General features: G+C 43.2%; 91 protein-coding genes and 1 tRNA gene (1 of these 92 cut by a window edge). 23 read left to right on the forward strand and 69 right to left on the reverse strand.

The window, feature by feature from the left end; genetic code table 11:
- From BLV86_RS05010 to BLV86_RS05020, 3 genes are all read right to left on the reverse strand, one after another.
- A protein-coding gene (locus tag BLV86_RS05010; RefSeq protein ID WP_090815331.1) for an efflux RND transporter permease subunit crosses the window boundary here: on the reverse strand, window positions 1-2243 show its 5' portion. Its footprint begins 973 nt before the window's first position; the window shows 2243 of its 3216 coding nt (coding positions 1-2243); its start codon is at window positions 2241-2243; its stop codon lies off the left edge, out of view.
- A gap of 20 nt (window positions 2244-2263) precedes the next feature.
- Complete coding sequence (locus tag BLV86_RS05015; RefSeq protein WP_090815332.1) at window positions 2264-3385, reverse strand: efflux RND transporter periplasmic adaptor subunit; 1122 nt, start codon at window positions 3383-3385, stop codon at window positions 2264-2266.
- Window positions 3386-3472: 87 nt separating this feature from the next.
- On the reverse strand, window positions 3473-4126 hold the full coding sequence (locus BLV86_RS05020) for a TetR/AcrR family transcriptional regulator (RefSeq protein ID WP_090815333.1): 654 nt from the start codon (window positions 4124-4126) through the stop codon (window positions 3473-3475).
- Window positions 4127-4491: 365 nt separating this feature from the next.
- Between BLV86_RS05020 and ispE the strand changes: the two genes are divergently transcribed.
- Together ispE and BLV86_RS05030 are read left to right on the forward strand one after the other, a co-directional pair.
- On the forward strand, window positions 4492-5370 hold the full coding sequence (gene ispE / locus BLV86_RS05025) for a 4-(cytidine 5'-diphospho)-2-C-methyl-D-erythritol kinase (protein WP_090815335.1): 879 nt from the start codon (window positions 4492-4494) through the stop codon (window positions 5368-5370).
- A gap of 61 nt (window positions 5371-5431) precedes the next feature.
- Complete coding sequence (locus tag BLV86_RS05030; protein WP_330373112.1) at window positions 5432-6136, forward strand: GntR family transcriptional regulator; 705 nt, start codon at window positions 5432-5434, stop codon at window positions 6134-6136.
- 258 nt (window positions 6137-6394) lie between these two features.
- Here BLV86_RS05030 and BLV86_RS05035 read toward each other — a convergent pair whose 3' ends face one another.
- From BLV86_RS05035 to BLV86_RS05065, 7 genes are all read right to left on the reverse strand, one after another.
- The gene (locus BLV86_RS05035; RefSeq protein ID WP_090815337.1) at window positions 6395-8542 is read right to left on the reverse strand and encodes an ATP-binding protein; all 2148 of its coding nucleotides are present in this window, start codon (window positions 8540-8542) and stop codon (window positions 6395-6397) included.
- Window positions 8543-8545: 3 nt separating this feature from the next.
- Window positions 8546-9748, reverse strand: a complete 1203-nt coding sequence (locus BLV86_RS05040) for a metallophosphoesterase family protein (protein WP_090815339.1) — start codon at window positions 9746-9748, stop codon at window positions 8546-8548.
- A gap of 169 nt (window positions 9749-9917) precedes the next feature.
- Window positions 9918-11396, reverse strand: a complete 1479-nt coding sequence (locus BLV86_RS05045; RefSeq protein WP_090815342.1) for a low temperature requirement protein A — start codon at window positions 11394-11396, stop codon at window positions 9918-9920.
- Window positions 11397-11678: 282 nt separating this feature from the next.
- Complete coding sequence (locus tag BLV86_RS05050; protein ID WP_031552033.1) at window positions 11679-12548, reverse strand: phosphoribosylaminoimidazolesuccinocarboxamide synthase; 870 nt, start codon at window positions 12546-12548, stop codon at window positions 11679-11681.
- 294 nt (window positions 12549-12842) lie between these two features.
- The gene (locus BLV86_RS05055; RefSeq protein WP_031552030.1) at window positions 12843-13940 is read right to left on the reverse strand and encodes a sugar kinase; all 1098 of its coding nucleotides are present in this window, start codon (window positions 13938-13940) and stop codon (window positions 12843-12845) included.
- A gap of 163 nt (window positions 13941-14103) precedes the next feature.
- The gene (locus BLV86_RS05060) at window positions 14104-15909 is read right to left on the reverse strand and encodes a methyl-accepting chemotaxis protein (protein WP_090815344.1); all 1806 of its coding nucleotides are present in this window, start codon (window positions 15907-15909) and stop codon (window positions 14104-14106) included.
- 16 nt (window positions 15910-15925) lie between these two features.
- Window positions 15926-17287, reverse strand: coding sequence for an ABC transporter substrate-binding protein (locus BLV86_RS05065; protein ID WP_242873237.1), 1362 nt, complete (start codon window positions 17285-17287; stop codon window positions 15926-15928).
- Between the two features lie 489 nt (window positions 17288-17776).
- Between BLV86_RS05065 and BLV86_RS05070 the strand changes: the two genes are divergently transcribed.
- Window positions 17777-18718, forward strand: a complete 942-nt coding sequence (locus tag BLV86_RS05070; protein ID WP_090815346.1) for an AraC family transcriptional regulator — start codon at window positions 17777-17779, stop codon at window positions 18716-18718.
- A gap of 518 nt (window positions 18719-19236) precedes the next feature.
- Here the strand turns inward: BLV86_RS05070 and BLV86_RS05075 are convergent.
- Entirely contained in the window at window positions 19237-20004 is a 768-nt protein-coding gene (locus BLV86_RS05075) for a YesL family protein (RefSeq protein ID WP_090815348.1), read from the reverse strand.
- Window positions 20005-20193: 189 nt separating this feature from the next.
- Complete coding sequence (locus BLV86_RS05080; RefSeq protein WP_090815350.1) at window positions 20194-21864, reverse strand: BCCT family transporter; 1671 nt, start codon at window positions 21862-21864, stop codon at window positions 20194-20196.
- 144 nt (window positions 21865-22008) lie between these two features.
- Here BLV86_RS05080 and BLV86_RS05085 point away from each other — a divergent pair, with 144 nt between their 5' ends.
- On the forward strand, window positions 22009-22716 hold the full coding sequence (locus BLV86_RS05085; RefSeq protein ID WP_090815352.1) for a DUF6553 family protein: 708 nt from the start codon (window positions 22009-22011) through the stop codon (window positions 22714-22716).
- Between the two features lie 15 nt (window positions 22717-22731).
- Here the strand turns inward: BLV86_RS05085 and BLV86_RS05090 are convergent, their stop codons facing one another.
- The 22 genes from BLV86_RS05090 to clpB form a co-directional block, all read right to left on the reverse strand.
- A complete protein-coding gene (locus BLV86_RS05090) occupies window positions 22732-23760 on the reverse strand; it encodes a galactose ABC transporter substrate-binding protein (protein WP_242873238.1) in 1029 nt (342 codons plus the stop codon).
- A gap of 45 nt (window positions 23761-23805) precedes the next feature.
- Window positions 23806-24789: a sugar ABC transporter substrate-binding protein gene (locus BLV86_RS05095; RefSeq protein ID WP_090815354.1), complete on the reverse strand. Its 984-nt coding sequence runs from the start codon at window positions 24787-24789 to the stop codon at window positions 23806-23808.
- Between the two features lie 45 nt (window positions 24790-24834).
- Entirely contained in the window at window positions 24835-26922 is a 2088-nt protein-coding gene (locus BLV86_RS05100; protein ID WP_090815356.1) for a cache domain-containing sensor histidine kinase, read from the reverse strand.
- Window positions 26915-28528, reverse strand: a complete 1614-nt coding sequence (locus tag BLV86_RS05105) for a response regulator (RefSeq protein WP_090815358.1) — start codon at window positions 28526-28528, stop codon at window positions 26915-26917. The genes BLV86_RS05100 and BLV86_RS05105 overlap by 8 nt, the downstream gene beginning before the upstream one ends.
- Window positions 28529-28612: 84 nt before the next feature.
- Window positions 28613-28996, reverse strand: a complete 384-nt coding sequence (locus BLV86_RS05110) for a hypothetical protein (protein ID WP_090815360.1) — start codon at window positions 28994-28996, stop codon at window positions 28613-28615.
- Between the two features lie 172 nt (window positions 28997-29168).
- Complete coding sequence (locus tag BLV86_RS05115) at window positions 29169-30173, reverse strand: ABC transporter permease subunit (protein WP_031552003.1); 1005 nt, start codon at window positions 30171-30173, stop codon at window positions 29169-29171.
- Between the two features lie 29 nt (window positions 30174-30202).
- The gene (locus BLV86_RS05120; protein ID WP_090815361.1) at window positions 30203-31711 is read right to left on the reverse strand and encodes a sugar ABC transporter ATP-binding protein; all 1509 of its coding nucleotides are present in this window, start codon (window positions 31709-31711) and stop codon (window positions 30203-30205) included.
- Between the two features lie 188 nt (window positions 31712-31899).
- Window positions 31900-33051, reverse strand: a complete 1152-nt coding sequence (locus BLV86_RS05125; RefSeq protein ID WP_090815363.1) for a galactose ABC transporter substrate-binding protein — start codon at window positions 33049-33051, stop codon at window positions 31900-31902.
- 111 nt (window positions 33052-33162) lie between these two features.
- On the reverse strand, window positions 33163-34095 hold the full coding sequence (locus BLV86_RS05130) for a glycosyltransferase family 2 protein (protein ID WP_090815365.1): 933 nt from the start codon (window positions 34093-34095) through the stop codon (window positions 33163-33165).
- Window positions 34092-34973: a LicD family protein gene (locus tag BLV86_RS05135; protein WP_090815367.1), complete on the reverse strand. Its 882-nt coding sequence runs from the start codon at window positions 34971-34973 to the stop codon at window positions 34092-34094. Before BLV86_RS05135 ends, BLV86_RS05130 begins: the two co-directional genes overlap by 4 nt.
- Before the next feature lie 86 nt (window positions 34974-35059).
- Window positions 35060-36397 carry a lipopolysaccharide biosynthesis protein RfbH gene (gene rfbH, locus BLV86_RS05140; protein ID WP_090815369.1) on the reverse strand — a complete coding sequence of 446 codons (1338 nt, stop codon included), beginning with the start codon at window positions 36395-36397 and terminating at the stop codon, window positions 35060-35062.
- Window positions 36398-36546: 149 nt separating this feature from the next.
- Window positions 36547-37638: a CDP-glucose 4,6-dehydratase gene (gene rfbG, locus BLV86_RS05145; protein WP_090815371.1), complete on the reverse strand. Its 1092-nt coding sequence runs from the start codon at window positions 37636-37638 to the stop codon at window positions 36547-36549.
- A 7-nt stretch (window positions 37639-37645) separates the two neighbouring features.
- Window positions 37646-38416, reverse strand: coding sequence for a glucose-1-phosphate cytidylyltransferase (gene rfbF / locus BLV86_RS05150; RefSeq protein ID WP_031551983.1), 771 nt, complete (start codon window positions 38414-38416; stop codon window positions 37646-37648).
- Window positions 38417-38419: 3 nt separating this feature from the next.
- Entirely contained in the window at window positions 38420-39973 is a 1554-nt protein-coding gene (locus BLV86_RS05155) for a hypothetical protein (protein WP_049962376.1), read from the reverse strand.
- Window positions 39954-41699 carry a hypothetical protein gene (locus BLV86_RS05160; RefSeq protein ID WP_139297880.1) on the reverse strand — a complete coding sequence of 582 codons (1746 nt, stop codon included), beginning with the start codon at window positions 41697-41699 and terminating at the stop codon, window positions 39954-39956. The genes BLV86_RS05155 and BLV86_RS05160 overlap by 20 nt, the downstream gene beginning before the upstream one ends.
- Window positions 41677-42486 (reverse strand): glycosyltransferase family 2 protein, encoded by an 810-nt coding sequence (locus BLV86_RS05165; RefSeq protein ID WP_031551974.1) that lies wholly within the window; start codon window positions 42484-42486, stop codon window positions 41677-41679. Before BLV86_RS05165 ends, BLV86_RS05160 begins: the two co-directional genes overlap by 23 nt.
- Before the next feature lie 77 nt (window positions 42487-42563).
- Window positions 42564-46265 (reverse strand): glycosyltransferase, encoded by a 3702-nt coding sequence (locus BLV86_RS05170; protein WP_090815375.1) that lies wholly within the window; start codon window positions 46263-46265, stop codon window positions 42564-42566.
- Window positions 46262-47725, reverse strand: coding sequence for an ABC transporter ATP-binding protein (locus BLV86_RS05175; protein ID WP_081828124.1), 1464 nt, complete (start codon window positions 47723-47725; stop codon window positions 46262-46264). The genes BLV86_RS05170 and BLV86_RS05175 overlap by 4 nt, the downstream gene beginning before the upstream one ends.
- A gap of 92 nt (window positions 47726-47817) precedes the next feature.
- Window positions 47818-48630: a hypothetical protein gene (locus BLV86_RS05180; protein ID WP_090815377.1), complete on the reverse strand. Its 813-nt coding sequence runs from the start codon at window positions 48628-48630 to the stop codon at window positions 47818-47820.
- 49 nt (window positions 48631-48679) lie between these two features.
- Window positions 48680-48979: an STAS domain-containing protein gene (locus tag BLV86_RS05185; protein WP_031551964.1), complete on the reverse strand. Its 300-nt coding sequence runs from the start codon at window positions 48977-48979 to the stop codon at window positions 48680-48682.
- Window positions 48980-49009: 30 nt separating this feature from the next.
- A complete protein-coding gene (locus tag BLV86_RS05190; protein WP_139297881.1) occupies window positions 49010-49627 on the reverse strand; it encodes a hypothetical protein in 618 nt (205 codons plus the stop codon).
- Window positions 49628-49812: 185 nt separating this feature from the next.
- Entirely contained in the window at window positions 49813-52407 is a 2595-nt protein-coding gene (gene clpB / locus BLV86_RS05195; protein ID WP_090815381.1) for an ATP-dependent chaperone ClpB, read from the reverse strand.
- Window positions 52408-52808: 401 nt separating this feature from the next.
- Between clpB and BLV86_RS05200 the strand changes: the two genes are divergently transcribed.
- The 11 genes from BLV86_RS05200 (at window position 52809) to BLV86_RS05250 (ending at window position 63404) form a co-directional block, all read left to right on the forward strand.
- The gene (locus tag BLV86_RS05200; protein WP_090815382.1) at window positions 52809-53444 is read left to right on the forward strand and encodes a prepilin peptidase; all 636 of its coding nucleotides are present in this window, start codon (window positions 52809-52811) and stop codon (window positions 53442-53444) included.
- A gap of 36 nt (window positions 53445-53480) precedes the next feature.
- Window positions 53481-54635: a P-loop NTPase family protein gene (locus tag BLV86_RS05205; RefSeq protein WP_090815385.1), complete on the forward strand. Its 1155-nt coding sequence runs from the start codon at window positions 53481-53483 to the stop codon at window positions 54633-54635.
- A gap of 2 nt (window positions 54636-54637) precedes the next feature.
- Entirely contained in the window at window positions 54638-55813 is a 1176-nt protein-coding gene (locus BLV86_RS05210; RefSeq protein ID WP_090815386.1) for a CpaF family protein, read from the forward strand.
- 64 nt (window positions 55814-55877) lie between these two features.
- Entirely contained in the window at window positions 55878-56537 is a 660-nt protein-coding gene (locus tag BLV86_RS05215) for a type II secretion system F family protein (protein ID WP_242873239.1), read from the forward strand.
- 4 nt (window positions 56538-56541) lie between these two features.
- On the forward strand, window positions 56542-57939 hold the full coding sequence (locus tag BLV86_RS05220) for a type II secretion system F family protein (RefSeq protein WP_090815390.1): 1398 nt from the start codon (window positions 56542-56544) through the stop codon (window positions 57937-57939).
- A 195-nt stretch (window positions 57940-58134) separates the two neighbouring features.
- Window positions 58135-58464, forward strand: a complete 330-nt coding sequence (locus BLV86_RS18745; RefSeq protein WP_330386199.1) for a Flp1 family type IVb pilin — start codon at window positions 58135-58137, stop codon at window positions 58462-58464.
- Entirely contained in the window at window positions 58464-60488 is a 2025-nt protein-coding gene (locus BLV86_RS05230) for a DUF5702 domain-containing protein (RefSeq protein WP_090815392.1), read from the forward strand. Before BLV86_RS18745 ends, BLV86_RS05230 begins: the two co-directional genes overlap by 1 nt.
- Before the next feature lie 11 nt (window positions 60489-60499).
- Window positions 60500-61408 carry a hypothetical protein gene (locus tag BLV86_RS05235; RefSeq protein WP_090815394.1) on the forward strand — a complete coding sequence of 303 codons (909 nt, stop codon included), beginning with the start codon at window positions 60500-60502 and terminating at the stop codon, window positions 61406-61408.
- Window positions 61409-61415: 7 nt separating this feature from the next.
- A complete protein-coding gene (locus BLV86_RS05240) occupies window positions 61416-61901 on the forward strand; it encodes a prepilin peptidase (protein WP_175456443.1) in 486 nt (161 codons plus the stop codon).
- Between the two features lie 19 nt (window positions 61902-61920).
- A complete protein-coding gene (locus BLV86_RS05245) occupies window positions 61921-62157 on the forward strand; it encodes a hypothetical protein (RefSeq protein ID WP_031551929.1) in 237 nt (78 codons plus the stop codon).
- 2 nt (window positions 62158-62159) lie between these two features.
- Window positions 62160-63404, forward strand: a complete 1245-nt coding sequence (locus BLV86_RS05250) for a DUF6382 domain-containing protein (RefSeq protein WP_090815397.1) — start codon at window positions 62160-62162, stop codon at window positions 63402-63404.
- A gap of 80 nt (window positions 63405-63484) precedes the next feature.
- On the opposite strand, the gene BLV86_RS05255 is transcribed toward BLV86_RS05250, so the two are convergent.
- The 16 genes from BLV86_RS05255 to BLV86_RS05330 all read right to left on the reverse strand — a co-directional run bounded on the left by BLV86_RS05255 (window position 63485) and on the right by BLV86_RS05330 (window position 80043).
- Window positions 63485-64117: a hypothetical protein gene (locus BLV86_RS05255; protein ID WP_090815399.1), complete on the reverse strand. Its 633-nt coding sequence runs from the start codon at window positions 64115-64117 to the stop codon at window positions 63485-63487.
- 141 nt (window positions 64118-64258) lie between these two features.
- Window positions 64259-65014 carry a tRNA threonylcarbamoyladenosine dehydratase gene (locus BLV86_RS05260; protein ID WP_090815401.1) on the reverse strand — a complete coding sequence of 252 codons (756 nt, stop codon included), beginning with the start codon at window positions 65012-65014 and terminating at the stop codon, window positions 64259-64261.
- Window positions 65015-65169: 155 nt separating this feature from the next.
- The gene (locus tag BLV86_RS05265; protein WP_031551919.1) at window positions 65170-65919 is read right to left on the reverse strand and encodes a phosphotransferase; all 750 of its coding nucleotides are present in this window, start codon (window positions 65917-65919) and stop codon (window positions 65170-65172) included.
- A 142-nt stretch (window positions 65920-66061) separates the two neighbouring features.
- Entirely contained in the window at window positions 66062-67960 is a 1899-nt protein-coding gene (glgB, locus tag BLV86_RS05270; RefSeq protein ID WP_090815440.1) for a 1,4-alpha-glucan branching protein GlgB, read from the reverse strand.
- Between the two features lie 159 nt (window positions 67961-68119).
- Entirely contained in the window at window positions 68120-69445 is a 1326-nt protein-coding gene (locus BLV86_RS05275; protein ID WP_090815403.1) for an alpha-amylase family glycosyl hydrolase, read from the reverse strand.
- Window positions 69446-69577: 132 nt separating this feature from the next.
- On the reverse strand, window positions 69578-70738 hold the full coding sequence (locus tag BLV86_RS05280; RefSeq protein ID WP_031551904.1) for a pyridoxal phosphate-dependent aminotransferase: 1161 nt from the start codon (window positions 70736-70738) through the stop codon (window positions 69578-69580).
- Complete coding sequence (locus BLV86_RS05285) at window positions 70735-71217, reverse strand: Lrp/AsnC family transcriptional regulator (protein ID WP_031551901.1); 483 nt, start codon at window positions 71215-71217, stop codon at window positions 70735-70737. Before BLV86_RS05285 ends, BLV86_RS05280 begins: the two co-directional genes overlap by 4 nt.
- Before the next feature lie 189 nt (window positions 71218-71406).
- Window positions 71407-72150 carry an AIR synthase family protein gene (locus BLV86_RS05290; RefSeq protein WP_090815405.1) on the reverse strand — a complete coding sequence of 248 codons (744 nt, stop codon included), beginning with the start codon at window positions 72148-72150 and terminating at the stop codon, window positions 71407-71409.
- A gap of 358 nt (window positions 72151-72508) precedes the next feature.
- Entirely contained in the window at window positions 72509-73315 is an 807-nt protein-coding gene (proC, locus tag BLV86_RS05295; RefSeq protein WP_242873240.1) for a pyrroline-5-carboxylate reductase, read from the reverse strand.
- 161 nt (window positions 73316-73476) lie between these two features.
- Window positions 73477-73905: an ATP synthase F1 subunit epsilon gene (gene atpC / locus BLV86_RS05300; RefSeq protein ID WP_031551893.1), complete on the reverse strand. Its 429-nt coding sequence runs from the start codon at window positions 73903-73905 to the stop codon at window positions 73477-73479.
- A gap of 93 nt (window positions 73906-73998) precedes the next feature.
- The gene (atpD, locus tag BLV86_RS05305; RefSeq protein ID WP_090815409.1) at window positions 73999-75414 is read right to left on the reverse strand and encodes a F0F1 ATP synthase subunit beta; all 1416 of its coding nucleotides are present in this window, start codon (window positions 75412-75414) and stop codon (window positions 73999-74001) included.
- A 51-nt stretch (window positions 75415-75465) separates the two neighbouring features.
- Window positions 75466-76377 (reverse strand): ATP synthase F1 subunit gamma, encoded by a 912-nt coding sequence (atpG, locus tag BLV86_RS05310; protein ID WP_090815411.1) that lies wholly within the window; start codon window positions 76375-76377, stop codon window positions 75466-75468.
- A 43-nt stretch (window positions 76378-76420) separates the two neighbouring features.
- A complete protein-coding gene (gene atpA / locus BLV86_RS05315) occupies window positions 76421-78472 on the reverse strand; it encodes a F0F1 ATP synthase subunit alpha (RefSeq protein WP_031551884.1) in 2052 nt (683 codons plus the stop codon).
- Between the two features lie 2 nt (window positions 78473-78474).
- Window positions 78475-78981: a F0F1 ATP synthase subunit B gene (gene atpF, locus BLV86_RS05320; protein WP_031551881.1), complete on the reverse strand. Its 507-nt coding sequence runs from the start codon at window positions 78979-78981 to the stop codon at window positions 78475-78477.
- Between the two features lie 49 nt (window positions 78982-79030).
- On the reverse strand, window positions 79031-79246 hold the full coding sequence (gene atpE, locus BLV86_RS05325) for an ATP synthase F0 subunit C (protein ID WP_029199782.1): 216 nt from the start codon (window positions 79244-79246) through the stop codon (window positions 79031-79033).
- 119 nt (window positions 79247-79365) lie between these two features.
- Window positions 79366-80043 (reverse strand): F0F1 ATP synthase subunit A, encoded by a 678-nt coding sequence (locus BLV86_RS05330; protein ID WP_090815413.1) that lies wholly within the window; start codon window positions 80041-80043, stop codon window positions 79366-79368.
- A 348-nt stretch (window positions 80044-80391) separates the two neighbouring features.
- On the opposite strand from BLV86_RS05330, the gene BLV86_RS05335 reads away from it, so the two are divergent.
- Window positions 80392-81321: a LysR family transcriptional regulator gene (locus BLV86_RS05335; RefSeq protein WP_044916707.1), complete on the forward strand. Its 930-nt coding sequence runs from the start codon at window positions 80392-80394 to the stop codon at window positions 81319-81321.
- Window positions 81322-81496: 175 nt separating this feature from the next.
- Here BLV86_RS05335 and BLV86_RS05340 read toward each other — a convergent pair whose 3' ends face one another.
- The 3 genes from BLV86_RS05340 to trmB form a co-directional block, all read right to left on the reverse strand.
- Window positions 81497-83116: a C40 family peptidase gene (locus BLV86_RS05340; RefSeq protein WP_031551871.1), complete on the reverse strand. Its 1620-nt coding sequence runs from the start codon at window positions 83114-83116 to the stop codon at window positions 81497-81499.
- A 266-nt stretch (window positions 83117-83382) separates the two neighbouring features.
- Window positions 83383-83455 (reverse strand) — tRNA-Lys (locus BLV86_RS05345).
- Window positions 83456-83609: 154 nt separating this feature from the next.
- Entirely contained in the window at window positions 83610-84263 is a 654-nt protein-coding gene (trmB, locus tag BLV86_RS05350) for a tRNA (guanosine(46)-N7)-methyltransferase TrmB (protein ID WP_031555183.1), read from the reverse strand.
- Between the two features lie 140 nt (window positions 84264-84403).
- Between trmB and BLV86_RS05355 the strand changes: the two genes are divergently transcribed.
- From BLV86_RS05355 to BLV86_RS05370, 4 genes are all read left to right on the forward strand, one after another.
- Window positions 84404-85537 carry an SH3 domain-containing protein gene (locus tag BLV86_RS05355; protein WP_031555185.1) on the forward strand — a complete coding sequence of 378 codons (1134 nt, stop codon included), beginning with the start codon at window positions 84404-84406 and terminating at the stop codon, window positions 85535-85537.
- Window positions 85538-85743: 206 nt separating this feature from the next.
- The gene (locus BLV86_RS05360; RefSeq protein WP_031555187.1) at window positions 85744-86454 is read left to right on the forward strand and encodes a response regulator transcription factor; all 711 of its coding nucleotides are present in this window, start codon (window positions 85744-85746) and stop codon (window positions 86452-86454) included.
- Window positions 86451-88631 (forward strand): sensor histidine kinase, encoded by a 2181-nt coding sequence (locus tag BLV86_RS05365; RefSeq protein ID WP_090815415.1) that lies wholly within the window; start codon window positions 86451-86453, stop codon window positions 88629-88631. Before BLV86_RS05360 ends, BLV86_RS05365 begins: the two co-directional genes overlap by 4 nt.
- The gene (locus BLV86_RS05370) at window positions 88615-90210 is read left to right on the forward strand and encodes a D-alanyl-D-alanine carboxypeptidase family protein (RefSeq protein ID WP_090815417.1); all 1596 of its coding nucleotides are present in this window, start codon (window positions 88615-88617) and stop codon (window positions 90208-90210) included. Before BLV86_RS05365 ends, BLV86_RS05370 begins: the two co-directional genes overlap by 17 nt.
- Window positions 90211-90289: 79 nt before the next feature.
- On the opposite strand, the gene BLV86_RS05375 is transcribed toward BLV86_RS05370, so the two are convergent.
- Complete coding sequence (locus BLV86_RS05375) at window positions 90290-90841, reverse strand: M48 family metallopeptidase (protein WP_090815420.1); 552 nt, start codon at window positions 90839-90841, stop codon at window positions 90290-90292.
- Between the two features lie 100 nt (window positions 90842-90941).
- On the reverse strand, window positions 90942-91172 hold the full coding sequence (locus BLV86_RS05380) for an HPr family phosphocarrier protein (protein ID WP_031555197.1): 231 nt from the start codon (window positions 91170-91172) through the stop codon (window positions 90942-90944).
- 410 nt (window positions 91173-91582) lie between these two features.
- On the opposite strand from BLV86_RS05380, the gene BLV86_RS05385 reads away from it, so the two are divergent.
- Entirely contained in the window at window positions 91583-91789 is a 207-nt protein-coding gene (locus BLV86_RS05385; protein WP_031555199.1) for a hypothetical protein, read from the forward strand.
- A 166-nt stretch (window positions 91790-91955) separates the two neighbouring features.
- Here the strand turns inward: BLV86_RS05385 and BLV86_RS05390 are convergent, their stop codons facing one another.
- The 12 genes from BLV86_RS05390 to acpP form a co-directional block, all read right to left on the reverse strand.
- Window positions 91956-93446: a UxaA family hydrolase gene (locus BLV86_RS05390; RefSeq protein ID WP_090815422.1), complete on the reverse strand. Its 1491-nt coding sequence runs from the start codon at window positions 93444-93446 to the stop codon at window positions 91956-91958.
- A gap of 141 nt (window positions 93447-93587) precedes the next feature.
- Window positions 93588-95081: a tagaturonate reductase gene (locus tag BLV86_RS05395; protein ID WP_090815424.1), complete on the reverse strand. Its 1494-nt coding sequence runs from the start codon at window positions 95079-95081 to the stop codon at window positions 93588-93590.
- A 305-nt stretch (window positions 95082-95386) separates the two neighbouring features.
- Window positions 95387-95851 (reverse strand): MarR family winged helix-turn-helix transcriptional regulator, encoded by a 465-nt coding sequence (locus BLV86_RS05400; protein WP_031555207.1) that lies wholly within the window; start codon window positions 95849-95851, stop codon window positions 95387-95389.
- A 17-nt stretch (window positions 95852-95868) separates the two neighbouring features.
- Entirely contained in the window at window positions 95869-96330 is a 462-nt protein-coding gene (fabZ, locus tag BLV86_RS05405) for a 3-hydroxyacyl-ACP dehydratase FabZ (RefSeq protein ID WP_044917314.1), read from the reverse strand.
- Between the two features lie 29 nt (window positions 96331-96359).
- Entirely contained in the window at window positions 96360-97601 is a 1242-nt protein-coding gene (fabF, locus tag BLV86_RS05410; RefSeq protein ID WP_031555213.1) for a beta-ketoacyl-ACP synthase II, read from the reverse strand.
- Window positions 97602-97769: 168 nt separating this feature from the next.
- Complete coding sequence (gene fabG / locus BLV86_RS05415; RefSeq protein ID WP_330373146.1) at window positions 97770-98519, reverse strand: 3-oxoacyl-[acyl-carrier-protein] reductase; 750 nt, start codon at window positions 98517-98519, stop codon at window positions 97770-97772.
- Window positions 98516-99544: an ACP S-malonyltransferase gene (locus tag BLV86_RS05420; protein WP_090815426.1), complete on the reverse strand. Its 1029-nt coding sequence runs from the start codon at window positions 99542-99544 to the stop codon at window positions 98516-98518. Before BLV86_RS05420 ends, fabG begins: the two co-directional genes overlap by 4 nt.
- A 98-nt stretch (window positions 99545-99642) precedes the next feature.
- Window positions 99643-100566 (reverse strand): nitronate monooxygenase, encoded by a 924-nt coding sequence (locus BLV86_RS05425; protein ID WP_031555219.1) that lies wholly within the window; start codon window positions 100564-100566, stop codon window positions 99643-99645.
- Window positions 100567-100608: 42 nt separating this feature from the next.
- Window positions 100609-101670 (reverse strand): 3-oxoacyl-ACP synthase III family protein, encoded by a 1062-nt coding sequence (locus BLV86_RS05430; protein ID WP_090815428.1) that lies wholly within the window; start codon window positions 101668-101670, stop codon window positions 100609-100611.
- 41 nt (window positions 101671-101711) lie between these two features.
- The gene (locus tag BLV86_RS05435; protein ID WP_031555223.1) at window positions 101712-102638 is read right to left on the reverse strand and encodes an acetyl-CoA carboxylase carboxyltransferase subunit alpha; all 927 of its coding nucleotides are present in this window, start codon (window positions 102636-102638) and stop codon (window positions 101712-101714) included.
- 2 nt (window positions 102639-102640) lie between these two features.
- A complete protein-coding gene (gene accD, locus BLV86_RS05440; RefSeq protein ID WP_242873241.1) occupies window positions 102641-103675 on the reverse strand; it encodes an acetyl-CoA carboxylase, carboxyltransferase subunit beta in 1035 nt (344 codons plus the stop codon).
- A 143-nt stretch (window positions 103676-103818) separates the two neighbouring features.
- Entirely contained in the window at window positions 103819-104040 is a 222-nt protein-coding gene (gene acpP, locus BLV86_RS05445; RefSeq protein ID WP_029199801.1) for an acyl carrier protein, read from the reverse strand.
- A 435-nt stretch (window positions 104041-104475) separates the two neighbouring features.
- On the opposite strand from acpP, the gene BLV86_RS05450 reads away from it, so the two are divergent.
- Entirely contained in the window at window positions 104476-104910 is a 435-nt protein-coding gene (locus BLV86_RS05450) for a hypothetical protein (protein WP_090815430.1), read from the forward strand.
- Between the two features lie 232 nt (window positions 104911-105142).
- Here BLV86_RS05450 and BLV86_RS05455 read toward each other — a convergent pair whose 3' ends face one another.
- Complete coding sequence (locus BLV86_RS05455; protein WP_090815432.1) at window positions 105143-106639, reverse strand: 4Fe-4S dicluster domain-containing protein; 1497 nt, start codon at window positions 106637-106639, stop codon at window positions 105143-105145.
- Between the two features lie 152 nt (window positions 106640-106791).
- On the reverse strand, window positions 106792-107832 hold the full coding sequence (locus tag BLV86_RS05460) for a protease-associated domain-containing protein (protein WP_090815434.1): 1041 nt from the start codon (window positions 107830-107832) through the stop codon (window positions 106792-106794).
- Window positions 107833-108132: 300 nt separating this feature from the next.
- On the opposite strand from BLV86_RS05460, the gene BLV86_RS05465 reads away from it, so the two are divergent.
- On the forward strand, window positions 108133-108966 hold the full coding sequence (locus tag BLV86_RS05465) for a class I SAM-dependent methyltransferase (RefSeq protein WP_242873242.1): 834 nt from the start codon (window positions 108133-108135) through the stop codon (window positions 108964-108966).
- Window positions 108967-109227: the final 261 nt, after the last annotated feature.

Below are 109227 nucleotides of genomic sequence, written 5' to 3' on the forward strand. Positions count from 1 at the left end.
ACATCGGTATTCTGTCCGTCTATACGCATGGTCATGGCTTTCTTACCGGAGATCATGTTGTAAAGCTGATTTCCGACACCCTGAGGTGTAAGACCTTCTGCATTAGCCTTTATAGGATCCACGTGGATCTTGATAAGGGGTGCTGCATTCTCCAGTGAAGAGTGAACAGCTGTAATATCTTCCCTTTTCTGAAGCTCTTCCACTATTTCCTTGGAGGCCTGTTTCAGATCATTATAATTTGAAGACTTAAGTATAGTCTCATACGTCTCCTTTGCCGTTGACATACCGGACATGGAGTTATTGGCCTTTACGGAAACCACCGCATCGGGGAAACCATCGAAAAGCTTACGATAGTAGGTGGCTTTATCCTTTGTCTTCATGCTCCTTTCTTTAATAAGCTCCACGGTGACGGTAGAAGTACTTCCGTAATACATGGTCTGGATACCCGAACCGCCAGAAGACACTCTGTAGTTTTTTGTATCGGGATCCTGAGAGACTACATCCTCTATCTTGAGAAGCATCTTATCAATTTCATCCACCTTGAGACCCGATCTTGTATTCAGGGTAATGGTCAGCTTACCGTTATCGGTTGCCGGCATCATCTCCACCTTGATAGCTTTCAATAATCCAAGTGAGCTAATGAAAAGGGCAATTGAAATGATAAGCACCAGAGCTTTGTGGTTAAGGAACTTATCGATTATTACGCGATAGGCTACCTGCATTCTCTGTATAATATTATGAACCGGAGCATGATTGTTCTCCTTAGGTTTATACATAACAAAGCAGAGAGGCACTATGGAAACCGCAGAAATAAGAGATGACAGCATACAGAACACGATGGTAAATCCAAGTGGTCCGAAGAACTGTCCCATAAGTCCCTTCATGAAACCAAGCGGCAGGAATACTACGCAGGTGGTAAGGGTCGAACCAAGAACCGACTCACCGACTGTCTGTATGGACTCGAGAGCTGCTGACTGTCTTGTTTTCAAACCAACCGTACTGTACTTATCCATGGCTCTGAAACAGGCTTCAAGTACAACGATGGAGTTATCAACCATCATACCAACGCCGAGAACCAGGGCTGACATGGTAACCATGTTAAGGGAATATCCCATTGCCCACATGGCTACAAGTGCTGTAAGGATAGACAGCGGGATTGAGGTACCAACTATGAGAGATGCCTTCAGATCACCGAAGAACAATATGATTATGATCATGGAAATGATAACGGCCGCGATCATTGTCTCAAACACTGATGTCAGAGAGCTCTTAATGCTGTCTGCATCATCATCGATTATACGGATCTTCAGATTATCATCTCTTGCTTCCAGCTCCTTGATAAGCTTTTTAGCCTGATTTGACATGGAAACCGCCGACTCACTCTGTTTCTTGGTGAGATCCAGCATGATGGTATCCTGTCCGTTGTATCTTCCTATGGCCTCCCTGTCTTTGAGAGCCAGATTTACGCGTGCTATATCACTGAGATATACAGTATTTCCGTTTCCTGTAGTGATAGGGATGCTTTCAAGAGCTTTTACCTTGTCATAGGTATTACCTGTGGATACGGACAGCTTCTGTGTGCCTACATTGGTGGTTCCCGCAGGGAGGGAGAAATCCGCCGCTGCCACTGTGGAAGCCACTGTTGCCATGGTAAGGTTATACTGCTTAAGCTTATCCGGCTTTATCTCAATGCTTACATACTGCTTTTGTCCGCCGGCAAGTGATACACTGGCAACTGTTCCAAGGCTTTCAAACTCAGGGGAAATGTCATTTTCAACATAGTTATACATATTATCCTGAGCCGAATTCTCTATGGACAGGCTGAGTGACGGCTGCTCGTTGACATTCATGGTAAGGACATCCGGATCCTTGGCACCCTCCGGAAACTCTGTCTTTACCCGGTCTATCTTCTTTTTCAGCTCGTCGTAAGCCTTGTCCATGTCAGTACCATACTCATACTGAACCATGGTGAAGCCATAGTTTTCAGAGGATTTTGAAGTTACTGTTTTTACATCCGAAAGTACCGCAACACCCTCTTCTATAGGCGTTGTAATAAGCTCATCAATATCTTCCGGAGACGCACCGTTGTAGGTTGTGGTAATGATGATTACCGGAAAATCGATGTTTGACATAAGCTCCATCTTCTGATTAAGAAGGGACATTATGCCAAAGAATATGAGACTGATAATTACCAGGAGTGTGGTAACCGGTCTTCTGATGACAAATTCGGTTATTTTTTGCATTATAATGCTCCTTCCTGATATCAGTCAGCTGATATATTTCCATTTTCATCTATGATACGAACGCTGGCTCCATCATAGATGTCCTGTGTCCAGCTCGAAACGATCTTATCGGAGGTTGTGATGCCGTCCAGTACCTGGTACTCTGATTCATTTGTGATTCCCAAAGTAATGAAGGCTCTCTTGGCGATGCCGTCCTCGTATACATATACATAAGGATTTCCTGCTGAATAGTAAACATAGTCCGCAGGTATGATCATGGTATTATCAGCTGTTGCCGCAGTAAGCTCAACCTTCGCTGCAACACCGTCAGCCAGGGCTTCGGCATTAAAAAGATCAGCCTCTACCGCAAAAAGTCCTGTGGAGTTATCTACCAGTCTGCTTAATTTAGTTATGGCTCCCTCATATTCGGAACTGTTTTTTTCAACAGTCACCTTCTGCCCGATGGACAGGTTGTTAAGGATTTCCTCAGTCACACTGAAGGTAACCTTTCTCTGACCGGAACCCGTGATGACACAAAGCACCGAGGACTGTGAAACAGTTCCGTTTAATGTCATATTCTGGTTCTGTATGGTTCCGTCGGAAGGGGCTGTGACTGTTGCGTATTCAATCTGGGTATCGTAATTCAGTTTTGCAGACTCTGCCTGGGCCTTTGCCGAAGCAACCTGAGCCTGGGCGGCATTGGCAGAATTCTGTGTGGACGTAAAGGTCTGAGGAGCCACATCACCTGCCTGGAAGAGCGGTGTCATACGATTTAATGCATCCGCCGCAGTAGCAGCCTGCTGCTGAGATGCCCGGACGGAAGCATTAGCTGCATCAAGGCTTGCCTTTGCAGAATCTATGGCCTTCTGGTTATCTATCTTTGCGATGGGATCTCCCTGCTTTACGGTGTCACCGTTCTGTACGTAGATCTCAATGATCTCGCCGGAAACCTTCGGGGATACATTGTAAGTATCTGAAGGCTGGATCTTTCCCATTATGGAGGTATCATGTTTGATAGATCCAAGGGTGGCGTTTGATATGGTAACTGCAGGAAGCTCCTTGGTCTGTATCTCATCCTTCGGCTTCATGATCCTGGCTGCGATTGCCCAGCCAATAACGCCTATTATTCCAACAACGATTAATATTGCTACCGGTTTTTTCATACAACTCTCCAATCTTTTCTATGGAAATATTTTTTCAGTCAAATGTCACTCTGTCTGGTTATTCTCTGTTTTTTATGCTCTCTTCTTTTATGAAGCCTCGATAAGTTTCCGGGCCTCCCTGCCTGCTCCGTATCTCAAAAGCTCAAGCTGCATATTAAATTCCCGAAGGATCAGGTTTTCATCTTTATCAGGATGGAGTAGCATGTTAAAAAGCGCTGTTACGGAAAGCATATGTGCGGATTTCAGTATCAACCCAAGTCTTTCTTTACTTCCTCTTACATCCATAAGGCTGAGATCAAGATGTTCCATCATCCATTCCAACTGTTCCTTCTCGGTCTCTTCCCTGATCTTAATATCCGTTTCCACCCAGTCCACCACTCGTCTCATCATATTTGTCTGAGTAAGAATGTTGATACTCTGCTGTATGGTTCCTTTTTTCATGTACCCGGCCACTCTTCGAGTGTATTCTGTAATGGCTTTCCAGAAATCACCTCTGTTTTCCAATACTATCTCCTTCAGAAAGTGACTGTTTTTTTCTCCTTCTTCCTTGAATATGTATTGGAGAATATCTCTCTTATCCTCAAAATAGGTATAGAAACTGCCTCTGGAGATACCTGCATTTTTGATTATCTGATTAATGGATGCTTCCTCATAGGGAACTCTGGCGAATTCTTCTCTGGCCGCATTCAGGATTCGTTGCCGTTTGTCCTTCGACAACTTTTCGAACCTTTCCGTTGACACTTATAGCCTCCGATTCTTATATATCCCTGCATAAACTCAGATGCAGGGTGCATTATACTGCTGTTAACTGTCTCCTGCCTTGTGTGGAATACCTGTTATAAGGCAGTGTTATGACATTTTGTCATTTTTAGTGACAGATTGTCACCTCGTGATATCTGAGTATAGTGACAAGGTGTCATTCTGTCAATTATTTCTTCTGCATTATTTTACTTTTTCATAAACAATATATTTCTTTTTTATATTTTTTTTAGAATATTGTATAAATCCAAGTACACAACTCCTTGCTTAAACAGAATATTTGCATTACAATAACGGAGTATTGTATACAAAGAACGATTTATATATGAATTTCGGAGATTTAATTTATGGACAGTGTTAAACTGCAGGCCTACGGAAAGATCAACTTGTCTTTGGACGTTTTACGACAAAGAGAGGATGGTTATCACGACGTAAGAATGATCATGCAGACCGTAAAGCTCCATGACAATATCGACATGCAGAAAACAAAGGATCCGGAAATAAAGCTTACAACCAACCTTTCGTTTCTGCCTGTCAATGAGAACAATCTTATGTACCGCGCAGCCAGGATGCTCATTGATGAGTTCGATATCAAAGAGGGCGTTTCAATGCAGTTAAAAAAGGTGATCCCCGTTTCTGCCGGAATGGCAGGAGGATCAACCGATGCGGCTTCTGTTCTTTACGGAATGAATAAGCTCTTTAATCTGAGATTATCCACAGAAGATCTTAAGTTACGTGGAGTTAAGCTTGGAGCGGATGTGCCATTCTGCCTTACGAGGGGTACTGCCTTATCTGAAGGAATCGGCGAAGTACTCACACCTCTTAAGAAGCTGCCGTCCTGTCCCATAGTGCTTGCAAAGCCGGCGATTTCCGTATCAACTAAGTTTGTATATCAGAATCTTCATGTTAATGACCTGCCGGCAGAAGCTCATCCGGACGTTGATGCCGTGATAGCTGCCCTTGAAAAGCAGGATGTTACTGAAGTTGCCGTAAATATGGGAAATATCCTGGAGACAGTTACATGCAAAAAATATCCGGAAATAGAGCTTATAAAAGATGCCATGAAGAAGCTTGGAGCCGTAAATGCAATCATGTCCGGCTCAGGTCCTACGGTATTCGGTATTTTCAGTGATGTTGCCGAAGCCAAAAAATGCTATGAAGCTTTGCGATTCGGAAAATACAGGAATCTCGCCAAGCAGGTCTATCTTACAGAGCCCTGGCGCTGATATGACGATTTTTTATTCCGGAGATAATCTAACCTATAAAATTTTGGAGGACAAAACCTTGATGAGTGAATTCACAGTTAACATGAACGAGTATCTTCCTCTCAGAGATCTCGTTTTCAATACTTTGAGACAGGCAATCCTTAAGGGGGAGCTGAAACCCGGTGAGCGTCTCATGGAGATTCAGCTTGCTGAAAAGCTTGGGGTTTCCCGCACGCCTATAAGAGAGGCTATCCGTAAGCTGGAGCTTGAGGGTCTTGTTATCATGATTCCGAGGCGTGGTGCCGAGGTTGCCAAGATTTCCCACAAGAGTTTACAGGATGTTCTTGAGGTTCGCGGCGCACTCGAGGAGCTTGCTACAGATTTGGCCTGTCAGCGTATCAATGATGAGGAGTTAAAGGAGCTTGCAGATGCGGAAGACCATTTCAAAAAGGTTGTTGAGAATAATGGCTCTGAAATGGAGATTGCGGAAGCTGATGAAGCCTATCATGACATTATTTACAAGGCTACCCGCAATGATAAGCTTGTTCAGATGATCAATAATCTTCGTGAGCAGATGTACAGATATCGTCTGGAGTATATTAAGGATGAGGCTCAGAGGGGTACTCTTATCAATGAGCATGAGAAGATTCTTGAGGCTATCAAGATCCGTGATATCATTCGTGCCAAGACTCTCATGAAGGAGCATATCGACAATCAGGAGTCAACGGTTTCCCAGAATCTGGAGTGGGAAGCAGAGGCTGAAAGCAAAAAGCAGCGGAAGAAGTAACCGGCCGAGCCGGAAGGCATCTATTAAAAAACGAATCGCTGCGGCGGAAAAATCTAAAATCGAACCCCTAAGAGGCTCTAGACCCTCGCCAATGTCAGATATTTTCTTTATGAAAAATCCGACTTGGCGAGGGAGCTAAGGAAAATGGATCAAGAGCCTCTAAGGGGTTCGATTTTGATTTTTCTCGTCCTCGCTCAACGTTTTTTAATAGATGCCTTCCGGCTCTTACTCTATCTATACCTGTTGAGTTTTTGCTTTTTATTGTCTGCTTTCATGACAAGTGAAATAAATTACCTGGTAGGACCGGGCGATTTCGTCGAGGAATTGCATTGCGCCGGGGATTTTGTAATCGTCCAGGTTTACGAAGGGGTCATCCAGTAGGATGAAGGGTTTTTCTTTTTGATACATGGCTACAATGAAGGCCATTCTACGGGCAAGTTCCACCATGTTGCGGAAGCCTGCGGAGAGGAGCTGGGTGCTGTGCTCACGACCTTCTGCTATGAAATTCACGTTAAAATGAGCATCCATGCGATAAGGTATTTCTCTGAGACCGTTGGTATTGATGAGGATACGGTAAAACTTTTCAAAGGCAGACATAAGGGGCGCCATATATTCTTTTGTGAAATTGTTATGGGCTTCTTCTATATGGTCTCTTGTCAGTATCAGAAGGTTGTATCTTTGTTCCAGCTCCCGGAGCTCATCCAGGCCGAGAACATACTGTCTTTCCTTTTCATAAATCTTTTCAAGTTCTTTTTCTATGTTCTGTGAATGCAGTTTTAATCTGTTGATGGTTTCAACTGCTTCATTGTATTCCTCTGTGGTTTCCTGAAGCTTACGGCTAAGGGTTTCAAAGCTTTCACCATCTTCTCCGGGTCTCATGGCATTTCTTAATTTCTCTATATCATGGGTCTGTTCAAACTCTGCCTTCTCCCGTCTCTTTAGAGCCAGTTCTTCGGCAAAGCCTTTTATATCACATAGTCTGTTGTATCTCAGGATATCGTTTCCCAGACTTCTGAAGGCTTCGAAATCAACATTGTCGGGATCCGAAAAGTCAGCTTTTGGGTAATATCTCATCAGATACATAACTACTTCAGAAGTCAGTTTATCTATCTCTTCGTAAACTTCGTCTATAGTCTGGCGGTGTCTCTCTTTTCCACCTGAGCTTTTATGACCATGGTTTCCGGAGACTGCCTGAGAGATAAGCATTATGATGAGCATGGATAATCCTGCTGCCAGTATGCATACTCCTATCACGAGGCTGAGATCCGTGAATATCATGTAGGCTCCGATGATGATCAGGATCACCGAAAGGATACATACCATGATTCCGGTCAGATTTGAAAATTCTCCGCCATAGCCTTTTCCACGAGTCCGGAGGCCGGCCTGCTCCATAAGGTCAAGCTTTTCATGGAGGAACTGTATACGTGATATCCTTTTTTCGATACCTCTTAGCTCAGTTTCTCCCGGTACACCATTACGGAAGCGAACATCCAGCTCCCTCATGTCGTGATTAAGCCGGGAACTTCTTTCCTCCGGAGTAAGGGTGTCGGCTTCAGCTCCGAAATGTCTTCTCTGTATCTCCATCAGTCTCTTTTCACACTCTGAAATATCCTCTATAAGGTCTTCATATTTCATTTTGTCTTTAAGTGTATCCTGATACTGACTGAGAGCCATGGCACGGCTGTTTAGTATCTCTATGTTTTTTGCTCTGGTTCTCTGTTCATCTCCGAGATTTTTTAACCGCTCCGCACTGCCGGTAAGTTCTTTCTCCAGGGCTTCCTTGTTTTTAAATTCAGACTGAAGGATCTCCAGCTCCATGCGTTTTTTGAATATGCTTCCGGTTCTTCTGTTGGGGGACAGGTTATTTATCTCATCCTTTATGTTTTCCATGACCGTTTCGTAGCGGTTCATGTCTTCGGGGTCTTCGGAAACATTGCCAATCTTGGCATTGATCTGAGAGGTCATACCTGTTTCCAGTTCCTGCTGCCCTATAAAAACAGTTCTCCTGAAGGATCTTTCGTCTATCTTCAGGATCTCTTCACCTATGTTCTCACTGAAATCCGTTGAAATAAGGTTTGTTTCGGCGTCATACAACGAAAAGGTATCCTGAGCCTTTCTTTCTCCGAAGGAACGTACTATACGGTAGGTTCTTCCTCCGGTAAGCTGAATCACCAGCTCTCCTCCGAAGCTGCCTCCCTGCCAGGGTCTGTATTTCTTCCGGTCACTATCCCCGTCCTGGGATTTTCTGTCCCCTGAGAGTCCGTAAAACATAACTCTTATGAAGGATGCCAATGTTGTCTTCCCGAAGCCATTCTCCCTCAGGAAAACATTGAGACCTTCACTAAAATCTATACTCCGGTTCCGGAGCTTTCCGAAATTTTCTATTTTTGCACTGATAAGTTTCATTTATTAGCTTCCTATAAGCAGCTTTATGCCGCATTCTATGATCTCGGCCTTTAACTCATCACCGATTTCCATATCTTCACGGACTGATCTTATGAATTCTCCCTTCAGGGATCTGTCATTCTCAAAGATCCGGTAGTCAACAGTCCGGCGGGTATCATCAACTACTTCTGTATAGTAGAACATGGAATCAAGCTGACTTCTTATGAATGTCATATTTTTTTCGGCCGTGATATCAAGCTCTCCCTTAAGGATAACTCTTACCATATCTTCCGGTTTCAGCCGACCGCCCCCTGACTCCTCAAGGATTTCTTTTATGGCATCGCTGTCTAAATTTTTTATCTCCTCTGAGGAAGCAGGCACTCCGCCAAGCAGCGACAGCTCTGCCTTAGTTCTGTTTACTATATCAATAGAGGTTTCCAGACCTGTTATGTCCACGGGCACCAGCCAGAGATGTCTCGTACTGAAATCGATCATCTGACGCTTCACTTCATGGGTCTCTTCATTTATGTCAAGCATTATGAAGCCATGCCTTGAACACTCATCAAAACCTCTTCCTTCAAGGCATCCCGGATAACACCACATACCTCTCCCGTCTATCCGGCCTTCACTGTACTTGTGAATATGTCCGAGAGCCATGTAATCTATATTATGCTCCGCGTAGTCGGAAATATATATATCTTCGTCCGTTTCCGCCGGTTTTTCAGTACTGTATCCTGTTATAACCTGACCGTGGAGCATAACGATATTGAAGTCTTCTTCTTTAAGCTTCAGGGTTCTCGCCGCCCAGTTCTCCGGAAGCTGTGCTCCCGCAAAGCTTGTACTCAGTTCTCTTCCTGATACAACTATGTTCCCTGACAGTCTGAACATCCTCCATGAATCATTAAAGGTATACATGTTCTCCGGTAATGCTTCTGCCCTGTTCAAAAAGGTATCCGTGTCATGATTTCCTTTTAAATAGAAGAAAACAATTTCCGGATGGTTTCTTATGCTGCCGATGACAGCATTGGCAGTTGTCCCGCTGACTGCTGCCGTATCGAACATATCGCCGGATATAAGAATTGCTGAAACCTGCTGCTTTGAAGCATATTCCAGAAGCCTTAGCCAGGTGCCCAGAAGCTCCTGCCTGCGTTCCTTTGCTCTCTTCTCATCCAGGTGTGTATTTAATCTGCTGTCAAGATGCAGATCTGCGCAATGTATAATCTTCATTTATCAAAACCAAACCTTAAATTTCAAACAAATGTACGTTGTTATTTTATCATTTAAATCCTTACAACTCAACTGTTTTATTTTTAGAGTTATCCACCGGGGATAACTCCATAAATAAACATCGACAGCGGAGATCCTCTGCTGTCGATGATAGGGTTATCTATAGTATTTATTCGATATATCCGCCGACCTTCATTTCTTTGAGACGTATATGGTGTCTTCTCAGGAACAGGAAGAAGATGCCGAATACAAATACCACTGTTATAAGTGCACCTACAGCCTGATTATATCCGAATATAAGCATCAGACCGGTGTATGCCGCAAGAATCAGGAATATCTTCGCCATAGAATCAAATCCAAACTTAAAATGTTCCTTTGCATACCTCTCTATGGAAAGAATGCAGATATAGTAGATGGTCATGGTGATGACCATCCATATGGTCTTCGGAAACAGGGGCACCAGAGGTCTTGACATCAGTTCAAGGGCAATGGTGGTGGAGTTGATGGCCAGGATCATGATAACATGTATCACCAGGAAACCGAGGCCCGAGGTCCTTTTATGATGGTCAAGTACGTTGTCATAAAAGAATCCGTAGCTCAGGAACATGCCTATGACTACAAGGAATGAGGAAACATTGAGCCAGATGCCTGTTTCTTCCTTAAAGAAGCCGGAGATACCGATGATCATTTCTCCGAAGGTCAGGATGACCAGCAGCAGGTTTCTTTCCGCAAAATGAGGGAAATCACAGGGTCTTTTGTCATAAGCCGTGTGCTCCTTTAGCTTTCCGATGTATCCTACTATCAGCGCAACCGGTGAAATCACTATTCCCGTCAAATGATAAACCGGGATTGAAATAACGATCAACGCAAACTCGAAGGTCAGGATGGTTACGTTATTCCTTAGGATTTCCTTATCGATTTCATCCAGTCTCGTAGCAAATCGCAGCTTATCCCAGCTTCTGTAGGCAATATTCAGCATTATCAGTGCCCAGGCAATGTGGTAGCGATTATAATGATCAAGAAAGTGAAGGTTGGAACCGCTGGCCATGTAGTACAAAAGGTACATGTTGATCAAAATGCTGATGTAATCTCTCAGTGCCTTCCTTCCGTATCTGTTGAAAAACATGGTGGTGAACATCCAGACCTGCATGACTACCGCGGTAAGGAATATAAATGTCAGTATGGCTTCCGCAGGCGGGAAGGATTCTTCATAGCTATGGAAAATGGCGTTGATAGTTCTCAGGCTGTACACAAAAATCAGATCATAGAAAAGCTCAATGTACTCAACCTTTTTCTCAACGTGATCTTCCGGTGCGGGACTCTCCTTATTTACTCTGGACCAGATTCGATAGAGGATTGAGCCTTCCGCTTCCTTTACCGGTCTGTCCTCATCTATTTTTGTTTCTCCCGCAGCCTTTTCAACTATTTTGTTGAAATACTCTCTCTTCTTATGCTCTTCTTCGTCTATGTCCTTTCCTTCGGTACGGACATGTATTTCCATTAATTCCTGTATCATGGGCTTAACGGTGTAGTCTTCCTTTTTAAGACTGCTTCCGTCGGAATCCAGGCCGGGAATGTCTACATCTTCCGTATATCCACTGTGCTCAGAGCCTTTTTTCTTTAAATCGATATCATCTTTTGAATTCATGGTATCTCTCCTTTAAAACCCCGGTCTTTTATCCATGCCATACTATGCCCTTGTGACCGACCTCTTTATAAATCATTCCCCTTAACCCATATCTTGTATACAAAAGTGCACAAAAAGTCGGAGAACACTGTAAAATTAATATTCAAACTAACTATATTTACGTGATTTTACCATACAAAAAAAGAACGGCACAAGACATCTCTTGTGCCGCTCTTTGTTTTTATTTAGATACTTTACAGCAGTTCAGCCCATGGTCCACCGGCTGTACTTGTTACAATACTTTTACAGTGTCTTGCCTGTAAGCATGGTATATGCTTCCTTATAGAGGTCAACTGTCTTATCAACAATATCCTGAGGGAGGGTAGCATTGTTATCAGGATTTGCTTTCAACCAGTTACGAACAAACTGCTTATCGAAGGAGGACTGACCCTGGCCTTCCTTATACTGATCGAGTCTCCAGAATCTGGAGCTGTCAGGTGTGAGAACCTCATCAGCGAGAACTACTTCGCCGTTCTCATCGAGACCAAACTCAAACTTTGTGTCTGCAATAATGATTCCCTTTGAAAGAGCATAATCAGCACACTTTTTATAAACAGCGAGTGTTGCATCCTTGATCTTTGTGGCAATCTCTTTTCCCTTTCCGGGGAATGCCTTCTCAAGGACTTCTATGGACTGCTCGAAGTTGATATTCTCATCATGGTCTCCGAGATCAGCCTTTGTGGATGGTGTGTAAAGCGGCTCGGGAAGCTTCTGGCACTCAACCAGTCCCTCAGGAAGCTTTAATCCGCAGATGGTGCCGTCCTTCTTGTAGTTCTCCCATCCTGATCCTGTGATGTATCCGCGCACGATGCACTCAATAGGTATCATCTCAAGCTTCTTGCAAAGTGTTGCTCTGCCATCAAATTCAGGCTTCTGGAAATACTCCGGCATATCATCGTTATCAACTGAGATCAGATCGTTTGGAATAACATCCTTTGTGAGATCGAACCAGAACTTTGACATCTGAGTAAGAACTCTTCCCTTATCGGTGATCTGGTTATGAAGAATCACGTCAAATGCTGAAATTCTGTCAGTAGCCACCATGATAAGCTTGTCACCGAGATCATAGATCTCACGTACTTTACCTTCCTTGACCGGTTTAAAATCTGCCATCTTTACCCTCCATATTCAATTAAGGACCCTCGCGTCCGAATTGTGTTACCGAAATTTAGTATAATTCATTTGGCTTAAATCACAAGTCCAATTATGCATACAAAAATCACTGTTTTCAGGTTTTATTAGTTGCAAATGCCAAAACGCAGTGCCACACGGATCCCGGAATTAAAATCCTGAAGGAAATCCACAGGAGATACCATAAAACAGAAAAAGCAGGCCTTTCAGCCTGCCTTTCCTGTTTTAGGTTATTTATAGAAAAGAGTTTATCGAGTCAGTAAATTTAATGAGAGTTTATCTCTGTACACGAGCTCCTGCACCACCCATAACGGCTTCAACTTCTTTCTTTGTAGCCATTGTGGTGTCACCAGGAGTTGTCATGGCAAGTGCGCCGTGAGCTGCACCATAGTTTACAGCCTTCTCGGCATCGCCGGTTGTCATAAGTCCGTAGATAAGTCCTGAAGCGAAGGAATCACCGCCGCCTACACGGTCCATGATCTCAAGACCCTTGTAATCTGCTGCCTTATAGATTTCGCCGTTTGCCCAGCAAAGAGCTGACCAGTCATTAACTGTTGCAGTGTGAACAGTACGAAGTGTTGTGGCAACAGCCTTGAAGTTAGGATATGTCTTAACAGCCTCGTTGATCATCTTCTTGTAGCCGTCAACATTAAGCTCCTTAAGAGACTCATCCTGTCCCTCGATCTTGAAGCCAAGGCAGGCTGTGAAATCTTCCTCGTTACCGATCATAACGTCAACATACTTTGCGATTTCTTTGTTCACTTCCTGAGCCTTTGCCTGTCCGCCGATAGCTGACCACATTGAAGGACGGTAGTTAAGATCATAAGAAACGATTGTGCCGTACTTCTTTGCTGTCTTGATGGCTGCGATAACAGTCTCTGAAGCCTGCTCTGAAAGAGCTGCATAGATTCCGCCGGTATGGAGCCAGCGAACACCGAGCTCACCAAAGATATAGTCAAAGTCGAAATCTTCAGGCTTTGCCTTTGAGATAGCGGTGTTTGCTCTGTCTGAGCAACCCTTTGCTCCACGGATACCGAAACCTCTCTCTGTGAAGTTAAGTCCGTTTCTGCAAACTCTGCCGATTCCATCTGTATCCATCCACTTAACAAGTGATGTATCAACACCGCCCTGCATCATGAAGTCCTCTACAAGATGACCTACCTCGTTGTCAGCAAGAGCTGTGATAACTGCTGTCTTAAGTCCGAAGCACTTACGAAGTCCGCGGATAACATTGTACTCTCCGCCGCCTTCCCACGCACGGAAGGATCTTGCTGTTCTGATCCTGCCTTCACCCGGATCAAGACGGAGCATAACCTCTCCCAAAGAAGCTGCATCAAATGTACACTCATTTGCCGGTCTTAAATTTAAATCCATATCTTCCTCCATTTTAAACTGAAAAAAATACTGTTCATCAGTTAATTAAACTCATTTATTCTACGACACGCCCACTTTTTGTAAGCGCTTTCAAAAGCAATTAGAAGTATAGCACAAGACATCTGAAATCTTCAAGATGTCTTGTGCTATTTTTTTTAAAATTTTATACCTCAACAAACTTTCTGGTTGCGGCGTTAAGTTTTCCTGTTACTTCAACATTGTGATCCATAGCCTCTGAGATTCCACTCATATCGCCTACTATCTCCATGGTATTCTGAGCGGAAAGGGTGATGGCCTGTGAGCTCTCGGATACGGAATTTGTGATGGAGGATACGGAATTTGCCATATCAGACATTATACCATTGAGATAATCCGCCTTATCTTTAAATGTGACAAGCATCGTATTCATGGTATCTGCCGTATTTTCGTACTTGTTTCCGGTCTCAACGAAGCTGTCGTAATCCTTAGTTACATCCGTCTTAATGAAATCCAGAACCATCTGGGCATTAGATGCAAGCTCCTCAACAGCAGATGTAACATCCTTGCTTATACTCTGGATGTCATTAGCAGTCTTCTTGGAGTTTGCAGCCAGATTGCTGACCTCGGAAGCAACTACCGCAAAGCTCTTTCCTGCCTGTCCGGCACGGGCTGCCTCGATGGAAGCATTAACGGCGATAAGATTGGTCTTTTCCGCTATATCAAGTATGTTCTTGGTAAGTGTATTGATTTCCTTAACCTTCTTGGAATCTTCAAGAGACTTTGCAAGCACTTCACTGAGTTCGCTTACCTTCACGCTCATGCCCTGCTTTCTCTCCGTAACATGCTGCTTTATCTCATCAGCTTCCAACTTGATGCCTGATGCGGTTTCTCTTCCGCCGGTTGCTTCACGGTTTATCTCATCCGTTGAGGCCTTTACTTCCATTACCTGATCATTGATGGAGGATACCATCTCTGAAACCGACTGCATGCTGGCGCTGAGCTCTTCCATGGCAGCGGAGGTACTCTGTACATTTCCGTTTGACTTGTTGAGCTTCATTGTAACTGTTTCGGTGGAAGTATTAAGTACCTCAACACCGGACTTAACCTCCTTCATGACATTCTGAAGGGTCTCTATGAAGAGGTTAATGCCGTTTATGATATAAACAAGTTCCGATGCACTTCTGGTATAGATTCTTGTGGTCAGATCTCCCTCACCCTTTTCTATCTTTCCGATGATATCACTTACTTCTCTTGAGATGTTCTTTATCTTTCTCACTATTCCGAAATAGTTAAGAAGGAAGTTAAATACTATAAGGAGGATAAAGAGTCCTGTACCCCGGATGGCAGCTTCTATTCCGTTTTTCAGCATCAGCATCATTTCCAGATTACTGTTGTCAGCCTCAGCTGTAACGGCTTCATCTATAACCTTGCAGGAGTGGAATATGGCTACCTTCTGGAGCTCCGCCCTGTTAAAAAGTATATCATAGGCTGTATCCTGATTACCCTGATCGATGGCTGCAATGGATTCATCGATCATTACATTAAGCCGGTCATACTGTTTCTGTATCTCCTGAAGAGATGCTAATGCCTCGGCCTGTGAATCCGCATCCAGCTGTTTTTTAAGCTCGGAAATATCCTCACTTATAATAGTTCTTGTAGACTGAATCTCAGGGAGAAGAGCTACACGTGTCTCGTCGGCTTTTGCCGATACGTAGCCTATTGCCTGATCATACAGGGACATGACATCTGACTTAAGTTCTGCTTCTTCTGTACTGAGAGACAGAACATACTGAGACATTGACCTGCTGTTCAGAGTCTGCTGCTGCATCTGTCCTATAAGCATCCTCATCACAAACATGAATGCGATAAGCATTACGATATTTATAGCACTAATCTGAAACATTACCGTGCAGAAAAACAAAGGACTCTTTCTTACTTTAAGCTTTTTTTCTTTAATTCCGGCATTTTTAGCCACCATAAAGTTATCCATTATGTTCCTCCGTTCCTTACTTATAGTAATTCTTTACAGCTTTTGCTATCTCGGAAGTAAATCCTTCAGCATCCATGTCTCCACGGGCATATCTGTTAAATACCTTGCCAAGGGCATTGGCTGCGATGCCTTCCTTCATATCCATCCAGTGCCAGTTTGAAGTTTTTCCGGATGCGATATATGAGGATACCACCGGTGCAAACGGATCCGATGCCACATACTTGCAGGATGTGAAAGGACTCACAAATCCGGCATCCTCAACCAGTATCTTCTGTCCGGAATCTCCTGCGCACCACTGGAGGAATGCCTTTGCTTCTTCGGCATTACCCTCTTTCAGAACTGCCCACCAGGAAGGTGGATTCGTAAGTATGGTGTCAACTCCCTTATCAAAAACATATGGAAGCATTCCTACTTTGAAATGTCCTGCCTTTTCATATTCCTGCGCATTATTTCCCGTCATAACGGCTCCGATCCAGGAACCCTGGGTTACAAATGCATATTTTCCGGAGGCAAAATTCTTTACCTGATTATCGTAAGTTCCGCTGACAAGAAGAGCGGGATCGCTGAATTCCTGAAGAAGATTAATAAATTCGGCAAATTTCAGGAATCTGTTTTTATCTATGGTATGATCGTTGTTGATCATATCGATGTAGGTGGTGTCGGATCTGTCGAGACCTGCATCGATATAATTTCCGAATATGTGGTTTCCGGTTGACCAGCTGAGATTCTCATCTTCCGCACAGTAGCCTACCACAGCAGTAAGCCCAAGCTGATCCTTTTTACTGTCAAGGGTTTCAAATGCTTTCCTCACAAGCTCGGGACTCGTCAGGGTTTCAGGGTCTATTCCGGCCTTCGAAAGAAGGTCTGCATTATATATGAGACCTATAGCTTCTGTGGCATAAGGGAATCCAAGGGTTCCGTAGTTCTTGTCAACATACTCCGCTTCTGTATCCTTTACCCAGGCCTGGTCACTGAGATCTTCAAGAAGACCTTCCCAGTTTGCAAAACCGGAAGATTCGCATACAAAAATATCCGGCATCTTGTCAGAAAGATAGTAGGCTTTCAGTGTCGCCTGGACATCAACTCCGGCCTGCGCGGACTCAACTTCCACATTCACGCCTGTTTCCGCTTTATATTTTTGAGCCAGCTCTCTGATCTGAGCATCCACTTCACCTTTACCGTTAAACAGTTTTAAAGATTTCTGCTGGACTGTAGTTGAATCTTCTTCCTTCTCTGAATCATTTTTTTCAGCGATATTGTTAAGCTCTTTCATGTCAACATTAAAAGCTTTTTCCACAACCTCGTCTTTGATACCGCAGGCGGAAAGCATTGATACCGCCGCTAACCCAAATGTAATTCCGAATAAATATCTTTTCATATAGTTTCGCTCCCTGATAAGCTTTAAACCTAAACCCGTATCAAAATTAGGGTCACTTATTATTTATCTCGGAACTTTATTTATTTTTATAAGTTTTAATGGAACTATAATCCACACAGTTTTCCAAAGGGGACGGTTCCAGCCGGTGAAAACCGTCCCCGGTATATAAAACCGCGCGAACATAAAAAAAACCAAAATCGTGATCACGATTTTGGTTTGCAGGATTAGAATTTAGTTCTCAGGATTATGTGAGGCCCGGCTTGAGTGAGGGGTAATCGGGTCTCAATCCTGATAGTATAGAGTATAGAATAGTTAGACTCATTGAAGTCCTTTAATAGCATATCCTATTTCACAAATTGAATCAATTATTTTTTTGTTTGAAATATGGTAAAACACTGAATAATTATCCTTTTATAGTTTCTTTTTAGTATTATAAATATGTACTACAAAGCATTATAATGATAATAACTACTTATTTCGAGGTTTAGTATGGCAATTATCGGATATACAATTAACAGAGTTTTTATTGATACCAAGTCAAGAGACCGGAATTTTGAGATGATTGAACCTCATGTACATAACCATTATGAGCTGTTTTATCTCAATAAGGGAAGCTGCAATTTTTTTATAAAATCCCACTTCTATAATCTGGTTCCGGGAAGTGTTCTCCTTATACCGCCAAACACCACCCACAGCGTGCACTACACCTCGAAGCAGCAATCGGTGCGCACTGTAATATTATTCCGTGAAGAGGATGTAATATTCCCCAACACACAGTTTATATATGATACTCTGGCAGAACGTAAAAATACCTATATTTTACAGATACCGGCCATGTATCAGGTACATGTGGAACACATTTTACAGAATATGGAGGCAGAGCAGCGTTTCAATGATGAAAGAGTGAGCCCTGCCATGCTTTCGTTATGCCTCATCCAGCTTATAATTATCATTAAAAGATTCTCCCAGGATATAGATGCAAGTCTTCTGGATGAACTTCATACCACTAACCGTCAGCTGAGCCTGGCTGCCACTTTCATCAAGAAAAATTTCAATCAAAAGATAAGGCTTAATGATATTGCGAATGCCAGCGGTTTCAGCCCGAATTATCTTTCGAGAAAGTTTAAGGAAGACACCGGTATCGGTGTTCATGAGTATCTTACTTTTGTCCGTCTCAATAAGGCTGCCATCGAGCTTGCCCATACGGACCATACCATTACGGAGGTTGCATTAAATAACGGTTTTAGTGATGCCAACTATTTTAAGGATGCCTTCCACAAGGCTTTCGGTTTATCTCCCAGGGATTACAGAAAGCAGGATGCGAAATCGGCTTTGGATCCTGTTGTGTCATTCTCTGAGATTGCCCCTGTTGTAGCTCCTGCTGCAGCCACTGCCGAGGAAATCACTCCCGGTCCCGCAACTATAAAATAAATATAACGTCATGAAGTATCACCCGACTGTTCTTGAACTTTATCGGGCCATGAGCTTCATGACGTTTATTTTTTGCCTTATAAAAGGGAGGAGGGCAGGTGACCAATGGTCCCTGCCCGAGTATTATGAAAAAAATCTTATTAACTATTGATAACCTATTTCGTTATCCTGTCTTTACTATAAAAATCATCAATGAACAAACTATGTTTTTCTTTTGAATAATTTGTAAACAATTGTGAACGGGATATGAACAGTGGATAGCGGTCGAGCCAGAGTGCAGCCATGTAAAACCGGAAAGCTTCGTCGGAAAAATCTATAAAAGCCCCTCTAAGAACCACTAGGCCCTCGCCAATGTCAGATGTTTTCTTTATAAAAAATCTGACTTGGCGAGGGGGCTAAGGAAAAGGGGACCAAGTGGTTCTAAGAGGGGCTTTTATGATTTTTCTCGACTCAGCTTTACGGCTTTACATGGCTGCACTCTGACTCTACTCTACATATGTCCGGTTAAATGTTATATACTATTCCTCATTTTTGTTTTTCAAATTTTCCAGGTCATGGGCAGTATCTTCTGAAGTGCCTTCTTTCAGGGTGCCGTCGAGGTTCAGGTCCTGGAGGATGGGGCGGACTTCTTTATCTTTTGAAGGGTCGGTTTTGGGCATGTATTTTTCGAATATGTGGTCCAGCATGGTGGAGTTTATCCAGGCGAGAAGGGGGTAGCCCATGAGTACCATGAAGGCGGTTATCCAGGCCATGTAGTAGAGGGCCACGTAGCCGACGGCGATGACGATGACATCACTTATGAGCATTGACAGTGTGGATCCGAGGTAGCGTATGGACATGTAGGCTGCATTGGTGACGGTGTTTTTAACGGTGTTGTCGAATCTGCTGAGGAGGGGCCATACATAGGTGAATACGAAGATCCAGATGACTATCATGGCTATGGTGAGTCCCTGCAGCAGTATCCTTGCAATTCCTGCTCCCGCAAGTGCGGTTCCGAAGAAGTTAAAATCAAAGACAAGGAGCATGCCCAAAAGAAGCATTGGTATCCATATGATGGTGGCCTGCTTAAAGTTCAATTTGAAGGATTTAAAGAACATTTTAATGTCTCCGTCGTCCTCGTTTCTCACTATCTTTAATGTGCAGTAATATAATGCGGTTGTTGAGGCTCCTATGGTGACGATGGGCAGGGAACATAAGATCCACAGTACATTAAGAAGTATCATATCTCCCAGTCTTCCGACGAAGCGCCAGATGGGATTGTCGTAATTAAAAAAGCCCTGAAGCATATATTTTCTCCTTTATAAACGCATGTTTTTCGCCGTTTATCTCTGACATACAGATGCATATCTGATCGGCTCCTTTATAAGAAATCCACCGGGGACGGTTCTCGCCGGAGAGAACCGTCCCCGGTGGATAACTACATTAAAAAAACTCGTGCTGCAGTGGTCGCAACACGAGCATTCTATCACATATATTTATCTATCACCATAGATATATTCCCAGTTACCGATGATTTCTTCAATTTTCTCATCTGATAAATCGTCGTCATCTTTTGGTGCAAATGCTTTCTCAGCCGGCGCTGTCTGTTCGGTGGTTTCCACTGCCTCAACGCATTCTCCCCTCAGTTCCCTGATAAATACTCTGGCATCTTTCATAAATGCTGCGGTTATGAGCACGATCACAAGTCCTATGGGAAATGCTGCGATGATACTTACCGACTGTATATTGGCCATGGAGCTTTCCGAAAATACCAGTGCAACCGGAAGGAGGATAAGCATTACTGACCAAAAGGCTTTGATTATATCCTTAGGTTCTTCGTCTTCTTTGAGATCCTTATAGCTGTACTGTGCGGCCACAAGTGTTATGGAGTCAAAGGATGTTGCATAAAATGCGATCATGGCCACAACCAGAACCACCATTACCAAAGCTGACAGCGGAAGCTGCTTAAGTATTTCTATGATGGTAATGTAAAGGTCACCGGTTGCTTCATATATAGCCACCGAATCAAGCTTTCCAGTTACCTGAAGTCCCAGTCCGTAATTTCCCAGTGCTATGAAGCTTACGAAGGTACTGCCCATTCCGAAAACATATCCACCGAGAATTGTCTGGCGGACTGTACGGCCTCTGGAGATGCTTCCGATAAAGAAGGGGGCCGCAACGCACCATACCATCCAGTAAGCCCAGTAGAATATGGTCCAGTTTTCTGCGAAGCCTGTGGTTCTGAGAGGATCAGTGTAGGTTGAAAGACCTATAAAGTTCTGAGCAAGTCTTCCCATTGCTGCGAAGCCGGTTTCGATGATGAATTTGCATTGGCCTCCTAAGAGGAGCACGTAAACCAGCAGGCCATAAAACAGGTAGGTGCAGACATTGGCAAGTATGGAAATGCCAAGCATTCCTTTCATTACCGAGTAAGTGTAGATAATACAGGTCACAACAAGTATGAATATGGTTATGGATCTTTCCGAGATGTTAAGACCTGTAAGTGATTTTATAACCTGACTGAGCAGCGGGGTTGCAACGGAAAAGGTTGTGGCTGTTCCCGCAAGGAGGGCAAATACCGCAAGAAGGTCGATAAGTTTTCCCGGTAATCTGTCTGTATATCTTCCGAGAAGTGGTCTGCAGGCCTCTGAATACTTCTGTCTTTTACGCTTACGAACATGGAGCATAAAGCCAAAGGCTACAGCAAGCACCAGATAGAAGGCCCATGGGATAGGTCCCCAGTGAAAAAGTGTAAAGGTACTTGACCAGTCCATAAGGTCACCCATTTCTTTAGTATGAGGATCCACCCAGTAAAGTATCCACTCACAAAGAGAATAAAAAAGTATATCTGCCGCAAGTCCGCAGGTGAACATCATTGAGCCCCAGGCAAAAAAACTGTATTTGGGCTTCTCGTCCTGCTCACCCAATACTATATTTCCGATATCAGAGCAGGCAATGTAGATGGAGATCACCGCAAAGGCAAGTCCTATGAAAAGATAATAAACTCCGAAGCTGTCACCAAGAAAACTTCTTATATTGTTAATGATGACATTAGAGTTCTGAGGCACCACAAAGAAGAACACGCACATCAATCCTATAAGAAGAAACGGAACCAAAGTTATAAACCAATCTATTCTGTTTTTGTCAAATGTTGATTTCTTGTTCATTTTTTACTCCTTCCGCTATTTTGTGAACATGATAACATTGACTATCTTTTTCGTCAATAGTTTTATATATCTGTAGTTTTTAAAGTTTTGATGATAGAATTATGAAAAAATCAATTACGGAACAGAGATCGGATTAAAAATCACATGCTTTTAAATCAGATCATTAAAGACAATTTAAACTTAAAAAAAGACTGGGCTAAACAGTATTATGACATAGCCGATATAGATGACCGGGAAAGAGTACTTCGCGAATTGATCTCCCTATCGGATAATTATGAATCCTTTCAGGAATCTGTCGATCCAAAAATTATAGACGGATTTGCTTCTGAGGATGAATACAGGCAATTTTTTTCAGACAATGAAAGAAGGCTTGAAATCCTCCTTAAACGCTACCCTGAAGCTATAAAAAATCAGACTCGTGCAGACAGATTTGCTATGGCCTGGCTGAATCTTCTCACAGACTCACGTATGGGTATCAACTTTCTGAACAGAAACAGAGTAAGAAAGGATGTGACAAGATGCCTCAGGGATCTTCTTGTTATTGATTTTGTTGCAGATGACATTCTATGTCAGGAGTGGGCGCAATTTGCGGAATTTTGGATAAAGTCCTGCACCAGGGATACCACTTATGACTCAACTGCTTTTGGATTACTGCGCTTAAATGACAAGCGTTTAGGCAGCAAAATAGCTTCTGAGATCATAGATGTAACCTTCACCCTTCCGGAAAAGTTTGGTTATACAGAAGAGTGTGCACCACTTCGAAACATTTTCAGACAAACATTTTTAAAAATGATCGATCACGGTGATATCTACTGGTCAGAAGCTGTAAGTGATAAAAATGATTTGTTATAGGAGAAGCCTACACCCTCAATCCTTGAAGCTGTCAACATTTTGTTTTGTGATCTTCCGATAGGGGAGCCTTATATATTTATCTCCCTGAAGTCCCAGGCCTTCGAGGCTTTCGCCGGAAGCAAGTCTTTTCGAAAGGTTAAAGATGGCATCGGCCTGACCACGGGCATCATTATAGACCGTTGCAGCCATGCTGCCTTCCTTAACAGCCGCCCTTCCGGGTTCCGTTCCGTCTATGCCTATGACATAGGGCCACTTATACCTGGGAATATCCGAAACATTATATGCATCTATAACTCCGAGGGCCATATCATCATTGTTTGCGAACACGAACTCTATTTTATCTCCATGGTTTTTTATAAGCTTTTCCATCTGGTTTGAAGCCTGAGCCCGATTCCAGTTGGCAATGGCATATCCTAGCTTATCAAGCTTCACTCCCAGCTCCCGTATCCGGTTTACACAGTTCTCTGAGCGGACTATGGCGTCCTGATGACCTGCCTCGCCTTCCAGGATAACGTACTGGATCTCGCCGTCATTGTTTCTGTCAACGTTTTCGTTCTTTATAATGTCAACCGCCAGCTCTCCCTGCATGATTCCGGATTCAAATGCATCCGCCCCCACATAATAGAGCTTATTCCACCTCAGCATATCCTCATCCACCAGCTCCCGGTTAAAGAATACTATAGGGATATCGGCATTCCTTGCTGCATCTATGATATTGGAAGGTGCCGTGCGGTCAACAAGATTCACACATATAACATCGCAGCCGTGTTTTATCATTTCCTCAACCTGATCATCCTGTGTGGACTGGCTCTGGGAAGAGTTATATATTTCCAATGTTATCTCCTGCCCGGCTTCGGCTCTTGCCGAAAGAACATCTTCATTCAGATCCTTAAGTATCTCTGATATGAATGTGTCGTACCGGTCATATACCGTGATGCCTATCTTCATTTCGTTATCCTGCTTTTCAGGAACAGCTTCGGCACTGCACCCATAAAGGGTCAAAAGTACCCCCGCCGCCATAAGCATTAACAATGTTTTCTTCATATGCTTCCTCTTGATCATCGAAAAAACAAATCCCGGTCTTGGGGTTCAGCGGACTATGGGGAACAGTATCTGCTGGTTATCCTCTCCAAACAGATTGTCCTTATTAACAACACTGAAACTTATTTCCCTATCCTCAAGCACCGAGGTGCGGTTCTGAAGCTTTAAAGCAAGGTCCGAAAGACTTTGATACCCCATGCTGAAATCATTGGTGAGTATCATGGAATCGATCATTCCCGAATCTATATAATACACAAGCTTTTCGCTGCACCCTGAACCGTAGATACTTTTATTTTCTGTATTTGCTTTTGAGCAGTAGTCCACTGCTTTCTCCATACTGTCATTATCAAGGCACACAATCACCTCTGCAGGATTTTTTGCGTCAGACTTTTCTATATCTTCGTCTGTGTATCGGGATTCGGAGACATTCCAGACTATCTCGAGATTAAGATTTTCAGTTGCATCCATAAACCCCTTTAGTCTCTGCTGCATACCGAACTGTTTCTGATTACCTGAAACCATTCCAACCTTTATACTTTCTTCCTCTGACCGGTTCTTTAAATCTATTACCAGCTCATTACCTATAGCTCTTCCCACAGCATAATTATCCGGGGCTACAGTTGCGTGATTACCTCTGACATCGGCATCAGCTTCAACTGTTGTCACCACAAATTCCACAGGTACCCTGGCGCTTATGGAAGAAACAATTTCGTGTATACCTTCACTTAGACAAAACTCCGCTATGACACCGTCAGCTCCCTGAGAAATCCTTGAATTTATAAGCGACACTTCCTCCTGGATATTGTCTATATAATCTGTATACACATAGTCAAGCTCGATACCATTATCCTTTGCAGCCTGTTCGAGGCCTGCTTTAAAAGGTACCCATCTTCCTTCGGAAGAATTGCTGACTATCACAGAAATCTTATAGTTTTCCGGATTTATACCCTTTGTGAGCATAACAAGGCAAAACATGATCACTATAAGAGTCGCTACCACGATAGGTCGCAAGAATTCTTTATCTTCATTCATGACTTTTATCCATCACCTATTTATAGAAAGAATCCCTCGGGATCCTTATGAATCACTTGAAGCTGCGTGGGTAGATTTGTTTCTCAGGGATTTATAATGCCCGCTTTCCAAAAGCTTCTGATTTTCCTCATTAAAGGGCACTGCAGGAATATGTATGGTAATGCAGGTTCCCTCGTCAGGTTCCGATTCCACCTTCAAACCATACTGCTCACCGAATCTTAATTTGATTCTTCTGTGCACATTGACAAGTCCCACTCCGGATCCGTGCTTCTGCGGTCTCTTTGTTCCTTCTGAATCGTTAAGAAGATTTTCGCAAACCTCAGGAGGCATACCAAATCCATTGTCTTTTACTTCTATATAAATATCCCCAAGGGAAATGTTATTTTCATCCATTTCTGCAGAAGTCACAGTATTTAAGCCATTTTTACCATCATCGGTTTTTTTCGATGTATTATAATCGCCATTCGATAAATAAGTTTCATCCCCATAAGGCACAAATCTGGCAGTGATAATGATCTCGCCCTCATCATCAGGATCCATATCACCAACGCCGTAATAGATGGCATTTTCAAGGATGGGCTGAACAATGAGCTTGATAGTGGCAAACGCTTTTACCTCTTCCTGAACATCGAAGGTAACCTTAAAGTTATTCTTGTATCTTACCTTCTGGATATTCATATAGTTTTCGGCATGCCTCATCTCCTGCTCCACCGGAATGATGTTTTTTCCTCTGCTGAGACTTATTCTGAAAAGACTTGCCAGCTGTGTAACCATAAACACGGCATCCTTGTTTTTCTCACCCTCTATCATCCAGACTATGGAATCCAGGGTATTGTACAAAAAGTGAGGATTTATCTGGGACTGGAGGGCGTCCATCTCAGTCTTTCGCTTTTCCTCCTGCTCTATAACGATATCATCCATAAGCTGATTGATACGCCCGAGAGAATGTCTCAGGGTCTTTCCCAGATGCTCTACCTCCCGGGTTCCGCCGACATAGATGTCCTCAGGATAAATATCTCCGTTTTCCATATTTCTTATGGATTTGTTCAGAAGATTAAGGGGACGTGAAATGCGGCTTGAGATCATTTTATTGATAAAGATCATGATTAGAAATCCGCAGGCTATAAGGAGTATTACCAGAAAACGCATATTGCTGATGTCTATCTGGTAAGCTTTTTCGGGAAGAACTGCTATCATTTTCCAACCCGTATAGGAGATACTGTCAACTATAACCTGCCTTTTTTCACCCCCAAAGACTTCATCATGTATACCATCTGCATAATGAGCGTTATTGATATTATTCTCTTTAATGATCTCATAGTTTATCTGCATCTGCTTCGGATGATATATGATATTCCCGCTTGAATCCGTAAGATAGATATACTGACCGGTGCTGTCCGTATTAATACGCTCCATCATCTGCTTGATGGTTGAATAGTTCATATCAACAAGCAGCACTCCGAGAGACGGACTTCCGTTTTCGGTAAGCTCCACTACCCGGCTCAGGGAAATGACCCAGCTGTACTTGAATGCCGGATCCAGAAACAGATTCTCAACATGAGGCGTCGAAAAATGAAGGTTTTCCATTTTTTCAAAGGCCGAGGTGAACCATTTCTGGTCAGTCACCCGGAGATCTGACTTAAGGCTGGAGATGGGTGAAGCAGAAACCAGGGTGCCATCCTGCATAAACAGTGAAAGGCTCACCAGATTATCCTTGTGAGCCTCATATATGATATTCATCTCATTATCAACCGAATCCCTCTCGAGATCAGCATTCTTGATGACATCATAGTACATGGCATCAGAGATACGGCGCATACTCACAAGATAATCCTCAAGATTAACCACCGACTGCTCCATGATCTGCTGCGTGGCTTCTATGGTGCCGTTTCTCATACGGCGGGCAAAAAGAGTATAGAGCATTAATCCCAGGATCAGAAGCAGCGTAAATGATACCACCGTGAAAGCCACAAGGATGGTACTCTGTATGGTATGAGGCATATATTTCCGGAGCTTATCATTAACCTCGGAAACTCTTCTGTTTAGAAGTTCTTCACCCTTATCACGGGCTTTTTCGATATTTTCAACCCCTGAAACATTATTCAATTTCTTTTTAGCTTCCAGATCATCCATTTTGCTGAGATTTATATCTTGATGGCGAAACGCCAAACTTCTTTTTAAATGCATAACTGAAATAGTTCGGGTCACTGTAACCCACTGCCTCAGCTATAACATAGGTTTTCTCATTTTCATCCAAAAGCATACGAACAGCCATTTCCATACGTATGTCAGTCAGATAATTGATAAAGGTTTTTCCTGTTTCTTTTTTGAATACTGTGGAAAAATATGCGGAGCTTATACCAAGGTATGAACACATACTCTCTACAGTAAGGTCCTTATTGCTGTAGTTTTCCCTGACATAATCAATGGCCTTTGATACAAAGCCCTTTGTTGTGTCCTGGCGGTTTGTACGAAGGATTTCTCTTATTTCATGGGAAACAGACTTAAGCCATTTTGTAAGCTCCTGTTTGTCCATATGCTGAACCTTGTCATAGGGATCCTCATCTTTTTCAAATATCTCCGCCGTATCGATATGGTTAGATTTAATAAAACGATATATTTCAGATACCATATCCATAACAAAGAATCTGTAGTCCTGTATTGAAGGATTAAGAGGTATTTCTTCAGATATGTACCTTTCAACCTCCGTATCGATATTTTCTTCTGAGTCCATTTTTATAGCTTTAAATACCTTGTAAAGCTTTTGATCCACAGGCTCCGCCTTCAGGTTATCCGGGGTCTTGTTTCTTTCGGGAGCAATCTCGGAAATGTTTATGGCCTGTCCTCTTCCATAGATGACTCTGTAGGAGATGGCCTCCCTGGCTCCTTCATAAGCCTTCGGCAGAGACATTATACTTGAAACAGGCTTTCCTATTCCGGCGGTAATGGTGGCATTGGACACACGCTTACTGAGTCTGCAGAGAACCTGACAGGCGTCAGTAAGCTGGGTAACATCACTTTCAGTTTCCATCTGAACTATGATGATAATGTTTCCGAGGTAGGAGAAAAACTTTGCCTTCCACCTTTCCTCCATCTGTTCTTCCCAAAGCTTCCTTACGGACATGGTGATGAGTACAGGGTTGATACCTTCCGGCGCAAGGGAAATGCTGTTATGAAGTATCACAACATCAAAAAAGGATCCCTCCAGGCTTACCTGATAATCCATCATGTCTCTTTTGAGGTAGCTCTCTGACACACGCCCTTCTATAAGGGAGGTATAAAAATTCTCCTGTAATATGGGAAGACTTTCCTGATAGTAGGTTTTAAGCATGTTGATGTTCTGCTTTTCATCAAACTCCTTATCAAGGGCGGACTTTATCCGCTTAAAGACTTCACTTAGCTCTGTTGCATCGATGGGCTTAAGTATGTACTCTTCAGCTTCAAGCCTTATGGCTTCCTTGGCATATTCAAATTCATCAAATCCCGAAAAGATGATGATCTTTATGGTTGGATACTGCTGCTTAAGTCTTTTGGCAAGCTCCAATCCGTCCATATAAGGCATCTTTATGTCTGTCATGACCACGTCCGGCTGTTCCTCTTCCGCCATCTCAAGGGCTTCGAGACCGTTATGGGCATAACCCTGAACTGAGAAACCGAGACTTTCCCAATCTATCTTATGGATTATGACATTGATAACATCCTCTTCGTCATCTACCAGCATTACCGAATAATTCTTCAAATTCACTGCTCCTTATAGCTACGTCTAAAGTTGTTTCTTTTATTCATGAAATCCTGTTTGTCTAAGCTTCTTATTTTGGATTCTTTATTTTGGATTCTTTTCTCCGTACTTCTCTTCAATCTTCTTGAATCTGAAAAACATCAGGGAAACGGCAAGTATCATAAAAAGCAAAGCCATGAACCCATCATACATGGAGACTATCTCCATAAAAATAAGGCAGGCAGCGAATCCAAGTGCAAGGATTCCCGCTTCCCTTGCATAGGGCTCAACATTTTCTTCCTTAAGCTTCTTCCACTCCTTTGGTCTTACGGAATCCACATCCTTAAAAACCAAAAGCTTCACAGCATAGTAAATCGTCATTACCGCAAGCACTACCTGTATGCCATGCTGGGCAAAAAACACGGTGACGGGACTCTGGGTTTCTGTAAGAAGCACCATGTTTGAAAACGCAATATTTGAAAATCCCATTATTTTCTCCTTTAGTCCTATTATATCGAGGGGAGGAGTTTTCTACGCCTAGTGACCATTTGGCCGCTTATTCGGAATTTAGTCTCTTCCCTTTGGAATCTCTTCAGTAATCAAAAGAGGTCTGTGGAAAAACCACAGACCCCATTATAATCGATTGAATTATTTCGCTCAATTACTTCTTCTGAACGTACTTTCTGATATCGAGAGAAATAGCTACGAAGATAACGATACCGATGGCGATGTACTGAGAGTTTGCATCTACTCCGAGGAACTGGAGGGCAACCTTCAAAAGCTCAAGTACGGCAACACCGATGATGGCGGATGAAACCTTACCACGTCCACCGGTTACGGATACACCGCCAAGTGCACAGGCTGCGATACCTTCCATCTCATATGAAAGACCGGTATTGATAGAAGCACCGCCGGCCTTTGCTCCGAGCATGAAACCTGCCATTGCGAAGAATGCTGATGCCTTGGCATAGATAAGAATCATTGTAAGCTTTACAGGAACACCGGCAACCTCTGCTGCCTGCTTGTTTCCGCCGATTGCATACATGTACTTTCCGTGACGGGTCATGTTGTAAATGAACCAGGTGATTCCGGCCATTGCAAGTGCCATCCAAACCAGCCAGTTGATACCAAGGAGACCGGGCTTAGCGAAGTTTGTATATCCTTCGATATATCCGCCGAGAGGTGTAGCTCCTGTATAGATAAGACCAAGACCATAGATGATCTCCATCATTGCAAGTGTTGAAATGAATGGAGGAACATGAAGGAATGCTATAAACCATCCGGTTACGGCACCAAAGCATCCGCAGATGATCATTACAAGGATAAGAACCACAAACGGGTTAAGCGGTGTGATGCTTGCCATGAAGCCTTCCTTGAAGAAACGTCCGCCGTACTCTACCTTCTGTAAAAGTGTACCTGCGATACAGGCACCAAATCCAACCATACGTCCACCGGAGAGATCGCATCCGCCGGTGATAACTGCACCTGAGATACCGAGAGCGATAACCAGTCTGTATGACATATTGGCAAGAAGGTTCATGAAGTTATTTTTTGTCAGGAAGTTATTGGTTGTAAGTCCTGTATAAATAACGAGGATGAACATTACGATGATAACACCGTTATTGATAAGAAAATCTACGATTTTCTGTTTCTGTGTCTTTTGCATTTTTCTTTCCCCTTTAAATCTTTAATCGATCAGAACTGTGTTGCAAATCTCATGACATTTTCCTGTGTCATTTCTTCTCTCTGATCTATCTCTCCTGTGATTTTTCCGTTACACATAACATAAACCCGATCCGCCATACCAAGCAGCTCAGGCATCTCGGAGGAGATCATGATGATGGCCTTACCCTGCTTTGCAAGATTCTCCATGATTTCATAAATCTCATGCTTGGCTCCGATATCGATACCTCTTGTAGGCTCATCCATGATAAGGATGTCAGGATCGTTGGCAAGCCATCTTGAAACGATAACCTTCTGCTGGTTTCCACCTGAAAGGTTAGCGATGTGCTGGTTCATGCTTGGTGTTTTTATAGAAAGCTGTGTGATGCTATCATCAACTATCTTGTTAATTGTCGGATGGTCGAGAACAAAACCACTCTTTAAGTGCTTGTTGTAGATTGAGATGCCTACGTTATCTTTGATTGAAAGACATCCGAAAATACCGTTTCCACGACGATCTTCCGTGATCATTCCAAGCTTTGCATCCATGGCGTCCTTTGACTTTGTTATCTTCACTTCTTTTCCATGGATCTTTATGGTTCCCTCTGCCAGATGTCTGATTCCGAAGAGACCTTCCATAAGCTCTGTTCTCTGGGCTCCTACAAGTCCTCCGAATCCAAGGATTTCTCCCTTACGTATATTGAAGGAGCAATCTTTGAAGGATTTTTCATGTATGGAGGTTAAGTGCTCTGCCTCAAGGATAACCTCGCCTATCTCGTGATCATGCTCAGGATAAATCTGGGTAAGCTCACGTCCTACCATCTTTGAAATGATATCCTCTGTTGAAAGCTCTGCTGCAGGCCATGTACCTACGTAGGTTCCGTCTCTCATTACCTGGATATCATCCGCTATCCTCTTGATCTCATCCATCTTATGGGAGATATAGATCATGGCAACGCCTCTTTCACGAAGCTGGTTCATGATCTTGAAGAGGAAGTCTACCTCATTATCGGAAAGTGAAGATGTTGGCTCATCGAAAATGATAACCTTGGCTTCATGGGAAACCGCCTTTGCGATCTCAACCAGCTGCATCTGTCCGATGGACAGGGTGCTTAAAAGAGCCCTTGGATTATATTCAAGACCAAGTTCCTTCAACCATTTCTCTGTCTCGTCGTACATTGTCTTATGGTCTATCATCTTGATGGGACCATACTCTTTTAACGGGAAACGTCCCAGATACATGTTTTCACCGATGCTTCTGGCCGGGATGGGCTGAAGCTCCTGATGCACCATGGCTATACCATGCTTTGCGGCCTCATCAGGGTTATCGATAACTACTTTCTTTCCATCCAGATATATCTCGCCTTCGTCCATATGGTAAATTCCGAAAAGACACTTCATAAGTGTGGACTTTCCGGCACCGTTTTCACCCATGAGAGCGAGAACCGAACCCGGACGAACAGCAAGATTGACTTTATCCAGCGCTTTTACACCCGGAAATGACTTAGATACTCCTCTAAGTTCCAGTTTATACTCCGCCATTTTGTCCTCCAGTAAATTTTCTTTATCGTGCAGGATGGAGAATCTTCTCCCATTCACTGCCCAGGTGCATCGGTCAAAACAAAACCTTTATTATACACCTAATCTGATGTTAAAGAAAGAGTACAGGTGCGATGTCGCACCCGCACTCTTTTGATGTTTCTGATTTAATTTGTCTGATTCCTTATGAATTAGCCAAGAGATGCAAGGATGTCATCTACATTAGCGGTTGTAACCTTAACGTAATCGCATCCGATGTAGTGGTCATTGCCCTCACCTGTGAGATACTTAACAGCTGCATCTGCTGCTGAGTGAGACTGTGAGATGTGATCGTTAAATACTGTACCTGTCTGCTTTCCGGACTTAACGTTGTCGCAAGCCTCCTGAAGAGCATCTACACCAAGAAGATATACATCTGTTCCGACTGTCTCGCCTGCTGCCTCGATAGCCTGAAGAGCACCAAGAGCCATAGCATCGTTGTTACAGAATACAACTTCGATATCCTTGCCATGCTGTGCAAGAGAGTTAGCTACAAGTGACTGTGCCTGAGCCTGATCCCAGTTACCTACCTGATCATCGAGACACTCAACCTCAACGCCTGCATCTGTAAGAGCCTTAACTGAGAACTCTGTTCTGTACTGAGCATCAACGTTCTCAGGGTCACCCTCGATCATGATGTAAGAAACCTTGCCGTCGCCGTTGATATCGCCCTTGTTCTCAAGGTCTAATACGATCTCACCCTGCATTGTACCTGACTGACGTGCATCACATCCAACGTATGTTACGTTCATGTTATCTGCCTTCCATCTCTCCTCTTCCTGAGCATCCGGCTCACGGTTGATGTAAACGAGAGGAATGTTAGCCTCAGTTACCATATCTGTGATTGTAGCTGCTGATGAAGAGTTAACAGGGTTGATGATGAGAACGTCTACACCTGATGTGATGAAGTTCTGGATCTGGTTTGTCTGAGTAGCCTGGTCATTAGCACCATCTACGATAGAGATATTCTCAGCCTTGAATCCGAGTGACTCGAGATATGACTGTAATTCGTTTCTGAAAAGTGTCATGAAGTTATCAGAGAACTGATAGATACATACGCCAACCTTCTTATCTGAAAGATCAACATCACCGGTTGCTGCAGCTGCCTCTGTTGCTGCTGCGGCTGCTTCTGTAGCTGCTGTTGTCTCTGCAGGAGCTGCTGCCTCTGTTGCGGCTGCCTCTGTTGCGGCTGCCTCTGTTGCTGCAGGAGCTGCTGTTGTAGCAGTTGTGTTAGATGATCCACAACCTGTAAGCATTGATACTGCCATTGCTGATACTGTAAGTAAGCTAAGTGCTTTCTTCATAATAATCCAATCCTCCTAGATTTTGTTTTGTTTTGCGGTGTCCCCGCGTTTCGTTGTATAAATAATAACAAAGGCAATCTCACGAAAGAATAGATTATTCTTCTTTAAATCTTAGAAATTCTTCTTATCTTCGATAATGTATAAAGGTCTGTCTTTAAGCTCCTCAAAAAGCACTGCAATATACTCTCCGATGATACCGATAACTATAAAAAGTACCGCAAACATAAAGCATAAAAGCACAACTATAGTGGCATATCCCGAGGGTGCCCCGTCATGGGTGCACAGTGTATAGATAAGAAGTATAAACCCCAGGAATCCGCTGCTTAAGCCTGCGAAGATGCCGAGTTTAAGCGGAACATTGGAAAAGCACATGATGGTATTCATGGCAAAGGTAAAGAGTTTTTTTATGGAATAATGACTCTTTCCGGCAATTCTCGGAGCTGCCTTATACTCTATAGTGGTTTTTCTGAATCCAACATTCTGAACATAGCCCCGAAGGAATCTTACCTTCTCGCGATAGTTTTTCATAAGTACCTTCTGGACTGTACTTGTGATGGCAAAGAAATCCGAAGCATTTGGTTCAAGATAGATATCGGAAAGCTTGTTGATAAGCCAGTAAAATCCTCCGGAGGTTATCTTCTTGATAATTCCCGCAGTTTCATTGCTGGTTCTTACCATTGAGATAACCTGGTATCCCTCATCAAAAGCCTCTGTAATGGGCAAAAGATACTCAGGCGGATGCTGAAGATCCGCATCCATAAACACCAGTCCGTCTCCTGATGCATAGTCAAGACCTGCTATCATCGCTGCTTCATGACCGAAATTTCTGGAAAAGCTTATGAGCTTAATGTGCTCTTTGTCAGTATCAGCCAGTTCCGAAAGAATCTCGCCTGTTCTGTCCATTGAGCCGTCATTCACAAATATAAACTCGTAGTTCCATCCTTTTTCACGAAGCTTCTCCCCATATTCCTTTGTGACTCTGTAAAATTCATTTACTCCTGCCTCTTCATTGTAGGCGGAAACGACGATGCTAAGCAGTTTCATTGTATCTCCAACTCTCTTCCGCTGTGGGAGGGCTGACGCTTCTCAACGGGCGGAAGCTTCATATAATCTCCATAAAGCATTTTGAGAACCTTGTCCCACTCCCTGGGACCTGTGAATCTTTCACCTTCAAACTCAAAGGATATCGGTTCTTCCCAGCTGTCATCAACCACACAGTACTGAAAATCAGGCTGGTAGTTTGAGAAAAAGGATTTTCCGGCGGAAACATTATTATCTGTTTTATAAAGCTCAGTGTACTTTTTTGCGCTGTTATCCTGCCACTTAAAGATGGTCTTCATGGGAATGAGTCTCCCAAGTCCTACAAGTACCGAAACCTCCAGCTTCTGGAGGCCTTTGTATTTGGACCAGTCCAGCTTTCTCCTGTGGGCCATACCCATACCGAAAAATATCTGTTGCTTTAAACGCATAAGCCTGGAAGAAAGCTTTCCCTTAGGCAGTCTGTCGATAATGAAAAGATCCACCCACAGGTGATTAAGCTTTCCTTCGTAGAACTCCATATCCGCATCATCCTCTGAGTGCCTGCGGGAATTCTTATATATAACTCTCGGAACAAAGTCGTAAAAGGCTTCTCCATCCCGATAGTCATCCGGCATTACCAGTTCCATATTTCCCGGAAGCTCAAGATTGGCTATCACCTTAAACTTTTCAAACTCTTCACGTCTGAAGCAGAGATCCACATCATCATCCCAGGGAATGAAACCACGGTGTCTCACGGCCCCGAGAAGAGTACCGGAATCAATAAGATATGTAATGTTATGTCTTATGCAGATTTCTCTTACGGCTTTTAGTATTTCAAGATTGGCCTTATGGATTTTTTCGAGGTCAAATTCAAAGTCAGTATTTTTACTAGTGTTTTCCATTATTACTCCCTGGGTCAGACATAAACCGGATTTATCCGGACCCGCACCTGACTCACCAATAAAGTAAGAAGCTTTACTTTCAAACTTTATCTTAATGCTTCCAGCAGGATTTTTGCCATGTAGCTGAGCTTTTCGTCAGTCATGCCGGGATAAAGGCCTACCCAGAAGGTATCCTTCATGATCCGGTCTGTTATTTCAAGGTTTCCCACAACACGGAATCCTTCTCCGGTTTTTCTCATTTCATCAAAGCATGGATGTTTTATGAGATTTCCCGCAAAAAGCATTCTGGTCTGAACCCCGTGGTCCTCCACGTATCTTACAACCTGCTCTCTTTCAACACCTTCCTTACAGGTCATAAGGAAACCGAACCAGCTTGGATCAGAATCCGGCTCTGCCTCAGGAAGAATGAGCTTTTCTTCAGCTCCTCCCTTTATGAGAAGATCCTTAAGATAAGTAAAATTATGCTTTCTCTTCTCAACAAATCCCGGGAACTTTTCAAGCTGCGCAACTCCCACGGCAGCCTGCATATCTGTTGCCTTCAGGTTATATCCGAAATGAGAGTATACATACTTATGGTCATAGCCTTTAGGAAGCTCGCCGTACTGCCCGTCGAAACGATGGCCGCAGGTATTGTCCTTTCCCGGCGCGCACCAGCAGTCTCTTCCCCAGTCTCTGATGCTTCTCATGATACGATGAAGCAGAGGGTTGTTGGTGTAGCAGGCACCGCCCTCCCCCATGGTCATATGGTGAGGAGGATAGAAGCTGGAGGTTCCGATATCGCCGATGGTACCTGTAAGCTTTGTTTCACCGTCAATTGTGTAGGTGGAGCCCAGGGCATCGCAGTTATCCTCCACAAGCCAGAGACCGTGTTTATCGCAAAATTCCTTTACGGCCTTAAGATTGAAAGGATTACCTAAAGTGTGGGCGATCATAACCGCCTTTGTTTTATCACTTAAAGCTTCCTCAAGCTTTGTCACATCTATGTCACAGGTGGGTAATGTCACGTCCACAAAAACAGGCACTGCACCGTACTGGATTATAGGCGTTACGGTTGTGGGGAATCCCGCCGCAACTGTGATAACCTCATCTCCGCGTCTCACCTGTCTCTCCTTAAGAAGAGGACTTGTTAATGTACTGAAGGCAAGAAGATTGGCGCTGGAACCGGAGTTCACGAGACTCACATACTTAACGCCCAGGTACTTTCCGAAATCATGCTCAAACTTATCCGTGAATCTTCCCGCTGTGAGCCAGAACTCTAAAGCACTGTCCACAAGATTCACCATTTCTTTATCATCATAAACCCGGCTTGCGTAAGGTATACGGTCTCCCTCTTCATAGGGCTTTGCCGGTACTTTATATTTTTTTGCATATTCGGAAACAAGATCAAGTATCTCCTGTCTTGCCTGCTGCTCTGTTTTTTCCATAGTAATTCTCTTTCTAAATGATACATTTGCCTGATTCAGGCTTTATATTCGTGTAGCTCATTTCCGGCTTTTCTCTTTTCATACAATCATAGATAATGCAATATCATATGGCACATTCTCTGAAATCATAAGTCATGTTAATAATTTTATTAATCCGCCAGAAAATCCTTTATTTGCTCTTCAGTATATTTAAGCATGTCCTCTTTGTCATTCCATGCCCGGTACCACTTAACGGTTTCCCGGACAGCTTCATCCACATGCCAGACAGGTGTCCATCCCAGGGCCTTCTTGATCTTCCCGGTATCAAGCATCAGGAATGATGCTTCATGGGGAGCGTCAGCCTCTGCTTCCGTATGCCACTTTGCGCCCTCACCCCAGGAGGCCACAAATTTATCCGCCAGATCTCCGGTTGTGATGGCATCCGACTCATCGGGGCCGACATTATAACAATCGGAAACCTCCGGATCCTCAGCCTGTCTCATGGCGATAAGAAGATATACATAAAGGGGCTCCAAAACATGCTGATAAGGTCTCGTACTGTAAGGGTTTCTCACATGAATGCTTTTTCCCGAAACTGTATCCCTTACGCAGTCAGGGATTATACGGTCTCTGGCAAAATCACCTCCGCCGATAACATTACCAGCACGGGCTGTGGAAATCGGGGTAACCGAATCCTCACCACTGAAAAATGACTTTGTATAGCTGTGGGTCACAAGCTCGGAACAGGACTTTGAGTTACTGTAGGGATCATAACCATCAAGCTTTTCTTCTTCCTTAAAAGGATGGTCCATGAGGTCGCTGTTTTCATAAACCTTATCGGTGGTGACATTCAGGAATGTCTTCACTCTGTCATCACCATACTCACGGCTTTTTCTGACACACTCAAGGATATTGACGGTGCCCATAACATTTATCTCATAGGTTTCTCTCGGTATCTCATAGGAAGTTCTCACTATGGGCTGGGCTGCAAGGTGAAGAACCACTTGAGGTTTCACCTTTTCAAAAAAGGAGCTTAAATGCTGAAAATCCCTGATATCTCCGATCTCTGAGGTCATCTCCTTTTCGAGACCGAGTATACTGAAAAGGGAGGGTTCAGTAGGAGGTTCCAATGCATAGCCATAGACCTCTGCACCAAGCATTTTCAGCATCAGGGACAGCCAGCTGCCTTTGAAACCGGTATGACCTGTAACCAGCACTCTTTTTCTGTTGTAGTATTTCTTTAGTTCTGTGAATTTTGACATTTATTTATCACCATCTCTTCCATGGAGCCCTATTCTCTTCCCAAAGAGTCTCAAGGAGCTTCTTTTCTCTCTGTGTATCCATACACTGCCAGAAACCCGGGTGATAGAAACTCATAAGCTCACCATCTGCCGCAAGCTTATGCATTGGCTCCCGTTCAAGGACGCATTTGTCACCGGTCAGATAATCAAAGACCTTTGGATCAAATACCATAAAGCCTCCGTTAATGATGGCGCCGTCCTCATTCTGCTTTTCCCTGAAGGATCTGATCTTGTTGTTGTCATCGATATCAAGAACGCCCTTCTGCTGGGCGAGAGATACTGTAGTAATGGTTGCGATCTTTCCGTGGCTTCTGTGGAACTTTTCAAGAGCGCTAATGTCTACATCGGACACTCCGTCACCATAGGTCAGCATGAAAGGCTCATCCCCCACATACTTCTGTACTCTCTTGATACGTCCTCCGGTCATGGTATTGAGTCCCGTATCAACTATAGTCACCTTCCAGGGCTCATTCATATTGTTATGTACTTCCATACTGTTATTGCTGAGATCAAAGGTGACATCTGAATTATGAAGGAAGTAATTCGCAAAAAACTCCTTTATAACATACTGCTTATAGCCCGCCAGTATGATGAAATCATTGTAGCCGTAGCTTGAATAGTATTTCATGATATGCCAGAGTATGGGCATCTCGCCTATCTCTATCATGGGCTTTGGCTTTAAATGTGATTCCTCTGAAATACGTGTTCCGAATCCACCTGCTAAGATTAATACTTTCATTTTCTATCCTTCCCTGAAGACATTAAGCTTGTTATCCTGAAGAACGGATATAGCGTGTCTGACCTTATTGGCACCATGATTATACTCAAAAATTGCATTAAGTTCATCATCCGTATAATCATCAACATTTAATGCAGCTTCCCTTATGGATTCAAAGTATATCTTCCGATAGGGCATATTGCTCATCTCTAACCTGCCGGTAACCAGAGTTCCTGCGATAAAAGAAACCGGGATTGCCAATGCAAAAAACAGGCACACAAGTGAAAGAACTCCCGGATTGCTTCTCCGTCTCTTTCTGCTTTCCGGCTCCAGTCTTTTCTCTTTATGCCTGTACACCAGATATCTTTCATACCAGTCAGTAAAAAGCAGGCCATAGATCATTATGAGTCCCAGAACTCCCGGCATATACTGGAGTGAATATCTGCTCTGCCATGCGTAAATTTCTGTAAGAAAAATATATCTCGATAAAAATACCAGTGCATGGCTGCTGAGTCCGCTGACCATAAGTATAAGCGGAAAGACTGTTTTTTTGTAAATGCCTTTCCTGAAGAACAGTATAAATGCCAAAAGATAAGTTGCAACCACAATTGCTCCTGTGAGATATATATCACTGTAGCCTATGACTCCGAGCCCAAGCATTGACTCAAGACATGAGCCGGACAGCAATTCAGATGCAAAACCGTTAAGTATAAAGTGAACCGTGAACCCGGTCTGCTTTGTCAGCACTTCCATAAGTGTCACATCAGCGGCTCCTGCGTATTCATATCTTGCCATGGAATTGCTCCACAGAAACATTATCACCGGTATGGCTGTGGTTATCACATATATAGGGATGCGGCTTCTGTCCACATTCCGGTTTTTTATCACCAGCATATAAAGGGCTGACGCAATAAGGGCTGCGCAGTACTGTACTATGTAGGGCCCGGCTGTCAAAAGTGCTATATATGGAAGCACAGTCAGAAGCACATCATCGTATCTCTTTTTTGTGCCTGTGAACACTCTCTCAAGAATGTAATAGTTATAAAAGAAGAGTCCGTAGCTAAGGAAGTGAGGGTAGCCTGAACCATTCAGGAGAAGCTCCCACTTGTTAAGACTGAATCCCACAGCCATAAGTGCAATAACAGAAAATACATTGAAATGCATTCTGTTTATGTAGAGGCTTACCGTAAACATCATGATAAGCACTCCCAATACCCCAAGAAGTCTGTCAAAGTTAACAGAATAGGAAAAAAACGTGACATTGATCCATCTTATCAGGTAGGTTACCGGTATACGGGTCAGTACATCCGGCACCAGGAAGCTTTCCTTTGCCAGGGTATCCGGAAGATAGCTGTTTATGAGCCTTATATAATCCGAATACACCACATCAAGAGATGCTCCCTTAATGTACCATAAAAGAAACATTGCCCCTGAAAACGGAAGAATCAAAACTATGCTCTGCCAGACCTTATAGCCGGGGCTTTGTATCCTTGCTTCATTTACAGCCTCGTGGTAGTTAAGGGCTTTTCTCTCTGAATCCTTATTTGATTTTATGCTATCACTTTTCTTTGACGGCATCCCAATCTGCCTTTCCGAATATCTGATCTGTTATATCTATATATTCCCTTTGATCGGTGCTTTCAAGAAGTATTACGGAATTTTCATAGGCTGCATACTCCGGAAGCTCCGACACATCATTGATAAAATGTACTTCAGATCCCTGACCGGTTTTCTCCGGATCATAGGGTTTATAGAAATACTCCCCGTAGAAATCTGTCATACCATATTTATTGTAAAAAATATAGGTCTGTCGTACTCCCAGAAAATCCTGATATTTTCCTATGGTCTGATCTGCAAGAGAGTTAACTCTGTCAAGCTCAGTAAAGAAAAAAATGTTTCTGAAATTACTTCTGTAAAGCTGCTCCACCGGGATCATGAGACAACAGTAGAGGATAAACATTACCGCAAAACATATAACACCTTTAGATGAAAAATCCGCAGTTTTTCTCCGGCGGGAACGGTTGTCCACATGGGTTTCCGGGTTGTCCACTGCCTGAGAATGGCCTGATTTCGCGGTTTTTGCCTCTGCTAGCTTCCCGAACATATAACAAACATAGAGAAGCGCGGCTGTGTAGCTTACATAAATCCACCGTATCTCAAGTCTTACGGTTATGGAGCTGCAGCCAATGCATAGGGCTATAAAGCTTATGAACAACAGGTTTTGTAAAATATCATAGAGTGGTTCTTTGGTTTTAAGGCTTTCCTTTATGAAGTAAATCATCATGGCGAAAAGCACGATCCAGCTTAAATAAACAAGGGTGTGAACCCATAAAGGTGTTTCACTCCAGTTTATTCCGGAGAGATAGGATTCTCCTGCATTAACTCCAAAGATGTACTGAACCTGCTGCAGGGCATACATAAATGCCTGACTGAGTTCAAAGGTTTCTGAAACCTTTGTTCCTGCCGTACCCACCGGCATTGCCTGACCGGCGATGATCCGCCTGATTCCGAAGAAAAAAATTACTTCGAGAAGAGGAATGGCTGCCTTCAGAACATAGTCACTTATTCTTCTTTGATCTAAACCGGATCTCCGTAGCTTTTGATCTTTTTCAATCTGATACTTATCACGGAGGTTAACATCCGAAACCGTTTCCCTGCTCCTGCCTTTTAATCCTGTTAGAATAAGAGAAAGATAAAACAGCGGAAACAATGCCAGAAATCTCTCATGGGTAAACAACACAAGAAAGTAGCAAAGGCAGGCCAAATTGTAGTAAATACTCTGTCCAACTTCCGAAAACTTATAAAGAAGGTAAAGCACTGAAATCGCCAGACTAAGAGCCATGGTTTCCAGAAGTCCCAGAACCTGTCCTATCTGGTATCCCGCAAAATGTGATCCGAGATACATGGCTGCGGTAAAAAATGAAACAATCTGTCCCGCAAGCATTTCCTTTCCTTTAAGTTTAAAGGTTTTTGTAAATCCCAGAGAAAAGAAATATATAAGAAAGGAGACAGCTATATTTATCACTGTATTGAACAGGGCATAGTAGTTTACATGCCGGCCCACGATAACAAACTCAAGGTAACTGAGAGCCCAGTAAAAAGGTCTGAAATTACCCTTTGTTTTCATGGGGAAGGTAAACTCCCAGAAATTTTCCTCCCCATAATAGGACCATAGATAAAGATCATCTCCGTAAAGTCCTCTTATCTGGATTTTTCGATTTATAAACAAACCAATTAAAATAAGTGCAAAAAGTGCAGGAAGCACCATTTGCACCTGTTGTTTAGTTATCTTTTTTATTTTCATATGCTCCGTATGCTTTCTTATAGAAATGCATGAGTAATGCGGCTATAGGTGCAGGATGCAGCTTTCTGAACATCTCCTCTTCCTCCAGCTCACGGTTATGGTTCTCGATATTACGCATGGTCTCAGCTCCCGGATGGATGCGATAAGCCATAAGGGATTTCTCGATAACTATGAATCTTCCGGGCTCTTTCGCAAGTCTTACCAGAGTTTCCCAGTCTATGGCAAACTTATAATCGTTTCTGAAGAGAGGCGCAGGGCAGTAGGAAACATTGTAGGTGCATGTTGGGCAGCCTATGCCGTTTCCGTATTTTAATGCCGACAGCTTTACTCCGGTCTTATGGGCTTTGCTATGATCCCTTAAGCGCCATCTGAGTAACCTCTTTACCCGCTCTGAAGTTCCGGGGATAGTATTTCCCTCTCCGTCGATGGTATCGTAACGGCAGCAGAAAAGAGACATATCCGGAAACACACTATAGGCATTTAAAAGCGCTTTGGTATAATCCGGAAAATACAGATCATCCTGATGAGCTATGGTTACGAGAGGAGCCAGCCGGCTCCCCTCTTCATATGCAAAATTCCAATCTTCCTTAAGTCCGTGTTTTCCGTTTCTCACATATACCGGATACCCGAACCGGGCACTGCATTCAGTGATGAATTTATTGGGTGTAGAGGTACAGATGATAACCTTACTCTCCATACTCTGGTTTTTCAGAGAATTAAGAAGATATGGAAGATATTCGGATTCCCCGTATGCGGCTACCGCAAAGCAATGCTTATACTTTTTCACACTCTGTATCCTCCCCAAAAACCGGATTTATCCGGAAATCCATCATCCAAATGCTCGTCTTAACGGATTAAAAAATCTCACTTCCTGTAGTCTGATTCAAAATCATCACGGATCTTGTTCCATGCTCCCTCAGGAGAGTAGAAATCCTCTATGAACTGTACTGCCCTCCTGGACATATTCTCAATATCATAGGTGTTGTTATAAAGGTTTATAACATCTTCGGCAAAGCCCTCTTCCGTATCCTGAATATGGAGAGCGGTTGAAGCTTCCGGTATTCCCTCAGCTCCGCAGGAGGTAGTTACCACGGCTGCACCGGCATGGAGTGCTTCCACCACCTTGCCCTTTACACCTGCACCGAAACGGAGAGGTACAACTACAACTCTGTTCCTGCGGTAAAGCTCATCCAGCTCTTCGATGGTAACAAAGCCGAGAACATTGATATCCGGACGGTTGTTAAGAGCAAGCACCTCTTCATCAGCCTTGGAGCCGGCAACATTAAGCACTATATCCGGAATGCGGGCTCTTATCTTTGGAAGGATCTCGTTGGCAAACCAGAGGAGACCATCCTTGTTTGGCGGATGTCCGAAACCACCCACAAACAGAAGTCCCTGCTTGTTTGCGTAATCCTCATCCAGCACCGCCGGCTCATCATATACATAGGCGGTAATGCCTTTGACGTTAATCGTAGGATCCTCTTTACGCACGATTTCTGCTTCCACTTCTGACGGGAAGTAGCTTGCGTCAGCCTTACGCATAACACCATACTCGATGTTGTGCCAGTACTCTGCATCCTCTTTAGTCTTCTCGTCATGATTAAGCTCATACTCTCTCATGAGACGAAGAGAATGAAGGTCGTGACCGAAGTAGATAACCTTTACATCGGTGTTATCGCGGAAATAGTCAATGTACTTCGTTGCTATATGAGGTCTGTTGAGATATGCGATATTAATAAACTTCTTATTCTTATCTATCCACTCCCAGATGCCGGCCTGCATGGTATTTCCATACAGAACCTCGATGCCCATCTGCTGAAGCTCTGAAGTGTAAGGTTCCTCATGAGCGAAATTATCTCCAAGGAATTTAACCTTGTAGCCAACGCTCTTGAACAGCTTCATATACTGATAGTCAAGCTTGGATCCCGCATCCTTATCCCATGTGGGCACATAGTGATCCACCACAAGGATATACTTGCTGTTCTGTCCACGCTCCCGGGCCGCAAAAGGATTGGGATTTCCGTCATTAACGGACTGTGATTTCAGTTCCTCAGCCCACTTCTCCTTAAACTTCTCCTGATTAACCACCTGATAATGCTTAAGTCCCGAAGTATCCTGGGTATCCGTTCCGTTGGATATTCCCTCAAAGTGAGTGATAACGGATTTCGGCTGGAACACAACCTTCTTTCCATGCTTACGTACTTCAAAGGCAAGGTCCGTATCCTCATAATATGCCGGAGCGAATCTCTCATCGAATCCGCCGATTTCCTTCCAGAGATCGGTACGGATCATGATGGCTGCACCTGAAATGTAGTCAACTTCCTTTACGTAATTGTATTCCGGCTCCTCCGGATCCTGGAGTCTTCCGTAATTCCAGCCTGAGCCGTCTGACCAGATGATGCCGCCGGCCTCCTGGAGACGTCCGTCGGGATAAACCAGCTTTGAACCCACCATACCGATGGAATCATCGCTTTCTATAAGCGAAACCAAAGAATCAAGCCAGCCTGCATTAACCTTGGTATCATTGTTAAGGAAGAAAATGTACTTACCTTTGGCAATCTCAGCTGCCTGGTTACAGTTCTTAAGGAAGCCCATATTCTCACGGTTTCTTGCGATAACCAGGTTATCTGCATAAAAACCGATCTCTCTTGTGGCATCCGTTGACACGTCATCCGCTATGATGACCTCGTAAGGAGTCTTCTCAAAATCAGTGTTTTCCTTGATGCTTATGAGGCACTGATAGGTATAGTTTATCTGGTTGTAGCAGGGTATAACGATGCTTACCAGAGGCTTATCTGTTTTTTCAAAGCTTACCTTTCCGTACTCACTGTAGGCAGATCCTATATTGAAGTCACCTCTTATACGGTTCTTGCCCTCAGCAGTGAAGAACAGGGGTAATGTTTTCACCGGGTGTCTGAAGCTCTGACCAATATAGTAAAGCACCTTACGTTTGCGGGAGCCCTCCGGGAATCTTCTGTTATAGGCATTGCTTATCTTTTGAGACAGCTTACCCCTGATTCCCATACGAAGTCTATAGTATTCACGCTCTTTTATGAGAGTGTCAATGTCTCTCTCATGGGTCTCGATGACCTTTGTAAGGTTCGCCACATGAACAGCAGTAAGTCTGTTAACCTCACGCTCCTTTTTGAGAGCGATCTTATTCTCTTCGTTTCTCTGACCGAGAACTATGAGATCATTTTCTGCTACCGCAAGTCTTCCCTTAAGCTCATTAAATCTGTGGACAGTCACCTTATTCTCGTAATAAGCATTGATATTGCTGTCCTGACCGTCTCCGTGGACATAAACCTGGAATTCCTGCTCCTTGTCAAGAAGCTCATTACACTCCGGAGTAGTGAATCCAAAGTTACGCATAAATCCAAAAAGATCATCATAACTGAGCTCACTTCTGTAGGAAAGATACCAGTAATAAAGTATTCTGAACTGTAAAAATCTTACATCCACAGCCTCGGTCAGTACCCACTCGCAGTCTATGAGGGTGGGCTTACCGTTAACCATGATAACATTATCAAAGAGGCAGTCGAGATTTGCCGGTTTTATCTCACCGTCTCTCTTGCCTATAACCATATCAACGGATTCCACAAGCTCCTTTACCGGAGCAACTCCGTCTTTTATGAGATCCGCAAGGAGTCTTCCGAGATTCTTTCCTTCAAGATAGGGATAAATCTGGTAGCTTAAACGCTGGAAATCTCCCAAAGCATGACTTGTTTCCTCAGCCTTAAGCACATCCAGTGTAGGATTAACCTCACGCTGCTCCTTAGCCTTGGCTGTAAGAGAATCGATGTGAGCATTAGCCTCAGGAGTGATACCTGACTTTGCCACATGCTTAATGTCTCTGCTGTCTTTATATATAACTGTCTTTATGGCATACTCCGGCTTGCGGCTTGAGTTGTACTTAATATAAACGGGACGGTACTTTCTGTAGTCCTTTGCACGACTTTTGTGTGATCCCTTAGGCTGGAAAATGAAGAAGTATGACGGTGCAAACTCCTGAAATTCGTTTTCCTTTACCAGAAGGCCTATCTTCTCTGTTTCATCAGAAGGTCCCGGTAAACGTTCATCCGTATAAAAATTAAGAGGCATCTTTAATTCAGGAACAGGATAATACATCCATTCCTTTGACTCAGGCTCTTTCTCCTTAAGCTTTTCGCGAAGAGCCTTCACCTCTGACCAGCGCATATAGACGGTGTCTCCCTCTTTTTCTCCCGAAGCGAGACGATCAATGTCCAGGGCATTCTCTATACCAAGCAGGATGCAGCCACCCTCTTTAAGCCAGGTGCCGGAGAGGGACTTAAACATGCCTTCGAGATCACCCTTAAATATCTTAAGCACTCTTCTTGTGAGAACCGGGATGATAATGTAATCATATGCTGTCTCATCAAGTCTTCTGGAAACATTACGGACTCTCTTTTGAAGTAGTTCTATGAAGGGAGCAGTATACTCTTTGTCTCCCAGTACCAGAACTGAGGCATCTCTTTCCATGCCTGTGGTCATATCATCAAAATAGAACCACTCTATCAAATTGGTCTTATGATGTGTGAAACTCATTGTCTGTTATGCCTTTCCAGAGTCACCTTCGACTCCATGTCGTAAACACCGACTGTGTTTTTGTTTGAGAGCACTGTGATAGATGCTACATCATATTTTCTGTCATAGACCACGTGCTCTCCCTGCTCAAAACCTGTGCAGGACATACTGAGAAGGTACTCTCCCCCCTGCAGCGTCATACGTTGTGTGAAGGTGCAGACATATTCATCGCCTTCCTTAACGGGTTCAATGCCGCACTCCTCGATCATTGTATTGGTGCCTGTAAGATCCGCGCCTCTTTTATCTTTTATTGTGAATGTAAAAATCGGAGCTTCCAAAGGTGCATTGAAACGTATCTTTTCCTTTATGGAGAAGGTTTCTCCCTTAACTATGACGTTTGTAACCTTTCCTCTTTGATCCAGTATACCGAGATCATAAATAGACGCCCTTCCGTCACCATAATGCTGAAGATTAGGATTCAGATTAAGCTCGTCCTGCATCAGGTGACCACTGTCAGGATTGTCATATTCCGGCCCGTTATCATTTTCCGGTCCGGATGATCCTTCTCTATCCTTCATGGCGGCTGCGCCAATGCTGTCAACGCCGAAATCCTGCCCATCTATAAAGGAAACGGCTGCATCAGCATCCCGCTTCTTCTCGATATTCTTTTTATCCTCTTCGGTAAATCTTCCGGCAAGGATTTTTTTATAAAGATCAACCATCTCTCCCGGTTTTCCCTCAGCGATCTTTTCTCCTTTATTTATAAGGACAACTCTGTCACAGTATTTCATTACAGATCCGAGATCATGAGTAACCATCAGAATGGTGGTTCCGTTTCTGCGGAGTTCATCCATGCGGTGATAACATTTGGCCTGGAAGAAGACATCTCCTACCGAAAGAGCCTCATCCACGATGAGTATCTCGGGATCCATGGCCACGTACATTGCGAAGGCGAGTCTTACGAACATACCGCTGGAATAGCTTTTCACAGGCTGGTTCACGAAATCTCCAATGTCTGCGAAGTCCAGGATTTCCTGAAGCTTTTCATCCATCTGCTCCTTTGTGAAACCCATCATGGTTCCGTTCATGTAGACATTCTCTATTCCGGTATAATCAGGATTGAATCCGGCGCCAAGTTCAAGAAGGGCACATATTATACCCTTTATGTTCACCTCTCCATCAGACGGAGTAAGGACTCCGGTTATTATCTTAAGGATGGTGGATTTACCGGAACCGTTTGTTCCGATGATACCCACGGACTCACCCTTACCGACTTTGAAATTTATATGATTAAGAGCATAAAAATCACGATGATAATTCTTATGGGTCAGGCTGACTGCTTCTTTGAGTCTGTCTATGGGCTTATCGTAGAGTCTGTAGATCTTTGTCACATCTTTTACGTCTATGACGAAGCCGCTGTCCCCAGGGGTTTCATTATCACCGGCATTTTTGCTTGTATTTTTTATTTCATTATCTGCCATAAAAAAATTCTCCAGATGCGCTGGTGCGCATTTGGAGAATATAATAGCATATTTCTTCATATTTTACCACACCGCTGAACTGTTACTATTAATCACGCTCCGGGTGTCTGGTATGTAGCTATATTATTGCTGCCGGTGGATGGCAATGTTCCGTTGTATCCTACCGCTGAACTGTTATTGGTTACAGGTGCGGAGGAAGATGTGTTCTGGGTTGTGGCTGCAGCTGTATTTCCGGTTGTTGTGTTTGTGGTTGTTGCAGCTGCTGTGTTTCCGGTCGAAAGAGATTTTCCTACTTCGGGACTATCTGCATTGGTTACCAGATGTCCATCACTGACTTTGTAACTGTAGGTTCCGGTCTGGATACCCTGAGTTCCGGAAATCTTTGCTGTAACACTGTTTCCGGGGCCAACATAGGTTCCGTCAGATATTCCTGAGGAGTTTGCTGCGGTCTGATCCGAAGTCTGTATCATAGGGAGCTCACTGTTTGTCTGACTGCTTGCATTACCCTTAGTATAGGTACGGTCTATTACAGCTACCATATTGGTGTTCATGTTGGCATTGGCTGCTGCGCTTTCAGCTGCACGGTCCGCATCTGTAGTCACATTTGTAACATTGCCGCCTCTTGCTGCCTTTGCTGCATCTGCAGCTGCGTTGGCTGCCGCTATGGCTGAAGCAGTATCTGTTTTTGTTACTACCGGAGCTGTCAGTGTAAGTTCCGGGGCAGGTGTTCCGTCAGGAGCAGGCTGTCCGGCATAAACTGTAGTCTGTTCTCCGCTTGTTGTATTGGTCCAGACTGCAATCGGTCCATACAAGGTATATTGCCAGTCGGAAAGACCTGTCATACTCATTGAAAGTGAAAGGGCCACAACCGCCAGGCAGGTGTTTCTTATTATATTAAGCTTCATTTTTATCTCCTGAAATACTCTGTATTGTTTGCTGAGTATATCACCGGATTTATTCAATAGTGAGGATATCTGAAAAACCTGTTACATTGAATATCTCATCGATTTCTTCAGATACGTTTCTTATAACCATCTTTCCCTGCTTGTTCATCTTCTTCTGAGCGGAAAGAAGTACACGGAGTCCCGCACTGGAGATATACTCAAGAGCTGCAAAGTCAAATGTAAGCTCTGTTACGCCATCGATCTCTGCATTGATCTCCTGCTCAAGCTGAGGTGCTGTTGTTGTATCAAGACGTCCCTCAAGTACAAGATCTAATTTGTTATCTTCTTTTTTCTTTGTGATATTAAACATAGTTTTTCTTCCTTTTCTATTTATTATTTTTTATTTACATACGATAGTCAGATCTACATGATCATTCTTTACACCGACTATAACATCTTTTGCGAGACTTGCAACTATAGACTTTTCCAGTTCGTCTACTTCTTCGTCTTTTTCTTCACTTTCTGAATCCTGAAGTGTTCCACGATAGTTCTCAAGTGACCACATCATGGGAACTCCTGCTGCAGGATATTCTCCCATAAGTCCCATGGTCATAAAATCATATCCTACGCCGTACTCCTGCTGAAGCTTTGCGCTTTCATCAAAACTCAGAAGGCCATTCTGGATTATATCACTGATTTTTCCCATGAAGCCTTTGGCTGATGCATTTTCATGTTTTGTAGAAACTGAAAGCAATGCTTCCTTTTTTTCTTTGTCCATGATGGTATCGGCCTGTAGCCTTACCTTGAATTCTCCATTTTCTTCTTCTATCCAGAACAGGGCTTCAAAGTCTCCGGTCATGGCACGCACCATTCCCAAGGTCTCTTCACATATAAGTCGTAAGTGGAGGGCTTTCTTGTTTTCCAGTGCACTGCTTCTGATGTATTTATCAACTGCGTCCAATGCTTCTTCGGTGCCTTCATCTCCGCCGCTGATTCTGATTTGACTCATTTTCTTCATGCCACGATCTCCTTTCATTCATACTTCCTCTATTTTACACCCTAAGAGGCGGGATGTCTCAAAAATTTTTTAACTTTATCATACAATTCGGTAGGAGGACGGGCAGAGCTACCGTATAGATTTAAAAAAAGGCTATCGGATTTCCATAGGAAATCCGATAGCTTTTGGGGGTAGAAGTGTTTTATTTAAGAGTGCTTTATTTCTGTAGAAAGTTTGCCGAGGTGCTGGTCAATTACAATGGTATCGCCTTCACGGACTTGGTCTTCGAGGATGGCGCGGGCTACAAGGGTTTCGACGTTTTTCTGGATGAAACGGCGGAGAGGACGGGCACCGAACTGGGGTTCGTAGCCGTAGTCTGCGACGTATTCCTTGGCTGCGTCGGTAAGCTCGATGGAGATCTGTCTGTCTTCGAGTCTCTTGTTGATGGACTTTATCATGAGGTCTGTGATGAGGCCGATGTTGTCCTTGCTGAGAGGTTTAAACATTATGATCTCGTCGAGACGGTTCAGGAATTCGGGGCGGAAGGCTCTACGGAGTTCGTCGTTTACGTTCTTTCTGGCAGCTTCTGTGATGTTTCCGTTACTGTCTATGCCATCGAGAAGGTACTGGGCACCGAGGTTGCTTGTAAGTATGATTATGGTGTTTTTGAAGTCAACGGTCTTGCCCTGGCTGTCTGTGATACGTCCGTCATCCAGAACCTGGAGAAGGATGTTGAAGACATCGGGGTGTGCCTTTTCTATCTCGTCGAAGAGCACTACAGAGTAGGGCTTACGGCGTACGGCTTCCGTGAGCTGGCCGCCTTCTTCATAGCCTATATAGCCGGGGGCTGCGCCGATAAGTCGTGAAACGGAATATTTCTCCATGTATTCGGACATATCGATTCGAACCATGGCATTTTCGTCGTCAAAGAGGTTCTGGGCCAATGCTTTCGCAAGCTCTGTCTTACCTACGCCTGTAGGTCCCATAAATAGGAAGGAGCCTATGGGTCTTCCCGGATCCTTTATTCCGGCCTTTGAACGCTGGATGGCTTCTACTACTTTTTCAACGGCTTCATCCTGACCGACAAGTCTCTTATGGATCTCATCATCAAGGTGAAGCACTTTGCTTCTTTCGGATTCATTAAGCTTTGATACAGGGATTCCTGTCCAGCGGCTTACGATCTTTCCGATTTCTTCTTCAGTTACTGTTTCCTGAAGGAGAGCCTTGTCCTCATTGTGAACGCTGTTCTCTGCATCTGAAAGCTGTTTTTCAACCTGTGCCAGATCCTGATACTTAAGCATTGAGGCTTTTTCATAATTGCCTGCCTGCATAAGCTTTTCGATTTCTTTACGTATCTGATCTCTCTTTTCACGGAGCTGCTGGAGGTTTCCGACGGAGTTTTTCTCATTTTCCCACTGGGCAGATTTTGCATCAAATTCTTCCTGGAGTTCGGCAAGTTCTTTTTCTATCTCCTGAACTCTTTCCTTTGAAAGCTTGTCATCTTCCTTTTTAAGTGAGCTTTGTTCCATCTTAAGCTGGGTGATATGGCTCTTCATGGCAGCCATTTCTTCAGGCATTGACTCCATCTGGGTCTTTACCATGGAGCAGGCTTCATCCACAAGGTCGATGGCTTTATCCGGAAGGAATCTGTCGGAGATATATCTGTCGGAAAGCATTGCTGCCGCCACCAGGGCATTGTCCGTAATTGATACTCCATGATATCTTTCATAGCTGTCCTGGATACCTCTTAAAATATAGATAGTATCCTCTACAGTCGGCTCGTCTATCATTACAGGCTGGAAACGTCTCTCGAGGGCTGCATCCTTTTCAATATATTTATGATACTCATTAAGGGTTGTGGCACCGATACAGTGGAGCTCACCTCTTGCAAGCATAGGCTTCAGGAGGTTTCCGGCGTCCATGGCACCATCGGTCTTTCCGGCTCCTACTATGGTGTGAAGCTCATCGATGAACATGAGTATCTGTCCGTCGGATTTCTTAACCTCATCCAGAACAGCCTTCAATCTCTCCTCAAACTCGCCTCTGTACTTTGCACCTGCCACAAGGGATCCCATGTTAAGGGCAAATATCTTCTTATCCTTAAGACTTTCAGGTACTTCTCCGGCAGCTATCCTCTGGGCGAGACCTTCAACAACGGCAGTTTTACCTACACCGGGCTCACCGATGAGAACCGGATTGTTCTTGGTCTTTCTGCTGAGGATACGGATAATGTTTCTGATCTCTTCATCTCGTCCGATTATGGGGTCAAGCTTCTGATCCTTTGCACTCTGGACCATTTCATAACCGTATTTATTTAAGGTATCATAGGTGCTCTCCGGATTGTCTGTGGTCACTCTCTGATTTCCTCTTACTTCCGAAAGGGCCTTTAAGAACTTATCCTTTGTGATGCCATATTCCTTAAGGAGCTTCTTAACCGTAGGATCCGCTTCCTTCATTATGGATAAGAAAATGTGCTCTACCGAAACATAATCGTCTCCCATGGACTTCATATGGTCTTCAGCTCTTGTAAGGGCGAGATTGGCAGCCTGTGACATATACATCTGACCGCTTCCTCCCGATACCTTTGGAAGCTTTGATATCTCGGTTTCAAGAGATGCTTTGAAACTATCGATGGAAACTCCCATCTTTTTCAGAAGCTGGGCGATGAGGCTCTCATCAATAGTTATGAGGCTGTACAGAAGATGTATCTGCTCCACATACTGGTTTCCGTATTCGGTAATGATATCCTGACACTTATTTATTACTTCAACTGATTTCTGGGTAAACTTGTTAATATTCATAATCTCCTCCTCTATATAAACCTTTCGGTTTGCTATTACTTTTTAAATTCATGAGAAACGTTCCGGCCTGCCCCGGATACCCACAATACAGTATTTCCGTTGCGTTTCTCTTTTATAGTAATGATTATATCTCGATTGTTAGCACTTTCAAGTGGTGAGTGCTAATTTTAGACTTTTTTTAGGAAGTTTATAAACTGTTTGTTTTGTGCATTTTCACCATAGATTTTACTTTTTATACATTTGCCTGCTTTTTTCAGGAATTTATGAGGCTTTCTTTTTTCACTATTTTGCTCCGTTTTTCAAGAACACGTAGTCTCTTTTCAGACCTTGTCATAATTTAGACTATAGGAATATCTGAAGATCGGTCATATACTGAGCACACAAATTCATACGGAGGCAACATGACAGTATCTCATCTGGTCCTTTCGCTGTTCCTTTATGGTTCAGCTCTCACCGATCTATATGACCGGCGCATACCAAACGCTTTTACAGGTATGCATCTTTTACTCGGATTGTTTCTTAATTTCCGATGTATCACTTTTCCGGATATGACAGGTTCCCTAAACCTCTTATACTCCCTTTCATTTCTTCTGACCTTTCTCATCTCAACTCTGATCCTGTCCGTTCTCACCGCTATGACCAATGCAGGCGCAGGAGACGCCAAACTTATCGCTCTTATCATCTCATGGACCGGTTTTTACAAAGGTCTTCATTTATTACTACCGGGTCTCATCCTAGCTCTTGCATTTATTCTGATCAGCAAAGCTGAAACAGTCTTCGCATCTTCAAGAAGTAAAAAAGTAAACATTACCCCTAAATGCTTTTTTATCCCCACAAAGATCTCTAAAGCTTTACATCACCCCTACAAACAAAAGCTAAAGTTTCTCTTTCCGGAGCTTAAGTGCCTTCTTATAGATTTCAGAATTTTTGAAATCTGCCTGAGACTCCCGGAAAGAGGTACTCTTCCCCTCGCGATCCCTGTTTTTCTCGGTGCAATTCCGGGACTGATCACTACTTCACTCCGGAGTCCTTTGTGAGCTTAGGAGGGAACATTCTAAAGATAAGGAGTTTTTATGCATCATATTCTTGCTTTCTTTGATGAAGATAAAACCTACTGTGACAGGTTCAGAAAATTTGCTTCCAACCATCAGAACTGTCCGTTTACGGTTTACTCTTTCGATAATTACCATGATCTCGTGAATTTTTCCCAGGATCACCCCATAGAATTGCTTGTTGGAAGCGAAGCCAAAAGATACAATTCCGGAATTTCCGGGGCTAATGCTTATGCCGGATCTTCTTTTTCCTCCGGTTCTGATGGTCCGGGAGATTCTTATGACAGGAAGTATTCCTTTGAAACGGGAAGATCCATGGTTTCGGAACCTGACCTTTTATATCAGATACCTGCAAAATCCATCATTAAGCTTTCTGAGACACCGGTTGAAGCCGGGGATGCTGATGGACAGCGTAATGACCCTGCCGAAAAGTACCGTATATATAAGTATCAGTCCGGCGAAAACATTCTTCGTGAGATCATGACCGTCTACGGGCAGAAAAAATCAGATTCCAAAAGGGAGTACTCAGGCCGCCGATCAAAACTATACCTTATATACAGTCCTGTAGGACGTTCCGGGAAAACCCGTTTTGCCCTTGCCCTTACAAAGGTCTTACAGAAGGATATGAAACCACTGTATGTGACTCTTGAAGAAGTTTCTTCTCAAAAGATGCCGGATGAAGACATTATGTGCCGGGGTACATTGTCAGAAGCCATGTACTTTTATAAAGAGGGAAAACTTACGGGCAACCGTCTTCAGGAGCTCATCGTTCATGATAAACAGATGGACTCCATCCTTCCTGTTAGGACTCCGGAGGATATAACTACTCTTAGTCCCCAGGAAATAGCCGGTTTCATCGAACACTTAAGAACTGTCTCCGGAAGGGATGCCATCATCCTGGATACCGACAGCATTTTAAGCCGCGTTGAGGGGATGCTGCCCCTTTGCGACTGGACCTTTATGCCGGTAACAGACGACATTAAAGCTAACAGCAAGATAACTCAGCTGGAAAACTATCTCTCAAAAAACCTGGCTCCGGAAGCATTAAGCCACATATCAAAAATTGTGGTTCCGGAAACGGATCAGTACGTATCTTATGTCGATGCCATGGAGAATCCCTCAGACCCCCTCCTTAATTTCGCAAAAGCTGTAGTACAGAATTATATATATGAATAAATATGAACACATTAAATGAAATAAAAAAAGAACTAAAACAGGAGATCCTTTCTGATCTCAAAAACGAGCAGAACCTTCAGGACGAAGAACTCTACGGAAAGATCGATGAACTGTTGCTGTCACGAAATGACCTAAGCCTCAAAAACAGACTCTATCTACGTTCTGCTATCTTCAACAGCTTCCGTCGTCTGGATGTTCTTTCCGAGCTGCTGGATGATCCCACCATAACAGAGATCATGATAAATTCCCACAAGGAAATCTTTATCGAACGTTTCGGTCATCAGGAAAAGTGGAACAGAAGCTTTGAATCCGAGGATCAGCTTGAAGAAGTCATTCAGTCTATAGTTAGTAAGGTTAACCGTACCGTTAATACTTCCAATCCCATCGTAGACGCCCGTCTTTCCGACGGTTCCAGAGTCCACGTGGTTCTCCCGCCCATAGCATTAAAGGGGCCTACTCTTACCATTCGTAAATTCCCGGAGCCCATCACCATGGATAAGCTCATAAGTTATAAATCCCTGTCGGAAGAAGCGGCAGCCTTTGTTAAGGATCTTACCAGAGCAGGCTACAACATCTTCATTTCCGGAGGTACCAACAGCGGGAAGACCACCTTCCTTAATGCTTTAAGCCAGTACATACCGGCTGAGGAAAGAGTCATCACCATCGAGGATTCCGCGGAGCTCCAGATCCGGAATGTCCATAATCTGGTCTCCATGGAAACCAGAAATGCAAATTCCGAAGGTGAAGGTCAGGTGAGTATGGCGGACCTTATAAAGGCGTCCCTTCGAATGTCTCCAAACCGTATCATCGTTGGTGAGGTCAGAGGCGGAGAGGCCCTTGATATGCTTAATGCCATGAATACGGGACACGACGGATCCATCAGTACAGGTCACGCTAACTCTGCAAAAGACATGCTGAAACGTATGGAGGTTATGATACTTCAGGCAGCAGATCTGCCTCTTCCCGCCATAAGAAATATGATCGCTTCTGCCATAGATGTAGTCATTCACCTGGGCAGAACAAATGACCGGAAAAGACGTGTTTTAGAAATATCGGAGGTACTTGGAGTTGAAAACGGAGAGATCGTCCTTAACCCGCTTTATAAATTCGATGGTGAAAAGCTTCAGAAGCTTTCGGCCCTTAAACAAACAGACAAACTCATTAATAAATTACAATGATTACTATTTCACCATACCGGAATATCTCCGGCATGTTCTTACAGCTGTGGCAGCTGATGCACTGGTGAGCTATACATTTTACCAGAGTAAGCCGGTGTTTCTGGCAGCACTGCCCGTATGTCTCATTTACCCTTTTCTTATCAAAAAAACTCTGGTGGAAAAAAGACGTGAGCAGCTGCTGGAACAGTTCAAAGAGGCCCTGTCTACATTATCCTCATTCCTTAGTGCGGGTTACTCAACGGAAAATGCTTTCAGGGTCTCGGTTCCCGAGCTTAAGCACATGTTTTCTGAGGATGCGCTCATAGTAAGGGAATTTGAACACTTCACCAAGGGCATGGATCTTAACAAGCCTTTAGAGGATATGCTATCGGATTTTGCCTATCGTTCGGGTCTTGATGATGTATCCAATTTCGCAGAAATCTTCATCGCCGCAAAAAGGAACGGCGGAAACCTTGTTCAGATCATCGCACACACCTCAGGCATCATAAGAGACAAGGTTCAGATAATGGAGGATATCAAAACTTTGAATGCATCAAAGCAGTATGAACAGAAGGTCATGAATCTCATCCCCTTTGTCATCATAATCTATATGAATCTTTCTTCCCCGGACTTTTTCATGACTCTTTACACCCAGACCCTGGGCCGAATAACTATGACTGTATGCCTTCTTTTGTATTGTCTTGCAGTTTATCTTGCAAATCGCATTATGGATATAGAGGTGTAACCAAATGAAAGCTAAAAAAACATTAATTACAGCTTTTCAAAACAGGATGAGACAGCTTTCAGTGAAGCTCAGGAAGATTCCCCGAAAACTACTGAAGGAGCAGATGCTTTGTATAGGAGTATCGCTGATACTCAGTGTTCTGGTTTTTCTTAGCTCCCAGTCCGGGAACATTATCACAGGCGGAAACCTTATAGAAAGAAACAGCTATGGAAGCAGTGACAGGAATCTCACTCTGGAGGTTTCAGGTTTACGTGACGACTCGGATGTATCCCTGGATATAAAAGTAAGTCCCAGACGTTACAGTAAAGAGGAAGCTGACCTGGTATTTCAGGATATCGTCGAAAATATCGAAGGCATAATCATAAAGGACGAGGGTGAAAGTCTTGCGGCTGTAAGTCATGATCTAAACCTTGTAACCAGGCTTAAAGAAAGAGGCGTCGACCTGTCATGGGATTTCTATCCCGAAACCGGGGATCAGGAATCCTACAGAAAATACAGACATCTTATCGATGATAACGGTCAGGTTCATAATGATACCATACCTGAAGGTGAAGTTGTTACAGGCTACCTTTCACTTGTTATGAGTACCTTTATAGTTCCGGAGGAGACTGATTCTCAGGGTGGAACCTCCAAAGACTACACAAAGGTCAAGTATCATTCCGAGCCATACAAGATCTATGTTAATATAATCCCTCCCGAATTCAGTGAATATGAGCTTCTCCTTAGAAGCCTTAAGGAAAAGATAAGTGCAGCAGATATGTCCGCTCTCGGTAATGATTCCGTAACTCTTCCAACTGAACACGAGGGAAGGTCCATAAGCTATCATGAACCTTCAGATCAAACCTATCTTTTTATGCCTCTTCTCGGTTTAATCGCTGCCATGGCTTTATATCTTCGTCAGGGTTCTGTTGCAAAGGAAGAAAAAAAGAAAAAAGAAACTCTTCTCATGCTTGATTATTCCGATCTTGTGTCAAAACTTATGGTCTATACCGGAGCCGGGCTTACCATAAAAAATGCCTTTATAACTATTTCAAAAGGCTACGACAATCTGGTACAAAGAAAGCTTAAACCGGATCGTCCTCTCTATCAGGAGTTAAGAACACTTTGTTTTCAGTTCAATAGAAATATGCCGGAATCCGAGGTTTATCTTGACCTTGGGCGACGCATAAATCTTAAGTCTTATACAAAACTTGTATCTCTTATTGAGCAAAACCGCCGTACAGGAACAAAAAATCTCAGAGCCATGCTGGAGCTCGAAATGAATGATGCTTTCGAGCAGCGAAAAACCACAGCCAAACGTCTGGGTGAAGAGGCCGGCACCAAACTGCTGCTGCCCTTGTTTCTATTACTCGGCATAGTGATGGTCATAGTTATCGTTCCGGCTCTCACAGCCATAAGATAATGCTTTGACATTCACTTTTACCCCCTCTTTTTCCGGATTAATGTCCGGTTCAATATAAGATCCGGTTTGACTCTCAAACTACTGTCAAACTGTTTTTCTCCGGGGTTAATCCCGGCAAAATCATTCAAAAAGTGTCACCATAGTGCCACTTAATACTTAATTTAACGAGGAATAATCCTCAGAAGGAGATTTAAAATGAACATCACAACAACTACTATGCACTCATCACCTTTATCTGTTTTAGCTTTCGGCCCCTTTGGTCCCCTTGAGTATCTGGCAAGAAAAGTAATTGAATTTTTCAAAGGACTTCAGTTTACTCTTTTCTGCTGCGATCAGAAGGCAAAGAGAGCCCTTAGATCCCACATGGATTATGTCATCAACGGTGAATCCGGAATCGGAACTATTGAGATGGTACTGATTCTGGTAGTACTCATTGCCCTTGTACTTGTATTCAAAGGAAGGATCAATGACCTCCTCACCAACATCTTCGACCAGATCGACAGCTCAGCACAAAGCGTATATTGATGTTAAAGAAAGAAACAAAATCCTCAGTGACCATATTTATGGCACTTAGCTTCACCATGATAGCCGCTTTACTGCTGACAATTACAGAATCCTGCAGAACCGTCGGAGAACGGTTCTACTGGCAGGTCGCGGCGGATGCTTCAATGGAATCACTTTTTTCGCAGTACCACCGGGGACTTTGGGAAAACTATCGTCTCCTCGGTCTTCAGTACCGGACAGACGGGGATCTCATTGAAGAGTTCTATGATTTTTCCGAGCCCTACAGAAGTGCCCATAATCTTTTTCCGGGTAATCTGAAGGAGGACAACATTGACCTTAACAGTCATCTGCATATCACCGAGGATACCTGTTTTCAGGAGGAAATTCTTGAATACATGAAGTACGGCATGATTGATTCTATGATCCGTTTTGCGGGTTCCGATAAAAACGAATCCTATCTCTCTGAGGAAATGCAGAATATCTTTAAACGCACTACCGAAACCTCTGAAATCAGGGAACTCCAAAAGAAGTATGCCCTTGATTCCAATGATCTAAAGGCTGTGGAGGATGCGATTTTCAATGTTGATGCCTCTGCCAAAAACGCCAATGCATGTCACCATGACGCCTGGTCAGATCTTAAAAATGAATCTCCTGACGGGTTCTACGGTTCAAAAGACAATTTTATGGGGTCTCTTGACAAAATAGATTCGTCAGTTTCCGATTACACTGCCGCAGCAGATTCTCTTGCAGAGAAAGTCTCTGAACTAAGGAGCGATTTCGAATCCCGTAAGTCTTCACTTTCCGAAGAGGGCATCGCTGCCATAGAAGCAGAGATTTCCGAATACGAAAGCTACGTTTCGGGAACCGGGGCCGTAAGATCAGAAATAGAAGCCATGCCGGAAAAAACTTCCCGGCTTCGGGTCGATGCCGACCGGGTGGAAACCGACGTTCAGGAATTTGAAGAGTGGCTTCAGGAAGCGATGGAAGAATGTGATGACGATGAGGATGAGGATTATGATTTTGAAGCTGAAATAACCGCCTTTTACAGCAGTGCCTCAGGAGACTGGAACAGTTTTCCACTTGTTGCATATAACGGTGAGGTATCCGAGATAAACAGCCATAACAAGCAGCTTCTCGACAATATCAGCACCTTTTTAGAGGGCGAACTCCTCTCCCTGGTACTCCCTGAAGGTCAGGCAATTCCATCCAAAACAAAGGTTAATGACAGTAATCCACATTTTATGACGGATTCCACAGCCAATCCGGTGGAAATCGCTCTTATGGGTGAATACGCTATGAAGTATTTCAACTACTATCATCAGGGTACCCAGAATAAAGAATCTCTTCCCCCAAGCGGAAATACAGGTCTTGAACTTGAGTACCTGTTGGAAGGCAAGGAAAGTGATTATGATAATCTTTCCGAATTTGTCACTAAGCTTGTCACTCTGAGAGAAGGTCTCAATCTCATATATCTCTATACAGATACCGCTAAAAGAAATGAAGCCAGGGCTTTCGTTACTGCCTTTTTATGTGTAACCGCAAACCCTGCCCTTATATCGGTTTTCACCTTCTTTGTACTTGGAATCTGGGCACTTGCCCAATCCATAAAAGACGTTAAGACACTGCTTTCAAATGGTCGTGTCCCTGTTTTCCATGATTCAGAAACCTGGTCAATGGATATAGGCGACTTGCTGGATTTCGGAAGCAGCCGATCCATAGAAGCAGATAATACAGCAAAAAAAGGCCTGTCCTACAGAGATTACTTAAGAACCTTTTTGCTGGGACAGGGCATCATTGATCAGACTCTGGTCAATAAAAGGATGCTCAGCCGCATAGAAAGAAACCTTCGCACCATCGGAAAGGATCCGGAGTCAACATTCTCCATAGACGAATGTCTCTATGCTCTCGAGATAGACATTGAGCCTGATACAAGGCACGTTATGTACGGTACCGGAATTTTGAATCTGGCAGCAGGAAATGTTCCCGAAAAAGATTACTCTTTCCAGGTTTCAACCTATTACAAATATAAAAATGATACCCATTAAGTGAGTCCGACATGAAAAAGAAAGTATTTAAACGTACATTGCGCTTATTTCAAAACTCCAAGTACGAACAAACGCAATCAGAAAATAAAAATAAAAACAAATATATCACACAACTTAATACTTTTCTTCATTCATCATGCCGTTCTTCATATACGGTGGAGGCAACTCTCTCATTAACACTGCTCATTTTTGCCTGCGTTGTCCTCATGACACCCATGTTGATCCTGAACCACCAGCGTAATGCTCTTATGATCCTTGAAGAAAATTCCCGAATGGTGGCTCAGGAAAAATACATTGAATACTACACAAGGAAAGACGGAACCCTGAAGCTGGATAAAGATATGGTAAGCAGCTTTGAAACCACCCTTTCCGCCCTTGCTCTCGGTCACCAGATAGAGCAGCCGGGGATGGCACATATCGATATGCTTAAGGATTCCGAGGTAACCGATAAAAACATCAAGTATGTGGCTGATTATGATGCCGTATTACCTTTTTCGGTTTTTGGCCTGAACAGTATTGAGCAGCAGGTAGTAAGCAGCAGGAGAGCATGGATAGGTGCAGATGGAAACCGGTGGATGGAAGATAACGGAAACACCGGAATAAAGGATGATATCACGGTTTATGTAAGTACAAAGGAAAGCGATGTTTATCACACTACCATGGACTGTACCTATATAACTCATGAAATACATAAGGCTTCCGGAGAAGAAATGAAAACCCTTCGAACGAAGTTTGGAGGACGATTTTCTCCCTGTGCCTCCTGCAGACCAAATACAAGAATGTCAGTTGTATACTATACCAGCGGTGCCAGAAGCTATCACAGTACTCCCACTTGTAAAACCTTATCAAGTTACATTCAACCCTTTAAAAAATCCGAAGCAGAGGCTATGGGCAAACATGGCTGCATTCGCTGCGGTTAGAATCCATATGTTAAATACAATTATTTTATTTAAAGCCTGTTTTTTAATTTTTCTGTTTTATTTTTTCTTAGCCTGTGCATTTGATCTGAAATACAGAGCTGTGCCAACTATGATACATCTTATTTTTATCCTTACAGGATTCCCTTTGTTCCTGTACCTGAACATTTTCACCGTGACAGCTTTTGACTTCCCTGTATTGAACGAGCTGGTCCTGCGATTTCTTCCGGGTCTCCTGTTACTTTTTGTTAGCATAGTTTCAAGGGGATCTCTCGGAATAGGAGATGCCATATTTATGACCATTTCAGCCCTTTATATCGATCTGAGATCCATACTTTTTATCTTTATCAGCGGCTTTCTTTCAGCATTTATGGTAAGTGCTGTAATGCTTATTTACGGAAAGATGAAAAACAAGGATCTACACCATATGTCACTGCCCCTTATACCCCTTATGCTGCCGGGGCTTTACCCAATTCTTATGAATCTTAACCTTTAATCTCTAACCCGGAGTAACCATGAACACAATTGAAGCCACCTATGTACTAAGCTTTACTTTTTTAGTTATAGCTACTTTGATAAACGGAGCCGTCCACCTTCAATCAAAGATCAATAATTTCACAAGAACTGCCATCGAAGAGGAAGTGGACAGCCATAAACAGGATGGTGAAAAAATATTTAAACCGGAAAATTTCATTCGGGAAATCAGTATATTTGAGCAGGACATGGATCCTGCAGAAGAAGGAGAGTCCTAATCATGGAAAAAAATATCAGTTTTGAACATTCACTTACACACAGTTTCATGAACATCAGGAATATGGATATATCACCGGAAGCATATGAAACAAAGCTTTTAAAAGAAACCCCTGTACCCGGTGCTTTACCTTTAGTTTATGAACATTCACCGGAAGGTACGATCTTAAGCTACAATGTCACCGGTCTTGAACCCATGAACAGTCTTTTTGAAACAAAAGCATTATCCCACCTGGACATCTCAGTCTTTATGGAGTGTCTCAATGATTTTCTTTCCTCCCTGGAAGAGTATATGATCTCTGAAAACTCCGTATTCCTTTCCCCATCTTCCGTTTTCTACAATCCGGATAATAACAAGTGGCTTTTTACGCTGATTCCGGCATATGACAATGTTTTCCGGGATGAACTTACAGAGCTTCTCACATATGTTTTAAAGCATATTGATTATGAAGATGACAGAGCCGTCATCATCGGCTATTCCTTATTCCAGGAAACAGGCAAGGAGTTCTATCAGTTGACCGACCTCATGCGTATCGTGCGCACAAACATAGAGAAAGAAAAGGAAATAAAGAATGCTGCTGTTGAGAATCCCAAAAAACATCCGGGTCTCATATCGAAGGATGGCATTTTCAGACCTGTGGATGCCGGGATAATCCTGAACAATACCGGTAAAGATTCTTCCTCAACTCTTACATACAGTAATGAAGCTTGTGAAGATACTGAATTTATGAAGCTGAAAGCTCAGCTAAAGGGTGAAAAGTATGATGGGGTCTCCGGATCTTCCTTCGATAACATACCTCTGTCTTCCGTATCCTCATATCCGGAAACCGGTACAGGTAATATCTCCTTCCCTTCAGATTACGGCAAGGATAAATACCCGAATAATGATCTTTCTCAAAATGTGGAGGTTCGTAATCTGGCAGAACCTGAGGATGCAAATCTGTTCGGAATATTTACATTCCCACAGATCCATAAGTCCAAAGAAAACAGAAAAACTGAAACTTTGCAGAATGAAGCAACAATAAAAGACAGGCTTGATTCTAAATCCGGGGATCATTCTCTTAAGGGAAAGATTTTGCTTTCTGTTCTTCTTATGATCCTGATTCCATCTCTCGTCTGGTTCCTGAAAGGTGCTTTTGTATTTAGAAAAACCCTTCCTCTCATCATGGCTTTAGAAGTAGGCCTGTCTCTTATGATATTACTTGATCTCATCATGCATAAAATGCCTGATGAAGCTCAGGTTGCATGATACATATTAATTCCATTCCACTGTCAAACTGCGGCACAGATGGTGATGTGAAGCTATTTTTCACAGTACTACTCTGCTGCTTACTTCTCCTCAGCTTCTTTAGCTTCCTCTGCTGCATTTGCTTCCTCTGCCGCTTTTTCTTCTGCATCCAGATCTCTTTCGTAGGTATAATTCAGTATTCCGATATGTTTTTCCAACGCAAAGTTATCAGGAAGGTACTCACCAAGCTTTTTTCTGAACTCCTGATTGAGCGCAATGGCAGAATAAGCCTTTCCGGATATAGCACCTATCATATCACTGAATTCCGGTCTGTTCGGAAGAACATAGTAAACCTTTTCCACATCTGAAAGATCTGTCTTTATTCTCTTATTGTTAAAGCCTGTATTTCCGAAGCCATCAACGGAGATAAACGGAGTGAAAACTATGCTGACCCCTTCCTTATTTCCGTCAACAGCATAAAGATCAAAAAACTGGGATTCCTCATCACCCTTGCTTCCGGCAAACTCAGCTCTTATCCATTTGACTGAACCAACAATGTCCCGGTTAACGAACTGCTCCATGGTGACACTCGGTGTGTTGGGATCTCTCATATCCTTCAACCATTCACCCTGGATATACTTTATGTTGCTTTTAAGGTATCTGGGATATATTGATGCAAAATCTTCCTGTTTTAAAAGTAATACAACCCTCTCTTCACTATACCATCTCTTCATAAAGTCACCTCTCGATAAAAAAACTATTCTGTAGTTACAATCATTAAAGCAGTGGTTCTCTTACTAAGATTAACTAAAAATATACCAACCCCCGCGAAATTAAATATCTTTCTTTATTTTAATAATTCCGGGCAGTTTTTACTAGTCTTTTATAAGATCCTTTATAACTTCTCCACCAATTATCATTCCTGCAACAGCAGGTACAAATGCCACAGATCCGGGGGTTGCCTTTTTGAAAGCTCCGGAAGCAGCGGTTTCAGAATTGTAAGCTTCAGAATCCTCCGACGCTTTATCCACATTTTCCTTTGGCTTTACAGGTAATTCTGTGGAGAAAACAACTTTAAGCTTCTTAATGCCTCTTTTTTTAAGTTCCCGGCGCATAACCCTGGCCAGTGGATCTATAGAGGTTTTATATATGTCAGCAACCTGAAACTTTGTAGGATCAAGCTTATTGCCGGCTCCCATACTGCTTAGTACCGGAGTCCCGGCTTCATGGCAGGCTGTTATTATCTGTATCTTTGCTGTTACGGTGTCTACAGCATCCACAACATAGTCATATTCCCTGAAATCAAATTCATGACTGTTTTCAGGAAGAAAAAACATCCTGTGTGCATTAACTCTGCACCCGGGATTTATGTCGTTTATCCTCTCTGCCATTACATCAACTTTATATCTTCCGATGGTTTTTCTCGTGGCTATGATCTGGCGGTTGATATTGGATTCGTTAACGGTGTCATTATCCACCAGGTCTATGCTGCCTACTCCGGTTCTGGCCAGTACTTCACATACATATCCTCCGACACCTCCGACACCAAACACTATCACTCTTTTATTTTTAAGTTTTTCCACAGCCTCTTTTCCGAGAAGTATTTCAGTTCTGCTGAATGTAGATTCCATATCAAACCCTTTCCTATAAAATCGAGCAGAGATTATTACCTACTCGATTTCCCGTTAGCCGTCAAATGTGGGTTTATAAAAGCACAACGCCCGCTTGACGGCTTTATCACTAAAAAAACCGTCGCCCTCACGGCGACGGTTTCATCATACTTTGTTTACATCAAATCTGCAACGTTAAGCCAGCTTTCGAGAATCTCTTTCTCTTCAGGTCTGTTCTTGGTAAGATTTGCTGCTGCAACGATAGGCAGCCACTTATGTACATAGCTCTTATCTGTATTTGTCTTTGCACAGAAATCAGCATAATACTTCTCAGCTGCATCCTTATTCTTAAGATACAGAATGGTATAAGTTCTTGCAACATCCGCACTGGCATTACCCTGTGATGCATGTACCCAGTCAATAAGATACATACTTCCGTCATCCTTAACGATGATGTTTGAAGGTCTGAAATCTCCGTGCAAAAGCTTAAAGTGCTTTGGCATAGATTCAAGTCTTGTAAGAAGCTCATATCTGGTGCTTGAATCAATGGTGTTTAATCCATTGATCTGATATGTAAGCTTGTCTCTCAGCTTCTGAAGAAGAGGTGCCTTCTTTGTGAACATAAGAAGCTGAAGGTCTACCATTTTTCCGATATACTCATCAAGCTTATCCGGGTTTTCATCCATAAGCTGCTGAAGTGTCTTTCCTTCAACATACTCTTTTTCGATGAGCCACTGTCCGTCTTCAAATCTGACTCCTGTTATCTTTGGAACGTTTATCCCATCGATATTCTCAACACGAGTGTTGATAAATGCCTCATGGAAAACTTCAGACTTATCAAAATCTTTGGCAAATATCTTTAAGATTTTATCTCCGTCGCGATAAACACTCTGAGTTGCTTTTTGTGATAATAACTCTCTTGCCATGTTCCTGTCTCCTTTACATATAACCCTTATGTATTCACTGTCGTTCTAAAAATGTCCATCCGTTCTTTGGATAAACCTATCATACTACAGTGTTTTCCAAAAGGAAACAAAATTCGTTAAAAAAATAACAAATTTTTTATTATCAGTAATTGAACCTGAATACTGCGCATCCGTAAGCCGGTAATGAATATTTGATACGGAACGGTTTACCGTCGCATTCTCCTTTTTCTGCAAGATAAACATTCTTTGCATCCGCTCTTGTGTTTCCGTTTTCATCCAGGATCAAAGTATATTTGGTCTTTATGGGAGCTCCTACCATGTAGTCCTTTCTTTCCATAGGAGTCATATTGATAACGAAGAGAAGGCTGTTCTTTCCGGTCTTGTCCTTTCGTATAAAGCTGAAAATGGATCTGTCATTATCATCGGCATTGATCCACTCAAATCCCTGCCAGCTGTCATCAAGCTCCCATAAGGCAGGATACTTTCTATACATATGAAGGACATCCCTCATAAAATCATGGACGTTCTTATGCCATGGTTCATCGGTGAGATACCAGTCCAGAGCCACGTTCTCATTCCACTCATGGAGCTGGGCGAAGTCCTGTCCCATGAAAAGAAGTTTCTTTCCGGCATGACCAAACATGAACAGATAACCGCACTTCAGATTTCTGAACTTGTCCTCATAAATTCCGGGCATCTTGTTTATCATGGAACACTTAAGATGCACTACCTCATCATGTGAAAGCACAAGAATGAATTTTTCGGCAGTGGCATAGCTCATACCGAAGGTCATAAGGTTGTGGGCACCCTTACGGAATAACGGATCCAACTTCATGTAATCAAGGAAGTCATGCATCCAGCCCATATTCCATTTATAAGTAAATCCCAGACCATCATCCTCCGGAGGAGTTGTTACCTTCGGCCAGGCTGTGGACTCCTCTGCGATGATCATGGTTCCGTCTTTTCTTCCGCGTATTACGGAATTGAGATGCTTGAAGAACTCCATGGCATCAAGATTTCCGTTGCCTCCAAACTTGTTTGGAACCCACTGGCCATCCTTACGTCCATAGTCAAGGTATAACATTGATGCAACCGCATCCACACGAAGTCCGTCTATATGGTACTCGTCATACCAGTAAAGAGCATTTCCGATCAGGAAATTCTTTACCTCATTCTTGCTGTAGTTGAATATCTTTGTACCCCAGTCGGGATGCTCTCCCATACGTGGATCCGGATATTCATAGGTAGGGGTACCGTCAAAATCCGCAAGTCCCTGGGCATCCTTCGGGAAGTGTGCAGGAACCCAGTCAAGGATTACTCCGATTCCCTTCTGGTGAAGATGATCCACCATGTACATGAAATCCTTGGGAGAACCATATCTGCTGGTAGGTGCAAAATAACCGGTAACCTGATAACCCCAGCTGGCATCCAGAGGGTGTTCAGCTATTCCCATGAGCTCCACGTGAGTGTATCCCATGTCATTACAGTACTGTGCAAGCTCATCTGCTGCCTCTCTGTAATTATAGAAACCGTTCTTCTCTTCCCGGTTTTTCTTACGCCATGAACCTATATGACATTCGTAAATAGCCATGGGCTGTGCAAATGTAGGAGTTGCAGCTCTTTTGCTGAGCCACTCACCATCACCCCAGGGATACCCTGCCACATCTGCAGTTTTGGATGCGGTTCCGGGTCTGTATTCTGCAGAGAATGCATAAGGATCGGCTTTATATAATATCTCGCCTCTCTGGGTATGTATGGCGAACTTATAAAGCTCATCATAACCCATGTTCTCTATAAAGCCTTCATATATTCCGCTATCCTCCAGAGGAAGCATATAATTCGCTTCCACATCCCATCCGTTTCTGTCGCAAACGATGGCTACCGCCTTTGCGTGAGGAGCCCAGACGGCAAAATGCATTCCCTTCTTTCCGTTCAGTACAGCAGGATGGGCTCCCATCTTCTGGTAAATTTTGTAATTTCTGCCTTCACCAAAAAGATAACGGTCCAACTGAGTTAAAAATACGGGATCCAATTCTTCCATATCCTGCCTCTTTTGTTTTGGTGCATCAACGGATACTGCGGGAGCGGGTGTGGTGTTTATCACTACGTTACTTTTTTCTACCTTTGGTTTGGTTATTTTTTTTCTTCTTGATGACCTAGATGACATTCTTTTCCTCCATATTAATAATGTTTGTTTATCTCACTTTATCTTTATAATCTTCCCCGAATTCGGTTCAAGATTTATCATGATCCTGTCGTCCTGCTCTATCTCAATTTCCTCTTCCGTTATGAGATCAAAGGCAACATTACCCTTTACAGGCAGGGTTACATAAAACACAGCCGGTTCTTCGGCATTGTTAAGTGCCGTTATCACCGCACTGTTTGTATCTACCCGGGCATATGCCCATTGCTTACACTGAAGATAAAGCTCTTTATACTGTCCCATATGAAGCTCTGAATTCTTGCCGTGAATCTCCGCAAGCTTGGCCACAAAGGAAGTAAAACTGTTTGGCTTCATTTCATCAATATTGATGGAAGGTCTCAGAGGACTGTCATCACATCCGTCCTTTTTCTTTCCCTCCAGTCCGAATTCACCGCCATAATAAATCGAAGGCTTACCCGGCATTGTGAAAAGGGCCATGTAACAGGGCTTAAGGTTATCTTTATTCTCAAGCTTTGAAGCGATCCTGTCCACATCATGGTTCTCAAGGAACAGATAAAGATCCCTCGCGATATTCATATTACGGTTTAAGTTATGGGCAATCTCAAAGAAATTGTGGCTGTTAAAACCGCTATATATGGATTTATGAAGCTCATAGTTTGTGACTGAATGCAGGGTCTCAGCATTAACCCATCTCGGATATTCACCGTGTATAACCTCTCCCATAAGCCAGAAATCAGGTTTCATCTGAGTTGTAAAGTATCGGAGTGACTTTTGGAAATTGATATCCAGAACATCCGCGCAGTCAAGTCTCAGTCCGTCAATATCAAAGGTATCCACCCAGTACTGAACCACTTCAATGAGATATTTCCGCATATGCTCATTATTGAAGTTAAGCTCAGGAAGCTCCCATGCCCCTCTCCAGGCGGAATAGCTGAAATTATCACCTCTAGGTGAACGGCCTCCGAAGTTGATGCCTTTGTACCAGTCCTTATACTGACTGTCCGGTCCCTTTTCCCTTATATCCTTGAATGCAAAAAAGTCTCTGCCGGTGTGGTTGAAAACTGTGTCAACTATCACATGGATGCCGTAATTATGGGCCGTGTCCACAAATTTCCGAAAGTCATCATTGGTACCAAGTCTACGGTCTACGGTTTTGTAATCAGTGGTGTCATATCCATGACTTCCGGACTCAAAGAGCGGTCCAATGTATATGGCGTCACATCCAAGTACCTTAAGATAGGGGATAAAAGCCGTAAGCTGATCAAAGCGGCGTTTCACTTTTCCGCCATCATTCACTTTTTCGGCTCCCACCATACCAAGTGGGTACATATGATAAAAAATTGCACTATCGTACCAGGCCATATTTCCTCCGTATGTAAAAAAAATTCTGCAATGGTCATCAGTCGATAAAGGATTCTTTCGTTACTACCAAAATTATACCATGTAAGCCATATAGTTTTGAGTACCTAAAAAGAATCCCCGGGGATTATCTGTTTATTTCAGTCTGCTCACAAATTTTTCTATCCTGTCCAGAGCTTTCTTCAGATCCTGAAGCGAATATGCATAGGAGATACGCAAAAATCCTTCGCCGCAGTCTCCGAAGGCAGTACCGGGAACCAGGGCAACCTTTTCCTCTTCAAGAAGTCTCGTTGCAAATTCCTCTGAACTCATATTAAAGCGTTTGATGGATGGAAATACATAGAAGGCTCCGTAAGGCTCGAAGCAATCCATACCCATCTCTCTCAGACGTGTAACCAGATATCTTCTTCGTTCGTTATATGAATCTCTCATCTTGGCTACATCTTCGTCACCGTTTTTCAGGGCTTCCGTAGCCGCATACTGTGAAGTTGTGGGAGCGCACATGATGGCGAACTGATGAAGTTTGAGGATCTGCTGCATTATGATCTGAGGTCCGCAGCAGTAACCAAGTCTCCATCCGGTCATGGCATAGGCCTTGGAGAAACCATTGATATAAACAGTTCTCTCACGCATTCCCGGGAACTCAATGATACTTGAGGGAGTTCCCTTATAGCTTAGCTCACTGTAGATTTCATCTGTAATAACAAAGAGGTCGTGCTCTTCGATGATAGGTATAAGCTTCTCCAGATCCTCCTTCTCCATAATTGCTCCTGTAGGATTGTTGGGGAAGGGGAGTACCAGCACCTTTGTCTTCGGTGTGATCTTTTCCAGAAGCTTCTCCGGTGTCAGTCTGAAATCATCCTTTTCTTCAAGCTCTATAGGAACCGGTGTGCCACCTGCCATGATGGCGCAGGGAACGTAGGATACGTAGCTTGGCTGAGGTACCAGCACCTCATCTCCGGGATCAAGCATTACCCTGAGAGCCATATCTATGGCCTCTGATCCGCCTACCGTTACCAGGGTCTCGGTCACCGGATTATAATCTATATTGTACTTTCTCTTTATATATCTGGTGATCTCTTCTCTCAGTTCCTTAAGACCTGAATTGGAAGTATAAAAGGTTCTTCCTCTTTCAAGAGAATGGATACCCTCTTCTCTTATATGCCACGGAGTGTCAAAATCAGGCTCACCAACTCCGAGGGATATGGCGTCCTTCATCTCCGAGACTATGTCAAAAAATTTTCTTATACCACTTGGCTGTATGCCCGTGATCTTACTGTTCAATGGATTTCTCATGGTGATACCTTCATTCTCTCGTCAACTCTTGGCTGTTCTATAACGGTGCCATGATCTTTATATTTCTTAAGAACAAAATGTGTAGCTGTGGAAAGAACGGATTCCATGGGAGAAAGCTTGCTGGATACGAAAGATGCAACCTCCTTCATGGTTTTTCCGCTTATAAGCACAGTGAAGTCAAAGGAACCTGACATAAGATAAACCGCATCAACCTCATCATACTGATAGATACGCTGTGCAATGGAATCAAATCCAAGTCCGCGCTGAGGTGTAACCTTTACTTCTATAAGTGCATCAACTCTCTCATCCTGGGTTTTGTCCCAGTTTATAAGAGTATGATATCCGCAGATGATATGTTCATTTTCCATTGCCTCTATCTCTGCAGAAACCTTCGACTCAGACTCACCAAGGATGTTTGCGATATCCTTGACTGTAAGCCGGGAATTCTTTTCTATGATGGTTAAGATTTTTTCTCTCATGATTTTCTCCTTACTTTTTATTTACTTCCCTCTAACATTATATTCAATTTTAATATCCCATAACTGTTCATACAACTTAAGACTCTATTAAGGTAAAGCAATATCATCAGCCGACCCTTACCTATGCCTCAGATATGTAACGGTTCAACCTGTGGACCATTACGCAGATATCATTTATGCAGCTCGCAGCTAAATGAATCTGTCCAGCTCTTCATAGCTTTCACGGGTCAGATATCCGATCTCACTCCCGTCCACCCGGATACGCTTTTTTTCTTTTGTTATCCTTCCGAAAACAGCTGCTCTTACAGGCTCCGTGGTCCTTACATGCTGCTCACTGTCAAACCCCACTCTTGAACCTTTTGCAAATGTCTCGTCCGCTAAGTCTTTGGATGCCCTTAACTGCATCTCCAGAAAATCACGGCAAAAGTGGTCTCCCTTTTCCATGGTCATGAGGAAACAGTCCCTGGACCATAGTCTATAGGGCAGAACATCAAATAACTCACATATTTCCATGGTAAACTGGCTTACCGGAATACTGTCATATCTGAACTCACATCCAAGACCGTAACCCTTTTTTCTTCCGGTTTCCGGATCCAATGCTGCCGCCTCGCAAAAATCCCACAAAGCCTTAAGTATCCCGCCCTTTTCAACATTTCGGATTTCGGTCACACCATAGGTCTTTTTATAATCCGGCATGGCGTACTCTATAGGATCTGCTTCAGCCTCATCCGCTCGTGCCTCCCGGGCGGCATGGTACCACTGCTCCATTACATCTTTCTGCTCCGAGAGCTTTCTTTTTTCTTCAGAAAGATAGAACCCGGAAAATCTTTTATAAATTTCCTCCGGATGCAATTCCAAAAGCTTTTCAGCTCCATAGGTACCTATCTCCCCTACTATCACAAGGTCCTGCCCCGGCTTTATCTTTTGATTCATGTCGTCACCTGAACGAAGAAGCGGCAGTCCGCAATGGACTGCCGCTTCGCATTTCTCTTTCTTATTTCAAAATATAAGGAAGAACCATTGTCAGCACCATTGCAAATACAAGAGCAATGACAATAACCGCTGATATGGTTTTCTTTGTTTTTGGATTCATCATCTCTATACTGTCTCCCTGAAACCTCTTCTGTATTAATGTTTCAACCGGCATTTAAGACCTAACGTCAAAAATCCATGCCAACAATTTTTTTATATAATACACTTTTTACTTAGTACTGACAAGTTTTTTATACTTAAGGACTGTTACAAGAATACCATACTCCGGTCAGTATCATCCTGTATCATAATTTCCGTCTCATCCCTGAATCGCCTTTACGGCATCTATCACAGCTCCTCTGAATCCATGTTCCTCCAATGCCGCAACTCCTTTTATGGTGGATCCGCCCGGTGAACAAACTTCATCCTTCATCTCTCCGGGATGCTTTCCGCTGTGGAGCTGAAGTGCAGAGGTGCCCTCTATCATTCTTGACACCATCTGATAAGCTGTCTTTCTCGGTATTCCATACATTACCGCTGCATCGGAAAGTGATTCTATGAACATATCCGTAAAGGCAGGACCGCATCCGCAGACTGTACCTGAGATTCCAAGAAGCTTTGTCTCTGCAGGAATGACCAGACTTATCTTTCCCAGAAGGTCACTTACGGTTTCAAACTCTTCCTCTGAAAGAGAATGTTTATTTTCCACAACAAAGATGCCCTTATTTATGGCAACCGGAGTGTTCGGACAGGAACATATAACATGAGTTCCCTTTACAAGAACCTCTTCATCAAAGTATCTGTCATAATTATATCCCCATACAACAGATACTATCACCTTACCATCAAGAGAAAGCTGGGCTCTCAAAGGTGTGATAACTTCCTTTATCTTGGCAGGCTTAACCGCAATAAAAATCACATCTGATACATCGACAACTTTCGATGCATCATCCATAGGGTTTATTCCGCCCATTTTTTCACATTTTTCCTGAAGCTTGTCAAAGTGACCTGCTGCAGCATAGCAATTTTCTGCCGGAAAACCGGAATTGATAAGTCCTTCAGCAATTGCACCCGCCATATTTCCAAATCCTATAAAACCAACTTTTAGTTCTTCTGTCATTCGCATATTACACTCCTTAATCTGATGTATCTAACCGACTCTATAATCTTCTTTTATTTTATATTCTCTCTCTTTTCAATTCCATTTCTTTTTAGTTATGACGGATATACAGAAAGAAGGCAGACTTATGAATTGAACTTACCATAAGTCTGCCTTCCTGAAATTAATTAAATATAATGCTTCTTCTGACTGGAGAATTCAAGTCTTGTAAGAGCACGGGCAAGAGACATCTGTGATCTCTTGAATTCACCTACCGACTGCTTCTGTCTCAGCTGTTCAAGGGCTCTTTCCTTTGCCTCTTCAGCTCTTCTTACGTCGATCTCTTCGGCGGTTTCGCAGGTGTCCACAAGTACCGTCACACGATTATTGGCAATGGTACATACGCCGTTGCTCACAACAACGGTTATTCTTTCCCCATCCGGCTTAACGATACTCATCTGACCGGTTTCCAATGCATAAACAACAGGTGCATGGTGTGCCATGATACCTCTGGATCCGGTCAGTGTATTGATCTGCAGATATTCTGCCTGTCCCATATAAAATACCTTGTTGGAAGCTGTCACATTAAGACTAAAGGTCGCCACCTTATCTGCCATCTCAAAACCTCACATTAACTCAACTTACAAATCTGAGGAAACATTACTTAAATCAAAATTTCCTCCGGTAAAGCACCGATTCAATCGGTAATTTTAGCCGACATTTTTCTTGGATTCGGCATTCGCCATATCCTCAGCCTTTTTCTTTACGTCCTCGATGGTTCCCACATTAAAGAATGCACTCTCCGGATAGTTATCCATCTCACCATCGATTATAGCCTTGAAGCCCTTGATGGTATCCTTGAGCTGAACGTACTTACCCGGAACTCCGGTGAACTGTTCACCTACAAAGAAAGGCTGACTAAGGAAGTTACGAATCTTACGGGCTCTGAATACCGTCTTCTTATCCTCTTCCGAAAGTTCTTCCATACCGAGGATAGCGATGATATCCTGAAGCTCTTTGTACTTCTGAAGTATTCTGAGTACGCTCTGGGCTGTGTCATAATGCTCCTTACCAACTATTTCTTCGGTAAGAATTCTTGATGAAGATTCCAGAGGATCCACTGCAGGATAGATACCCTGCTCAACTACCTTACGGCTAAGTACGGTGGTTGCATCAAGATGTGCAAATGTTGTTGCCGGAGCAGGATCAGTAAGGTCATCCGCAGGAACGTATACTGCCTGAACAGATGTTACGGAACCCTGACGTGTGGATGCGATTCTCTCCTGAAGCTGTCCCATCTCTGTTGCAAGAGTGGGCTGGTAACCTACCGCCGAAGGCATTCTTCCAAGGAGTGACGAAACCTCGGAACCTGCCTGTACGAATCTGAAAATGTTATCAATAAACAGAAGCACATCCTTATGCTGAACATCACGGAAATACTCAGCCATAGTGAGGCCGGTCTCCGCAACTCTCATTCTCGCACCTGGAGCCTCATTCATCTGTCCGAACACGAGAGCAGTGTTTTTAATAACTCCGCTTTCTGTCATCTCGCTGTAGAGATCGTTTCCTTCACGTGAACGCTCTCCCACACCGGTGAAGATTGAGTATCCGCCATGCTCTGTTGCGATATTTCTGATAAGCTCCTGAATAAGGACTGTTTTACCTACACCGGCTCCTCCGAAAAGTCCGATCTTTCCGCCCTTTGCATAGGGTGCCAGAAGATCGATAACCTTTATTCCTGTTTCCAGTACTTCCTGAACCGGATTCTGATCTTCAAACTTAGGCGGCTTTCTGTGGATCTCCCAACGTTCTTCCGTTTCGGGATCCTCCTTGCCGTCTATAGCATCACCAAGAACATTGAAAAGTCTTCCAAGGGTCTTTTCTCCAACCGGAACAGTGATACCTTTTCCGGTGTCGATAACCTCCATATCCCTTTCAAGTCCTTCACTGGCAGTAAGCATGATGCACCTGACTGTACTGTGCCCAAGCTGCTGCGCAACTTCCATGGTACATTTGGTACCATGATTATCTACATTAAGTGCAGTCTTTATCTCCGGAACGGAACCGGTCTCAAACTCGACATCCACTACCGGACCCATTACCTGCACTATTTTTCCTATCTGCATATGTATCTCCTTGTAAACCCACCGGCTTCGAAAATCCGATACCTAAAGCTTCTAACGATTCTTCTTCTGGGCTCTCGCTCCCGCCGCAACCTCGGTTATTTCCTGAGTGATGGCGGCCTGACGGGTTCTGTTATACTGAATGCTCAATTCCTGCTTAAGCTTGTTACCGCTTCTGTTGGCTGCATCCATGGCAGTCATTCGGGAATTCTGCTCTGAACAGAAAGACTCAACCAGGGCACTGTATATGAAACCACTGATATAATCGGGAATTACATTGTCAATGACCGCTTCTGCAGAAGGCACCAGTCTGAATTCCTCCATGCCCGCAACCATAGGTATAGCCTGTCCAAATACGCCTTTATTGATCTTATCAATGGGCAGAAGCTGCTCCGTTTCCGTTACCATCTCGAGAGAATTCTTCATTCTGGTATAGACAATATAAACAGAATCTATCTCATTATCGTGGAAAAGATCCAGTACTCGTCCTGTAATGACACGAGCACGATGAAGGGTCGGATTCTGAGCCGTATAATGGAATTCTTCTTCAATATCTATCCCATTTGAGCGGAAATATACTCTGCCCATTTCTCCTACAACATACAGCTTGTGTCGTGGTCTCGCCTTAAGGATTTCCTCCGTACGCTTTATAACATTATGGTTATATGCACCTGCAAGTCCCTTATCGGCAGTAACACAGATAATTGCTGTTCTGTAATTCTCTGTTCTCTCCTTCTTACGAAGATCTTCTCTGAGATCAAGATAAGGATGTCTAAACCCTTCGGGAACATGTCTCAGGATACGCTGTATGGTGGTTCTCAGGGTATAAAAGTAAGGTTCGGTCTGCTGAAGCTCCACCCTGGCTTTTCGAAGCTTTGTACTGGAGATAAGATACATGGCATTTGTGATCTTTAATGTATTGTCAATGCTGGAGATTCTGTCTCTCAGCTCTCTTGTTGTTGCCACAATTCACTCCTCCGTATGAAATAATGAGGGCATACTGTCCGCATTATTTTTCTTCACTGTCGTCTTCAAGCTTTCCTTTGCTGTCATTCCACAGCTTTAAGAATTCTTCAGCCACGGTAATGATCTCAGCTCTTGTATCATCTCCCAGCATTCTTGATATCTCAATGTTCTTTCCGATCTCAGGGTATCTTTGTCTGAAATAATCAAGCATCCTGCCCTGGAATCTCTTAACATCTTTCTTCTCAATGGTCATCATGCTGTGATTAAGAGCCACTACAAGGGTTATGACCTGATCACTCAGGGACATAGGATTACATAATGGCTGCTTCAAAAGTTCCATCAAGACATTACCCTGTGTAAGCAGGTCTCTTGTGTTCTGGTCAAGATCAGAGGAGAACTGTGTAAATACAGCCATTTCTCTGAACTGGGCAAGATCGATACGAAGAGAACCTGAAGATTTCTTCATGGCCTTTGTCTGGGCTGCGCCACCAACACGGGATACAGAAAGTCCGACATTAACCGCAGGTCTTTGACCCTCGAAGAAAAGATTGGACTCAAGGAATATCTGTCCATCGGTAATGGAAATAACATTAGTAGGAATGTATGCGGATACATCTCCGTCCATTGTCTCAATGATAGGAAGAGCTGTTATGGATCCGCCGCCGAGCTCCTTGTTCAGATGGCAGGAACGCTCCAAAAGTCTTGAATGAAGGTAGAATACGTCGCCCGGATAAGCCTCACGTCCAGGTGATCTTCCGAGAAGCAGTGAAAGTGCTCTGTAAGCAACCGCATGCTTTGAAAGATCATCATAAATGATGAGAACATCCTGGCCCTTATACATGAAGTATTCTGCAAGTGATGTTGCTGAATAAGGAGCGATATACTGAAGCGGTGCCGGATCTGCTGCTGTTGCCGCTACCACACAGGTATAGCTCATGGCTTCATGTTTCTTTAAGGTCTCAACCAGAGATGCGACTGTTGATTCCTTCTGTCCGATGGCTACATATATACATATGCAGTTCTTGTCATGCTGATTAAGGATAGTATCTATAGCGATAGAGGTCTTTCCTGTCTGACGGTCGCCAATGATAAGCTCACGCTGACCTCTTCCTATAGGAAACATTGAATCGATGGCAAGTATTCCGGTCTGCATAGGCTCATTAACCGGTGAACGGTCAATGATTCCCGGTGCCGGCTGCTCGATGGCACGAAACTCTGTTCCATTTACAGGTCCAAGTCCGTCAATGGGCTCTCCGAGAGCATTAACAACTCTTCCGAGGTAATCATCGGAAACTGCGATACCTGCCATTCTGCCGGTACGTATACCTCTGCTTCCTTCCGAAAGTCCTGATTCGTCTCCAAACAGGATAACACCTATCCTGTCTCTTTCGATATTCTGAACCATACCCTTGGTTCCGTTATCAAAAGTGATAACCTCACCGTACATGGCATGGTCAAGACCATTCATTATGGCAATGCCGTCACCGATGCTCTCGATGAATCCGATTTCCTTCTTTTCAGCCTTAAGGTCAAAGTTACCTACACTCTGCTGAAGTATGGTAATGATGTCGGCATCACTTGTTAACTCTGAACGGGTATTCTTTAACTGCTCCAGGAACTGATTTCTTCTTCCGATGGTTGACCAGTCATACTGGTCGTTCCCTACTTCCAGGATAAATCCACCGCCCAGACTCTTATCCTCACTGAGATTAAAATCAAAGTGATGGGTATTATATTTGTCAAAAACAAACTTCTGGATATCCATAAGTTGTTTTTCAGAAGGTCTGGTCACATATCTCAGCTGTACATGGATCTGTCTTTCATTGCTGGTACGTATATTTGTGTACTGCTTTGCTATTTCATCCCATTTCTTCAGATCGTTGTCATCACAGAGGCTCTTAAGAGTCTTTCTTACTTCTGTAGGAAATACACTGTCGATAACCTCATAACGCTTTTCAATGGGAATCGTAGGATCACTCAGCTGAGAAGCCGTCTGGGGTAGTACCTCGAAAATTCTTGAGGTGGAACTCATTACACTTTCGGATACCTGTGACTGAATCAGACGTTCTGCAATTTCTCTGGCATTCTGACTCACGATTATGCCTCCTGATTATCTGGTTTAACTGAATTACTGTCTCCGTTTATGAACTGATCGAAAAGCTTTCTGTCATTAGCCTCGCTGTCCTTGGAAGCTGCGATCTTGTATGCGGCTTCTGCGACAAGAACTGCCATCTGCTGCTGCATCTCACGCTGCTTTGTCTCTGCTTCCTTCTCTGCCTGGATTTTGGCTTCAGCGATTATCTTATCGGCCTTCTTGTTGGCATTGTTTACTATCTCATCATATTCCTTTGAAGCATCGATCTTTGCTTTATTGATAGTATTCTTTCGCTCTTCTTCGATATTTCCGAGGCTTTCCTCATATTTTTCTTTCAGATGCTTGGCATCTTCATTTACCTGTTCAGCCTTCTTATAGGACTCTTCTATCTCTGCCTGACGTTTCTCCATAACCTCACGAACGGGTTTGAACAGAAACTTTTTCATGAGATAGACGAGTACCAACAGATTAATGACTGTAAACAATAAGTTGATATCTACTCTTAACATACTTTCTCTCCTGATGATCTTGAATTATGATTTGAAAATTCCGTAATGATCATTTAAGGAAGAAAATGCAAAGGATACCAAGTACGAAACCGTAAATAGCTGTTGCCTCCGCAAGAGCACATCCGAGAAGAAGGATTCTCATGATCTTTCCGTCTGCTTCAGGCTGTCTTGCAATAGCCTCTGCTGCTTTACCTGTTGCGATACCGATTGAAAGTCCTGCTCCCAGGCAGGCAAGTGCTGCTAAACCTACACCAATTGCTGTCATGCTCATATTTTTTTCTCCTTTAATTAAAAAATATTTTTAGCTTAAGGCCTGTGATCTTCGGACCGCTGCTGCCAAAAGCTTGATTTATGATTTTTAGATTTCTTTTGTTCCCAAAATCTTTATTCCGTTGCATCCTGGATATAAAGAGATGTCAGGAAAACAAATACATAGGCCTGGATAAGACCGTCAAATATATCAAAGTAAAGGCTGAAGATCGCAGGAACACCCACGGGTACCACCATCTTTATAAGCTCCATGATGATGAACGCGCCGAGGACATTACCAAACAATCTCATACAAAGAGACAGGGGTCTGATAACCAGCTCCAGAATATTGATAGGGGTAACAATGGCCACAGGCTCTGAAAAATGCTTTATCCAGCCTTTGGCACCCTTTCTTCTGAATCCCGCGATCTCTATAAGGAAGATACTTATTACAGAAAGTCCCACCGTTACATTGAGATCCTTTGTTGGCGGCTTCAGGCCAAAAAGACCAATGAGATTGGATACTCCAATGTAAATCAGGATAACGGAAATTATGGTACTGTACTGTTTTCCGTGTTCTCCCAGAAGCTCTCCCGTGAAATTGTCAAACCAGGAAACAATGATTTCTGCCAGCTGCTGTTTCTTGCTTGGATTTCTTACTTTAAGATTGGATCCGAGGTAAACCGACAATCCAACCAGTATCGCCATGATGACCCAGGTGATAACCGTTGATTCCGCAACCTCGATCCCTCCGATGCTGAAAACCGTAGAAACTTTTAGCTGTTCCTGGAGTTCTTCGGTAAAACGCTCCATTTGACTACCTCCATTTCTAATATTGTGTTCATGTGAAAAAAGTGATATAAAACACTCTTTTTTCCTGTTTACTAACCCACTTTACTCACGGGTTTTTATTATATTCTCAGATTTTTAATATTCAATCCGCATTTTTTGCATGTTATCTATATCAAATTGACATGGTTTGTAAATTTTGTTATATATTTTTATGCATCTTTTTAGAATATTTGTTTCTTTTACATCATAAAAAGAGCTGTATTTCCATTTCGTTTTTTCATAAATATTTATTCGAAATGAATATTTTTTTGTCATGATTGAAACATGCCACTATACTCTTTTTTACTCGGCAAAAAACTGGAGAATATTATGATTTCTTTTGATTACTACAGAATATTTTTCTTTGTAGGCACCTACAAAAGCTTTACAAGGGCTGCAAGGATGCTTGGCTCAAACCAGCCCAATGTCAGCAGAGCCATGAATAATCTTGAAGAAAACCTGGGATGTAAGCTTATGCAAAGAGGTAAACGCGGTATAACACTTACTCCCAACGGGCAGAAGCTTTTTGAACATGTGTCCATAGCATTCGAACAGATAGAGCAGGCCGAAAAGGAATTGAATAAAGATATCAGTCTTGAATCGGGACAGGTTACCATAGCAGCATCGGAGAATGCCCTCAGGATCGTTCTCCTTCCCGTGCTTCGGGATTTTAAAACAAAATATCCGGATATAAACATCCGCATATCAAATCATGCCACCCCTAAGGCCATAGTATCTCTTCAAAATGGTATTGCAGATTTTGCGCTTATTACCACTCCTCTTACCATCCGTGCACCTCTTACCATGGAGCCGTTATTTAATTTCAGGGAGATACCTATCGTGGGGCCCTCTTTAAAGCACCTTTCAGAAAAACCCATGTCTCTGAGAGAGCTAAGCACCTATCCTATAATCAGTGTTGGCCGCGATACCGGGACAAGAGAATTATATGTACAGTATTTTCTGAATCATCAGCTGACATTTCAGCCTGAGTTTGAAGCTTCATCCACAGACCAGATCCTTCCCATGGTGGAAAACGACCTGGGAATAGGATTCTATCCCGAAGCTCTGGCCGCGGATGCTCTGGAACGAAAACTCGTGTACAGGATTCCTTTGCTGGAACCTATCCCCGAAAGGACTTTTTGTCTTGCCATAGACAGCTCTCGAAACCTTTCTTCGGCTGCCATAAGACTTATCGAAACCTTTGTCCGGGAATCCAACAGAAGAGAGCTTCTCCACTCCTATTCGCCGGAAAAAGACTAAGAATAATTTCTTATGACCCGATTTAAAATCGGGGACAGAAAAAAACCGGTCACATCAGGATTTTCTTTCCTGATGTGACCGGTTTTAAAGTCAGTATAGTGTAAAGATTTTCGGCATTTCATAGCTTACGTGTTATATGTTTGTAACATTAAGCCTGCTGCCAACATTCCATCTATCAGCTGAAGATTCTCCAACCGCAGATGAAGTGATTTGCCCACCATGCTCCGAGGTTTCTGTGAACTACTCGTCCGTTTGAAGATGAAGCATCGATGATGGTTCCGCCTCCGGCTACGATACCAACGTGACCTGAAACTACGATGATGTCTCCTGCCTGAAGTTCATTATAAGATACCTGCTTAAATCTTCCCGGATTTCTCCAACCTGAGGAAGTCATGTAAGAAACGCCTACACCGGCCTGATTCAGACACCAGTATACGAATCCTGAACAGTCAAAGCTGTTAGGTCCCTTTGCTCCCCATACGTAAGGGCATCCGATCTTAGAGGATGCTATAGCGATAAGGTTGGCTGCTGAACCTGAAACTGTTTCTCCACCGTTTCCAACATATGCTGTCTGAGGAATCTGAACTGCTGCCGAGCCTGAATTTCCGCCTGTATTTGCAGGTGCGGTTACAGTTGTATTTCCTGTAGTTCCTGAAGAACTCTGTGAAGTGCTGCTTTGCTTTGTATTCTTCTTTACATTTCCGCTATGAAGAAGTGTTATAGTCTTGGCACCTGCAAGTCCGTCTGCAGTCAGTCCGTTCTTGCTCTGGAAATTGGCAACCGCTGACTTTGTAAGTTCTCCAAAGTAACCTGTAGCCTTATCTGAATCGAGATATCCGTACTTAACAAGATATTCCTGCAATTCCTTAACTGAATCCGACTGTTCTCCGAGACGCATAGCATACGGAATAGCATTGGGATCATCCAGAGCAGCTCTTGTATCGGGACCGAGATATCCATCCACAACCTGGTCATTTCTTGACTGGAATGCTTTAATGGCATTTTGTGTTCCCAGTCCGAAGTTACCATCTGCCTCACCCTCAAGGTAACCGAGATTAATCAAAATCTGCTGATACTTTTTAACAAGATCAGACTGTTCACCCAGAGCAACAATATTGGCCTTTACTTCATCAGAATATAACAGATTGTAAGTACTTGTTCCGTAAATGCCGTCTACGGTAAGTCCGTTCATCTCCTGTAATTTCTTTACTGCTTCCATGGTAGTCTCGTCATAAGTTCCATTTATGTCGGAAGCATTATAAAGATAACCAAGGTTATACAAACGATACTGAGCATGAGTAACGTCATTACCCTGAAAACCGAGTTTTAATGCATAGTGCGGAGCATTGTCAGACATGATGGCATCCCAGGTCTCAACACCACAAATACCATCCATGGCCATCCCGGCCTGTCTCTGGAAATACTGTACGGCAAGAGATGTTGCATCACCATAATATGTTGTAGGTTCATCAGGATCCATATAACCGAGATCCATAAGTCTCTGCTGAAGATCTCTTACAACTGAGTTGATGACTCCGACCGTAAGGTTAACCGGTGCCAGCTCTTCAGCTGCATCGTCTACAGTAACGCCTGCTATAGAGGGAAGTACATTGGAATTGATTCCCAATGCAGCCACATATTCAACAGCCTCAGTCTCCGGTGCTGTTGTAACAACTATCTCTGATTCATTTTCTGTATTTACAGATTCACTTATCTGCTGTTCGCATCCTGTCATAACCAGCATACTTGCTGCCAATGCCAGTGATGTAAGCCGTAAAAAACTACGATTGAACATAAAATTCGCCTTTCTGCGATGACTCACCTATAAGGAAGTATCAATGCGGATTCATTTGAACCGCCCGGCTCCCATGATCGAAAATCGTGGGCAGTCTTGTATCATTCTACTTTTTAAACTATATAATTATAGCATCAGCATCATAAATTCATGTTACTTTATTCTTACAATACTATAATAGAGAAGGGAAAAAGAAGTAAAACCGGAGTCCTCACGGGCTCCGGTTTTACTGATGCTGACATTATGTACTTTTAAGCAACAAAAAATGCACCTTCAGGGACTTGAACCCTGGACAAACGGATTAAGAGTCCGCTGCTCTACCAACTGAGCTAAAGGTGCATGTCTTATGCGCTCTTTTTGAGCGCTTGTTTATAATACATAATCAGTTGGGGGTTGTCAATAACTTTTTGAAATTTTTTTAATCCTGTTTTTGGTTACAGTTCAGCCGTCACCTATGGTCCCATAGGCTGAGCTGTTTCTGCTTCTTTTCATATCACTGTATGGCGATAAGTTTATATATAGGATTACCCTTTGCCGAAAACTTCTCTTCGTACTCAGTCATAACATTTCCTTCATTCATAGAAGAGTCATTATGCAGATCTCTTGTTACAGCTGTAAGCTTCCAGCCTGATTCAGGGATAGACTCAAGAGAATAGTCAAAGAGTCCTGTGTTATCCGTTTTAAATTCAAGCTGACCATCCACTTTAAGGAACTCCTTATATATCTTCATAAAAACAGGACTTGTCAAACGTCGGTTAGCCTGTCTGTCTTTAGGCCAGGGATCGGAAAAATTAAGATAAATCCTGTCTACCTCCCCGGGAGCAAAAACATCTGACAACATCCTGGCATCAATGGAGATAAATGTGAGATTATCTAGCTTTATGCCTTCACTTTCAAGAGCTTCCCTCTTTTTTATAGCTTTCAATATAACTGTGTCATATCTTTCTATACCTATAAAATTAATATCTCTGTTTTCCGCAGCCATCTTTTCGATAAACTGTCCTTTTCCCATTCCAATCTCAATCCTTATGGGGTTATCATTTCCAAAATACTCTTTCCACTTTCCTTTATTCTTTTCCGGATCATGTGTTACATACTCTGAATTTGCCACAAAATCTTCAGATCCTGTTATATGTCTTAATCTCATCTTAAATACCTTTCATTTTATATTTTTACTATGTTTAACATAGATTCTTTTTTTCATCAAGTCTGTAGCTGCTTCCCTTGAAGTGACTTTTGAAATTGAGTATACTAGATGTAATATGATTTCCGTTAAGGAGGTTTTTTATGCCAACACCGAGAGAAACTAGTATTTGGGGCAATATAAGAAGTGATCTTAACAAGGCTCAGCAGAGTATTCTGAATGGACAGTATTCCGAGGCCATGATCCTCGATAAGAGTATCCTTAAAACTCTGGTTCGTTTACAAATTGATAAAGCTGTTCTGGTATCCAACAATCTTGAAAATGACATAGATCAGCTTTATAACAATCATCTTATTTCCGAAGAAACAAGAAACAATTATCACACCATACGTGTATATGGAGAACAGGCGGAATCCGGTGAAGCTACATCCCAGACCGCTAATGATTCATTTTCTCTCATCAGAGATGAACTTGCTCTTTATATGGATTCGCCTTCTGATTCCAGGCAGTCCATTCCTTCCTACACCCAGAATATAAGAGAGGCCGCACAGGCTGCTGATGACTATGGTGATGCCATGGAAGATGATGCAGATGCCTTTGATGAAACAGCACCGGAAAGTGATTTCCAGAATTCCGAAGATTTATCCGGAACATCCACCGGAAGCACACCTTCCTTTGTAAGCGGCCTTGGCAATGTAGATATTCCTCTGTCAAATACCTCCGCAGGAAGAGACTCAACCCAGAAACGTGCTTCACGTCCCACAAGGCCACTTCGCGACAGCGAACGTGTTACCAGAAATCAGGGACGCCGGATGTCACAGAGCAGAGACGGAAGGCCGGTACGCAGAGTTAAGAGAAGAAGAAGCAGCTCTCTTGATATGTACAATATCATGAAGTTTGCTATTCCTATCGCATGTATCATTCTTCTCATTATCCTTATAAAGATAATAATGGGGGGTTCCGACAGATCCACAATCGAGACAACTCCTGCTGCAACAACAGAGGCAGTTATGGGAACAACAGCTGCTGCTGAGTCTGTTCCCGAGGAAACTGCAGCTCCCGAGACTGAAGCAGTATCTTCTGTCTGGGTAACAACCACAGGTGTTAAGGTTCGTACAGAGCCTAATACAGATTGTGAGGTTCTTGAAGTTCTTGATGCAGGCGTCCAGGTAACCTATAAGGGTGATGCCAATGACGAATGGATACAGATCGACTTCAACGGCCGTGATGCATACCTGAACAAGCAGTTTGTTCAGCCTGTTGCCTCTGAAGCATAATAATTGATCAAAACCAAAAGCTTCCGGTTTTCCGGAAGCTTTTTTAATTTCAGAGTTATCCACCGGTGACGGTTCTAGCGGTTGAGAACCGTCACCGGTGGATTTCCTTCCGACTTTCTTTGCATTGAATAAGCCAATAATGTATAATAATGTAGTTTATTAGTATCTAAGGATACCTATTTCACCTACCAACAGGAGGTTTTTATATGCAGACAATTCTTGTATGTGACGACGACAAGCAGATCGTCGAAGCCATTTCCATCTATCTTACCGGAGAAGGATTCAACGTCCTTAAAGCTTATGACGGCTACGATGTTCTGGAGATCATGGAACAGCACAGAGTAGATCTTCTCATCATTGACGTAATGATGCCCGGACTTGACGGAGTTCATACTGTTTTAAAGATAAGGGAGACCAGCTCCATACCTATCATCATGCTTTCCGCAAAGGGTGAGGACAATGACAAGATCCTTGGTCTTAATGTGGGCGCAGATGACTATCTCACCAAACCTTATAATCCTCTGGAGCTTATCGCCAGAGTAAAATCACAGCTCCGCAGATATACCCAGCTGGGAAACATCGGAGAGGCTGACAACGGAAATATTTTTGCCTGTGGTGGTCTCGTGATGAATGACGATACAAAGGAGGTTACTGTTGATGGCAATGCCGTAAAGCTAACACCCATCGAATACAATATCCTTCTTCTCCTGGTAAAGAATGCCGGCAAGGTTTTCTCTATTGACGACATTTACACTTCCATCTGGAATGAGGAAGCAATCGGTGCAGATAATACTGTAGCTGTCCATATACGTCACATACGTGAGAAAATCGAAATAAATCCTCGTGAACCGAGATATCTTAAAGTAGTATGGGGTGTAGGCTATAAAATCGAAAAACAGGACTCTGCTAAATCATGAAACGAATCATCCTTACAATAATTAATTTTGTATCAATAATCCTTATCATCTGCAGTATCGGAGTCCTGACTTTCGGTGCTGCAGAGGGCTCAGCCCTGGAGTATGTCCGTCAGCCCGATTATGTAAAGAGCGCCTCATACGAATCCAAGACAAATGAGATGATGACTGATGTTTTCGACTACGTCCAGCTCACTGATATTTTTGAGAAAGACGGAAAACTGGACCTTGGTCTCATCATAGCTCAGGCTGACATACAGGGACAAAATGTTTCCTACTCCCTGGATTATCTCATACAGTACGCAAGATCCATGGGCTATTATTTTGATTCCTGGAATCGTCTCAGAAATGATGGATCAAGAACCATTTCAAAGGAAGAAGACGAACTCAATCACCAGATAATCGTTCAATATCGTGCTTATCTTCCTAATTATAAACAAACCAGCCCTACAGACGGTCAGATGTCTCTTGGCACTTTGGCGGAAGAAGCATTAACCTACCTTGCCAGGTATTATGCAGTAAAAAATGAGTTCGATAAAAGTGCAACCAACTTTTTCTTTAACGTAAGATATACCACAAAGGGTAAGGAGGTGGTTTTCACAAATGATCCGGACCGGAAAGAAGAAGATATTCGATCCCTTCCGAGTTTTGTCTATGTGGATTCCAATTCACTCCAGGTATCAACAAGTTTCAATAATATCCCGCAAAACCTTATCCCGCTTTTACAGGCACGAAATCCATTTCAGTCAGACAGCTCACAATACTACTATTCTGTGGGCATAGATACTGATTTTCCTAACGATGATATCCTGAAAAACAATGCAGAGGTTTATAACAGTCGAAGAATCTCAAGCATCTCCGGACTCCTGATGCTTTCACTTTCCTCTATTGTTGCGATTCTCTCTCTTGTATATCTTGCCCTTAAAACCGGACAGAGTGAGGACAGCTCGGATAAAAAAATCCATCTGTATAAGATAGACTATTGTCCAACAGAGATTATTATTTCCGCTTTCTTTATCTGGGGATTTGTCGCAGAAATGGTAGCCCCTCAGTTTATTGAATCTGTGGAAAATGTTATCGGGTTCCTTGACAACTGGGATTTCTGGGCATCAGCATTAAGCTTTCTCCTTAAGTATATGCTGTTTGTTCCAATGTTGTTTTCGCTGATAAGAAATTATAAAGCGGATCGTTTGTGGAAATCATCATTACTGAAGAAGATATGCGATCTTTTCGGGCATTACATTTTCAGCGCTGAAAAAACGACCTCAAAGCTTTTCAGTTATCTGCTGTTTGTTTTACCGAACCTTTTAGCATTTGCAATGATAGTTTTCCTTTTTGTCCGTTTCTATAAGATGGCAAGTCTAAATGCTTTAATGCTTGCCCTTGCGATACTTCTGATCATTCTGTCCATTGATTTTTATGCCTGGCACATAGCAACAGGTCTCAGTCATGCTGTTGATGAACAGGTTAAGTCCGAACGTTTAAAGGCTGACCTTATCACCAACGTTTCCCATGACCTGAAGACACCTCTGACATCCATCATAAGCTATGTAGACCTGCTTAAACGTGAGGAGATAGATAATCCGAGAGTTCAGGAGTATATAAAAGTACTTGACCAGAAATCAACCAGACTTAAAACATTGACAGAGGATCTGGTTGAAGCAAGTAAGGCAAGCTCAGGAAACGTCAAAATAGACTTTGCGGATATCAATTACAACGAGATAGTTGAACAGGCGCTTGGTGAGTTCGAAGACAAGACCCATGCCGCAAAGCTTGAAGTGATACTCAATTACCCTGATCATCCTGTTATGATCAGTGCCGACGGAAGACATCTTTGGAGAGTTATCGAAAATCTTTTAAATAACTGCTGTAAATACGCTCTCCGGGAATCAAGAGTTTACGTGGATATCACTGAAGACGAGGATTCAGGTACAGCAACATGTACCATAAAAAATATCTCCTCAAGGCCCCTTAACATTTCTCCGGAGGAACTCACAGAGAGATTTGTAAGAGGCGATGTAAGCCGTACAACTGAGGGTTCGGGTCTCGGACTCTCCATAGCAAAAAGCCTGACAAAGCTTATGAACGGAGAGCTTGTTATAAGCATTGACGGAGATTTATATAAAGCCTCCGTTGTTCTGAAAAAGGCTGTGAAAGAAGTAAATGATACAAAAGATTAAATCCTACATAAATAAAAAAAGGCTGTTCAGGCAGATTTTTATAACCCTTGCGTCAGTTTTCATTTTCACCTCAAGGTGCTATGCCGAAGGATGGCCACGGGCTGACTTTGATATCGTATCGGACGGAGCGATCCTGATGGACGCCGACTCAGGTGCCATTCTTTATGAAAAGAATGCAACCACCGCCTATTATCCGGCTTCCATAACAAAGGTCCTTACAGCGATCCTTGTTCTTGAGAACTGTGATAATCTGGAGGACAAGGTCACATTTTCCTATGCAGCGGTAAATACGAATCTGGAACCTAATTCAACCATCATCGGTGCGGTGCCGGGTGACAAGCTTTCAGTGCGTGACTGTCTTTACGGACTCCTGCTTCATTCAGCCAATGACTGTGCCAATGCTTTGGCCGAGTATATTGCAAAAACCAATGAAAATTTTGCAGATCTTATGAATGAAAAGGCCGCGGAGCTTGGATGTGTTAATTCTCATTTTGTAAATCCTTCGGGACTTAACGATCCGGATCATTATACCTGTGCATATGATTATGCAAAGATCATGCAGTATGCCATAAAAAATGACACATTCCGAAGTATTGATGCCACACAGGCTTATACCCATGCACCCATAACAAAATATCCAAATGTTGATGACAGCGAGAATACTGTTTACGCCCATCATCATATGATGAGAAAAAGCTATTCGGACTACTATCCCGGAGTTTTTGCAGGAAAGACCGGATATACAACATTGGCAGGAAACACCCTGGTCACGGCTTGTGAAAGAGACGGCATGACTCTTATCTCAGTTATACTTAACGGTCACAGTGCACAGTACTCAGATACCAAAAAACTCTTCGATTTTGGCTATGAGAATTTCTATTCAATCAGTGCCCGGGAAAACGATAAGAATCTGAGTAAGCTCTCCAGCAATATGAAGGTTTATGGCATCCAGCTTATAGACTCAATCGGCTTTGACATCTCTCCCTCATATCATATTACTGTACCTAAAGGAGATACCATAGATGCTGTCACGGATACTCTTACCTATGATCTTAGTGAAGAAGAAAAATCCGACGGATCCTTCGCACGTATCGACTATAGTTACGGTGACAAGGAGGTAGGAAAAGCCTATATCAAATTAAGCGATAATTCTCTGAAGACCAAACTAAGCAGTCAGCTTGCGGAAGAAGCTTCGGAAGCAGGATCCGTGAAACTGCCGGAGGAAACCATTCCGGAAACCATAAGTATCACCAACAATGAATCCGATGTGGTTTACAATGAAAAATCCGAACGTCCTGAAGACCGGGAAAAACACGCTCCTATCATAGTAAACAATGAAGACGGGCGCCTTGAAATCTCCAAACCCATCAAACAATTACTGCTGATACTTGGATCTATCGCTCTTGTTGCAGGTGTTATCTTCCTTGTTTACTACCTGTTTGAACGAAGAGAAGAATATGCCAACAACAGACGAAGGTCCCGCATGCTGAAGCATACACGAGATCTTTCAAAGGCACAGAAGATACGAAGAGATATGCTTATGAACAGCCGCTCAAGAAAAAAATATACCAAAAAATAAAGAGCCCCCCTGTAGATAAAAAAGGCACTGCAGAATTGATTTTGCTCCCATTGAACAAATCCATTCTGCAATGCCTTTTTTATTCCATACGGCCGATTATCACTCCGCCGTTTTCATCAAGCCATTTACGTCTTTCCCTGTAATCAGGCAAAACCTTTTCAACCAGTGCCCAGAACTGAAAGGAATGATTCATTTCTTTTCTGTGGCATAACTCATGTACCACCACATAATCTATTATCTCCGGCGGTGTCAGCATAAGAAGACAGTTAAAGTTAAGATTACCTTTTGAACTGCAGCTTCCCCATCTGGACTTTTGGTTCCTTATGGTTATGCGTCCGTACTGAACTCCTACCTTGGGTGCGAAATATTCCACACGTTTTGGTATGTACTCCACAGCCTTATCCCCCAGTTTACTTAGTTCTTCATTACTGAGAGGTTCGACACTCTTCGCACGCTCTATTTCTTTCTTTACTTTATCCACATGATCCTTGATCCATTTTGCCCTTTTCTGCAGGATTTCCTGTATTTCTGCATTGGTTGTATTATATGGAGCTTTAATGATCACTTCCGCTTTACTGTTGACTGTGATCACTACCGATTTTCTGTTACATCTCTGTATCTCTATCTGCATTTCTTTTATACCTCGGTGTCTATATTATCATATTTTAAAATAAAAAAACGCCCAAACCGGGAATTCTCCCAGTCCAGGCGCCTTTTGCATTTTAAGCGGATCACTCAACAATATAGTCCTTGAGAGAAACCTTTGCATCAGCAAGGTTCTCTGTTCTGACCTTAAGGTTTAAAACCTTTCCGAGACCCATATAGATTATTCCAAGTACTGATTTTGCATCAACAATCTTTGATCCCTGAACAAGATCCATCTCGTACGGAAGTTTAGATGTTAATGCTACAAAATCGCCTACTGCTTCACGATTTGGAATCATAATGTTTAATTCACTCATCGTTTTTTCCTCCTGATATCTGCAATAAAAAACTTCTTTGTGATCACCTATCATATCTGTAACCACTTACACTCTGCTCTATGTCAATCGGTTTGCAGTATGATAACATCATACTTCTTAAATTGCAACGAGAAATATTTAAATTTAATTCTAAAGTCTTTCGAGCATCTGATATTTTTAATTTTTTAAATAAATTATTTTATATCTCACTCTTCCTTTTTGTTCTCAATTTCTCAAAGAATTACTTCATTTTCTCAACCATTGTGCAATATCTATTTATTTTTTTATTTTTTTGCTGACATTTTGGAATAATGTGCTATAATTTTAACTCGTGTGTGAAGTTTATAAGAAATGCCGGTTGCATCCGGCACATATTCAGCTCTTTGAAAACTGAATAAGGAGGGGATAAGATGGACAGAATTCATATGGTTCTGTCACAGCTTAACGGAGACCATCAGATAAGCGTTTACCGTGTTAATTCACATCTTGATATTGAAATGACAAACACTTCTGTCAATTCTTTTCTTGGAATGATTTCTAACGGTACCATGGACGCCAGTCAGGTGGTTCAGATCAACTGTGATAAGAACATCATTTATAACGTTTGCGCAATATAAAAAGAACCTGATGCGGTATTTACCGTTTCAGGTTCTTTTTTTATTTCGATAAGCCATTACGCAGGTGTTTTTGCCTGTTTCAGCCGGTGGGACGGTTCTCACGATGAGAATCATCCACGATGGCGCTTTCGTTTCTTGTGATTGAGAGTCTTATCCGATGGTTTTCTTACAGGACTACGCCATCCTTAAATATAGATATCTCTCTGAATCCATGCTTTTCAGCCTGAGTCTGTTTGCCTGAGGCAATATCCTTAACAAAGTCAAACAGTCTTCTTCCTGCATCATCCACAGACTCACCGCTGGATGCAACGGGGCCTGCATTGAAATCGATCCAGTTCTTTTTCTTTTCTGCCAGTCTGTCATTGGTAGCGATCTTGGCAACCGGTGCAGGTGCTCCAAAAGGAGTTCCTCTTCCTGTTGTGAAAAGGATAACTGTACATCCTGCTGCAGTAAGATTTGTACTGGACACAAGATCATTACCCGGGCCGTAGAGAAGGTTAAGTCCCTTGGTATGTACCGGTTCAGCATATGAAAGCACATCTGAGATTGCTGCCTTTCCGCCCTTCTGTACACATCCGCAGGATTTATCCTCAAGTGTGGTTATTCCGCCCTCCTTATTACCGGGAGAAGGATTATCGTAAACCACCTCATTATGGCTTATAAAGTAATCCTTGAAACCGTTCAGCATGTTGGATGCTTTTTCAAATACTTCATTGTTAATGCATCTGTCCATAAGCATGCTCTCTGCCCCGAACATCTCAGGCACCTCTGTGAGAATTGTGGTTCCGCCCTGAGCAACGATCATATCGGAAACTCTTCCGACTGTCGGGTTGGCAGTAATACCTGAAAGTCCGTCTGATCCGCCGCACTTCATACCAAGCACAAGCTTATCTATACCGACAGTCTCTCTCTTAAACTTCCCGGCATAATCAGCAAGCTCATGTAACAGCTTTGAGCCTGCCTCAAATTCATCCTCAACCTCCTGACAGGTCAGGAACTTTACTCTCTCCGGATCGTACTCACCAAGCTCCGTAAGGAACTGCTCATGTGTAAGGTTCTCACATCCGAGTGAAAGCACAAGTACAGCTCCCGCATTCGGGTGACGTACAAGATCTGCCAGTACCTTACGGGTCTGGGCATGATCTCCGCCGGTCTGAGAGCATCCGAAAGGATGTGTATAGGTGTAAAGCCCTTCTATGGAACCCTTAACTATATCCTGATTCATCTCCACAAGGTGCTTTGCCACATCATTAACGCACCCTACAGTGGGAATGATCCAGATTTCATTACGTGTTCCGACTTTTCCGTCAGGACGAACGAAACCTTCAAAGGTCTCAACAGGCATTTCTTTTTTCTCTGGTACAGCGGGGTTATAAGTATAAACCACCTCACCGCTTAAGTTGGTCGCCATATCATGAGTATGTACCCACTGTCCTGTCTCTATATCTTTAGTTGCGTGACCGATGGAAACACCGTACTTAATAACCTGCTCATCCTTTTTGATAGGCTTAACAGCCACCTTGTGTCCCTGAGGAATATCTTCAACTGCAGTTATGTCAATGTCATCAACCTGTATCTCCATGCCCTTACTGATGGGAGCTATGGCAACCACAACATTGTCTTCTGCATTTATATGAACTACCTTTGCTTTTGACATTTCATATCTCCTGTTCTAAAAAACGTCAGTCTTTTCGCAAATGTCATTTCACAAAAGACTGACGTCGTATAAATCACTTATTTAAAATCCTGGCACATCTTCTCCGGATGATCCTTAAAAGATCGCATCCGATAATTTCTTTTACAGTACTGATGCGTATGCAGCCTTGGCACCCTGCTCTCTTATAAGAGTAAGATTCTTAACTGTTGTTTCTTCGAAGTCCTTAACTGCTGTAAGATCCTGTCCCCAGAAGTCAACATTGGACATAACTGCATGAACAAGTGTCTTCACATCATCTGCCTTGTGTGCTTCGTAGAAATCGAGAACTTCCTTGTCATCCTGGATCTTGTACTCGTTTCCTGCAGGACGCTTGCATACGAGTCCATCCTCTTCACGACGCTGTACTTCATTGCTGTAGAAAGCGATGTAAGCTGCAAAGCTCATTGCAAGAACCTCAGGAAGCTTTCCGAACTTCTCAACATACTCAAGGAATGACGGCATATTTCTTGCCTTCCACTTTGAAGTTGAGTTAAGAGAAATGCTCATGAGCTGGTGATCTACGAAAGGATTATTGAATCTGTCTTCAACAGCTGCCGCAAATTTCTCGCAATCCTCCTTATCAAGAGGAAGGATAGGAATGATCTCCTCCTGAAGCATCTTGTTCATATAGTTCTTAACCACATCATCATGCATACAGTCACGAACGATGTCAAAGCCTGCAAGATAAGCACCAAGTACGAAGCCTGTGTGTGCACCGTTAAGGATGCGAACCTTTCTCTTCTTGTATGGAGCAACCTCAGGAACAACGTGAACATTTACACCGGCCTTCTTAAACGGAAGCTTATCCTCAAGCTCCTTAGGTCCTTCAATGTACCATACACCGAATACCTCTCCTACATCAATAAGTGGATCTGTGTAGCCATTCTCCTTCTCGATCTCCTCAACCTCCTTAGGATCACGGATACGGCCCGGAACGATTCTGTCAACAAGTGTTGAGCAGAAAAGTACCTCGTCATTTACCCACTTCTTGAAATCTGCTCCGAGATTCCACTCATCGATGTGACGGTTAACGATCTTCTTGAGCTCCTGACCGTTATTGTCGATAAGCTCGCAGGAAAGAACCACAAGTCCGCCCTTTCCGGCCTTGAATCTCTCAAAGAGGATTCTTGTCATCTTTCCGGGGAAGGATACAGGAGGCTCCTGATCGAACTTTGTATCCGCATCGTAAACGATACCTGCCTCTGTTGTATTTGATACGATATATTCAAGATCATCTGACTTGGCAAGCTCAAGAAGTGCCTCAAAGCCTTCCTTTTCATAAGGGTTGATGGCATCCTTACAAACAGAGATAACTCTCTTGTTGTTTACCTTCTGACCATTCTCTGATCCGCGAAGATAAAGTGTGTAAAGACCTTCCTGCTCATTGATAAGTTCAGTAAGTCCAGCAGCGATAGGCTGTACCAGAGTCACCTTTCCGTTCCAGCCGGCCTTTTCGTTTGACATATCAAAGAAATAATCGACAAATGCTCTAAGGAAGTTTCCTTCACCGAACTGCATAACCTTAACCGGTGCATCCTTAAGGATGTATCCCTGATAGCCGGATTTCTCAAGTACCTGATAGTTTAATTTTTCCATTTGAACTTATCCCCTTTCAGATAAATCATTTATAATTTGATGTAAATGCTTACATGTTCCTAAAATAAAGCTCTTTGTATTTCTGTAAGCGCTTACATTTAATATATTCTGTTTAACATAGGATGTCAATTAGTAATTTTGAAATATTATAATAGGGTTCTTTTGTAACATATGTACTGAGACCGGACTTACACAGCATCCGGGGCCAAAAAAATCCTTCCGGGTTCCTGGGGTGACTGCATTATCACGAAAAAAGACCGTCCGAAACATAATGTTCCAAACGGTCTTGCAATCAAAATATTAAACTATTTTCTGTCGCTCTTCTTAAAATGACTTGGGTCTACTTCCGGCACCATTTCTTCAATTATGGTTCCGAGCATATTGTCAAACTTTTCTATGTCTTCCGGAGAAAATCTGCTTTCACATCTATCCACCAGCTTCTTAAGAAACTCATAGCTGTTCTTATTATATTCATTAAGTCTTGCAGTTGTTCTCAAAAAGTATTCTCTGTGATCAGCCTGAGACTGGACTTTTTCGATGTAACCCTTTTGCACCAGAGCATTTACCTTATAGGCAGCATTGGGCGCAGAAATCCCCATCATTTTAGCAAATTCCGCCACAGTCGGCTCGCCAAGGGCCTTTATGCATTCCAGACTGAAAGCCTCTACTGACGTAAGGTTATCATCAAAAGTATTTCCTTTTGAGAAGACCTGAATATAAAAATGAACTCTGAATCTATTATAAAGTTCCTCTACTGTCTTGCTAAGCATATCAAATCACCTTAATCTCACATAATTGCAAAGGTCAGTTCAGCCACTACGGCTACCTTGCCGTCCACAGTTGCCTTTGCGGTACCTATTCCAACAGGTCCATGCATCTTAGTAAGTTCACAATGAAGTTTAAGTACGTCTCCGGGTCTTACCTGACGCTTGAAACGTGCATTTTTGATACCTCCGAAAAGAGCTATCTTTCCCTTATTTTCCGGAATACTTAAAAGAGCCACTGCTCCGGTCTGGGCCAATGCTTCGATTATGAGCACGCCGGGCATAACCGGATACTCCGGAAAATGTCCCTGGAAAAATGGTTCATTTACGCTGACACATTTTGTAGCATCAGCAAATTTTCCCGGTTCATAATCATTAACATGATCTATAAGTAAGAAGGGATATCTGTGAGGTATTATATTCTTTATTTCTTCGATGCCCAATTCCTGAGGCTTTCTTTCCTCATCTTTTAATTCTTCTGCCATATTTCCTCCTTATAACATTATCCGCTGCCTTAAGCCTTTGCAAAAATGATGCAGGCATTGTGTCCGCCAAATCCAAGTGAATTGCTTAATGCATACTTAAGGTCTGCATTTCTTCCTTCGTTAGGAACGATATCCAGGTCACACTCAGGATCCGGTGTCTTATAGTTAACGGTTGCAGGAATAAATCCCTCTTCAAGAGCCTTTACGCAGAATACAGCTTCAACTCCGCCTGCTCCTCCGAGAAGATGACCTGTCATGGATTTTGTTGAAGATACAGGGATCTTGTATGCATTCTCTCCGAATACAGCCTTGATAGCCTTTGTTTCGCAGGAATCGTTAAGATGAGTTGAGGTACCGTGTGCATTGATGTAGGAAATCTCTGAAGCATCAATTCCGGCGTCCTTTATGGCAAGACGCATACACTCTGCACCGCCTTCTCCCTCCGGATTCGGGCTTGTGATATGGAATGCATCACAGTTGGCACCATATCCAACTATCTCAGCAAGGATCTTTGCCCCTCTGTTTAATGCATGCTCTCTTTCCTCCATTACAAGGATTCCTGATCCTTCTCCCATTACGAAACCGCCTCTTTCAGCATCAAAAGGAATGCTTGCACGGTTTGGATCTGTTGCCTGGCTGAGGGCTCTCATGCTGCTGAATCCGCCTATTCCAAGCGGGGAAATGCTTGCCTCTGTTCCTCCGGCAACCATAACATCTTCATATCCGTCTCTGATTCTGTGGAATGCATCTCCGATGGCATTGGAACCACCTGCACAAGCTGTTACAGGACAGGTGCACATTCCCTTGAAACCGTGACGTATGGCAACATTGGCTGCTGCCATGTTGCAAATTGACATAGGGATAAAGAAAGGTGAAACTCTTTCATATCCATGGCTTAAACCTCTGCTATGCTCTACTTCAATGGTATCAAGGGCACCGATACCGGAAGATATGATCACTCCCATTCTGGATACGTCATATTCTGTGGTATCCTTTATGCCGCTCTGTAAAATGGCTTCTTCTGCAGCGATAAGTGCGAACTGGGCGAAACGTGATAAATGTTTCTGTTCACGGCGATCTATAACCTGTGAAGGGTCAAAATCCTTTACTTCTCCTGCAAGCTTTACTACGAAATCTGTTGTATCGAAATGTGTTATAGGTGCGATTCCGCATACTCCCTTACGGATATTATCCCAAGACTTGGCCACAGTATTTCCTGTGGGGTTTACGGTTCCTACTCCTGTTATAACTACTCTTCGCTTATTCTCCATGACATACTCCATTCTTGATTATATTTAGGCTGGTGAAATATTCTACTTGGCCGTACCCGCTGGCGCTCCGCCGGTCAGAATTGGTCTGGGGTAGACCAATTCTGATCCCTTCGGGACCAGAGCTCTGCTCTGGCCATATCGCTCCGTAGTTTTGCCGATGCAAAACTACTACGCTCCAAGGCCACCATCTACACCAAGCACCTGGGCGGTGATGTAGCGGGCATCGTCTGATGCAAGGAAGGCTACGGCTTTTGCGATATCCTCAGGCTCGCCGAATTTTCCAGCCGGGATACGTGTAAGCATTGATTCTTTTACCTTATCCGGTAAAGCCTTTGTCATATCAGTATCGATGAAGCCGGGGGCGATAACATTGGCCGTAATACCGCGGCTTGCATACTCAAGGGCAGTGGTCTTTGTGAGACCGATGATTCCCGCTTTTGATGCCGAGTAGTTGGCCTGGCCGGCATTTCCATGTAATCCTACGATTGATGAGATATTTACGATACGTCCGGATCGCTGCTTCAGCATGATCTTTCCTGCATACTTTGTCATAAGGAAGGCTCCGCGAAGATTCTTGGAGATAACCTCATCAAAATCATCGGCACTCATTCTGAGCATCAGATTGTCTCTTGTGATACCTGCGTTGTTTACCAGGATGTCAATGCTTCCGAACTGCTCCTGTGCGGCAGTAACGATCTCATTAACCGCTGCTTCATCGGAAACATCACCTTTCATGGCTACGGCTTTTACTCCGGCCTCTTCACACAGCTTTACTGTTTCGAGGGCAGCTGCCTCATTTCCTGCAAAATTAACAACCACGTTACAGCCTCTTCCGGCAAGCTCCAGCGCGATGGCTCTTCCGATACCTCTTGAAGCACCTGTGACTATAGCTGTCTTATCTTTTAAATTATTCATCATACACTCTCTTTATCTGCAATAAGCTTTTCCACTTCCTCAGAGGTTTCCACTGAGCAAATGTTGAAATCCTTGATTTCCATATCCTTGGCAACCTTCTTTACAAAACCGCCAAGTGTATGTCCGGGACCTATCTCAACAAAATTCCTGACACCCTTTTCAAACAAACTTCTGATTATCGCTTCCATACGTACAGGCTTCTGAACCTGCATTACAAGAAGCTCGGGGATTTCCTTACGGAATGCTGCTGCGGTTGTTGCTGTTGTTGAGTTTATTGCTTCTGAAACTGCCTCTGATTCACCGCCAAGGTAATTGAACATAACGGTGCATTTAGGACGGTTCATACGGATATTTTTGAAATACTCCTGAAGAGCATCTCCGGCACTTGACATAAAGCTTGTGTGGAAGGGTCCCGATACCTTGAGAGGTATGCAGCGAACCTTATCATAACTCTTTGCAAGCTCAGTAACCTTATCGACAGCCTCTGTCTCTCCGCCTATAACGATCTGTCCGGGACAGTTATAGTTACAGATGGAAACAACCTTACCGGTTTCATTTCTTACTTTCTCGCAGCATTCCTCAAGGTCAGCTTCAGCCATTCCAAGCACAGCTGTCATTCCGCAGTCCACACCTTCGCTTGCTTCTGCCATCTTCTTTCCGCGATATGCAACCATATCCACTGCGGTTTCGGCATCCATTACTTCAGCAGCCTCAAGTGCAGAGTACTCACCGAGGGAAAGTCCGGCAGCGTAGTCAGGACGAATTCCATGAACCTTAAGTATCTCAGTTACACCGCAGGCAAATGCTACCATAGCCGGCTGTGTATACTTAGTTTCATTGATCACTCCATCAGGATCTTCGAAGCAAAGGCGACAAAGATCATAGTTCTTATCATCCGGATTCTGACTCTGTAATTTCTCTGAAACTCCATCAAATATTCTGCGGAACTCAGGATAGTCACGGTAAAGGTCTGCACCCATACCGGCATGCTGGCTTCCCTGTCCTGCATACAAAAATGCTGTCTTCATTTATTTCTCCTCCAGATCAGTCGGACATATCCTGCCCGTTTGACTCTGTTTTTTGTCTTATAAAAGATGCTCAGGAGCCTGATGGCTCATAGCAATATTTACATCTGTGTTAAGTCCTTAAGTATCTCTGCCAAAGGACGGATCTCCTTAAGCTGTCCGCAAGCCTGTCCTGACATAAGGGAACCGGTCTTTACGTCTCCCTCAAATACAGCACGACGTAATGATCCGAGTGTGTACTTTTCAAGCTCCATCTTGTCTGCGCCGGCCTTCTCCTGCTTTAAGTACTCAACTGTCATCTGGTTCTTAAGTACTCTTACAGGAGTTCCGCCTATACGGCCTGTTACGATGGCATCTGTACCCTTTGCCTTAAGAAGAGCTGCCTTATAGTTTTCATGTATAGGACACTCAGGTGAAGCAAGAAGAACGGTTCCAACCTGAACACCGCAGGCACCTAATGCCATAGCAGCTCTAAACTGACGGTTATCTGCGATACCGCCTGCTGCAATAACAGGAATATTTACAGCATCCACTGTCTGAGGAACCAGAGTCATGGTTGTCATCTCACCTACGTGTCCACCACTCTCTGTGCCTTCAGCGATTACCGCATCAGCTCCAAGTCTCTCAACGTGCTGTGCAAGTACAGGCGCACCTATTACAGGGATTACCTTTATTCCTGCTGCCTTGAAATCCTCCATATATTTTCCGGGATTTCCTGCACCTGTTGTAACCAAAGGAATCTTCTCCTCGATACAAACCTTTACAAAATCATCTGTTGAAGGGTTCATAAGCATAAGGTTAACACCGATAACCGGCTTATATCCGTCTGCTGTCTCCGGTGCAAGCTCACGGGCTGTGCGGATTTCATTTCTAAGCTCGTCTGCTGTTCTGATTCCGCCTGTTCCGATAAGTCCTACGGCGCCGGCATTGGCACAAGCTGCTGCAAAACGTCCTGTTGCGATATTTGCCATACCACCCTGAATAACCGGGTAACGGGTTCCTAAAATTTCATTTAATAACTTCATGATCTACCTTCTCTGTTTTTGTTGATTATTCTGACTAAAGCTTTATCTGTAATTGATGACACATCCGCCCCAGGTGAGGCCTCCTCCGAAACCGGCCAGGATCATCCTGTCTCCTTCATGCAGCAGTCCCTTGTTCTTCATATCGAAAAGAGCGATAGGGATTGAGGCTGCACTGATATTTCCGAGAGTTTCCATATTCATAAAGAACTTTTCTGACGGAGCATGCATGGCTCTGATAACATGTTTTATTATCCTTGCATTTGCCTGATGGCATACAACATGATCCACATCCGAAAGGCTTAGCCCTGTCTTATCCAGAAGTCCGTTAATGATCTTTGGTATGATATCGCAGGCGAATACAAATACGTCCTTACCATCCATAAGCATGTGATCGATCTTTGGCTTTTCCTGACCATCCTCAGAAGTACTCTTTCTAAGCTTCTGCTCGTAGGCCCCTGTATAAATTGAGGGTGCCTCTATGGCTCCGGAGCCTCTTGAACCGAGAAGGCTCACATACAGATTCTCATCTTCTTCCCTGTTCAATGCTATTACCGCAGCACCGGCACCGTCTCCGAAAAGAATGGCTGTTGTCCTGTCTTCCATAGATACAAGCCTTGAAAGTTGTTCGGTTCCTATTACAAGGGCATACTTTTGTGATGCCTTCCGGGACTCTCTTTCTTCTTTTTTATCGGGATAAATATCACATACATCGAGACCTGCTGATAAAAGACCTCTTGCGACTTCGAGGGCATATATAAATCCGCTGCAGGCAGCATTAAGATCAAGTGCAGGTACTTCCGGAAGCTCCAGCTCTCTCTGTATAAGAGCTGCCATACTTGGGGTTGCAAGATCCGGTGACATGGACGCAACGATAACAGCGCCTATGGACTCTTTCTTTATACCTGCATCTTCAAGGGCTTTTCTTCCTGCTTCTATGGCAAGTGTCAATGCACTTTCATTTTCCGTGCAGAATTTTCTTTCATGGATTCCTGTTCTGGGATATATCCAGGCATCCGATGTATCCATGATCTCTCCGAGAGCATCGTTTGTGACTGTTTTACCCGGGAGTGCTCCTCCCAGGCCAATGATTTTTATTCCTTTCAAAACTATACTCCTGATATTCAACTGTACTTTGTTGAACTTCTTTATATATTCCTGTATTTTTCCTGTCTATCTTTTCTTACTTCCTCAGGTGACAGCTTTAACAGGTCTGTAAATGTCTTCTCAAGAACTATATCAAGACTCGCATAAAGTCTTTCCGGATCTTCCTGTGCACCTCCGAGAGGCTCCGGTATAACATGATCGGCAACACCGGCCTTTCTGAGATCCCGGGCTGTAAGCTTCATTACTTCGCAGGCTTCTTCGTGACGTCCGGCATCCTTCCATAAAATAGATGCAAATCCCTCAGGGCTGAGAACTGAGTAAACTGCATTCTCCAGCATAAGGATCTTGTTGGCAACACCTATTGCAAGGGCTCCACCGGAATTTCCCTCTCCTGTTACTATAGAAATAACAGGTACATGGAAGCTGCTCATAGCTGCAAGGTTTCTTGCAATTGCTTCACCCTGTCCGTGCTCTTCAGCCTCAAGTCCGGGGTAAGCACCCGGAGTATCGATAAAGGTTATGATAGGACGGCCAAACTTCTCAGCCTGCTGCATAAGACGAAGAGCTTTTCTATATCCTTCAGGTCTTGGCATTCCGAAATTATAGGCAAGATTTTCTTCCATGGTCCTGCCTTTCTGATGTCCAAGTACTGTTACAGGGCATCCTTTATAACGTGCGATACCACCATAGATGGAAAGATCCTCGTCATATAAGTGATCTCCCTTCTGCTCAAAGAAATCTGTAAAAAGATTATCTATGAAATCCTTAATGTGAGGACGCTTGGGATGTCTTGCAAGATAAACCCTGTCGGCTGCTGTTAAATCTGTGCATTTGGACAGAAGATCATTTCTTGTTTTATCAAGTTCACGTATCTCTTCAGCGTTCTCTTCCAATAATTCTTCATTCTCAGAGAGAGCATTGATTCTTTCCTCAATCTGCTCTGTTTCCTGTATTATTTCTTTTATCATCCTTAATTCTCCGAAGCCTTAAATGTTCTTGACTGAATATTTTTTGAATCCATATGAAGTTTCAGTACATCAGTAAGTACATCTCTCATTTCATATCTTTCAACTATCCTGTCCACAAAACCATGGTTCTCAAGATACTCGGCACGCTGAAAGCCCTTGGGAAGCTTTCGGTTGATAGTCTGCTCTATAACTCTGGGACCTGCGAATCCGATAAGAGCCCCGGGCTCAGCCAGGGTAATGTCTCCGAGTGTGGCAAAGCTTGCGGTTACACCTCCGGTAGTAGGATGTGTAAGGAAGCTGATAAACAGTCCGCCATGCTCACTGAACGTCTGTACTGCTGAGGTTGTCTTGGCCATCTGCATCAGGCTGTAGATTCCTTCCTGCATACGTGCTCCGCCGCTGGCGCTGAAAATAAGTAATGGTAATTTTTCCCTGTCGGCATACTCTATAGCACGAGTAACTTTTTCTCCAACTGCACGAGACATTGAACCCATAAAGAATCTGCTGTCCAGAACCACTGTTACAAGGCGGATGCCCTGAATAGTTCCGATTGCTGAAATTACAGATTCATTCAGACCTGTCTTTTCCTCCTGCTGTTCGATCTTCTCTTTGTAACCGGGGAATTCCAGGGGATCTTCAGCTTTGATCTCTGTATCTATCTCTTCAAAAGAACCCTTGTCAAGAATAAGACTTAATCTGTAATAAGCTCCGATAGGTGCATACTTTCCGCACTCAGGACATACAAAAAAATTATCTTCCCACTTTTTTCTGAGAGCACGTCTTCCACAAGATCTGCAGGTTATAAAACTGGAAGGTATCATTACCGCAGGTATACGGAAACCATTTTTGTCCCTTACTTCCTCTGCACCCTTTTCGGAACCGGCTGTTTTCTTATCGGAACTCTTTGATTTAGCATCCTGAGCATCTTTTCCGAAATTAAACTTGAGTCCGCTGTGTCCAACGGTGTCAGCCAGAGCCTTCTTACGTAAAGCTCTGTCCTTGTACATTTCGTATATCTTTGTAATTGGAGATTCCATATATTCCTCCATACTTCATTGAAAAAGCCAAAGACAAGCTTTGGCTTTAGTTAGTAAACATCCATGCCTTCATAAGTCCCGGCAGGAGTAAGATCTCCATGCCTGATTTGATGAAGGCGGATCATTTCTTCGGATTTAATTGATTATTTGTTGCAGTAATCTACAAGCTCCTGAACTGTCTGAAGCTTTCCGATCTCACCGTCGGGGATTGAGTGTCCAAGCTCATCCTCAAGAGCCATGTGAAGTTCAACGAGTGAAAGTGAATCTACCTCAAGATCCTCAATGAATCTTGCCTCAGGTGTAACCTTGTCCTCGTCACAAGCAAGTGTGTCAACGATAATGCTCTTAACTTTCTCGAAATCCATGTTTTCTCCTTTTGGTCGATAAAACGACATCTCAATTCTTTATTTGTTACTTTTTCAGGCAGATAGAAAAAATTTTTTTAATAAAAAAATTTAACTATCCGCTTGTCGTTGTTGATAATACCTAATGGTCATACTTTAGTCAACGAAAGAAATTTCCGAACAAAAGTAGTTTCTGAAACTATGAATAATGGAGATAAAAGCGCATGACGGTATTTCGTCGTTTATTCCTGCATAGTTATTTAAAAAATTTTGGTACTATGAAATTTTTTAAATAGCGATTGACGTATCTGCATGGTCCGCTAAAATTGTACTAACATGACCTTATATATGGTATAATTCTACTTATTATAATGTGTATTCTCAGAAACTGATTTTATCTGTATATGTGAGGCAGATATTCATTCAATAAATCATCAATATAGGAGATATATAATTATGGAACTTAAAGATGATAGAAAGAATCGTTCAAACAAAAGCGGTTCGGAAGACAGCATTGACAGCTATAAGGATTTTCAGGACTCACTGAAAGAATTCCAAAGGGAACCTTCCAATGCAGAGATCATGACAAAACTTGAGCAGAACCACCGGCTTATGATCTTTACTCTTTTGATCACACTGCTTGCACTGGCGCTTATTCTTGGTGCAGGCTACTATCTTTATAATGTTGTCAATGACTACAAAACTGAGGTTGATGCGGCCATAGAAACCATGAAAAAAGTTGATAAAATGGTGGAGCAGCTGCAGGCCGACTACTCTAACTACAGTCAGAAAATTGATGATTTCTTCGATTCCGTTGAAACTCTTAAGTCATACCTGGACAGCCTGAACGAAGCGATCAGTTCCATACCATCCTTCAAGCTTCCGTTCTGACACGCGAGATTTTCCTGAAACCGGGTTGGAAAAAGACCTCCATTATTGGTTTCGCGTTGTCCGTCACATTGGTGTTGTGCCTAAAATGTGACGGTGATGATTCTTTCCGAACCTTAAGCGGCACATTTAATAAGCTACATCCGCGTGACAGCCTTATTGCGAATATTAAAAAGCCGGGAACCCGCTGATTACGGGCTCCCGGCTTTTTTATTGTCATTCCTTGGATTAAAGATTATTTATCACAATGGAACTCATTCATCGGTCCTCTCATCATGGAGAACTTGTCCATAGGATAGTTCTTAAGGTTGTCCAGAATCTTACGGTCATCAGCCTGGTTAAGGAGATCCTGACGTGCCTTTCTTATCTCAAGCTCTGTCTTGTGCTTTGAAGGTCCGCCTACGCAGCCGCCTTCACAAACCATTCCCTCGATAAAGTCTTCCGGAAGCTTTCCGAGCTTCAGGAGCTGAAGGGCAGTTGTACATTCCTTTCCACCTGCTGCTGCACGAAGCTGGATTCCTGTTGCATCCTGATTACGCTCTCTCATGCACTCAAGAACAGCATTGGCAACTCCGCCTGAGCTTGCAAAGCTCTTGCCCCAGATTGAGGACTCCTGATAAGGATCAACAACAGGAACCATCTCAACATTCTTTGATCTCAGCATTGCCTGCATCTCACCGAAGGTAAGTACATAATCAGCATTATCCTTTATGCCCATTTCATGAGCCTCAGACTTCTTTGCGATGCATGGTCCGATAAATACGGTCTTGCATCCCGGATGTGTCACCTTGAGATATCTTGAGATAGCGCACATAGGTGATACTGTCTCTGACATATTCTCCTTAAACTGATCAGGATAATGCATTCTCAGCATATTTATAAATGCAGGGCAGCAGGAGGTTGTCATCTTCTTTCCTTCCTGACGTGCCTCATACCATTCTTCAGCCTCATATGCAGCAGTCATATCTCCACCGAGACCGACCTCAACCATATCTGTGAAGCCAAGCTTCTTAAGTGCCTCTCTGATGGAGCCCATAGTGATGTCCTTACCAAACTGTCCTTCGATGGCAGGGGCACACATTGCGTAAATCTCTTTGCCTTCCTTGATATCCTTTATGATATCGAGAACATCAAGCTTTGATGCGATTGCTCCGAAAGGACAGCTGTGGATGCACTGACCGCATCTTATGCACTTCTTGTCATCTATCTTGCAAATGCCATTTTCATCATAGGTAATTGCATTAACAGGGCAGGGCTTACGGCATGGTCTCTCAAGGTGAGCGATAGCTCCGTAAGGGCAGGCATTGGCACACATACCACACTCTTTACACTTGTTGGGATCGATATGTGCTCTCTGGTCACCCATGGAGATGGCGCCGAAACGACAGCTGTTCTGACATGCCTTTCCCAAGCATAAACGACAGTTATCAGTTACTGTATAGGAAGAAAGCGGACACTCCTCGCAAGCCGGATCTATAACCTGGATAATGTTTTGATTAGGCTCGGTTGCGTAAGGATTGGCATCAAGATTCTCTGTGAGACGGATACGCCATCTCAGGATCTCCCTCTCTTTATAAACACAGCATCTCCATGTTGAGTGAGGTCCCGGTGAAATAGCCATAATGGTCTCATTCTCTGCTTCTATGCCGAGTCTGTCCTCCCATGCGGCCCTTGCCAGTCTTTCGATGACTTCGTGTTTAAGCGCGATAGCACCCTTATCATTAGTTACCATTCGTACCCTCCTGTGTAGACATAAATATACTCATTAATCAAAACTATAATTAGTATAACATCCATGATACATTTAAACCATTATGGTGTTATAGAATTAACAATCTTTTTATTCTTATATTTTGTTCATGTTTTTTTGAAGATACTCTGATCTTAGTTTTGTACGACCTTTCGTACAGCTATGCCTGATATCTCAAATACCATGTCATTATTTATAAGAACATAAGGACCGTCATCCTTACCTATAAATATTCCCGCGTCCTTTGCCGCTGTTTTCAGAAGATCCTCAGTAACAACCGCTTTTATAAGTTCAGGAGTCCATATGCTGTCCTTTGCTTTTTCAAGAGCTTCCGCATCGGCATATTCCTTTCCGTCCACAAGTATAGGATACTGTACCTTTGAGGCAAATGACTTGAAATCGTTATTTGCCACATCAAGGATCACTTCTCCTGCTGCAACTGCGGCATCGGGATTATTAATTGACATATCCATACTTTCCAAAGAAAGTGCATCTCCATCTTCATTGAAGAATACGCGGACACCATCACCGGGATTAACCTTGCCTCCGACCGCACTTTTATCGGTTTCTTTGCTTACTGTAAACTCAACAGGACCTTCAACTGTCTGTACTATGGTTCCGTCTTCCTCCGAAGCTTCTATAACAACTCCACTAATGGCTCCGGCATTCTGAACATCATAGCTAAGGTCAGCCACAGTCTTAACACCGCTTTGGAGCTGCTTAACTTCATCACTTGAAACAGCTTCTTTGCTTTCTGCTTCCTCTGTTTCTCCCACAAGTTCAGTTCCTGCCGGTCTTATGGAGATAACATCTCCCGCACTGTCCAGTTCCACGGTAACATCCATTCCGACTTCCACGCCACCCTGAAGCATGCTGGTATCTACACCATCCACGAGGCTTAATTCGTAGGTTTTTCCATCCTTATCCTCAAGAACCAGGGAATGCATTGCAGCATCTGATACTTTTCCTGTGATTTCTTTTAAATCATTGATTGCTTCCGTAGTTTCCGCTTCAGTGGCAGCTTCTGTTGTTGCCTCAGTAGCAGCAGTAGTTTCCACTGCCGTTGGTTTCTTTCCACAGGCAATACTTGTACCGAGAAGCAGCATGATGAGTCCTGCCGCAGAACCTCTCTTTACCATTTGTTTAATGTTTTCATTTGGTATTATTCTTTTCATAATTTCCTCACTTTCAGGAACCTAAGCCCTTTTATATATTTTTCAAGAACTCATGACGTCTATCAGATTCACTAAGAAAACCTGATCCGGTCCCTCTTTTCGTTCAAATATAACATACATCATATTTTAATTTAATCCTATCTCTTTTTACATCCTACGATTTAATCATTGCTTTAAATGCTGACTTTTCTTAAACTTATAACAGTTAAAAATCATACTCATCTATAGATGCATGTTTTTTGCCGTTTATATCTGGCACACAGATGTCAAAATCGACTCTACACTTGGAACGGAATATATATGGAAACAAAAATGATGATCTATTCAGAATCCGGGACTTTTCTTGATACTGCAAGGATGTTGTCCGAAAGGCTCCGTGTTCCCTACACAATTGATAAATCAGAACTTGAGGCATTTATCTCTGAAGCCGGCACCGGAATCCCCTCAGTTCCAGATGATGATTCGGAGAAATCCTCTAAAGAAAAACCTCTATATTTAAAGTTGGATGAAACAGGACTGTCCCTTACTGACGGAACTCTTTCTCTCCGGGGTGACTTTACTGCCAATGCTTCCAGATTAAAAAAGAGCAACCTGGAGCGGGAGCTTCTGGTAAAATGCGCAAAACTTAAGGATCTTGATCATACCCCTGTTATAATTGATGCAACAGCCGGAATGGGTGAAGATTCCCTTCTTCTTGCAGCCTCAGGTTTTAATGTTATCCTTTATGAATATGATCCGGTTATAGCATCTCTGCTTGAAGACACTTTACGTCGTGCTGCCATGGATCCTTTTCTAAAGGAAATAGTCTCCCGCATGGAATTACACATCGAAAGCAGCATTGAAGCCATGAAGAATTTGGAGCATTCCCCGGACGTGGTACTACTGGATCCTATGTTCCCTGCCAGGACCAAAAGTGCATTGGTAAAAAAGAAATTCCAGCTTTTACAGCAGCTTGAACGTCCATGCTCAGATGAAAACGAGCTTTTTAATGCTGCCCTTCAGGCAAAACCCCGGAAGATCGTCATAAAAAGACCGCTTAAAGGTCCTTTTCTTGCAGGTATCAAGCCGGATTATTCATTATCCGGAAAAGCGATTCGATATGACTGTATCCTGCCGGAAACAAGAAAGTTCTGATAAAGGAACTTTTTGATTAAACCGTATCACCAAAACATTATGGGCTTCTTAACGCCCGCGTGACGTCCTTATTGGCAAAAAAGACCCCACCGGTTTTTCCGGCGGGGTCTTTTTTGCGTAGGATTATGTTTATCATGAGAATTATTGTTATAAGTTTTTCTTCTATATCAGATTCCGAATTCCTGTGCCCAGTATGTTCTTCCGTTCTGAGTTGTTGTTGAGATTGCGCAAGTTGTGAAGTCAGGCTTTAAGATGTTTGCT

Source organism: Oribacterium sp. KHPX15, from assembly GCF_900107835.1.
In the GTDB taxonomy this organism is placed as follows: Bacteria; Bacillota; Clostridia; order Lachnospirales; family Lachnospiraceae; genus Oribacterium.

Excerpts from the sequence above, each read along its gene's own strand:
- BLV86_RS05015 (WP_090815332.1), bottom strand. The coding sequence starts at position 3,385 with ATGAAAAAACCGGTAGCAATATTAATCGTTGTTGGAATAATAGGCGTT.
- ispE (WP_090815335.1), top strand. The coding sequence starts at position 4,492 with ATGGACAGTGTTAAACTGCAGGCCTACGGAAAGATCAACTTGTCTTTG.
- BLV86_RS05030 (WP_330373112.1), top strand. The coding sequence starts at position 5,432 with ATGAGTGAATTCACAGTTAACATGAACGAGTATCTTCCTCTCAGAGAT.
- BLV86_RS05035 (WP_090815337.1), bottom strand. The coding sequence starts at position 8,542 with ATGAAACTTATCAGTGCAAAAATAGAAAATTTCGGAAAGCTCCGGAAC.
- BLV86_RS05040 (WP_090815339.1), bottom strand. The coding sequence starts at position 9,748 with ATGAAGATTATACATTGCGCAGATCTGCATCTTGACAGCAGATTAAAT.
- BLV86_RS05045 (WP_090815342.1), bottom strand. The coding sequence starts at position 11,396 with ATGAATTCAAAAGATGATATCGATTTAAAGAAAAAAGGCTCTGAGCAC.
- BLV86_RS05050 (WP_031552033.1), bottom strand. The coding sequence starts at position 12,548 with ATGGCAGATTTTAAACCGGTCAAGGAAGGTAAAGTACGTGAGATCTAT.
- BLV86_RS05055 (WP_031552030.1), bottom strand. The coding sequence starts at position 13,940 with ATGGATTTAAATTTAAGACCGGCAAATGAGTGTACATTTGATGCAGCT.
- BLV86_RS05060 (WP_090815344.1), bottom strand. The coding sequence starts at position 15,909 with ATGGATAACTTTATGGTGGCTAAAAATGCCGGAATTAAAGAAAAAAAG.
- BLV86_RS05065 (WP_242873237.1), bottom strand. The coding sequence starts at position 17,287 with ATGAAAAGATATTTATTCGGAATTACATTTGGGTTAGCGGCGGTATCA.
- BLV86_RS05070 (WP_090815346.1), top strand. The coding sequence starts at position 17,777 with ATGGCAATTATCGGATATACAATTAACAGAGTTTTTATTGATACCAAG.
- BLV86_RS05075 (WP_090815348.1), bottom strand. The coding sequence starts at position 20,004 with ATGCTTCAGGGCTTTTTTAATTACGACAATCCCATCTGGCGCTTCGTC.
- BLV86_RS05080 (WP_090815350.1), bottom strand. The coding sequence starts at position 21,864 with ATGAACAAGAAATCAACATTTGACAAAAACAGAATAGATTGGTTTATA.
- BLV86_RS05085 (WP_090815352.1), top strand. The coding sequence starts at position 22,009 with ATGCTTTTAAATCAGATCATTAAAGACAATTTAAACTTAAAAAAAGAC.
- BLV86_RS05090 (WP_242873238.1), bottom strand. The coding sequence starts at position 23,760 with ATGAAGAAAACATTGTTAATGCTTATGGCGGCGGGGGTACTTTTGACC.
- BLV86_RS05095 (WP_090815354.1), bottom strand. The coding sequence starts at position 24,789 with ATGAATGAAGATAAAGAATTCTTGCGACCTATCGTGGTAGCGACTCTT.
- BLV86_RS05100 (WP_090815356.1), bottom strand. The coding sequence starts at position 26,922 with ATGGATGATCTGGAAGCTAAAAAGAAATTGAATAATGTTTCAGGGGTT.
- BLV86_RS05110 (WP_090815360.1), bottom strand. The coding sequence starts at position 28,996 with ATGGGATTTTCAAATATTGCGTTTTCAAACATGGTGCTTCTTACAGAA.
- BLV86_RS05115 (WP_031552003.1), bottom strand. The coding sequence starts at position 30,173 with ATGCAAAAGACACAGAAACAGAAAATCGTAGATTTTCTTATCAATAAC.
- BLV86_RS05120 (WP_090815361.1), bottom strand. The coding sequence starts at position 31,711 with ATGGCGGAGTATAAACTGGAACTTAGAGGAGTATCTAAGTCATTTCCG.
- BLV86_RS05125 (WP_090815363.1), bottom strand. The coding sequence starts at position 33,051 with ATGAAGAAAGCACTTAGCTTACTTACAGTATCAGCAATGGCAGTATCA.
- BLV86_RS05130 (WP_090815365.1), bottom strand. The coding sequence starts at position 34,095 with ATGAAACTGCTTAGCATCGTCGTTTCCGCCTACAATGAAGAGGCAGGA.
- BLV86_RS05135 (WP_090815367.1), bottom strand. The coding sequence starts at position 34,973 with ATGGAAAACACTAGTAAAAATACTGACTTTGAATTTGACCTCGAAAAA.
- rfbH (WP_090815369.1), bottom strand. The coding sequence starts at position 36,397 with ATGGAAAAAACAGAGCAGCAGGCAAGACAGGAGATACTTGATCTTGTT.
- rfbG (WP_090815371.1), bottom strand. The coding sequence starts at position 37,638 with ATGTCAAAATTCACAGAACTAAAGAAATACTACAACAGAAAAAGAGTG.
- rfbF (WP_031551983.1), bottom strand. The coding sequence starts at position 38,416 with ATGAAAGTATTAATCTTAGCAGGTGGATTCGGAACACGTATTTCAGAG.
- BLV86_RS05155 (WP_049962376.1), bottom strand. The coding sequence starts at position 39,973 with ATGCCGTCAAAGAAAAGTGATAGCATAAAATCAAATAAGGATTCAGAG.
- BLV86_RS05160 (WP_139297880.1), bottom strand. The coding sequence starts at position 41,699 with ATGAAAATAAAAAAGATAACTAAACAACAGGTGCAAATGGTGCTTCCT.
- BLV86_RS05170 (WP_090815375.1), bottom strand. The coding sequence starts at position 46,265 with ATGAGTTTCACACATCATAAGACCAATTTGATAGAGTGGTTCTATTTT.
- BLV86_RS05175 (WP_081828124.1), bottom strand. The coding sequence starts at position 47,725 with ATGGCAGATAATGAAATAAAAAATACAAGCAAAAATGCCGGTGATAAT.
- BLV86_RS05180 (WP_090815377.1), bottom strand. The coding sequence starts at position 48,630 with ATGAAGCTTAATATAATAAGAAACACCTGCCTGGCGGTTGTGGCCCTT.
- BLV86_RS05185 (WP_031551964.1), bottom strand. The coding sequence starts at position 48,979 with ATGTTTAATATCACAAAGAAAAAAGAAGATAACAAATTAGATCTTGTA.
- BLV86_RS05190 (WP_139297881.1), bottom strand. The coding sequence starts at position 49,627 with ATGAAGAAAATGAGTCAAATCAGAATCAGCGGCGGAGATGAAGGCACC.
- clpB (WP_090815381.1), bottom strand. The coding sequence starts at position 52,407 with ATGAATATTAACAAGTTTACCCAGAAATCAGTTGAAGTAATAAATAAG.
- BLV86_RS05200 (WP_090815382.1), top strand. The coding sequence starts at position 52,809 with ATGACAGTATCTCATCTGGTCCTTTCGCTGTTCCTTTATGGTTCAGCT.
- BLV86_RS05205 (WP_090815385.1), top strand. The coding sequence starts at position 53,481 with ATGCATCATATTCTTGCTTTCTTTGATGAAGATAAAACCTACTGTGAC.
- BLV86_RS05210 (WP_090815386.1), top strand. The coding sequence starts at position 54,638 with ATGAACACATTAAATGAAATAAAAAAAGAACTAAAACAGGAGATCCTT.
- BLV86_RS05220 (WP_090815390.1), top strand. The coding sequence starts at position 56,542 with ATGAAAGCTAAAAAAACATTAATTACAGCTTTTCAAAACAGGATGAGA.
- BLV86_RS18745 (WP_330386199.1), top strand. The coding sequence starts at position 58,135 with ATGAACATCACAACAACTACTATGCACTCATCACCTTTATCTGTTTTA.
- BLV86_RS05230 (WP_090815392.1), top strand. The coding sequence starts at position 58,464 with ATGTTAAAGAAAGAAACAAAATCCTCAGTGACCATATTTATGGCACTT.
- BLV86_RS05235 (WP_090815394.1), top strand. The coding sequence starts at position 60,500 with ATGAAAAAGAAAGTATTTAAACGTACATTGCGCTTATTTCAAAACTCC.
- BLV86_RS05240 (WP_175456443.1), top strand. The coding sequence starts at position 61,416 with ATGTTAAATACAATTATTTTATTTAAAGCCTGTTTTTTAATTTTTCTG.
- BLV86_RS05245 (WP_031551929.1), top strand. The coding sequence starts at position 61,921 with ATGAACACAATTGAAGCCACCTATGTACTAAGCTTTACTTTTTTAGTT.
- BLV86_RS05250 (WP_090815397.1), top strand. The coding sequence starts at position 62,160 with ATGGAAAAAAATATCAGTTTTGAACATTCACTTACACACAGTTTCATG.
- BLV86_RS05255 (WP_090815399.1), bottom strand. The coding sequence starts at position 64,117 with ATGAAGAGATGGTATAGTGAAGAGAGGGTTGTATTACTTTTAAAACAG.
- BLV86_RS05260 (WP_090815401.1), bottom strand. The coding sequence starts at position 65,014 with ATGGAATCTACATTCAGCAGAACTGAAATACTTCTCGGAAAAGAGGCT.
- BLV86_RS05265 (WP_031551919.1), bottom strand. The coding sequence starts at position 65,919 with ATGGCAAGAGAGTTATTATCACAAAAAGCAACTCAGAGTGTTTATCGC.
- glgB (WP_090815440.1), bottom strand. The coding sequence starts at position 67,960 with ATGGAAGAATTGGATCCCGTATTTTTAACTCAGTTGGACCGTTATCTT.
- BLV86_RS05275 (WP_090815403.1), bottom strand. The coding sequence starts at position 69,445 with ATGGCCTGGTACGATAGTGCAATTTTTTATCATATGTACCCACTTGGT.
- BLV86_RS05280 (WP_031551904.1), bottom strand. The coding sequence starts at position 70,738 with ATGAGAAATCCATTGAACAGTAAGATCACGGGCATACAGCCAAGTGGT.
- BLV86_RS05285 (WP_031551901.1), bottom strand. The coding sequence starts at position 71,217 with ATGAGAGAAAAAATCTTAACCATCATAGAAAAGAATTCCCGGCTTACA.
- BLV86_RS05290 (WP_090815405.1), bottom strand. The coding sequence starts at position 72,150 with ATGAATCAAAAGATAAAGCCGGGGCAGGACCTTGTGATAGTAGGGGAG.
- proC (WP_242873240.1), bottom strand. The coding sequence starts at position 73,315 with ATGCGAATGACAGAAGAACTAAAAGTTGGTTTTATAGGATTTGGAAAT.
- atpC (WP_031551893.1), bottom strand. The coding sequence starts at position 73,905 with ATGGCAGATAAGGTGGCGACCTTTAGTCTTAATGTGACAGCTTCCAAC.
- atpD (WP_090815409.1), bottom strand. The coding sequence starts at position 75,414 with ATGCAGATAGGAAAAATAGTGCAGGTAATGGGTCCGGTAGTGGATGTC.
- atpF (WP_031551881.1), bottom strand. The coding sequence starts at position 78,981 with ATGTTAAGAGTAGATATCAACTTATTGTTTACAGTCATTAATCTGTTG.
- atpE (WP_029199782.1), bottom strand. The coding sequence starts at position 79,246 with ATGACAGCAATTGGTGTAGGTTTAGCAGCACTTGCCTGCCTGGGAGCA.
- BLV86_RS05330 (WP_090815413.1), bottom strand. The coding sequence starts at position 80,043 with ATGGAGCGTTTTACCGAAGAACTCCAGGAACAGCTAAAAGTTTCTACG.
- BLV86_RS05335 (WP_044916707.1), top strand. The coding sequence starts at position 80,392 with ATGATTTCTTTTGATTACTACAGAATATTTTTCTTTGTAGGCACCTAC.
- BLV86_RS05340 (WP_031551871.1), bottom strand. The coding sequence starts at position 83,116 with ATGTTCAATCGTAGTTTTTTACGGCTTACATCACTGGCATTGGCAGCA.
- trmB (WP_031555183.1), bottom strand. The coding sequence starts at position 84,263 with ATGAGATTAAGACATATAACAGGATCTGAAGATTTTGTGGCAAATTCA.
- BLV86_RS05355 (WP_031555185.1), top strand. The coding sequence starts at position 84,404 with ATGCCAACACCGAGAGAAACTAGTATTTGGGGCAATATAAGAAGTGAT.
- BLV86_RS05360 (WP_031555187.1), top strand. The coding sequence starts at position 85,744 with ATGCAGACAATTCTTGTATGTGACGACGACAAGCAGATCGTCGAAGCC.
- BLV86_RS05365 (WP_090815415.1), top strand. The coding sequence starts at position 86,451 with ATGAAACGAATCATCCTTACAATAATTAATTTTGTATCAATAATCCTT.
- BLV86_RS05370 (WP_090815417.1), top strand. The coding sequence starts at position 88,615 with ATGATACAAAAGATTAAATCCTACATAAATAAAAAAAGGCTGTTCAGG.
- BLV86_RS05375 (WP_090815420.1), bottom strand. The coding sequence starts at position 90,841 with ATGCAGATAGAGATACAGAGATGTAACAGAAAATCGGTAGTGATCACA.
- BLV86_RS05380 (WP_031555197.1), bottom strand. The coding sequence starts at position 91,172 with ATGAGTGAATTAAACATTATGATTCCAAATCGTGAAGCAGTAGGCGAT.
- BLV86_RS05385 (WP_031555199.1), top strand. The coding sequence starts at position 91,583 with ATGGACAGAATTCATATGGTTCTGTCACAGCTTAACGGAGACCATCAG.
- BLV86_RS05390 (WP_090815422.1), bottom strand. The coding sequence starts at position 93,446 with ATGTCAAAAGCAAAGGTAGTTCATATAAATGCAGAAGACAATGTTGTG.
- BLV86_RS05395 (WP_090815424.1), bottom strand. The coding sequence starts at position 95,081 with ATGGAAAAATTAAACTATCAGGTACTTGAGAAATCCGGCTATCAGGGA.
- BLV86_RS05400 (WP_031555207.1), bottom strand. The coding sequence starts at position 95,851 with ATGCTTAGCAAGACAGTAGAGGAACTTTATAATAGATTCAGAGTTCAT.
- fabZ (WP_044917314.1), bottom strand. The coding sequence starts at position 96,330 with ATGGCAGAAGAATTAAAAGATGAGGAAAGAAAGCCTCAGGAATTGGGC.
- fabF (WP_031555213.1), bottom strand. The coding sequence starts at position 97,601 with ATGGAGAATAAGCGAAGAGTAGTTATAACAGGAGTAGGAACCGTAAAC.
- fabG (WP_330373146.1), bottom strand. The coding sequence starts at position 98,519 with ATGATGAATAATTTAAAAGATAAGACAGCTATAGTCACAGGTGCTTCA.
- BLV86_RS05420 (WP_090815426.1), bottom strand. The coding sequence starts at position 99,544 with ATGAAGACAGCATTTTTGTATGCAGGACAGGGAAGCCAGCATGCCGGT.
- BLV86_RS05425 (WP_031555219.1), bottom strand. The coding sequence starts at position 100,566 with ATGAAGTTATTAAATGAAATTTTAGGAACCCGTTACCCGGTTATTCAG.
- BLV86_RS05435 (WP_031555223.1), bottom strand. The coding sequence starts at position 102,638 with ATGATAAAAGAAATAATACAGGAAACAGAGCAGATTGAGGAAAGAATC.
- accD (WP_242873241.1), bottom strand. The coding sequence starts at position 103,675 with ATGGAATCTCCAATTACAAAGATATACGAAATGTACAAGGACAGAGCT.
- acpP (WP_029199801.1), bottom strand. The coding sequence starts at position 104,040 with ATGGATTTCGAGAAAGTTAAGAGCATTATCGTTGACACACTTGCTTGT.
- BLV86_RS05450 (WP_090815430.1), top strand. The coding sequence starts at position 104,476 with ATGGAACTTAAAGATGATAGAAAGAATCGTTCAAACAAAAGCGGTTCG.
- BLV86_RS05455 (WP_090815432.1), bottom strand. The coding sequence starts at position 106,639 with ATGGTAACTAATGATAAGGGTGCTATCGCGCTTAAACACGAAGTCATC.
- BLV86_RS05460 (WP_090815434.1), bottom strand. The coding sequence starts at position 107,832 with ATGAAAAGAATAATACCAAATGAAAACATTAAACAAATGGTAAAGAGA.
- BLV86_RS05465 (WP_242873242.1), top strand. The coding sequence starts at position 108,133 with ATGGAAACAAAAATGATGATCTATTCAGAATCCGGGACTTTTCTTGAT.